Origin of the sequence: uncultured Maribacter sp. (genome assembly GCF_947500985.1) — a bacterium.
Classification (GTDB): Bacteria; Bacteroidota; Bacteroidia; order Flavobacteriales; family Flavobacteriaceae; genus Maribacter.
Genome location: NZ_CANMTX010000004.1, coordinates 115343 through 230685, shown reverse-complemented (window position 1 = coordinate 230685; position 115343 = coordinate 115343). Strand labels below are relative to the sequence as shown.

The following is a 115343-nucleotide window of genomic DNA, read 5'->3' as shown; positions in this document are numbered from 1 at the left end:
CTGCACGCTCACCTAGAGTAAACCCTGGTTGAAAAGACTTAATTTGCTCCATTAAATTATCTACCAAATCACCCGCCAATACCTCTGGAAAACCAGGGATATCATAAATAGGTTTTTTAGGATAAATTTCAGAACACTGTCCGCCTGCCTGTGGCAAAGCATCTATTAAATGGCATTTTAATTTTAGGAGTCCTGCTTCAAAAACGGCAAAAAGACCCGTAGGTCCTGCGCCAATAATCAATATATCGGTCTTAATCATTACTTCAATTCTATGTAATATCCTTCAAAATTATCAATCTATATTATTATAAATAATGATAATTATCAGGATTTAAACTGCTAAATTTATTACCTCTTGTATTTGCGGGGCATACTTTTTAATGGTCATTTCAACACCACTTTTTAGTGTCATTTGATTAACACTACAACCAACACAAGCACCTTCTAATCTTACTTTTACAGAAGATTCATTATCAATAGAAACCAATGTAATATCACCACCATCACTTTGTAAAAAAGGTCTGATTTCTTCTAATGCTTTTTCAACATTTAATTTTAGTTCTGCTGATGTCATACTTATTTTTTATTAACAGGCGAACAACCCGCCATCGTTGTAATCTTTATAGCTTCTGTAGGTGGTATAGTTTTATTTCTAGCAACAACCTCACTCACTATCTTTTTTGTCAATTCTTCAAATGCTTTTTCTACAGGAGTTGATGTCTGTAATGCCGCAGGTCTACCTGCATCACCAGCTTCACGTATACTTTGCACCAAAGGCATTTCACCAAGAAAAGGTACATTTAAATCTTCTGCTAAATGTTTCGCTCCTTCTTTACCAAAAATATAATATTTATTATCTGGCAACTCTGCAGGTGTAAAGTAGGCCATATTCTCTACAATTCCCAAAACAGGTACGTTTATAGAATCTTGTTGAAACATTGCCACACCTTTTCTAGCATCGGCAAGTGCAACTTCTTGTGGCGTACTCACTACCACAGAACCCGTTATTGGCAAGGCTTGCATTATGCTTAAGTGTATATCGCCTGTACCTGGTGGCAAATCGATCAACATAAAATCTAAGTCGCCCCAGTGTGCATCAAAAATCATTTGATTCAGAGCTTTAGAAGCCATTGGTCCTCTCCAAATTACAGCTTGATCTCTTTGCGTAAAAAAGCCAATTGATAATAGTTTAACGCCATAGCTTTCTACCGGCTTCATTTTAGATTTACCATCTATAGTTACAGCAAGTGGTTTATCATTAGCGACATCGAACATTATAGGCATTGATGGCCCGTAGATATCGGCATCTAACAAACCTACTTTAAAGCCCATCTTTGCTAAAGTAACTGCCAAATTAGCCGTTACGGTAGATTTACCTACACCACCTTTACCAGAAGCTATCGCTATAATATTAGAAATACCCGGTATGGCCTTACCCTTGATTTCATTAGTCTTAGGTTTTACAGCAGGAGCATCAACCTTAACATTGATTTTAATCTTTGCCTTTTCATAAACCTCTTTATGAATAATCTTTAAAATCTCTACTTCGGTCTTTTTACGTGCCTGTAAACTTGGGTTTGTAATAGTAATATCTACCTCAACCTCATCGCCAAAAATTTGGATATTGGTAACTGCACCACTTTCTACCATGTTTTGACCTTCACCAGGAACCGTAATATGTTCCAATGCCTTTAAAATATCCTTCTTATCTATCTTCATTATATAAATTCATTCTAAACAACAAAGATAATCCTTAGTTGTTAGATTATGAAGTTAGCGTATTGAAAATGAAGATGCCATTATAATTAAAACCTCTTATTAACAGAAATTCAATTCTCGATTATTTATGATTTTTAGACAGAAATAAACTATCTAAAAACCGTATTTTAGAATCTTCTTTAAAACGCAACTCATGTACCAACCTACAAAAAGAACACCGCTAACTTTCATTTTTAGTCTCCTTACTTTCCTTCTCATTACATCTTGCTCTAGTTCAAAAAATGAATTTTCTAAAAAGGATGTAAAACGTTCGCAAAAGTTAATAGGTTTAGATTTTGATAAAAAATATATTGACACACTTTACCCGTATTTAAAAAGGAATAAAGAAGGATTTGATACCCTACGTAAATACACCTTAGAAAATGATGTAATTCCCGCAGTTAGGTTTGATCCATTGCCCTTAAATTTCACTCCAAAAGCACAAGCAGGATTCCCTGAATGGGAAATTCCGGTCGATGTACAGCTACCAAACAAAAAAGCTGATCTTGCTTTTTACTCCATTCCTCAACTTGCATCTCTTATTAAGAGTTGCAAAATTAGTTCTCTTGAGTTAACCGAATTCTTTATAGCCCGATTAAAAAAATATAATCCGGTTTTAGAATGTACCATTACCATAACTGAAGAAATGGCTTTGGAACAAGCTAAACTTTTAGATGCCGAACTTGCTACCGGAAACTATCGCGGAATTTTACACGGCATACCATACGGCGTAAAAGATTTAATGGCGGTCGAAGGCTATAAAACCACATGGGGTGCAGAACCTTACCGTGACCAACAAATTGAAATGACAGCTACGGTGGTTGATAGACTGCAAGCTGCTGGTGGAGTTTTAGTTGCTAAACTTGTATCTGGTTCATTGGCACGTGGCGATGTATGGTTCGATGGAAAAACAAAAAATCCGTGGGATACCACACAGGGTGCTACAGGCTCATCTGCAGGATCGGGTTCGGCAACCTCAGCAGGTTTAGTACCTTTTGCTTTGGGTACAGAAACTTTAGGTTCAATTACATCTCCAAGTAATAGAAACGGAATTACTGGTTTACGTCCAACATACGGTAGAGTTAGCAGACACGGCGTAATGAGTTTAAGCTGGTCTATGGATAAAGTGGGACCCATGGCGAGAAGCGCCGAAGATTGTGCTATTGTATATAGCGTGATTACCGGTAAAGATCCAATGGACGGAATGACCACCGAATATCCTGACGGATTCGAACCTCAAAAAAATTATAAATCACTTCGAATTGGATACCTAAAAAAGGATATTGAAAAAGACACCTCTTTAAGTAAAGACAACCTTGAAAAGGCATTGAAGACTTTTGAAGAAATGGGGCTAACATTAACCGAAGTGGAACTACCTAAAGATGTACCCTACAATAGTTTTGACGTTATTCTAAGAGCAGAAGCGGGTGCTTTCTTTGATGACATGGTACGTGCAGAAGAAGTGGATAAAATGGTAGAACAAACACAACGCTCTAGAGCAAACTCCCTACGGCAGGCACGTTTTATACCTGCAGTAGAATACATACAAGCCAACCGACACCGACAAGTGCTTATTGAAAAGATGCAGGTTATCATGAAAGATTACGATGTGCTGATTTCTCCTACTTTCGGCAACAAACAATTGATTATCACCAACCTTACCGGTCACCCTGTAATAGCCATACCTACTGGTCTGGACAAAGAAAAACACCCTACAAGTATTACCTTAGTTGGAAATCTTTATGATGAAGCGAGCATTCTTTTGTTAGCAAAAGCTTTTCAGGATCAAACGGGGTTTGACGAAATGCATCCTGAAGGGTATACGGATTAGTTGTTGGTTGTTGGTTGTTGGTTGTTAGCATATGGAATTTTTTAGTTTAATCAGAGAACTATTTGCTTTCAAAAGGTTCTCGATACACCCATTATTCAGTGAAAAAATTGAATAATGGGCAATCGAACTGATATTCTAACATCATATTCGAAAATCACATTCAAACATTTAAGTTCTCGACTGCGCTCGAAGTGACATTATAGACTAGGTTGATATTTAATAATTCATCATCATTTCAAAACTAAATCTTTCTGCCATCTAAAAGGTTGATGATTCTTGAACCATACGCTGCATTCTTTTCGGAGTGTGTTACTTGAATAATAGTTACGCCTTCTTCTTTGTTTAGTTTCTTAAAAAGCTGCATTATTTCTTCACTTTGTTGCGAGTTTAGATTACCGGTCGGCTCATCTGCCAATATTAATTTCGGCTTACCAATTAATGCACGGGCTACACCTACTAACTGCTGCTGACCACCACTCAATTGCGTAGGAAACAAGTCTTTTTTACCTACGATACTAAATCTATCTAACATGTCAGCCACCAAAGCTTTGCGCTCAGAGCTTTTTATTTTTTTGTATAACAATGGCATTTCTAAATTTTCTTCTACCGTTAAATCATCTAATAAATGGTATGATTGAAAAACAAAACCTATATACTCCTTATATAAATTAGAGCGATATTTCTCTTTTAACGTGTGAACCGATTCACTCAGAAAATCATACTCGCCTTCATCAAAAGTATCTAGCATACCGATAACATTAAGTAAAGTAGACTTCCCTGATCCCGACGGACCCATAATTGAAATGAACTCCCCTTCTTGAACTTCTAAATTAATATCCTTCAGCAAAAAAATACGTTGACCGCCTTGCTGTACCCATTTGAAAATATTTCTTAATTGTAATAACATTTTTTATAGTGAATTAGTTGATTAGTGATTGCTTGTTAAATCTTTATTATTACTCTGTTCTTAAACTTTTTACTGGGTTTGCGGCGGCAGCTTTCATGGTTCTTGCACCAACAGTCAACAGTGCAATTAAAGCAGCTAACAATCCTGCACCAACAAAAAACCAGATACTTAACGGTACCCTGAATGCATAATCTTGAAGCCATTTATCTAAAGCATACCACGCTATTGGCGCTCCTATGACGAATGCTATACCTACCAACTTTAAAAAATCTTTGGTCAATAATATGGTTATTGATGATGTACTTGCGCCAATTACCTTACGTACGCCAATTTCTTTTGTACGCTGTGCAACAACCAATAAGGACATAGCAAACAAACCGATACAACTAAGTACAATACCCAAAATGGAGCCAGCGGTAATAATTGTAGCCATAGATTTCTCTCGTCTAAAAGTTCTGTCAATATTCTCATCTAGAAACGAACCTAAAAATTCTGCATTCGGTTCTACTTTCTGCCATGCACTTTTAATGGTGTCAAAAGAATTTGCCATATCTGCCGGTGCAACTTTTACATAGGCATAATACAAATCATAATTTTTGTCTAGAAAAAAGGTGAGCGGTTCTATGCTTTTACTAATATCTTGATGGTTATAATCTTTTAATACTCCGATGACATTATAAGCTACAGAATCTTCATCGAAATATATTCTTGTTGAAAGCGGATTATCTTCTTCATTCAGCTCTTTTACCATAGCCTCATTAATTACCATACTTAAACTATCTGCACTGTATTCCCTACTGAACATTCGCCCTTCTAATAATTGAATATCCAAAGTCTTTGCATAATCATAATCTACATTGAGCACATTGCTATTTACTACTCTGCCTTTATGCTCAAACCCAAACTTACTAGTAGACATACTGCCATCTTTTCCTCGTCCTAGGTTATTATCAGAACCTGTTACACTCAAAATATTACTATTTCCATTAAGCTCATTTCTCATGAGTTCCACCACGCGGTAACTGTCTTTCTTTCCGTTTAATGGTATAGAAACCACTTGTTCTTTATTAAAACCAAGATTTTTACTGCGCATAAACTGTAATTGCCCTTGAAAAACCAAAGTACCTGTTATCAATACGATCGCAATTACAAATTGCACTACTATCAATGCATTTCGCACTCCGTTTTTTCCCAACTCCCATTTGCCTTTCAGAGCTTTTAAGGTATTAAGTTTACTTAATAATAATGCAGGGTAACCTCCCGTAATTAAGGTGACCAAGAATATACCCATTAAAAAAATACCCAGAATAACAGGAGTCATTAAATTGGCAAATGTAGCATTGGTATTGAATAGCGTTTTGTAAGGACCTATTAGTAAGTTTGATAATAATATCGCCAGAACTATTGCTATACCAAACACCAAAAGGCTTTCTAACCAAAATTGACCAAAAAGCTGTCCTTTTACGGCGCCAAGGGTTTTTCTCATACCAATTTCCTTAAGCCGTTTTTCACCTAAGGCAATGTTCATGTTCACAAAATTGGCACAGGCAATAAAAATGATCAAAAAGGCGATGCCTAAAATCATATATGGAAATGTTCTTTTTATTTGCAGTGCGCCCGAATTAAAATTTGCGAAACGTTTGTCTGTATAAGGCAATAGATTAAGTTGACTGTAATTACCGTTTACATCTGGCTGTGCCCCATCACGCTTCATATTATTCATTTGCTCTTCTTTGTGCAAAAGAGTAAATGCTACCGTACTTTCTTCAAACTGAGATTTAGAAACTCCATCAGCCAGTTGAAGGTATACCGGGTGATTTTGAGAATCCCAATCATCTGTATATTCTTTATAATCCCAATGGTTTTCAAAAGGAATAGCAATATCAAAACTGACACTACTGTTATCTGGTATGTTTTTTAAAATACTAGAAACTGTAAAGGGTTTTTCTTCTTTACCTATTAAAATCCTTACGGTTTTCCCAATACCATCGGTAGTGCCAAATAGCTTTTTAGAAGCCTCTTCTGTAAGGGACACCGAGTTTTGGTCAGGGAATGGATAATTAGTATTACCTATAAGTGTCGGAAAACTGAAAATTGAAAAATAATCGGCATCTACAAATTCTCCATCTAAATTAAAATCATTATCGCCATAAGACACTAGCGCATTTTCACTTAATGCTCTTGCAATATGTTTTACGCCCGGCACCTCTGCCTTTAATGTCGGAGCTAAAGGAACCGGATTAGCTGTAGAAATATCTGAACCTTTTGGAGTCTGGTTTGAATAATACACTTGATAGACAGATGCCTTATTTACATGAAATTGGTCATAAGACAACTCAAATAAAGCTGTCATGGTCAACAACAACGCCACCGCAAATGCTAAAGTAAGTCCAACGATATTTGCAGCAGTAAATACCCTATTTTTAAACAAGTTTCGCCAAGCGATTTTTATGTAATTCTTAAACATGATTTGATTATTATTTTGATTGATTGATGACTTTTATATTATTCTGTTCGTAAACTTTTTACCGGGTTTGCCCTTGCTGCTTTTACGGCCTGGAAACTTACCGTGATTAAAGCGATTACCAGTGTTAATAAACCAGCGATTGCAAAAACCCACCAAGAAATAGTTATTCTAAATGCAAAATCTTCTAACCAATTAGACATATAATACCACGAAACAGGTATTGCAATTAAAATAGAAATACCTACTAGTTTTAAAAAGTCTTTTGATAATAGCGTTACAATAGTACCAACAGAAGCACCTAATACTTTTCTAATACCTACTTCTTTAATTCGATTTTCTGCCATGTAACTCGCCAAACCAAATAAACCTAAACAAGAAATTAAAATGGTCAGCAAAGTAAAAAGACCAGCAAGCTTGCTCGTTATCTGTTGATCACTGAATTTCTTGGCATACTCGCCATCTACAAAGTCATAATTAAATGGATACTCTGGGTTATAGTTTTTGTACACGCGCTCTATCGTAGCCAAATTATTTGCTGTGGTATTTGCCTCATTCAATTTCATATGAACAACGTTGAACCAACCTTTTGCCCCTTCAATAACCAAGGGTTCAATTTTCTGAAAAGGGGAATTGAAGACAAAATCTTTTACAACACCTATTACATGCCACTTTTTGCCATTATCGTTTACAATTTTACCAATTGGGTCCTCAAAACCCATTAATGCAACCGACGTTTCATTTAAAATTACTGCGGTAGAATCAGTAGGGTATTTTTGCAGATCCATATCTCTTCCTTCCAAAAGTTCCAGACCTAAGGTTTTGACAACGGCATCATCAGCCATCAATCTTAAAATGATTGTTTTATCATTCTCATTTTTACCTTCCCATTCTATACCCCAAGTATTGCTCCAACTTTCTGTAATTGGAGAACTTGTTTTAGTTACTGAAGTGGCAGCGCCAGATTTCAAAAGTTCTTCCCTTAATGCACCATAGTTCTTTTCAATATCACCCTCTATAAAAGTGTATATCAAATTATCTTTTGCATAACCCAACTGCCTATCCTGCACTTTTTCTAGTTGTTGCGTAATAATCAATGTAGCGGTAATTAAAATAATAGCTACCGAAAACTGAACCACAACTAATACCTTTCTAGGTGTAATTAATGTATTTGCTTTATGAAATGTTCCTTTTAATACTGCAGATGGTTTAAATGCAGATAAGTATAATGCAGGGTAACTACCTGCCAACATTCCCGTAAATAAAATAATACCTATTGCAGATAACCAAAACTCTTTACTTGTAAAATCTATGGAGAGTTCTTTACCTACCAAATTACTAAATGAGGGTAATACTAAAAGTATAATTACAAAAGCGAGTAGTGCTGCAATAGAAGAAATCAACATGGATTCGCCCAAAAACTGATATATCAAATATTTTTTAGGAGCTCCCATTACTTTTCGAACACCTACTTCTTTGGCTCTTTTCTCACTTCTGGCAGTACTTAAATTCATGAAATTAATACAGGCGATGAGCAATATGATAGCTGCTATAAAACCGAACATTCGTATTAATTCTATTCTTCCCCCTATTTCTTTTCCATTTTCAAATTCGGAATATAAATAGGTTCTTGAATATGGATACAATAGCGTTTCCATATCTGGCGAGCCTTTATCATAATTCTTACGTAGGGTCTTAATATTCGCCGAAAAGTTATTAAAATCAACATTTTCTTTCAGCTTAACATATGTAGCAACCGAGTTGTTTCCCCAGTTATTATCATCCCAGTCTTTTTGAATTAGATAATCCCACGGGACTAAAAACTCGAAAGTAAAGTCGGTATTATCTGGCAAGTCTTTTAATACACCCGTAACCTTAAAACTATCGGCATTGTCAATTTTAACCAGTTCACCAATAGGGTCTTTATCACCGAATATCTTCTTTGCAAATGTCTCTGTAATTACTACGGAGTTTACGTCGCTTAAAACGCTCTCAATACTTCCTTGCACCAATGGAAAACTGAAAATATGTAAGAAATCTGGATCTACGATTGTACCAGTTGCCTTAATTCGCTTTTCATCTACAGAAAATAAAAAAGGTGTATCATAATAATATCTAGACACCCGATCTACCTCTGGGTAATCTTTTTTAATAGCCGGTGCCATTGCTTTTGGCGTGGAGTTCCATGTCCAAATTTCTCCCTCTATAGCATATTGATTGTTTACTTCATAAATACGCTCTTGGTTTTCATGAAATCTATCGAAACCTAATTCAAAATTTATCCAAAGGACAATTAGCGTAAAAACAGTTAATCCTATTGAGAGCCCTACAATGTTTAACACCGAAAAACTTTTATTTCGAATTAAATTCCGCCAAGCTACTTTCAGATAGTTTCTAAACATGATTGTTATTTTTGATTGATTGATAATCCTTACACTACTCTGTTCGTAAGCTTTTAACAGGGTTTGCTTTTGCTGCTTTTATGGCTTGAATACCCAATGTAAATGCCGTTATGCAAAATGCTATACAACCAGCTAGGGCAAACATCCAAAACTGTATTGGCACACTATATGCAAAACCACTTAACCACGCGTTCATCATATACCATGCAACGGGGAATGCGATCAGAGCACCGATGCTTACCAAAAGCATATAATCTTTTGAAAGCAACACCACTATTTTTAAAACGCTTGCTCCTAAAACTTTACGGATACCAATCTCTTTAATTCTCCTTTTTGCCATAAATGAGATAAGACCGAACATACCCAAACATGAAATAAATATGGTTAGTAATGCTACTACGTTTACGGTTTTAAGCATGCCGTCCATTAAACGATACTGTCCACTTACTTTTTCACCAAGATTACTTTGTGTATAATTTTTTCTGGATTCTATTTTAGAGAATGCTAAAGCAATCATATCTCTAACCTCTTTTTCTTTGCCTTCTACTACCCTAACAGAGAGATAACGATGTTTTTCTAACTCATCTTCACTTCTATAATAATGTACTAATGGTTCAACGGCATTTTGCAAGTCTTGATAATGAAAATCTTCCATAATACCCACTACCGGATTACCTACTAAATCATCATTTTTATATTTTAAACGCTTTCCTTCTATAGTTGACCAACCAAATGCTTTCATTGCACTGCGATTAATAATTACAGGTTTCTCGTCTCCATTATCCATTTCTTCATTAAAATCTCTCCCTAATACAATCGGAATTTTTAGTGTGCTTAAATAACCAGCATCGGCAAATGATCGACGAAGACGAACATCTGTATCTGTATCTGCGTCATAATATCTGGTATAATTAAAATAATAATCTGATGGTATAGCCTGACTTGTGGAAACATCTGTCACATACGGATTTGCCTCTAGGTCATTTAAAAGTGTTCTAAAACTAGAATTTGCAGCGTCCATATCTTTATAATCAAGATCAATGTTGCCCACAATTACATGTTCTCTTTCAAAACCTAAATCTGCCTTTTTCATAAACTTGATCTGACTGTTTAAAATAACAGCAACACAGATAAAAAGAATGGCTATGGAAAACTGAAAAATGATGAATGTATTTCTTAAAATAAAGCTGCCTTTAGCACTATCTAATTTTCCTTTTATCCCTTGGGAAACCGGCAAGGAAATAAAGCGTAAAGTAGGTAATATGCTAACCACCAATGTCACCAAAACACCCAATAGAATTGCACCTAACACTACAGGATAATCATTTGTTAGACTAAATTTAATCTCACCAAAATCAGCCCCAAAAATATCATTCATTTTGGGCAGTAAGAAGCCAAAGAAAAGTCCGCCAGAAATTAATATCGACAGCAATACTAAAATTCCGTTTTCCAAACAAAATTGCGTAATCACTCCTTTTTTACTTCCACCTAATATTTTCCGAACTGCAATATCCTTTGTTCTACGGTACATGGTAGAGGTGTTTAAGTTCAAAAGGTTTACAAGAACTAGAAGCAGCACAAAGAAAGATGTAGCTAAATTACCCGCTATAATAATTTCAACTACGGGTATGGAATCCATACGAACCTCAGTATGCGGTATTACCTCCATTCGTGAAATTACCGTAGGGTCTTCGTAATTTTCTTTCACTAATTGACCTACGCGGCTTTCAAATTGTTGAAGGTCAGCATCTGGGCGAAGCTTCATAAATATTGGCGAAAAACTGTCATCCCAATTGTTTTGATTTTTAAAACCTACATTGTCTTTTAAAATGGTATTCGGCATTAAAACATCTAATCTAAAAGAAGAGTAAGGACTTATTGGTTCTAATACCCCTGTAATAGTTAAGTTTAAGGTATCTGCCGCAATTAAAATCTTCCCCACGGGATTTTCTTCCCCAAATAACTGTTTGCTTACCTTGTCGGTCAGAACAACTGAAAACTTTTCATTTAGCGCAGTACTTTGGTTGCCATATTTTAAAGGCAGCGCGAAAACATCAAAAAATTCAGGATCGGCATATGTAGTTGTTTTCTGAAATTCATTATCTCCTACCTCTAACCAAATATTGCCCCAACCATGTAAATGTGTACCCGCAATTACTTCTGGCGAAGTGCTTTTTATCTTATCAAGTAATGGATATACCGCTTCATTGTAATAATTACCGTCTGCCAAATGTGTCTTTAGATAAAAAATCTGGTCTTGATCCGGTATTATATCATCTGCTATATAATAAGCATATACCGAAAACATAAGCGTTAGCACACCACCAATACCAATACTTAACCCCAATAGATTTAATGAGGAGAGCATTCTATTTTTCCATAGATTCCTTAAGGATAGTTTTAGATGATTTATTAACATTTTTCCAAATTATTCTGTTCTTAAACTCTTTACAGGGTTTGCTCTTGCAGCTTTAATAGCTTGAAAGCTAACTGTCGCAATAGTCACCAACATAGCCCCAAGCATGGCAATGGCAAAAATCCACCATTTAAGCACTACCCTATACGGATATTCTTGCAGCCACCCGTTCATTACAAAGTAAGCAATGGGCACTGCAATAAAACAAGAGATAACCACTAGTTTTAAAAAGTCTTTAGACAACATATTCCATACATTGAAAATAGACGCACCTAATACCTTTCTAACCCCTATTTCTTTCTTACGTTGCTCAGCAACAAATGAGGTCAACCCAAATAATCCTAAACAACTAATTAGAATTGCCAGTGCCGTGAATACCCCAGAAAGGGTTCCTATACGTTCTTCAGAAGCAAATTTTTCTCCATATTCCCCATCTATAAAATCATACTCAAATGGTATTTCTGGAAAATGTTCCTTGAATACACTTTCTATGGTTGTAATATTCTGAGTTGCGCTTTGGTTTGGATTTAATCGCATGTTGTAATAACTGGCATTATCATGCCTATCATACACATACACTCCTTGCTTTACCGGTTCATAAGGAGACTGGGTAATCATATCTTGAACAACACCTATAATTTTCAATGGCGGATTGGGGTCTTCTTCATCATCGTCTCTTAACAACTGCCCTACAGGATTCTCCATACCCAAATATTTCTTTGCCGTTTCATTGATCAAGATCCCTAATGAATCAGTTGCAAAATCCCTTGAAAAATCACGCCCCTCTAAAATTTTAAGATTTAATGATTTAGCGTACTCTGCTGATACTTCTGTCCAAGCTAAATCTTCTTGAAATCCTTCCGGTTTGCCTTCCCATGTAAAACCACTTCTGTTCGACCAAATTTGGGTAGTGGGACTACTAGAAGTCGACATTTCCACTACTGCTCCCGATCCTATAAATTCAGCTCGCATTAAATCATACTTGCCCACAAAATCTTGACTGAAAGTCGGTATTTGAATCAATCCTTCCTTATCATACCCAACAGGTCTATTTTTTGCAAAATTGATTTGTTGCATAACAATTACCGTTCCTATGATAAAAGCTACCGAGACCGTAAACTGTACTACAACTAATATCTTTCTTGGCAACCCTGCATACTTTCCGGTTTTGAAGGTACCTTTAAGCACATCTACGGGTTTAAAAGATGATAGGTATAAAGCCGGGTAGCTACCTGCCAACAAGGAAGTAAACACTATAAATAGCAATGACACTAACCAAAACATACCATTATCCCAAGGAAAGGATATTTCTTTTCTAGATAGCTCATTAAATCCGTTCAAGGAAAGGAATACCAATACCACGGCCACTACAAATGCAAACAGAACCACAAGAAACGATTCACTTAAAAATTGATAGATCAATTGCCCTCTTTGAGAACCAATAGATTTACGTATACCTACTTCCTTGCCCCTTTTCTCTGAACGAGCCGTACTCAAATTCATGAAATTGATGCAAGCCAACAGTAAAACAAAAGCTCCAATGACACCAAATAACCACACGTACTTTATGCGTCCACCTTCTTGTTTGCCATTTTCAAAACTGCTACGTAAATACCAATCTTTCATTGGGAACAAAAAGATCTGCGGATTAAACTGAGCCGTATCTTCGTTTAAATCTTTTTTTACATTTTTTATTCTATCCGTTACTTGTTCAATGGTAGTGTTATCTGCCAACTCCACGAACATTTGGAAGGAGTTGTTCCCCCAAGAATCCTCTGCGTTACGAATCCATTCGTTGACTGCCAAATACTTCTCCCAAGGAATGATATAATCGGTGTCGTTGAAAGAATTATTTACAGGTATATCACTATACACCGCACTTACATTCAACTTGTGCTCGTTACTTACGGTGACTGTTTTATTTATGGGATCTTCATTACCGAACAATGCCTCTGCCGTTGATGCCGATAACATAATGGAGTTGATTTCCCGTAGCGCATCTTGTTCTCCCTTAATAATTTCTAGACCAAAAAGTTCAGGTCCATTCTGTTGCATGTAATTACCAGGTCTAGATATACTCTTTTCACCATATTTTAAGTAATGATCATTGGTCCAAGAACACATGACCAAATGCTTAAAATTATCACCATAACCATCTCTTAAGGCATTCTCCAAAGGTCTTGGTAAGGCAGACCAGGTTCCTGTTTCGCCATTAAAGGTTTGCGATTGAAAAACTTGGGCAATACTCTCTTTGTTCTTAAAATAGCTATTATACGATAGCTCATCTTGGATCCAAAGTCCTATGATTAAGGTAACCGCCATTCCTAAGGCGAGCCCTCCGACATTTATAAACGTGTATCCTTTATTCTTTAGAAGATTTCGCCAAGCAACTTTTAAATAGTTCTTAAACATGATAGTTCGTTTTTTGATTGATGATTAGTTGATGCTAAACATTGATTGATTGATGACCATAAATTTGAACCTAAATTCATGCCACACTACTAATTTACTATATATCAAATAGTTACAATAAAACACATAAACTAGTGTGTAAAATAATTAGACAACAGATGTACAATATATTTACAAAAACCACTTAAAAATGAGAATGTTACACCATTTCCATGTACTACTCCGATCGTAAACTCTTTACTGGATTTACAACTGCCGCTTTTATACTTTGATAACTTACCGTTACTATAGCTACTACAATTGCCAATACTGCTGCCAAAGCGAAAATGCCGATACCGATTTCAATGCGGTACGAGAAATCTTCTAACCACTTATTCATGGCGAACCAACCTAGGGGCAAAGAAATTACAATAGCTACACCCACCAGTTTTAGAAAATCTACCGTAAGTCGGTAAGAAATTTGACTTACAGTAGCCCCCAATACTTTTCTAACACCAATTTCTTTTGTTCGTTTTTCGGCATTAAAGGCAGCTAATCCAAATAATCCCAAACAAGCAATAAAAATGGACAGCATTGTAAAAATGAAAAATATCTGACTCAGTTTTTGTTCCGCTTCATAGGTGGTATTAAAGGCTTCGTCCATAAAACGATAATCGAACGGTTGCCCTGGTGCCATGGCGTTCCATGTATTTTCTATTGCTGAAATATTATTTTCATAGTCTCCACCGCTCATTCTTACCGCCATATTCTCGGCATCTGAATTAAGTTGTATACCTAGTGCTCCAATATTATTACGCAACGATGTATAATGAAAGTCTTTGACCACTCCGATTATAGTATAGTAGGTAGGGTTTTCTTGATCTATTTCTTCAGATATTCGCATACCTAAAGCTTCTTCTGCAGTGACATTAATAATAGGCAACGTAGCTTCATTTATTATCATTGCCGTAGAATCTGATGCATATTGCGGATTAAAATCTCGCCCAGCAACTATTTCCATTTCCATAGTTTTTAGGTAATCTGAATCTACGGCCCATTCTTGCATTTGAATGGCACTTTCTTGATCTCTTGCTCCTTCTTCAAAGAACGAACTATTTGACCTCCAAGAAGGTGTTGGGTAGTAATCACTTAACGTAACGCTCTCCACATAACCCATATTAGCAATTTGCTCTTTAAAAGCTTTGGTCTTAGAACCTAGCGCCCCTATATCGTTAATTAACAGTACTTTATCTTTAGAAAAGCCCAAATCTTTGTTCTGTATGTAATTTAATTGTTGAAATACCACCAAGGTACTTATGATAAGAAATACCGAAATTGAAAATTGAAATATTACCAAGGCATTACGTACCCGACCATTACCTACACTTTCTGCACTACCACCTTTTAAGCTTTTAACGGCAGTAAATCTTGACATAAAAAATGCTGGGTAACTTCCTGAAAATATCCCAAGCAACAAGGTTGATACCAACAACACCAACCAGAATAAAGGCTGAGTAAAAGGAATTGAAATTGCTTTACCCGTAAAGCTGTTAAAAAAAGGCAATGCCAACAATGTAATTAATAGTGCCGCTAGCAAAGACACAAATGCTATTAACCCTGATTCGGTTAAAAATTGGAACACTAAATTCAATTTATTTGAACCCAAGGTCTTTCTTACCCCAACTTCTTTGGCTCTCTTTAACGAATGTGCAGTAGATAAATTCATGAAATTTACACTCGCGAGAATTATTAAGAAAAGCCCAATAAAAGATAAGATGTAAATGTTTTGAATACTACTTGTTGCACTCATTTCTGAGCTTTTATCTGAATGCAAATGAATATCGGTCAAAGCCATTGTCTGGTACCGAATATAATTACCAGATGCCGCAAAGGACTCTGCTGTCATACCCGGAAAATATTTTTGTGCCCATGGCAGCATATACCGCTCTAGCATGCCCTGCAAAGGCCCTTCAAAATCTTTTGCTGTGGTTCCCGGTACTAGTTTTATAAATGTGAAATAATTATTTCCGCCCCAATTATCTTCTCTAGATGCTACGTTGCCTGCCATTGCCAAAAACACACTATAGTCATTGAAGTAAGAATTTTTAGGCATGTCTTCAATCACTCCGGTTACCGTATAGGTATCAGTATTATCCAACAATAAATTCTGACCAATAACATCTGTAGAACCAAAATGTTTCTCTGCGGCAGTTTTAGTAAGTACTAACGAATTAATGCCCGTTAATGCCGTTTTAGCATTACCCGCAAGTAAGTCTATCCCAAAGAATTCAAAAACGGTGGAATCGGCAAAGGTTATATGGTTTTCTTTGGCACTTCTGTTTCCTCCAACTTTTTTCACATACGCACCACCCACAGTTCTAAAACGAACTGAAGATTCTACTTGAGGATAATCTCTTTTTAAGGTTTCTGCCATTGGTGCTGCAGATTCACCTGCTTTGATTTCCGCCCCTCCAAATTTTATATCTGAATCTATTCGATAAATCCTATCTGCATCGGCAAACATTTTATCATAACTAAGCTCGTCGTTGATATATAACGATATAATTAGTGCCCCCGCCATACCAATGGCTAGTCCAAATGTATTTAGAAAAGTAAAAAAGGCTTGCTTTTTTAAGCTCCTCCAGGCGATTTTTAGATAGTTTTTAAACATGGTTCTCGTTTTTTGATGCTTGATTACTGCTTATCAAATTCTAATTTCATGCCAATAATATAAAATATTGATTTTCAATTACTTAATTAAATTTGTAAAAATTAAGTGTCCAATTTTTAGACAAATTATGTCCAATTAATTTACAACTCAAATTACTCTGTTCGTAAACTTTTTACAGGATTAACCCTAGCTGCATTGAACGCTTGAAAACTAATGGTCAATAAGGCGATAAAAATCGCGACTATTGCAGCTATGACAAACGCCCAAGCATTAATAGAAATACGATAAGCAAAACCTTCTAACCAGTTTTGCATTAAAAACCAGGCTATAGGTATGGCGATGACTATTGCCATGAATACCAAACGCATAAAATCTTTGGACAACAAGCCTACTATTCCTGTAATGCTAGACCCCAATACTTTACGAACCCCTATTTCTTTTCTACGTTGATCTGCGGTAAAGGCTGATAATCCGAAGAGTCCTAAACAAGAAATTAATATGGCTAGCAGTGCGAAAATTTGAGAAAGGTTCCCTATTAATTTTTCACTTTTAAACTTGGCATTATAGGTGTCATCTACAAATTCATATTCAAAAGGAAATGCGGGATTAAACTTTTTTAATGATGCTTCCATACTAGCTAATGCCGCTGTTGTTGCTACGCCAGACTTCGTCTTTACATACATAAAACGCCCTTGGCTTGGGTCATTAAAAAATATCACCGGATCACTAGACCCGTACATATCATCATATAAATAGTCTTTAACAACACCAATTATAAAATAATCTTCCTCTATTGTTTTACCAATGGCGCTGCCTTCACCCATTAATCTTGCAAAGGACTCACTAACCAATAGATTGGTGCTATCCTTTATTGGGTTTCTACTGAATCCCCTACCCTCAATAATTTTCATACCTGTAGTATTGAAGAAATCTGCTGTAATATCTCGTACAGATACCAGTACATCTTCAGTATCTACGCCGCCTTGCCAATTTAATCCGGATGTATTATTTCCGCCTGATAAAATATCAGAATTTATAAGTCCAATACTTTCAATCATTCCTGAAGACTTCATATTTTCTTCAATAGGTTTGAAGTTTTTAATGATATCTCCATTCACAGGTATCTTGACTAAGTTTTCCTTGTCATACCCTAAATCGCGCCCTTTTACATGTTGTACTTGTTGATAAACTATTATAGTACTTATGATAAATACTATGGACACTACAAACTGAGTAGCTACTAATCCTTTTCTAATAAATGATGCGCTCCCTTTTGTTTTTCGTGCCCCCTTCAATACATCTACCGGTTTAAAAGAAGATAAGTAGAATGCCGGATACCAACCCGCAACAATACCACAAACCAGTGTGATGCCTAGTAAAGTCAAAACATGAACAGAATTGAACAAACTAAAGTCTAGTTGTTTATCTATTACCATATTGAATTGTGGTACCAATAATTTCAATAATAGTACACTCAATACGGCAGATAAGGCGGCAGTTATTATCGCCTCTGCCATAAACTGAGCTATTAGCCCTTTTCTTCCTGAGCCTAATACCTTTCGTACACCTACTTCATTTGCTCTTTTTTCACTTCTAGCAGTTGCCAAGTTCATAAAATTGATGCAGGCGATCAATAAAATAATAATGGCAATAAGACTAAACAGCCTTACATAAGTTATTTTACCTCCTATATTTTTACCTCCTTCAAAGGCGGACCTTAAATGCCAGTCTTTCATAGAAAATAAAAATGCTATGGTTTCGTCATCTTCCGTTTTCATGGGAAGTATTGCTTTTACTTTCTCATTGACAACATTAAAATTTGCTTCTGGAGAAAGCTCCACAAAAGTGTCTGAAAAATTAGCACCATATTCTTTTACCCATTCATTATCCTTTGCAAAGCGCTCAAAAGGAACAACCCAATCAAAACTGTATGTGATATTGTGTGGTAAATCTTCATAAACTCCTGAAACGGTATAACTTGTTTCATTATTTATTTTAATTACTTTATTAATTGCAGAAGTATTCTCACCAAATAACTGTCTAGCCGTTTCTTGAGAGATGACAATGGCATCTACTTCATTAAAAGCGGTTTCTAAATTACCTTCTACAAATGAGAGACTGAACATGCTTAAAAAATCTGGGTCGGCATATCGTCCAAATTTATTGATAGAAGTTTCTCCTACTTGAAATAAAAAATCTTCACCTTTTGTTCTTGCAGAACCAACTATTCCTGGTACTTCTTGCTTTAACACTTCAGCTAACGGACCAGGAGTAGCCTGAAAAAATGTACGCCATTCACCTTCGTATTGTTGGTTGGTAGGTACATAATACACTACATCTTGCTTGTCAAAATTTTGATCATAACCTACCTCATCTTCTACCCAAAGTAGAATCATTGCCGCACAGGTAATACCTATTGCCAAACCAAAAATATTAAGCATGCTATACCCTTTATTCTTCCAAAGGTTTCTCCAAGCGATTTTTATATAGTTTTTGAACATGATTCTCGTTTTTGATGATGAATTATTCTTTCCGTAAACTTTTTAATGGTTGTATCAATGCCGCACCTACAGATTGATAACTTATGGTCAGTATTGCAATGGTAAATGCAATTAAACCTGCTACTAGAAATATTCCACAACCAATGGTAATATGGTAAGCAAAGTCTTCTAGCCATCGGGTCATCATATACCACCCTATCGGCACAGCTATTATGATAGATACTAAAATAAGTTTCATGAAATCCAGGGTAAGCAACTTATAGATACTCTTAAATGGCGCACCTAATACCAAGCGTATGCTAATCTCTTTTTTACGCTGTTCTACCATAAATGCAGACAGGGCAAACAACCCTAAACACGCTACCAATATGGCAAATAATGCAAAGCTGTTGAATATCTTACCCATGCGCTCTACATCATCATGCATTCGACTAAATTCCTGGTCTAAGAAGCTATAATTTATAGATTGGTTTGGAACATTTTTATTCCAAAGAGTTTGTATGGATTCTAATGCCTGGTTTACATTACCTTTCTCCAATTTCAGTGATATAGACCCTAAATCTTTGCCAATTACCAATGATAAGGAAGAAATATCTTCTTTTAAGGACTTAAAATGAAAATCATCTACTACGCCTATTACTTTGAACATCTGCCCATTATTATTAATCTCTTTGCCAACTGCATTATCTAAGCCTAACTCCCTTTGCATATTGGTATTTATAATGATGGAATTCAATGAATCTGAAGCAAACTGCTTAGAGAAATCTCTACCGGCATTAAGCGTAATACCTAATGTTTTAATGTAATCATAATCTACCCTCCAAATTTGAGCGGGTATGCCTCTACCTTCATTTCCTTCATCTTCTCTTCTAAAGGTATTTCCATTTCTACTACCACCATCTACTGGTAAATAGTTGGATATAGTTGCTGCCTTTACCTGTGGTAGTTGTAGTAACTGCTCTTTAAAATTTTCTGCACTATTCCCTAATACTCCGGTTCCCTCAAGTATCACCACTTGTTCTTTATCATATCCCAATTCTTTTTGAAGAATAAAGTCCATTTGCTGATAAATAATCAACGTGGCTATAATCAAGATTACCGATGTAGTAAATTGAAAAATGACTAATCCGCTTCTTAATTTTCCACTCTTACTACCTATACTTAAACTACCTTTTAGAACATTTACGGGTTTAAATGCTGATAAATAAAATGCGGGATAAAGCCCTGCCAATGTTCCAACCAAAAGAGCAAAAAGCAAAACAACAGGTATAAACCACCATATAGCCCAAGGCATTTCAATTGTTTTTGATGCGATAGTATTAAAAGCTGGCAATAATGCCCAAGCCAATAAAACACCAAGTATAAATGATACGAAACTGAACAAGATAGATTCGGTCATGAATTGCACCACCAAATTACTTTTATATGCACCAATGGTTTTTCTTAGTCCTACCTCTTTTGCTCTATTAGCTGATTTTGCTGTAGAAAGATTAATAAAATTGATTACTGCTAACAGTAGTACAAAACCGGCAATAGCCGCAAAGAGCCAAACAAATCTAATATCACCATGCTTAAGACCATCTGCCATTTTAATATCTGAATACAAGTGAATATCTGTGATAGGCTGAAGTTTATACTCCATGGTTCTTAGCACATCAATAAAATCTGGCGCACGCCCTCTTTCTCGTTGTGCAGGAATGATATAATCTTCAACAATAGAAACCATTTTTTTCTCTAATTGTTGAACATTTGTATTGGGGTCTACTAATACATAGGTAAAGTAGTTCTGATTAGTCCAACTTGCATTGGTGTCTTCAATGGGAATTAAAAAATCGTATTCCAAATGCGAATTCTTGGGCGCATCTTTCATAACACCTGTTACAGTGTACGGTTTACTAGCGTCATTATCTAAAATGATTGTTTCTCCTATAATCGTTTCATTCTTAAAATATTTTGCCGCTTTAGATTCTGAGATTACTATACTCTTCGGATTTGCCAATGCCGTGTTCGGATTGCCCTGCTCTAACTTCACCTCTAGTATCTCAAATGTTTCTTGGTCTGCAAGTAAAAATCCGTCTTCTAGGTTATTTTGGCTCTCGTCAGCTAAACGAATTCCACGTTTACCAGCTCCAAATATTCCTGTGGTATTTACTTTTCCCGCTTTTACAATTTCAGGAAAATCACTTTGCAAGGCATCTGCAAAAGGTAACTGAAAGTGTGTGCTTTTCATTACTTCACCTTTGTACATACCTTCTAGCACTACACGGTACATTTGATCCTTATTGGCGTAGTGTTGATCATAACCCACCTCATTGCGAATGAATAATGCAATTAAAAGACAGGCTGCTATACCAACAGCAAAGCCGCCAATTTTTATGGCGGCAAAGAGTTTATCTTTCTTTAAACTTCTCCAAGCAATTTTAAGATGGTTTCTAAACATGATTCTCGTTTTATGTGATTGATGACACTTCTATTATCCGTGATTAAGAGATAAGCTTGGTTGGTTCGGTTTTTGGTTGATTAGTTGTCTTCGCTTCTGTTCCGCTCAGTGAACCGAACCAATAATTGATTGATGAATAAACCCCGCTACATCATGGCTCCGATTGCCCTGTTCTGACTTTCAGTTACTATTTGACCATCGAATAGGTTAACCACTCTATGCGCATAGTGCGAATCTCTATCTGAGTGTGTTACCATAACTATGGTGGTTCCCTCTTGGTTTAATTCTGTTAATAGGTTCATTACCTCGATTCCGTTTTTAGAATCTAAATTACCTGTTGGCTCATCTGCCAGTATTAATTTTGGATTGGTTACCACCGCTCTTGAAATAGCTACACGTTGCTGTTGACCACCCGATAGTTGCTGTGGAAAATGCTTTTCTCTATGTGCAATTTTCATTCGCTCCAAAACCTTCATTACTTTTTCTTTACGCTCTGCTTTACCCATTTTTAAGTAAATCAGCGGTAGCTCTACATTTTCAAAAACTGTAAGTTCATCGATAAGATTAAAACTCTGAAAAACGAAACCCAAATTACCTTTACGTAATTGTGTACGCTGACTTTCCTTTAACCCACCAACTTCATTACCAGCAAAATTGTAGCTGCCATCGGTAGGGTTATCTAACATACCAATAATGTTCAATAAGGTAGATTTACCACAACCAGACGGACCCATAATGGCAACAAATTCTCCATCTTCTACTTTTAGGTTGACACTATTCAATGCCAAGGTTTCTACTTCTTCTGTTCTAAAACTTTTTTTAAGGTTCGTAATGGTTATCATATTCCTGCTATTTTGATTGTTATAATGACACCGAGAATTCTCAGATGTGACAGTTGGTTTTCTATTTTAATACTATTCTCTCGCCCTTTCACCCTTCGGCTACGCTCAGGGTTCGAATTCGAACTCTATAGGTAGCTGAGCGAAGCCGAAGCTATTTTAATACTATTCTCTCGGCTTCGCCGAAATTATCATAGTTACTTGTAATTACTTTTTCTCCAGGTTCCAGCCCTTCTAATACTTCATAGTATCTAGAATTCTGCTTTCCTATTCTAATATTTCTTTTAATGGCCTCTCCACCATCAGCATTCACAACAAAAATCCATTGTCCGCCAGTGCTTTGAAAGAAACTTCCTTTTGGTAACAAAAGCGCATCGTTAGATTCACCTAATTGTAATTTAATGTTGTAGCTCTGACCCGAACGAATGGTCTCTGGCTTATTATCGGTAAACACTAAATCGACCTTAAACCTACCGTTTCTAACCTCAGGATATACCTTTCGTAATCGCAATGGAAATTCTGTTCCGTTACGCTCTAAAACCGCAACCAAATCTCTTTTAACCCTATCAATATAATGCTCATCGATTTCTGCTTCAATCTTATAATCAGTAAGTACATTAATCTGCCCTATTCGCTGCCCTTGTGCTATACTTTGCCCAATTTCGGCATCTAAAAATCCTAATTGACCATCTGCAGGAGCGCGAACATTTAAGTGATCTAGTCTTTGGTAAACCATACCCAAAGTCTTTTGCATACGGTCTAAATCTGTATCCAAACCTTTTAATGATGTTGAGCGTAATTCATCATCTTGTACAGTTTGTACTTTAATAATTTCATGCTGTTTTTGAGATAATTCATAATTTTCTTTTGATAATTGAAAGGCTTCTCTAGATATTAACTCATCTGCAAACAATGCTTTATTTTGCTCGTAGTTTCTTTTCAAACGTTGTAAGTCTGTACTTGCCGTCGCCAATGACCTTCTGCCTTCTACCTGTCTTGAATCGAAACTCATTTTGGTTGACCTTAAATCATTTTGCTTTAATGCCAAGTTACTTTCGCTAGCCAAAATCTGCTCGTACAAATTCATGTTCTCTAGCTTCAAGATGATATCACCTTTCTTTACCATGGCACCCTCTTCTATAAGTTTCTCACTTACCCGACCACCTTCATAAGCATCCATATAAATGGTGGCTATTGGCGCAACACTACCGTTAATAGTAATATAATCATCAAATTTGCCTGCAGAAACCTCAGCGATCGAAAGCTTATCTTTTTCTGTTCTAAAGGTTGACACAGAACTGGCAAATAACAATTGATACCCAACAAATAAAAGCAGTATACCCAATGCAATGTAGCCGAAGTGTTTTGGCTTCAATCCTTTTTTCTTTTCTAATTTTATATCCATCTTATTCTTAATTCGTTGTTCGTATTTGGTTACTGATTAATCGCAGGGCTTGATTTCTAATTAATATCAAAAACTGGCAAGCCTCTGTAAAAATCCAATGTACTCTTATTGATTTCTGAACGGAGTTTTACCTGTAAGTTTTCGTTTTGTGCACTGGCATATAAATTCTTAGCGGTAAAAAGCTCCAATGCATTTATCAACCCTTTTTCATAGCGCTTTTGAGCTATGGTGAATGCTAAGTTCTGTGCATCCATTTTCTGATTACTCTGTACTAGCTCTATCAGTAAAGAATTATAATCTTGTACTAATTTTTGTATCGCCTGAAATAGTTCTTGCTCTTGTGTTTTTAAATTATTATCTGCTCGTAGCCTTTCTATTTTAGATTGCTTAACTCTAGACCTTGCCGACCAACCATTACTAATAGGCACATTTAAATTCACCCCTATATACTGCGATGTATTATCTCTAAACTGTTCTCTAAATGGTAATGTATTGCCCAATGTATCTCTAGTTGTTTCAAAATATCCAGTACCGATACCTGCAAAGAATGAAAGAGAAGGATACAATCCACCTCTTGAAACTGCTATTTGTTTTTTAGCTGCTTCTGCTCTAAACTCTTGAGCTTTTATCATTGGTATAAACTCCCTAGCCTCATTATAAACAGCATCAGACTTCATTTCTTGGCTATTAAACTCTGATATAATTTCTTCTAAATCTTTTTGAATTACTATATCTGAAGTATTCTCTAAATTCATTTCTTGGATCAAGGTCAACTTCGCCGAAGCCAATTGATTGTTACTTTGAGTTACATTTAACTTATCGGTCAATAATAAAGATTCTGCTTCATACAAATCTGCACCAGCTTTCAACCCTAATTCTACCTGCTTTTCTACTAGGTTGTAATTAGATTGTGATACTGTTAATTGCTCCTTTGATATTTCAACTAGTCCTTCAAAAAACTGAATATCATAAAAAGCTTGCATCACTCTAAATGCCAACAAATATTTTTGCTGTAAAACTTCTTCTTGGGTTGCCTTGAACAACAACTTAGATGCTTTTATCGCATTAATTTTCTGAAACCCCTGAAATAAATCTATAGATGATTCTAATGAATAATTATTCGAATAAAAATCTTGATTTACGAATGTTCCCGTATTAGGATCCTCTGCTCTACCATAGCTAATTAAATAACTAGAAGATGCATTTACAGATGGCAATAAATTACGAACCGATTGTCTGTAGGTTTCTCTGTTAGATTGGTTGGTATACTTAAAGTCGTTTAATTGCAAATTATGCTCTATTGCAAAAGACACGCATTCATCTAATGTCCAACTTTCTTGAGCAAATAGAGACCCCCAAATAGAGAGTAATAAAAGTGTCGTTATTTTAAATTTTTGGTTCATTTCTTAATTGGTATGCCATTCTCTATACTATATGCGTGCCATAATTTTAAATTATTGATTATCAGATATTTACGTGTGAATAAAAATTATACATATTTTACCAGTGTAAAAATGTTGTACAGATAATGTCAAATATTTTTACACTGCTATGAAAATACAAACTTCTATGTGTAGATTTAAATGAGTTAATAGATTGTTGCCATGATAGATGCTAAAATACTTGTAGTAGATGATACCAAAAGTGTATTGAGCGCTTTAGAGATATTATTACAGTTTGAATATAAAAGTGTACAAACAATATCTAACCCTAACCTGCTTACCTCTTTCCCTAACTTACAGGAAATTGATATCATATTATTAGATATGAACTTTTCTGCGGGAGTAAACACTGGTAACGAGGGATTATACTGGTTGCGAGAGATAAAAAAGAAAGCTTCGCATATATCGGTAATTATGATGACGGCCTATGGCGCCGTAGAACTTGCTGTTGAAGCCATAAAAGAAGGTGCTACCGATTTTGTACTCAAACCTTGGAACAATGAGCGACTTTTAACTACGGTAAAATCTGCCTACGAGCTTAGAAAATCGCAGAAAGAGGTACAGCATTTAAAACAGAAAGAAAGTAATCTTAAGCAGGTTATCAATCAGAATTCAAATTACATTATTGGTAATTCTAAAGCATTGAACAGTGTTTTAAACTTGGTACAGAAAGTTGCCAAAACAGATGTCAATATTTTAGTTACCGGTGAAAATGGAACGGGTAAAGAACTAATCGCCCGAGAGCTTCATAAATCATCTGTTAGAAATAACGAAGTTTTTATCTCGGTAGATATGGGTTCTATATCAGAGAATTTATTCGAGAGTGAACTTTTTGGTCATGTAAAAGGGTCTTTTACAGATGCTAAAGATGACCGCGCAGGTAAATTTGAAGCTGCTAATGGCGGTACTCTCTTCTTAGATGAAATTGGTAACCTTTCTTTACAAATGCAGGCAAAATTATTATCTGTTATTCAAAACAGGGTCGTTGTGCGTGTGGGATCAAACAAGCCAATTGCTGTTGATATTAGATTAATATGTGCTACCAATGGTAATTTAGAACAAATGGTTACTGACGGATTGTTTCGTGAAGATCTTTTATACCGAATAAACACTATACAAGTACAGGTGCCAGCATTGCGAGATAGAGATAATGATGTTTTGGTATTGTCAGATTTCTTTTTGAAAAAATTCGCCAACAAGTACGGTAAACCCAACTTAAAAATAAATCAATCTGCACAAGAGAAATTAATGACATACCCTTGGCCAGGCAATGTTAGAGAACTATTACATACTATGGAGCGTGCCGTTATTTTATCGGAAGGAAATGTATTAAAACCAACTGATTTTCTTTTGGATACAAAAACAACGGTTACGATAGAAGGTGGACCAAAAACCCTTGAAGAAATGGAATTGGTAATGATCAACAAAGCGCTGAATGACCATGAAGGTAATTATAGTGCAGCCGCAGATCAATTGGGTATCTCTAGACAAACACTTTATAATAAACTTAAAAAATCTGGCAAATAATGGTTAGCAAAAGTATATACTACCAACTTGTTTTCAGGATTATTTTAATTGCAGTTTGTGCCCTGTTAACCGCATTTTTATTCTTTAAAGAGCATTACCTACTAAGTGTTATATTATGCCTTGTTTTTATAGGACAGACATACGGACTCATACATTACGTAAACCAAACCAACAGAAAAATTGCTTATTTCTTCGATGCTATAAAAAATGAAGATTTTACTTTACGTTTTCCAGAAAAATTGAGTGTAAAATCTATTGAAGAACTCAACCAAAGCTTGAATATGTTGAATGGTATGATTCAAGATATTCATGTAAAAAAACAGGCACAAGAGCAGTATTATCAAGAAATACTGAGACAAGCTGATATTGGTATATTCACTGTCAACGATAAAGGTCATATTCTTTATGCCAACCCTACGGTACAAAACTTATTAAATTACAGGCCTTTAAATCATGTTAAACAATTAAAGCAAATAGACCCTAATCTCTATAGCCTATTTGAATCTTTAGAGCCTTTTGAAAGCACGCTATATTCTTTAGGAAATGAACGAGGTAAAAAAGAATTGACTTTAAAGTGTACGCCAATTGCTATTGAAGGCAAGCAGTTATTATTGGTCATTGTTCATGATATTCAAAAAGAACTGGATGATAAAGAAACCGATTCTTGGGTAAAACTGATTCGCGTTTTAACCCATGAAATTATGAATACCATTACCCCGATTACTTCTATCTCTGAATCTATCTTAAAATATTTTAAGAAAGGAAATGTGCTTTCTACACCCGAAGAATTTGGCGAACTTCAAATAAAAAATTCTGCAAAAGGTTTAGAGGTTATCAAAGAACAAGGAAATGATTTAATGAGTTTTGTACAGTCTTACCGCACATTTTTAAGTGTACCTGAACCTGATCGAGAATTAATACCGGCTAGCAAGATTTTAGAAAAAGTTAGGTTGTTATTACAAGAGTATACCAACGGACATAATATTACTTTAGAAGTATCATCTGAACCTGAAGACTTAGAACTTTACATCGATGAAAAACAGCTAACCCAAATACTTTTAAACTTGGGTAAAAATGCCCAACAGGCTTTAGAAGGGCAAGATGAAGGAAGTATTGTTATTAAAGCCGGTGTAGAACCACAAGGAAAAAAATACATCACCGTTACCGATAACGGACCGGGTATATCGCCTGAAATGCTAGATGAGGTATTTGTTCCATTTTTTACCACCAAAAGCACAGGAACTGGCATTGGTCTAAGTTTAAGCAAACAAATTATGCGAATGCATGGTGGATCTATTCGGGTAGCATCAAATGAGATAACTACATTTACGCTAACCTTTCAATAGTGTTATAATTCCGCTTTAAGTTCTGTAAAAGGATCCCAAAAGTAATCTTCTAGTTTTATGATTTGCAGGTCTTTTATTACTACTCCTTCACCTTCTAATAGTTGTTGCATGAGATTGGTGCCGTCAAAATGATGTTTACCGGTAAGTAATCCGGCTTTATTGACTACTCTATGCGCAGGAATATCATCCATATTATGCGATGCATTCATTGCCCAACCTACCATTCTTGCACTGCGGGCCGCACCTAAATATTTGGCTATTGCACCGTAAGAAGTTACACGCCCCTCTGGTATTAACCGTGCCACCTGATATACTCTCTCAAAGAAATTCTCATTTTCAGGTTTCATCTGCTATATCCGTTTATTTAAACAATCTAAAAGCGGTAATTACAAATAACAATACCATTAATCCGCTTAAAATAAAATTACTGTTCTTAGAGAACGACGTTGTTTTATGCTCCCACTTATTAAAATAGATCACATATAAATACATAGCAAGAAAAGTACCACTGCCTGCTGCCAGAATAAACAAAACCTCATCTATGATTTTGAAGGTCATAAATCCTTGAGAGTGAAAAACCGTATTTAATCCGCTATAATAAGGTATCGCCAAAAGATTAATAAGTGCCAAGAACACCCCTTTAGAAAAACTATTTCGCTTTTTAGTTTCGGTAAGTATCAGCGGCTTATTCTCTTGCTTTCTACCCTTTATAAAAAATACAATTGCCAACACAAAAAAGATACCTAATGCCAATTGTAGCAATACTTCTATTACATGCTGGTTTCTAGATATTAATTTTGCAATCCGTACCGCAACATATGTTTGTAGCATAACAGCTAGTGCTACACCCAAACCAAAAATTATTCCATTTGTTTTTCCCTTTTCTACACTTGTCTTTGCTGCATTTAAATTCAGCAAACCGGGTGGCAATGATGCTAAGAAGGCAGCACCAAAAGTGAATACAAATAAAATAGGTAATTGTTGCATTGAATCAGTTTACCTTGAACCTAATAAAAGTAATAGGCTTTCCTTTTTCAAGATACTGATTTTCATAGAAAGTCTGTATTTCTAAGACTTCTTTAGGGCTACCCTCATTCTTATACACATCATGGTTGGCATAAAGTACCTCTAACCCTAGACCGTGAAGTAGACCTAGCGTATACCCATGCATGAACTCGCTATCTGTTTTAAGATTCACCGTTCCTTCAGGTTTTAGAACTTTCTTGTAACGTTCTAAAAATGCCGTATTGGTCATACGATGTTTGGTTCGTTTATATTTTATTTGAGGATCTGGGAAGGTTATCCAAATTTCAGATACCTCCTCTTTACCAAAAAGATAATCCACCAATTCAATTTGAGTTCGTATAAAACAAACATTTGGTAAATCTCCTTCAATAGCCTCTTTAGCTCCTTTCCAGAATCGGGCACCTTTTATATCGATACCTATAAAATTCTTATTCGGGAACTTCTTTGCCAACCCTACAGTATACTCCCCTTTTCCACAACCCAATTCTAACACTATAGGATTATCATTTTTGAAATGGGTATTCCACTTTCCTTTCAACGGGAAACCGCCTACCACTTCTTCTCTTGTTGGTTGAATTACGTTTGAAAACGTCTCGTTTTCTTGAAATCTCTTTAATTTATTTTTACTTCCCACAATTATTACATCTAAACTGCGGCAAATCTAAGAAAAAAGAGAGGGTTAGCGATTATTGTACTTCCTCTATTTGAACGATACTTTTCTCTAGCGTAAAAGAAAACTCCGATCCAACCTCAACAGCGCTTTCTACATAGATTTTTTCTCCATGAGCTTCTATTACATGTTTTACAATAGCAAGACCCAACCCAGAGCCTCCTTCACGGCGGCTACCACTTTGATCTACTCTATAAAAACGTTCAAAAAGTCGAGGAATATGTATTGCAGGTATGCCTTCACCATTATCAGTTACTCTTACAATTACCTTATTCTTGACCAAGTCTTCTACACTTACTTCGGTTGTACCATTGTCATTACCATATTTAATGGAGTTGACCAATAAATTTGTTAGCACCTGTTGTATTTTCTCTTTATCTGCAAATACGAATATGGGGTCAACATATTCCATATCAAAAGTTAGGGTTATATTTTTCTTGGCTGCTTTCATCTCTAACAGATCAAATACGCTTTGTATTAAATCTATAATATCGAACGAATGCTTTTCAAGATTAAGATGCCCAACCTCTAACTTGGTTATTAAATCTAAATCTTTTACAATATAGATTAACCGGTCTACCGCTTTATTGGCTCGTATTAAATACTTCTTACGAACATTTTTGTCATCAATTGCACCATCTAACAAGGTTTCAATGTAGCCTTGCACAGTAAACAGCGGAGTTTTTAGCTCGTGAGACACATTACCTAAAAAGTCCTTTCGGTATTCTTCTCGAATTTTTAATGTGTCTATTTCAATTTTCTTATCCTTTGCAAACTTTTCAATTTCTGCGGTTAAGGTTCTCATATCTGTAGTAACAGGATATGAGAGTATGGTACTAGATTCTAATAACTCTACATCATCATAGATTTTTTTAATTCGTTTGTAGATGAATTTTTCTATTCTTAATTGCAAAGTGATAAAAGAAATAATAAAAAAGAACAACGCTGCAAATAACAAAATACCCCAATTTATGGTACTAAATCGCCATTGTAACAATGCTAGCACAGCTATGCCGATTATTACAATATAAAGCGATGAGCGAAATGCAAAACGATATGATTTTCTTGAACGAACTTTAGCAGCCATTTAGAGTACAAACTTATATCCTACTCCCTTAACGGTCTTAAAATGGTCTTCTCCAATTTTTTCGCGAAGCTTTCTAATATGCACATCAATGGTTCTACCACCGACAACCACTTCATTACCCCATACTTTATCAAGAATTACTTCTCTTTTAAATACTTTACTAGGTTTTGAAGTTAACAGGGCAAGAAGTTCAAATTCTTTTCTTGGTAAAATGATTTCTTTACCTTTCTTGACAATCTTATATTCTTCTCTATTAATAACTATATCGCCTACCTGGGTTATATCTTCTTGAGCGTTTTCTTCGTTCTTAATACGTCTTAGTAGTGCATTCACCTTACTCACCAACACTTTTGGTTTAATAGGCTTTGTAATATAATCATCTGCACCTGCATCAAAACCGGCTACTTGAGAATAATCTTCTCCCCTAGCTGTTAAGAAGGTAATAATAGTATTTTCCATACCAGGAGTTCTTCTTAGAATCTCACAAGCTTCAATACCATCCATCTCGGGCATCATTACATCTAGTATAATAAGGTGTGGCATTTTCTTTTTTGCCTTAGCTACACCATCGGCACCATTTTTAGCGGTGTACACATCGTACCCTTCGGCAGATAAATTGTAGGCCACTATCTCTAGAATGTCTGGCTCATCATCAACTAAGAGTATCTTAATGTCCTTCTTTTTCATGGTTTTCAAATTAGATTGATTCGCTCAAAAGTAAAGATAATACTATTACTGCAACGTCAGTTAACATTGATTTAATGTAGTAACGTTTACATAACATTAACAAAATAAATGTTTAACACGAATCTAACCCGAACATTACAACTGCACTCTTTCTTTGCAGTGCAATAAAATTGTAATTGTTAAGAACTCTATTGCCAACCTAATTAAATTAATAATTCAAAAAGAAAAGATGAAAAAAATTATTTGGTCACTTGCTACCGTTACTGCCATCATCGCTGCAGCGTCTTGTGAAAAAGAAACAGTAGTAGAAATTGAAAAAGAAGTAATCGTTGTAGATACGGTAACAACAGAAACTGAAGTTGAAACTTCAATAACTGTTTCTGAAGACATCGTTACAGATGTTACATGGACCGCTGATAAAATTGTCACTTTAGATGGTAGAGTATTCGTTTCTGAAGGAGCTACACTTACTATTGAGCCAGGTACAATTATAAAAGCAAACGCTGGATCAGGTGTTAATGCTTCTGTATTAATAGTAACAAGAGGTAGTAAAATTGAAGCTATAGGTACTGCTACAGCGCCAATAATTTTTACTTCTGCAGCTGACAATATTGAAATAGGAGAAACTGCCGGTACTAACCTTGATCAAAACGATCGTGGTCTTTGGGGCGGTTTAATCGTATTAGGTAATGCACCTGCATCTTTTGATGGTGATGCTGAATCTGCTCAGATAGAAGGAGTTCCTACCGATACTGATGGAGATAAAGGTTTATATGGCGGATCTGACTCTGCCGATGATTCAGGTATTTTACAGTACATCTCTATTCGTCATGGTGGTGCTTTAATTGGTGAAGGAAACGAAATTAACGGTCTTACTTTAGGTGCAGTTGGCACTGGAACAACTGTTGACAATATTGAAGTTGTTGGTAATGTTGATGATGGTGTTGAATTCTTTGGTGGAAGCGTAAACGCTACTAACCTATTTGTATGGGCACAAGGCGATGACGGTCTTGATATTGACCAGGCTTACTCGGGTACTATTGATAATGCAGTAGTTGTACAAGGCGGTATTTCTGATCACGCTTTAGAAATTGACGGACCAGAAGGTTCTTTACAAGGTGGCTTTACTTTAACAAACGCTACTTTAATAGGTTTAGTTGACAATGTTGAAAATGGTGAAATCGCAGATTACCGTTCAAACGCACAAGGTACTAGCAACAATATATTAGTAACTAATTTTACAGGAGTAGGTACTGATTTACAACTTTCTGATGTTGAATTAGACAACGAAGGTGTTGCCGCTAATTATACTGCAGGTTCATTAGTATTTACCAACTGGGAAATAGTATTACCAACTGGTGTTACTGCTTCTTCTGAAGTATTTAATGATACTACAGACAGTACAACTTTTGAAGCTGATGCCGCAACTTTCTCATCTGCCGTAACAGAAGGAACTGTTGGTGCTGACACTTCTGCTTTTTCTTGGACTTACGCTAATACTAAAGCTAGCTTAGGTTTCTAATTATAAATACAAATAATAGTTACACATAAAAATTGCTCGTCTTAGACTAATCTATAGGCGGGCAATTTATTTCTTTTTTAATAATTTCAATTAATTTATTATGAAACTTAAGTTATTATTCATTTTACTCATCACCTTTTCTTCTCAAGCTATCTTTGCGCAAGAAGGTATTATTTCAGGAACGGTAAACGATGGTGAATTTAATGACGTTCTTCCTTTTGCAAATATTCTTATCAAAGGCACTACAAAAGGAACCACATCAGATTTTGATGGAAAATATGTTCTAGACGTTGAGCCTGGCACTTACACCGTTACTTTTTCGTACTTAGGATACGAAACAAAAGAAGTAGCCGAAGTAGTTGTTGCGCCTGGTGCAGAGCAAATAATAGATATTACTTTAAATCCGCTTGCAAATGCGCTAGACGAAGTAGTGGTTACAACAACTGTTAGTAAAAACACAGAAGCTTCTGTATTAAATCTACAAAAGAATTCGGTAGCATTATTGGATGGTTTATCTATACAAAGCATTAAAAAATCTGGTGCTAGCGATATTGCTAGTGCTATTAAATCGGTACCTGGTGTATCTGTACAAGGAGGTAAATTTGTTTACGTTCGTGGTTTAGGTGACCGTTATACCAAGTCTATTTTAAATGGTGTAGATGTACCTGGTCTTGATCCAGACAGAAACACTTTGCAATTAGATATTTTCCCAACAAACATTCTTGACAATATTATTGTAATCAAATCTGCAACTGCAGACCAACCTGCAGATTTTACCGGTGGTGTCGTTGATATTGTTACCAAAGATTTCCCATCAAGAGCAGAATACAGTTTCTCAGCTGGTTTAGGTTATAACTCTAGCATGCACTTTAAGAACAATTACCTCAGTTATGATGGTAGCCCAACAGATGCATTAGGTTTTGATAATGGCCAAAGAGATTTAGCAATACCTCAAAATATAGAAACACCTTTACCTGTTGTTGATGGTAATAGATCTGCTGCTCTAACAAGATTATTGGAACCAAATCTAAAAGCACTTGAAGATCAAAGTGGTGCAGATTTCAATATTGGTTTTACTGCTGGTAACCAATATAACCTTAATGAAGATGGCACTAAAAAAATAGGCTATTTAGCCTCTCTTACTTATAAAAACAGTACTGAATTTTACGAAGATGTTGTTAGCGGACAGGTCTTTAGAAAAGAAGATCAAGACAAATCTGTTCTTGAATTAACTGATGACAGAACACAATCTGGTAATACAGGAGTTAATAATGTACTTATTAGTGGTCTTGCAGGTATTTCATTTAAAAGCCTTCAATCTAAATACAAGTTAAATGTATTACATATACAAAACGGAGAATCTGGTGCTTCATACATTAGACAAGATAATTTTAATGTAAACTCTAACACTATTTTCAAAGATGTATTAACATATACACAACGTTCTATTACTAACATTTTATTAAATGGTGAACACACGAACGAAGATGCTTCTTGGAAAATTTCTTGGAAAGTTTCGCCAACATTTTCTAAAATCTACGATAAAGATTTAAGAACAACTCCTTTTAGATTTGAGCCAGAAACTGGAAACTTCACCATTTCACCTAGCGAATCTGGAGACCCAAGTAGAATTTGGAGAGACCTAGAAGAATACAATGTAGCTAGTAAATTAGACCTTACAAGAAAACATCAATTATTTGGTAGAGATGCAAAACTTAAATTTGGCGGTGCTTATACTATTAAAGAAAGAGACTTTGTTGTAAATCAATTCTCAACACCGATACAATCACAAGCAGGTAACTTTAGCCTTAATTTCGAAGGTAATGCAGATTTGATTTTAGCTCCTGAAAACATATATAATCCAGAAACAAGAGAAGGTACTTATGTAAGACGTGATTCTAACATATCCGACTCTTTCAACTCTCAAATTACTGTTGGCGCTGGTTATGTTGGAGATGAATTTAAACTATCTGATAGATTTAATGCCATTGTTGGTGTAAGATTTGAAAAGTTTGACCTTCGTTACTCAGGTGAAAATCAAGATGGTGAAGTTTTTGACAATCAAAGTATCTTAGACAAAGCTGACTTTTTTCCTTCTGCAAACTTCATATATGATTTAAATGAAGAAGCTAATAAAAAGTTGAGAGCATCTTTCTCTAGTACTACAGCAAGACCTTCTTTTAAAGAAGCTTCTAATGCTCAAATTTTTGATCCAGTATCAAGTACATTCTTTATTGGTAATATTGATATTCAACCAACTTATGTTAATAACTATGATATAAGATTTGAAGCTTATGGCGAAGGAACAAATTTCTTTGCGGTTAGTGGTTTTGCTAAAACTTTTGATGACCCTATAGAACTTACATTCATTAGAGAAGCTAGAGGTCAATTTATTCCTCTAAACTTAGGTGATGCCAAAGTATTTGGCGCTGAACTAGAATATAGAAGAAATATGGACTTTATACCGGGATGGGAAAATTTCAATTTCAATGCTAACATTTCTGTTATTGAATCTCAGCAAACATATAGTGAAGATGAAGAAGCTGCAAGAATTGATAACCTAAGAACAGGCGAAACCCTCGATGAATTCAGACAACTACAAGGACAATCACCATTTTTGTTAAATGTTGGATTTAGCTACGATAATAATGACAATGGATGGCAAGGTGGACTTGTTTACAATGTTCAAGGTAAAACTTTAGAGATTGTAGGTAACGGTGATATTCCAGATGTATACACATTACCATTCAATAATTTAAAATTTAACCTTAGCAAAGAATTCGGGAAAGATAACAGCAGCAAAATATCTTTGAAATTCGAAAATATATTGAACGATGACATCGAAAGTGTTTATCAATCATTTGGTGCAGAAGACCAAGTTTATTCTTCTAGGTATCCAGGACAAGCAATTTCTTTAGGATATAGTTACCAGTTCTAAAATCTTAAAATTCAATATCTAAAAGCCCGCAAATTGCGGGCTTTTTTATTTAAAATAATTCTTACAATCATAGACTACATGCTAACTAAAACCCAAAGAAAATAGGTAGTTGACGTCATAAATAGTGCATTTCATCGATTAAAATGCATTTCATCGATCTTTTCACAATATCTACTCTTACAAAAATAAAAAGGACTGTTAAATTCCTATATTTGTGGCATAGCATTTGTAACCAGCTATATATGAAGCACCTTTACCTAATCATCTTCTTTTTTGTTATTTCCTTCAGCTATGGACAAAGTACCCAAAGCAATGGAGATATTGATGGTTTTAGTATGTATCCAAATCCGGTTACTACAGGTAAAGTTTATATTTCTACCAACCTTAACGCTCCTAAAGAAATTTTCATCTACGATGTATTTGGTACATTGTTATTAAAGACTACTATTTTAGGTAAAGAATTAAATCTTTCTGATTTAGATTCCGGCGTGTACGTATTGCGTGTTCTTGAGAAAAACAAGATGTGTACACGTAAGTTAATTGTAAAGTAAACCGATTATAACTTTTTCTTCCTTAATTTCTATTAACCACTATCGGTTAACTACACGTTTTTACGACGAAATACTTCGCGTATTTCATTGACCTACATAAATTTAGCTTTCACAACATTTTCCGTGTTCTAGTTACACTTCTATTTATCTTTGAAGTGTTGATCCCAAATCAATACAAAATGAAGAAAATCTACTTTATGCTATTTATGGTAGTCTCCGTTGGGTTATATGCCCAAGACACCATAGATATCAAGAACCTACGCAACGATGAAATTGTCGGTTTCAAATTATACCCCAACCCTGCAATAGCAGATGTTGTTTATGTAACAACACAGAAAAATAACTTTAAAGAGGTTAGAGTTTACGATGTATTCGGTGAGCTAGTCTTAACCGAAAAATTATCTACAAAGGCAATGAACATTTCTAGATTATCACCTGGGGTTTATGTTGTTCAAGTAACTGAAAACGATAAATCTATTACCCGTAAACTGGTTGTAAAATAAATAACCTACATATTTTCAGCTTAAAACAATTAAAATAATTTGGTTCAGTACCTTTGCCAGAATTGGCAAGGAACATGAAGCATAATGCTATTTTTGATATACAAACAGAAGGGGATTTTCTAACCCAAGCATTGCGTATATTTAAGTTTCAATACGACAACAACGTAGTCTACCACGATTTCTGCACCTATTTAAATGTAGACCCAAATACAGTTCACGCCTTAGAACAGATTCCTTTTTTACCTATTGAATTCTTTAAATCTAAAGATGTTCTTAGCACCACCAATGCACCAGAAATAACCTTTACCAGTAGTGGCACTACAGGCAGCGAAACCAGCAAGCACTTTGTTACTGATTTAAATCTATACGAGCAGAGCTACCTAAAGGCTTTTAACCACTTTTACGGCGATATTACTGACTATTGTGTTCTTGCTCTTTTACCATCGTATTTAGAACGTACAGGCTCTTCTTTGATTTATATGGCCGATGATCTGATTAAAAAATCAAAGCACCCTAAAAGCGGTTTCTTTTTAAATGAATACGCACAACTGCACCAACTACTTCTTGAGCTTCAAAAAACAGACACTAAAATATTGATTATAGGTGTTTCTTTTGCTTTGCTTGAGTTTACCGAGCAACACCAGATGTCTTTAAACAATACCATTATTATGGAAACCGGTGGTATGAAAGGTCGTAGAAAAGAAATTGTACGCCAAGAATTACATGAGTTACTATCAACAGGATTCGGAGTACCACAAATACATTCTGAATATGGAATGACTGAGCTACTTTCACAAGCATACTCTAAAGGAAACGGTGTTTTCGACTGCCCAGCTTGGATGAAGATTTTAGTACGCGATACCGAAGACCCACTCACCTATTTAAACAATGGTAAATCTGGCGGAATCAATGTAATCGATTTAGCAAATATCAATTCTTGCTCCTTTATCGCTACTCAAGATTTAGGTAAAATAAACCAAGACGGCACTTTTGAAATTATCGGAAGATTCGATAATTCTGATATTAGAGGCTGTAATTTAATGGTACTTTAATTCTTACTCAGCGAATAATCTAACCCAGGTCCATCGCACGCCATCCACAGGCTAGAAATCATAGTTGAATTTCTGTACATTAAAAGCTCTTTACTATCACCTGTACAATTACCTGCTAGTTCGTTTCCGGTTTCAAAAGTAAGTTCTAAGTAGTGATTTAGATCATTCTCGTATTCAACAACCTCAAAACTACCTGTAGCTTCAGCAACTTCTTCATTAACAGTTCTTGATTTTACAAAAGTACCTTCTGGTGAGAAAATGTAATATTCTTGCCATTCCATTTCCTCTCCTGTAGTTTCTGAATTTTGAAAACTGCCAGACATTTGAACTAATTCCCATTTTTGTTCTGAGAATACAAACTGAGTTGATTCTAAACCGAAGTCATCGTCATTAGCACAAGAGGCAAGAAAAACTAGAAACAAGAACAAAAGGGCATATCTTTTCATAAAACGAAGACTTTTAACTAATTACAAGATACCCAACTTAGTAAATAGTTGCGTTAAGGCATTATTAAATTAAAGTCCTAATATTTTGGCATCTACGAAGAAGGTAGAATTTACTTCTAATTCGTGGTCGCTACTCATTAATTCATCGGTAACGGTGTTCAATCTTAAACTGAATTCATCACTCTTTATGTACTCTTTCAAATCTGCATCTGAAGTATCTAAAGTGATTCTGTTACCAGCATCTTCAGGAACTTCCTCCAAATTCGCAATTCTAATTTCTTCTAGTCCATCCGCAGAGATATACACCTCTATCGAATTTAAAAAGCTAAAATCAGCTCCGTCTGGTGAAATCAAAACCAATTCTAATTCGGTTAACTTTATTTCTTCAATAAGATCTTTTCTTGTATCGTTGACTTCAAAAGTAGATTCTGAATTGGTCTCCATTTCTGGAGTAAAAACATCAAAAGGTAAATCAATTCCTGCTGTAGACGGTATAGTAGCTCGTTGGCTATATTCCATATCAAACTTTGTCAAATCATCGAGCTTATCGCAAGCAGTAAATAATGTAAACAAACAGATAATAGCAATACTCTTCTTAAACATAACTTGGGGGTTTATGCTAACAAACGCTATTCTATAAGAAATATTTAAAAAACGCTACTGTATTGGACGTAATGGTTCCTATCGAGTAAAAACATAGGTTACCTCATCATCTGCAATATCTGGATTGTCTTCAAAAGTAAGCGTAAGTTGCTCTCCTCTAGTTTCAAAAAAGTACACAGCTCCATCAGAAAAATTGATTCTATTGGCTTGTCCGCCATAAAAATGCTCTCCATTTTCTCTAAAAAAAATGTATTCACTTTCATTAGAAACCGTAACCATGGCTCTGCTTACATCAAAATTAATCGTAGTCAAAGAAAAATCTACATCTTCCCCGAAGAAACAATAACAAGCAACATTTGAAAGTATCCAATCGCCTTCTAAGGCCATATCATCTATTATGCGATCATCATCACTACAAGAAATAAATAACAAGAACAATACTGCTACAAGTTTCAACTTCATAAAATACAGTCTAAAAAAGATTTATCTATTTAAATACCAATACAAAGTAGTTCTTCTTACCTCTTTGTAACAAAACAAACTTGTCATTGATCAAATCATCTGCTGTAATTAAAAAGTCTTCTTTTACCTTCTCTTTATTCACCGAAATGGAGTTTTGCTTCAACTCTCTTCTTGCTTCTCCATTAGAACCCAAAAAGTTAGTTTTAGCTGCCAGTGCCCCAATCATATCTAAACCGTCTGTTAATTCTGATTTTGAAAGTTCTGCTTGCGGCACGCCATCAAAAATTTCTAAGAATGTTTTCTCATTCAATCCTTTTAAATCAGATGCTGTAGACTTACCGAATAGAATTTGACTAGCTTTTACCGCATTGTCCAAATCATCTTGCGAGTGTACCATAACAGTAATCTCGTCAGCCAATCTTTTTTGAAGCAATCTTAAATGCGGTGCTTCTGTATGTTCTTTTATTAAATCTTCAATCTCTTGTTGCCCTAAGAAAGTAAAAATCTTAATGTATTTATTGGCATCATCATCTGACGTATTCAACCAATATTGGTAGAATTTATATGGCGATGTTCTTTCTGCATCTAACCAAACGTTACCACCTTCTGTTTTACCGAATTTAGTGCCATCTGCCTTTGTTATTAAAGGGCACGTAAGTGCATACCCTTTACCACCGGCTATTCTTCTAATTAATTCTGTACCCGTGGTAATATTACCCCACTGATCACTACCGCCCATTTGAAGGCTACAATTATGTTCTCTGTACAAGTGCAGAAAATCATACCCTTGAACCAATTGGTAAGTAAATTCAGTAAATGACATACCTTCTTTCGCTTCTGATGAAAGGCGCTTTTTTACAGAGTCTTTAGACATCATGTAGTTTACCGTAATATGCTTACCTACATCTCTTATAAATTCTAGGAAAGAGAAGTCTTTCATCCAGTCATAATTATTGACCAAAACAGCAGCATTTTCTTCATCTCCAGAAAAATCTAAAAATCGAGATAATTGCTCTTTTAATGCGTTCTGATTATGACGAAGTGTTTTCTCATCAAGCAAATTACGTTCTGCAGATTTACCCGAAGGATCACCGATCATACCCGTTGCACCACCTATTAAAGCATATGGTTTGTGCCCTGCCAATTGAAAATGGCGAAGCATCATTACCCCTACCAAGTGACCTATATGTAAAGAATCTGCCGTTGGATCTATACCCACGTAGGCAGACTGCATACTTTCTAATAAATGCTCTTCTGTTCCTGGCATTGCATCATGCAACATTCCGCGCCATTGTAACTCCTTGACAAAATTTGTCATCTCTTCCTGAATTTTAATTGAAATGCAAATATAAATGGAATTCTTGCCAGTACACAGTAGATTAAAGCATGAATTTATCCGCCCGTATTCCCTAAATTTGAATTATGGTATTAGTTACAGGAGGCACAGGGTTGGTGGGGTCGCATTTGCTACTGAAATTAACGATGAACAATACAAAGGTTCGGGCTTTGTATAGAACTGAAGATAAGCTTACTCAGGTAAAAAAAATCTTCTCTTACTATGCTGACGATTCTACTTCTTTATTCGCTAAAATCGATTGGGTACAGGGTGATATTTTAGATATACCTTCTTTAGAAAATGCTTTTGAAAGCATCACCTATGTGTACCACTGTGCAGCATATATTTCTTTTGACCCATTAGATTTCAAAAAATTGGAACGTATAAATAGAGAAGGCACCGCTAACATTGTAAATATCTGTATTGCGAACGGTATTAAAAAACTATGTCATGTAAGCACCATTGGTACCATAGGTAGAACGATTACCGATGAACACGCTGATGAAGAAACGGAGTGGACACGACAGAACGCCAATCCATATGCGATAACAAAGAACCTTGCCGAAATGGAAGTTTGGCGTGGTGCCCATGAAAATCTTGAGGTCGTTATTGTAAACCCGGGAGTGATTCTTGGTCCAGGATTTTGGAATAGCGGTAGTGGTTCTTTCTTTAAAACCGCTTCTAAAGGATATAAGTATCACCCACCAGGCGGATCAGGATTTGTAACCGTAAACGACGTTACTAATATTATGATCGCACTTATGAATTCTGATATTTATAACGAGCGATTTATTCTGGTAGCGGAAAACTTGACGTATCAACAAATTTTGAAAAAAATTGCATTATCGATGGATAAAAAACCACCTTCTACATCTTTAAAATTTTGGCAATTAAACCTCGGAAAATTTGCAGATAAGCTAAGAAACCTAATAATCGGAAGCCCTAGAACGATCACAAAAAGCACGATCTACGGACTAAAAAACCCTACTACATTCAATAACGAGAAGGTAAAGAAAGCCTTGAATATGGAATTTGAGGATTTAGACGAACAAGTAAAATTTTCTTCGAAGCTATTTATTTCTGAACACTCTTAGACGATAACGAGTCTTTTGTTTTAATATCGATGTCCTTTTTAGATTTCTCTAAAAGACTTAAACTATCTCTAACTTTTTTCTCAGCTTCCAATTTTAGACGTTGATCTTCAAGATCAGACTCCACCTTCTTGTACATATTTTCATATCGTAAAGGTTTTGACGCATAATACCTGTCGCTATCTACAAACTGGGCACTATCAATTTCAAATTTCGTAAATATGAAAGATGTTGGTTCTACACCATTTTCACGAAGTTTAGAAAGATTCGTCGCTTTTGCAGCATTGACTATTGCCATTTCTTTAATAACCGCCACCATCTTATCTTCTGGTATTAAGTTATCTGGCTTTTCTACTAATTCTTCTGCACACGAAGAAAGTATGAACATTGCTACCACTAAAATTAATAAGTGCTTCATGGTCTATTGAATGTTAGCCTTTTTGCATTTCGTTTTTCAGAAAACTGTCCGTTACTATATCCTAAATGCCCATTTATGAAGGTATGTACAATCTTAGATGAAAATGTGGTATCCTCAAAAGGCGACCATTTACATTTATAGGCAATATTTTCTTTTGTAACCGTCCAAGAACTATTTAAATCTGCCACTACCAAATCGGCATAATAGCCTTCTCGTATATACCCACGCTTTTCAATCTGAAATAATATTGTAGGATTATGACACATTTTCTGTACCATTTTCTCTAGAGTTATTTTCCCTTCTTTCACTTTCTCTAACATGGCATTTAATGCATGTTGCACTAACGGTCCGCCAGAAGGTGCTTTGGTATACACATTGTCTTTTTCTTCTAATAAATGTGGCGCATGATCTGTTGCAATAACATCTATGCGGTCATCTAAAAGAGCATCCCATAGCATATCTCTATCGGTTGCTGTTTTTACCGCAGGATTCCATTTTATCAACGTTCCTTTTTTGGCATAGTCGGCATCAGAAAACCAAAGATGATGTATACAAACCTCTGCAGTAATTTTCTTTTCTTCTAACGGAATATCATTACGGAATAAATCAGTTTCTTTTCCGGTGGATAGATGAAAAACATGTAACCTCGCACCTGTTTTCTTAGCTAAAGCAATTGCTCTTGATGAAGAAAGATAACAAGCCTCTTCGCTTCTAATAATAGGATGCATAGCAATAGGAATATCATCACCGTACTCTGCCTTATACTTCGCCATGTTTTTACGAATGGTCGTTTCATCTTCGCAATGTGCAGAGATTACCATTTCGGTATTACTGAATATACTTTCAATTACCTTTTCGTCATCGACCAACATATTACCTGTCGATGATCCTAAAAACAATTTGATACCTGAACAGGCATTTTTATCAAGTTTCTTTAATTCTTCAAGATTATCATTGGTACCACCAAATAGAAAAGAATAATTGGCAAATGCAGAATTCGCTGCAGTTGCAAACTTTTCTTCTAACTTTTCTATTGTGGTCGTTTGTGGCGTTGTGTTAGGCTGCTCCATAAAAGTGGTAATACCACCAGCAAGTGCTGCTCTACTTTCTGTTGCTATAGTGCCTTTATTGGTAAGACCTGGTTCTCTAAAATGAACTTGATCATCTATAACACCGGGTAATATATGTTTACCCGTAACGTCTATAACCTCAGCATCTGCATCAGATATGTCTTTTCCGATTTTCGCGATAACGTCATCAACAATTAGAATATCACTTTCTTGTGCTACTCCCTCATTAACTATTATTCCGTTTTTTAATAAAATTTTACCCATAACTAAAACTTATTTTTCAAAAATAGACTTCTCATTTTCATTACAAACACCCCCCAAATAGCTTCACTTATAATCGAAGAACTCATTTTTGACTTTCCTAATACACGGTCTCTAAAAATTATAGAAACCTCTTCTATTTTAAAGTGCTTTAAATGTGCTCTAAACTTCATTTCTATTTGAAAAGCATAACCTACAAAACGAACTGAATCTAAATCTATAGCTTCTAATACTTTTCTTTTATAACAAACAAAACCAGCAGTAGGATCATCTACGCGCATACCGGTAATCAGCTTTACATATATAGAAGCACCGTATGACAATAACACTCTATGCAGTGGCCAGTTTACTACATTCACCCCTTTTTTATATCTAGAACCTACCGCCAAATCAGCTCCGTTCTCACAGGCTTTCAGCAATCTCAATAGATCTGATGGTGTATGCGAAAAATCGGCATCCATTTCAAATATATAATCGTAACCCTTGGCTATTGTCCATTTAAAACCGTGAATATAAGCGGTGCCTAAACCTGATTTTTCTATTCTAGTCTCTAAAAATAATCTTCCTTTAAACTCTTCTTGAAGGCTGCGAACACAATCTCCTGTTTTATCAGGAGAATTATCATCTACAATAAGCACATGAAATTCTTTCTGCAAATCAAATACCGCACGAATTATAGCCTCTATATTCTCGATTTCGTTATACGTAGGTATGATTACGATACTACTAGACATATGTTATTTATAGGTGTTTCGACAAAAGTAAGGTTTTAATACTCTTATTAAAATGACCAACAATACCTTTATGAAATTTTTACACTAGGTAGCTAACCTTAAATTTGTAATTTTGCCATTTAGTAACCTATGCAAATGTTGACTAAAATTCCGAAGCAGTTTTACTTTTTTTTAGCTGTTATATTCATTCTAAACCTTATACAATCTAGTTTTACGCAACTCATTTTTGATGAAGCCTATTACTGGTATTATAGTCAGAACATGGCTTGGGGTTATTTTGACCACCCACCGATGGTGGCACTGTTAGTGAAAATTAGTAGCGTCTTTTTTGATGATGAACTCGGTGTTCGTTTCATGAGCTGCGTGCTATCTGCCATCAATATTATTCTTCTTTGGTTGATGATAGACAATCCAAAAAAGAACGAATACATCAAACATTTCTTTGTACTGGTTTTTTCGATGACGCTACTAAATGCTTATGGCTTTTTTACATTACCAGATACACCGTTGTTATTTTTTACGAGTTGCTTTTTACTGACATACAAGTATTTTATTAAAAAACCAACCGCAACTTTAGCTATAATGTTGGGTATATTTATGGCCGCCTTAATGTACAGTAAGTACCATGCCGTACTGGTCATATTCTTTGTACTACTGTCCAACCTTAAACTTACCACCAACAAATATGCTTGGCTGGCCGTAGTAGTTGCTTTGTTTTGCTATGCCCCTCATTTTTATTGGTTATACGAAAATGACTTTGTATCTATAAAATATCATTTATATGAACGCCCTAACGGTGCATATAGTTTTAAAAAATATACCCTAGGTTTCATTGTGAATTTGGTTGCCATATTCGGTTTAACCTTTCCGTTTATCTATAAGGCACTGTTTAAAACTAAAGGAAATGACCTATTCAATAAGGCTCTTATTTATCTTACTTACGGTGTACTTATTTTCTTTTTTGTCTCTAGTTTCAACAGAAGGGTTCAAACACAATGGATTATTATTGTTTGCATACCATTGGTGATTATCGCATTTAACTACATGCTACAAAACAAGCAAGCCTTAACCTGGATTTTTAGATTAGGACTCATCAATACCGTTCTAATTATTTATTTAAGAATGGGACTTGTCTACCAGCCGCTACTTTTTAATTTCTATTACGAAAGTCATGGTAATAAAGAGTGGGCAAAGGCTATTGAAGAGGAAGTTGGCAATATACCTGTGGTATTCGAAAACTCCTACAGAAATGCACCAATGTATTCTTTTTACACCAATGCAAAACCGACCTTTTCTTTGAATAATTTCATGTATCGAAAAAATCAATATTCTATAAACGACTCTGAAGAACAAGTACGTGGTAAAGATGTCGCATACGTTTCTAAATATTTAAACAACCCAACGTTCACCTATACAAGAGAAGACGGTGGTTTGTACAAGGGCAAATACATTACGAACTTTCAATCGTACCGAAAACTAGATTGTATTGTTGAAGACACTCCGGTTGCTTTGAATATTGAAAAAAATATTGACCTTAAAATCTACAATCCGTATCAAGAGGATATAGACCTTAAAAAACTGAAATTTGCAGTAACGTATATGGACAACTATAAAAGCCCTTTAGAGACGCTGCAAATGACACCAGAATCTATCCAAACCGGTATCACATTCTTAAAACAACAAGACACTACTAATTTTATATTTCAACTGCCTAAAACAAAAAAGGAAAACATTGGTTACTTTAGGGTAGTTATTTCTGAGAACGATCTTTTATACGGTCTAAACGGAAAAGCAATTCCTGTTAAATAATGGAACCTATTGCAAGAACTTTTGAGCAAACTGATTGGATCACCATAACACTTATGGTTAGTCTGTTGTTTCCATTAATTGCAAAAAGCATCTATTATACCCGCTTTTTAAACTTCATTATTCTTCCTTTTAGCAATAAGTATATTACAATGTATACGAAGAAAGAAAAACTGTTTAATTGGTTTCATTTTCAAATGAGCGTGTTTCAAATCATAAATACTACCTTATTTATTTTTTTTATTTGGCGTTCATATTTAAATCCTATAGAAGCAAAAAACCCCTATATTTTTCCTTTACTTCTTGCAGGTGTTTTCTTATTTATATCTGCGAAAACAATGGTGCAACTATTCAACGCATTCATATTTAATTCTTACACCACCTTTAATGAGTTGATTTTTAAGAAACTAACCTACCTGAACTATGCAGGTATTATTCTTTTCATTGCTAATATATTTTTATCCTATGTTTTTATTGACTCACAAATCGTAATTATTATTGCCCTAATTATGTTTTTCGTTATTAATATAATTGGTTGGGTAACAGTACTCAGGAATTATCAAAAATTTATTAGCACCTATTTTTTCTATTTTATTTTGTACCTTTGCGCACTCGAAATTGCACCCTTAGTTATTATGGGAAGCTTTCTAAAATAGTGCAGCATATGAAAGTAAAAACGATTTTGGTCTCTCAACCTGAGCCGAAAATGGAAAACTCCCCCTATTCCAAGCTTATTGACAAAGAGAAAGTAAAGGTTGATTTTAGACCATTCATTCATGTAGAAGGAGTTGACGCAAAAACAGTGCGACAGCAAAAGATAGATTTGAATGATTTTACCGCGATTATATTAACAAGCAGAAACGCAGTAGACCACTTCTTTAGAATCGCAGAAGAAATGCGCTTTAAAGTGCCAGATTCTATGAAGTATTTCTGCCAATCTGAAGCGGTAGCCTATTACCTTCAAAAATACGTCGTCTACAGAAAACGTAAAATTTACGTTGGAAAAAGATTATTTACAGATTTAGTACCATTGATCAAGAAATATAAGGATGAAAAATTCTTACTTCCTTCTTCAGATGTACTTAAACAAGATGTACCTGACACCTTAGATTCTTTAAGTATCAATTGGAAAAGAGCCATTTTTTACAAAACTGTAATTAGTGACCTTTCTGACCTAAGAAATGTATATTATGACATTTTGGTATTTTTTAGTCCGTCTGGTATTGAATCCTTATTACAGAATTTTCCAGATTTCGATCAAAAGGAAACTAGAATAGCTGTTTTCGGTAACTCTACGGTAGATGCAGCAACAGATGCTGGCTTGCGTATAGATATTAAAGCGCCTACACCTGAGACACCATCTATGACGATGGCATTACAGAAATATATTATGAGTGTAAATAAATAATATGCTCAAATAACTTTATATAAAAAAAGCCTTGCATTGCAAGGCTTTTTTATTGTCTTAAAATGCGTACCGTTGTGGTCCGCCTCTTCTTATTTCTTCACTGGCATAACTTTCAAATTTTTTAAAGTTTTCTCTAAAGGCATTTGTCAATTTAAATGCAGTGGTGTAATATTTTTCATCATCGTTCCAAGTTGCTCTCGGACTCAATACTGACGTTGGCACACCAGGACACTCTCTAGGTTGTGCAACACCGAATACAGAGTGAATATGGTACTTATCATAAGAATACAAACCAAGATCACCGTTTAAGGCTGCTGTAATCATTGCTCTTGTATACTTTAATTTCATTCGAGTTCCGATTCCGTAAGGTCCACCTGTCCAGCCTGTATTTACAAGCCATACATCTACACCAGATTCTTTCATTTTCTTACTCAACATTTCAGCATATTTTGTTGGGTGCAATGGCATAAATGGCGCACCAAAACATGCAGAAAATGATGGTACCGGCTCTACAACACCTGCTTCTGTACCTGCAACCTTAGCAGTATAACCAGAAATAAAGTGATACGCAGCCTGACTAGGAGTAAGCTTTGATATTGGAGGCAGCACACCAAATGCATCGGCAGTTAAAAAGAATATATTCTTTACATTCTTACCAATAGATGGTTGTTGAATGTTATCAATATGGTGAATTGGGTAACTAACTCTTGTATTTTGTGTAATTGAAGTGTCGGCAAAATCTACATTGCCCTTATCATTTAATACAACATTTTCTAATATTGCTCCTGGCTTAATAGCGCCGTAAATTTCTGGCTCTTGCTCTTCAGATAAATTGATAACCTTCGCATAACAACCACCTTCAAAATTGAAAACGGTGTTTCTACTTGTCCAACCATGCTCGTCATCACCTATTAATTTTCTATTAGGATCTGTTGACAAGGTTGTTTTCCCTGTTCCTGATAATCCGAAAAAGATTGCGGTATCACCATCTTCACCTACATTAGATGAACAGTGCATTGGTAAAGTTTCTTTGTATACTGGTAAAATAAAGTTTAAGGCAGAGAAAATTCCTTTTTTGATTTCCCCTGTATACCCTGTTCCTCCAATTAATGCTATTTTATCGGTAAAATTTAAGATTGCAAAATTATGCTGCCTTGTACCGTCTACCTCTGCATCAGCCATAAAGCCCGGTGCGTTGATTACCGTCCACTCAGGAGTGAAATCTTTTAACTCTTCCTTCGTAGGGCGCAAAAACATATTATAAGCGAACATATTTGACCAAGGATACTCATTGACAACCCTAATGTTCAGTTTATAATCTTCATCTGCACACGCATAACTATCTCTAACAAAAAGTTCTTTTTCGTTTAAATAAGAAATAACCTTAGTGTATAATGCATCAAATTTTTCCTTTTCAAACGGAATATTAATGTCGCCCCACCAGACTTTGTCTTTTGTGATATCATCTTTTACAATAAATCTATCTTTAGGGGATCTACCTGTAAATTCCCCAGTATTTACCGCAAGTGTTCCATTGCTGGTTTCAACTCCCATATCCATTTCTAGAGTGGCTTTCTGAAGTTCTTCTGGTGTTTCCTGATAATGAAAATTGGCGTGTGTAATCCCGTAATTTTTAAGGGATATAATATTCGCATTTGTGGTTGAGCTTTTCATGCTTTAGAAAATTTGTTCGTGTAAAACTAAAAAAATAAAAGCTGAACAACTGATTTTCAGAGCTCAATTAGCGCCATTTCTCGTCGAAATACGAATTCAATTAAAGAATCATTGTAAATGAAAAATATTCGCAGACACTTTATCTCTTTTAATACACATTATAAAGCATTAACGTATTTTAAATACATTATTGCTATTTTGAGTGTATAATTTTAAGAAATGAATAAAAAACAACCTATTTTTTTAAACCCTTATTTTTACTTTATATTGAAATAATCAGCTGTTTTTGTAGCTAAAAGCAGTGCTGCGTGCTTCATATTATAATCAAGATCCTTACTGTCATCTTGAATTTCAAATACATCAAAAATTCCTCTCTCCAGCAATGCCTCTTTAGAAATTTCTAATGTTCCACAAATAGCAATTACAGGCAGATGGTATCTTTTACCCAAATTAAGTATCCCTTGTAGTAATTTACCATTTAATGTTTGCTCATCAATTTTACCTTCACCTGTAATGATATAATCAAATTTCTCTCGAGCCAATAATTTATGTACATCAGATAATTCTAAAATGAAATCTATTCCGCCTAACATTTCTGCATCAAAAAAAGATTTTAACCCAAAGGCTGTTCCTCCCGCTGCACCTGCCCCTGGTAATTCTCCGTTATTCACGTTATACTTTTCTGACACCACGACATCTAAATTTCTAAGCCCTTTATCTAAATCTTCAATAATAACATCTGTAGCTCCCTTTTGTTTGGCGTATACATAAGATGCTCCATTCTCACCGAATAACGGATTGGTAACATCATTTACCGCATAAAAATTTGTCCGCTTCACCTTATCAGAAACAGCCGAGTCATCGATACTATGTATTAATTGTAAGCTAGACCCTATAGCTGCCAACTCTTGCCCTTTATCATTTAAGAAGATATAGCCCAAGGCCTGTGCAATGCCAATACCACCGTCATTGGTTGCACTACCACCTAGACCTATATAAATATGTTCAACACCTTTTTCTACGGCATCTTTGATCTGTAAACCTGTACCATATGTAGAAGTTAACATGGGGTTTCGTTCTTCTGGCTTCAACAACTCCATACCCGAAGTATTTGCTAATTCTATGTATGCAGAATTAGTTTGCTGATTATACAGATAGTACGATTGAATTAACTTGCCTAACGGATTTTCACTAATTACCTGCATAGCAATGCATGGTCTATAGCTTGCCACGGCATTCATGAAACCATCACCACCATCTGATGCTTTTATGAAATGAGAAGTAAAAGAAATACCCGATTTCTCCACACCCGAAATAAAAGCCTTTGTAAAAGCTTCACTGGTTAGCGATCCTTTAAATTTATCTGGTATAAGTAATAGCTTCATTTATTTAAATTTGTTAGGGAAACTATTTATTGAAATATCCCATAACTCTGGCAGTACAAAATATACGAAAAAGGTTAATATAATGATAGAAATAATATTCATAAAGAATCCTTTGCTCACCATATCAGGAATTCTCAAGTAACCAGAACCAAAAACTACAGCATTTGGTGGTGTGGCTACCGGCAACATAAAAGCACATGATGCGGCGACCGCTGCACCCACCATTAATACAAATGGGTGTACATCTATTGTCAACGCCATTGGCGCCAAAACCGGCAATAACATTGCCGTTGTTGCTAAGTTTGATGTTATTTCTGTTAAGAAGTTTACCGCTGCTATTAATACTAATATCAAAACTATTATCGGTAAACCAGCTAATGTTGTCATCTGACCACCAATCCAAACCGCCAAGCCACTTACCTCAAAACCTTTTGCCAAAGCCATACCGCCACCAAATAGAAGTATGATACCCCACGGCATTTTTACAGCTTCCTCCCAATTTATAAGCTGCTCTCCTTTTTTCTTTGAAGGAATCAAGAACAATACAATCGCAAAAAATATAGCTATAATAGTATCATCTAAACCAGATAATATTTTCTGTAATAGAAACGAGCGCGTGATCCAGCAGAACGCCGTTAATGCAAATACAAATGCCACTACTTTTTCTTCATATGATATTTTACCAAGATTGGACAATAAGCGTTGTATTTCTTGTTTTCCTCCAGGAAAAGATTTTTGCTTAAACTGAAAGGCATATTTGGTTAAATATTTCCAACATATAAAAATTAGAATAATAGATATTGGCAAGCCGAACGCGAACCATTGTATAAAGGTTATTTCATAACCATACGTATCTAATACTACACCTGCTAAGACTAAATTTGGAGGCGTACCGATCAAAGTAGCCAAACCACCAATTGATGCACTATAGGCGATTGCCAACATTAACGACTTACCAAAAGTTTGATTTTCATCTTCTACCGTATCAGGATTATCTTCTAATTGTTTAATTATCGCCAAACCAATAGGCAACATCATTACAGCGGTTGCCGTATTAGATATCCACATCGATAAAAATGCAGTTGCCATCATAAAGCCAAGAATTATCTTTCGAACATCTGACCCAATGAAATTGATGATATTTAAAGCTATTCTTCTATGTAAATTCCATTTTTCTATAGCAATGGCAATTATGAATCCTCCCATATATAGAAATACATACTTGTGACCAAATGAACCAGAAGTGGATGATAAATCTAACCCACCAGAAAGTGGAAACAGCACTAATGGCAACAATGCTGTTACTGCAATAGGTATCGCCTCGGTAATCCACCAAATGGCAATCCAAATTGTAGAAGCTAATACTGCATTGGCTTGTTCTGAAAGTCCGACTGGATGAAAAAAGAAATGAATTAGTATAAATGAAAGCGGACCTAAGACTAGTCCTAATAATTTAGTTTTACTCATACAATTGCCATTATAGCATGAAAATACGCTATTTAATTCTCAATTTTAGATTTCATAATTCCGAAGCCCATCATTGCCCAAGCTGCAATTAAAAATAAACCACCAATGGGGGTAATAATACCCAATACTTTAAAATCGAATGCTACTAAAGAATTCAATGCCAACAGGTAAATAGAAAAGGAGAATAGCACGACACCAACCACCGTACAGATATAAATCGTTTTTTTAGACTTCAATAGCCCAGTGGGCAACAACCCAAGTGCAAATAGAAAAAATGCATGGTACATTTGGTAGCGCACCCCCGTTTCAAATGTGGCTACTGCCTGTATATCAACTATTTTTTTTAACCCGTGTGCACCAAATGCACCTAGCACAACCGCCAGCATTCCAAACAAGCACGCTGTACCTAAAATTGTTTTTTTCATAACTTTTTATATAACTTTCTTTATAAATGTAACAATTTGATACCTTAGTAAATCGTTAGTAATCAAAAATACTGAAATCGTATGATGCGAAAAATTCTTGTTATAGGCGCAGGTAAATCAACCTCTTACTTATTAGATTATCTTTTAGGTAAATCTGAAACCGAAAATTTAGAGATTACTATTGGTGATATCAATCCTGCCGCAATTTCCCCTTCGATTGCCAATCACAAACATTGCAACGTTATAAAACTCGATATTTTTGAAGAAATGACAAGGCAAAAAGCTATTGAAAACTCAGACATCGTTATCTCTATGCTTCCTGCCCGTTTTCATATTAAGGTTGCAGAAGATTGTGTTCGCCATAAAAAGCATTTGGTTACAGCCTCTTACGTAAGTCCAGAATTATTGGCTCTTAATAAAGAAGTTAAGGAAGCAGGACTCGTATTCATGAACGAAATAGGGCTAGATCCTGGCGTTGACCATATGAGCGCTATGCAGGTAATTGATCGTATTCGCGATAAAGGCGGTAACATAATTTTGTTCGAATCTTTCTGTGGTGGACTTGTTGCCCCTGAATACGACAACAACCTTTGGAATTATAAATTTACTTGGAATCCAAGAAACGTCGTTCTTGCAGGTCAAGGTGGTACTGCTAAATTCATACAAGAAGGCACCTATAAATACATACCTTACCACCGTTTGTTTAGACGTACCGAATTTTTTGAAATTGAAGGATATGGTCGTTTTGAAGGATATGCCAATCGAGATTCTTTAAACTATAGAGAAGCCTATCAATTACAAGATGCCCTAACCATATACAGAGGTACCATGCGTCGTGTAGGATTTTCGAAAGCATGGAATATGTTCATTCAATTGGGAGCTACAGATGATACGTATGCCATCGAAAACTCTGAAAAAATGAGTTATCGCCAATTTATTAATCTTTTCCTTCCTTATTCCCCAACCGATTCTGTGGAATTGAAACTTAGGCATTACCTGAAATTGGATCAAGATGATATCCGTTGGGATAAATTATTGGAACTGAACATTTTTGACCAGACCAAACTAATAGGTATACCAAACGCCACGCCAGCACAAGCACTTCAAAAAATTCTTGAAGATAGCTGGACGCTTAAAGCCGAAGAGAAAGATATGATTGTTATGTATCATAAATTTGGTTACGAATTAAACGGCGAAAAGAAACAAATAGACTCTAAACTAGTAGTTACAGGCGAAAACCAAACGTTTACGGCTATGGCAAAAACAGTAGGTTTACCCGTAGCTATGGCAGCATTAAAAATATTGAACGGTGATATTACTACCCCAGGCGTACAGATACCTATTACCAAAGAAGTGTACGAACCTATATTAAAGGAACTTGAAGATTACGGAGTCAATTTTAAAGAATACGAAATACCTTATTTAGGCTATAATCCGAATTCTGTTGTCAACTAGCGCTTTTTAACTATCATATTGAAACCAAATAAGTACATTTATGTTTTAATCCCTCATTGAGGGTTTAATTACCCAAGGCTTGCCTTGAAATAATAAATATATTCACAAACATACCTCGCATCCTTGAATCGAGGTTATTGATTTGACAAAACATGACAACACCTACTTCTTTGGCTAAAATTGATGGAATCGATAAAAAAATCTTGCGATTTCTAATGGAAGACGCCCGTAAACCAGTACTTGAAATTGCGAGAAGTATTGGAATATCTGGAGCAGCTATACATCAACGTTTAAGAAAACTAGAAGCATCAGGACTTCTGTCTGGCTCTAAATTTATTGTCAATCCCAAGTCATTAGGGTACACTACCATGGCATATATCGGGATTTATCTAGATAAAGCGATGAGCAACCCGATGGCAGTAAAACAATTAGAGAAAATTCCGGAAGTATTGGAATGCCATTATACTACAGGAAACTGGTCTATTCTTATAAAAGTGTTATGTAGAGATAATGAGCATTTAATGCAGGTATTGAATAAAGAAATACAAGCCATTGAAGGGGTTTCAAGAACAGAAACATTTATATCATTAGCACAGCAGATTGATCGACAAATAAGTATATAGAAAAAAACCTTCCCATATGGGAAGGTTTTTATTTTTTATAAAGGTTTAAGCTTAATCCCTACTAGCTACACGCATAGCAAAATATAATAACGTTGCCAAAGCTCCAATTGCAGCAACCAAATACGTACGTGCAGCCCATTTCAAAGCATCTTCCGCTCCCGCATACTCGTCTGGGGCAAGCATATTCTTATTCTTTAACCACGCTAATGCTCTATTACTAGCATCATATTCCACAGGAAGTGTTACAAAACTAAACAAGGTTCCTATTCCATATAAACCTACACCAACCCATGCTATAGTACCTCCAATAGCTGTAGTTCCCATTAACATGAATCCCCCCATAATTACCCACATAGAAAATTTAGAGGTTACATTTAAAATTGGCACCAATTTAGAACGCATCCCCAACCAACTATAGGCAGTTGCATGTTGCACAGCATGCCCAACTTCATGAGCGGCTACTGCTGCTGCCGAAGCATTATGTTGACCATAAACCCCTTCACTTAAATTTACTGTTTTATTAGCAGGATTGTAATGATCTGTTAACATACCAGGCGTTGAAATAACTTTCACATCACGAATACCATGATCCGCTAACATTTTCTCTGCTATCTCAGCACCACTCAATCCATTTCTCAAATGCACTTTAGAGTACTTTTTAAATTTACTCTTAAGTTTACTACTCACAAGCATGCTCAAAAGACTAAAAACTCCAGCTATTACTATATATCCAATATCAAATCCAAACATAATTTTCTTTTAATTAATTTAAATATACTAAAGATCCTTACTTTTTAAGAATCTATTTAAATAAAAGCAAAAACCCCGCCAAATTCCTTTTCGGAACTCGCGAGGTCTATTATACTGACAAAATGTATTATCTAAGCAACTATTTCTTCCCAACCAAAGGCTTCAATAATTTCTTGGAGCACTACTTTTCCTTTTACAATATTCAATCCTTTATTTAAAGATGCATCTTTCTCACAAGCCGCTTCCCATCCTAAATTTGCTAATTTCAAAGCAAAAGGCAGTGTCACATTTGTTAATGCCATAGTTGATGTATAAGGTACTGCACCTGGCATATTTGCAACCGAGTAATGAACAACATCATCTATAATATAAATAGGGTCTTCATGCGTGGTAGGCTTGGTTGTTTCTACACATCCGCCTTGATCCACCGCAACATCTACGATTACGGTACCAGGTCTCATTTCTTTCAACATGTCTCTCGTAATCAAATTCGGAGCCTTGGCTCCTTTCAATAAAACACCACCAATAATAAGATCATGTGTTTTTATAAGTCTTCTGATATTAAATTCATTTGAAAATTCGGTAACTACATGTGGTGGCATTACATCGTTGGCATATCGCAAACGCTTCATGTTTACATCTAAGATAGTTACGTGAGCACCTAAACCTGCTGCCATTTTAGCAGCTTGAATACCCACGACACCTGCACCTAAGACTAAAACTTTACCGGGAGCCACACCTGGCACCCCACCTAACAATACACCACGACCTTTCACAGGCTTCTCTAAATACTTAGCCCCTTGCTGTATTGCCATTCTACCGGCAACTTCAGACATTGGCGTTAATAACGGCAATGTACCTTCTTCATCTTCTACCGTCTCGTAGGCTATACAAATTGCCTTCTGCTTAATCATAGCTTTGGTCAATACTTCGCTAGACGCAAAATGGAAGTATGTAAAAAGTATTTGACCTTCTTGAATTAAATTATATTCTTCTTCAATAGGCTCTTTTACTTTTACGATCATTTCGCTCATGGCGTAAACTTGACCAATTGTATCTAATATTACAGCACCTGCTTGTTGATAATCTTGATTGAAAAAACCACTGCCTTCCCCAGCTTCTGACTGAACATATACTTTGTGTCCATTCTTTACCAATTCGAAAACTCCGCCCGGTGTCATACCGACCCTGCTTTCATTGTTCTTAATTTCTTTTGGAATACCAACAATCATGATTTATCATTTTATGTTACACTGCAAAATTGATACTAATTATGCATATATCAAACATTAAATCGACAAAACGAAGGGGTTGTTTGCTAAAATTATGAATTTACAATAGACAGACCCCTAATTATTAAGGGGTCTACCTCTATTTGTGTTTAATTTTTAAAATAATCATGATTAAAAGCAATACTGCGGTGGCTAGATTTGCAATGATGATAGGTAAACTTTGTAATGAAAAGCCATAAACAGACCACATTAAAGCTCCCAACAACAAAACGGTATACATGGTCAAAGAAATATCTTTGGTAGATTTCTCTTTCCAGGTCTTATATACCTGTGGTACAAAAGCCCCTGTGGTAAAGGTAGCTGCGACCAAACCTAAGATTTCAATACCGTCCATATTTTTATATTTTACAACTGTACTAAAATATTCATGAAACAAGAAGAGGCGATTTTCATCGCCTCTTCTTGTTTCTATTTTCTCTTAATTACCCTACAATATTGACAATTTTACCGGGCACAACAATTACCTTTTTAGGTTCGCGACCTTGTAACTGTTGCTGTGTTTTTTCATTTGCCATTACCGCAGCTTCTATTTCATCTTTAGATAAAGTCAATGAAAGCTCTAAGGTAAATTTCATTTTACCATTGAAAGAAATAGGATATTCTTTACTGCTCTCTACCAAATACTTTTCTTCGAATTTTGGAAAAGGTGCCGTAGCTATAGATTCTGTATGACCCAATTTACTCCAAAGTTCTTCTGCAATATGTGGTGCATAAGGCGATACCAAAATAGCCAATGACTCCAATACTTTTCTACTATAACATTTCTGCGATGAAAGTTCATTTACACAGATCATAAATGTAGATACCGATGTATTGAAGCTGAAGTTTTCTATATCTTCTTCTACTTTCTTAATTGTTTTGTGCAATGTCTTCCAAGATTCTTTTGAAGGCTCTTCTTCGTTTACCAAAAAGGAAGCGTTCTCACTTGTATGAAACTGTCGCCATAATTTCTTTAAGAAAGAATGTGTACCTGTAATACCAGCTGTATTCCAAGGTTTAGATTGCTCTAATGGACCTAAGAACATTTCATACAAACGCAAACTATCTGCACCGTACTCCTCACAAATAGCGTCGGGGTTTACGACGTTGTATTTCGACTTGGACATTTTTTCGACTTCGCGACCTACCGTATACTCCCCATCTTCTAAAATAAATTCGGCATCTGCATACTCTGGCAACCAATTTTTGAACCCTTCAATATCTAGCTCATCCGAAGAATTAACTAATGATACGTCCGCATGAATCGGAGTTACATTTCTACCATCAATCAAACCTTTAGATACCAGAGTTTTTCCATCTTCATCTCTGTAAACAAATGCACTAGTCCCCGTAATCATCCCTTGATTAATAAGCTTTTTAGCAAATTCATCTTTAGGCACCAAACCTTTATCAAACATGAACTTTTGCCAGAAACGAGAGTACAATAAGTGACCTGTTGCATGCTCACTACCACCTATATATAAATCTACATCTTGCCAGTAATTAATTGCTTTCTGTGAGAATATTTCTTCGCTATTATGCGGATCCATGTATCTATTAAAATACTGAGAACTACCAGCCCAACCTGGCATGGTATTCAATTCCAACGGAAATACAGTGGTATTATTTATCTCACTATTATTTACAACCTTATTTGCTACAGTATCCCAAGCCCAAACCTCAGCATTACCCAAAGGTGGCTCGCCAGTTTCTGTTGGTAAATACTTTTCAACCTCTGGCAAGGCAATCGGCAAATGTTCTGGAGAAATCATTTGTGGCATTCCGTCTACATAATATACTGGGAAAGGTTCTCCCCAATATCTTTGGCGACTAAAAACAGCATCGCGCAAACGATAGTTTATTTTTCCTTCGCCATGTCCAATTTTCTCCAACTCATATATCGCTAATTTCATAGCTTTCTTATATGGTAATCCGTTTAAGAAATCTGAATTAGCTATTACCGTTTTATCCTTATCTGCATATGCCTCCTCCGAAATATCTACACCTTCAAATACATTAGGAATATCAATATTAAAGTGCTTTGCAAAATCATAATCACGCTGATCTCCACATGGAACGGACATAACAGCACCTGTGCCATAACCAGCCAATACATAATCACCAATCCAGATCGGAATAGGTTCTTTAGTAAAAGGATGCTCAGCATACGCACCAGTAAATGCACCTGAGATGGTTTTTACATCTGCCATACGATCACGCTCAGAACGTTTTGCAGTCGCTTCTATATAGGCTTCTACCTCAGCTTTTTGCGCTGCAGTCGTTATTCTAGAAACCATCTCATGCTCTGGCGCCAAAGTCATAAAAGAAACTCCAAAAATAGTATCGGTCCTAGTGGTAAAAACTTCTATTTTCTCATCATGGTCCTTCACATTAAAAACAGCTGAAGCTCCTTGAGAACGACCAATCCAATTTGTCTGGGAATCTTTCAACGGTTGTGGCCAATCGATTTTCGCCAAACCATCTAACAAACGCTGTGCATATGCAGAAATACGCATACTCCACTGGGTCATTTTTTTACGAACCACTGGGTGACCACCTCGCTCAGATACTCCGTTTACTATTTCGTCATTTGCCAAAACCGTACCTAGTGCAGGGCACCAGTTTACTTCGGTATCTGCCAAATACGTTAATCTATATTGTAATAATAATTCTTGTTTTTTAACATCAGAAAATGCTGTCCATTCTTCAGCTGTAAAAGGTTCTATATCATCGTCACATACGGCATTTACATTAATATTTCCATCCGAAGAAAACTTAGAAATCAAGGTTTCTATATCTTCTGCCTTATTGGTATCTTTATTATACCACGAATTGAATATTTGAATGAATATCCACTGTGTCCACTTGTAATACTCCGGACTAGAAGTACGTACCTCTCTACTCCAATCAAAAGAAAAGCCTAACTGGTCTAGTTGTCTTCTATAAGTTTTAATATTCGCAGCTGTAGTTACTGCCGGATGCTGACCTGTTTGTATTGCATATTGCTCTGCAGGTAAACCAAAAGAATCATACCCTTGTGGGTGCAATACATTAAAACCTTTATGCCTTTTGTAACGCGCATAAATATCACTTGCAATATACCCTAACGGATGCCCAACATGTAGCCCCGCACCAGAAGGATAAGGAAACATATCTAACACATAGAACTTTTCTTTTTCAGAATCGTTCTCTGCTTTAAATGTTTGATGTTCTGCCCAGTATTTTTGCCATTTGGCTTCAATTTCGTTGAAATTGTATTGCATGATCTTTACTTCTTTTCTGTAAGTCGCAAAAATAGGTTTATTCTGCTAAAAGCGAAAGAATAACATCATTGATACTGTTTGAGTTAAACCATCAATAATTTTCCACTGTAGAGCACCCAAAGCATAGATGCCAATGCCGATAGGTTAATGAGATAACCAAACAATTTCATTTCGGGCAACGTATATGCTCTGCCCTTAAATATCACAAAAATATCTAATACCATAAATGCAGAAAAGAGACCAAGAAATGATGCCAACACCACATCTTCAAACCAATACCAAACCAAAACAGATTCGCACACCAATATCAAGAGCATTAGTAATTTTGAGTTTTTACGCCCTATCAATGTAGCGGTTGTTCGCTTGCCCGAAGCTAAATCTGGCTCTATATCCATAATTTCGCCCGCAATATGTGCTTGAAATGCAAACAATGATAAATACACCAATGTTTGCCATGGTAGTGTATCTAAATTATTGAGCTCTGTTGAAAAGAACACCGTAACCACATACCCAACCTGAATTAGAATTTCGAACGGTGGTCTTTCTTTTATTCTAAACGGCTTAAAATTATAAAAGATGTTTACGACCACCATAAACAGTAGTAAAAAGAACATTTTCAAACCAGAAATAAGGGTAAAGGCAATTACAAATACAGACGTGAGAATAGTAATTTTAGTCAGCACACCCCTGAGCTGAGACTTTGAAGCTTTAGCACCAAAAAGAAAATTTCCTTTTCTATCATTTACCGCATCAGCATTTATATCATTAAAATCGTTAAGCCCATAAACCAAATAATTTAAGGGGAAAGTGACAAAGAACAAACCAAGCCAAAAATCAATGGACTGCCAATAATCTACTTGGTTTGCAAAAGGAACTAAATAAATCCAAATGGTAGGAAACCAAAGTCCGGGTCTGGATATCTTTAAATCCAATACATTAAACATCTGATATAATTAGGTTGTAATTTTCGTAAAAATACCAATCTTAAAATAGGCATCTATCTTGATTATTGATATATTCATTAATCATGGTAAAAAGTATATCTTTAATGATTGGATATGATGAACCCCAAACTTTTTTTACTCACGTTAGTACTGACCTGCTGTAGTATTGCTACACTGCAAGCGCAGCTTGGTTTTTGTGGTGGCAATTCTGGCGACCCCATTTTTACGGAAGATTTTGGATCCGGCACTACCGATGGACCGGAATTACCTGCAGGCACTACTTCATATCAATTTACTACTGGCACACCAAATGATGGCGATTATACTATATCTAGTACCACAAACTATTTTGACTGGCTTTCCATTCAAGACCACACCCCTGGCGATAGCAACGGAAAACTTTTTATTGTCAACGCCAGTTTTACCGCCGGGGAATTTTATCAACGTCAAGTTACAGGCTTGTGCGAAAACACCACCTATGAGTTTTCATCATGGCTTATTAACCTACAACCCGCCGGCAGTTGCGAAGGTAATAGTATACCTGTAAATGTTCGATTTCAAATTTGGGACGAAACAGACACTAATTTACTTTCGCAAGGAGACACAGGGAGTATACCAGGAACAGGAACTACAGTATGGGAACAATATGCCTTAGTTTTTAAAACCGAACCCGGACAAACATCGGTTATTCTGAAAATGAGAAATAACAGTAATGGAGGATGTGGAAATGATGTGGCCATTGACGATATTCTATTTCGATCTTGCGGTGATAATGTCACCATCGCCACCGCAGCAGATGAAGCCAGCTTGGTGGTTTGCGAAGACCAAGGCGGAGTATCTAGAACGCTTACTGCAACACCAGATTCCTCTGTCTTCAGTTCTCATGCCTACCAATGGCAGCAAAGTACCGATCAACAAATATGGACAGACATACCTGGTGAAAATAGCGCAATTCTAAATACCCCGGCAGTTACTACAACTACCTATTTTAGAACAAAAATTGCAGAGGATATTGTTAATGTAAATAACGATTTATGCAACGTGGTATCCGATGTTTTTGACATTACCGTTCTACCTATTCCCGCTGCTCCTACAAGTAACGGAGATTTAAACATCTGTGAAGGCGAAATAGGTACTTTATCTGTCAATACGCAAAATTCATATTCCATTAATTGGTATGATGCCGCTACTGGTGGAAATTTAATTTTATCTGATAATCGAAACTTAGAAATCGGCATTGCCGGCACCTATTATGCAGAAGCTAATTCAACAGAAATTGAATGTGCATCTACCACAAGAACTGCAGTTACGCTGACCGTTAATCCATTACCGATCATACCTGATGACTCTAATGCTTTTCTTTGTGAAGATTCTTTTACTACGCTAGATGCCGAAGTTGAGAATGTTACCTACCAATGGTCTACAGGTGCGACCACTCAATTAATAGACGTCACCGAACCTGGCGAATACGAAGTCATTGTAACTAACACCAATGGATGCTCGGCCACACGCACCATTACAGTTGAACAAATAGATTTACCAAGAATTGATAAAATAGTATCTGACGGACCATCAATAGTTGTCTCTACTTCTAACAATGGAAATTTCGAATATTCTTTAGATGGAGTCTCATTTCAAACTAGCCCTATTTTTGAAGCTGTAGAAGGCGGATTTTACACTATTTACGTTCAAGACAATACAGACTGCGGTGTTGTAACGGAAGATTTTTACCACCTGGTCATTCAAAAATTCTTTACTCCGAACGGAGATTCTTTTAATGATGTTTTTGAACCTGACGGATTAGAGGTTTTTAATTCCGTTACGATTTCAATTTTTGACCGCTACGGCAAGCTCATCAAATTCGGGAATACAAATACTACTTCTTGGGACGGTACTTTTCAAGGAGAACGATTACCAGAAGATGATTATTGGTATCTAATTGAAGCTGATTCCACTCAATTTAAAGGACACTTTAGCTTAAAACGTTAAGGCTTGATTATTTTAAGTCCCATTTAACAATACTTTGCTATTTTTACTGCACTTTTAAGCACTATGGCGAACTCCTTCGAAAATTATCAAAGACGCAAACTCATCTCCTCCTATTTTTCAGTGGTGCTAAGTATTGCATTAGTCTTATTTCTACTGGGCATTTTAGGATTACTGGTTCTAAACACCAAAAAAATGGCAGATCGTTCTAAAGAACAAATCACCATTTCTGTCTTTTTAAAAGAAAATACCAAGGAAATTGAAGTTGAACAGCTTCAAAAAACCTTGGCAATGTCTGAATACACCAAATCTTCTACATACGTATCTAAAGAAGAGGCAGCAAAACAGCACAGTGAGGATATTGGCGAGGATTTTGTTGATTATTTAGGATATAATCCACTTAAAAACTCAATCGACGTCAAATTAAATGCAGATTTCGTTACCGCAGAGAAAGTTGAAGAAATTGCCGACACCCTTTCAGAAAAGAGCTTTGTAGACGAAGTAAGCTATGACCGAGTTCTAGTGAGCATGGTTGCCAAGAGCGTTGAACAGATTGGTTTCTGGATCTTAGTAGCCAGCGCTATTTTCACCTTTATAGCTGTATTATTAATAAATAGTTCTATACGTTTATCTATCTATTCTAAAAGATTTATCATCAAAACCATGCAAATGGTTGGGGCGACAAAGACCTTCATTAGAAGGCCGTTTATATGGCAAAATATTAAACTAGGCATGATCGGTGCTGCAATTGCTTTATTGGCTATTGGTGGTGTCGTGTATTATGTAAACACTAATTTTCAAGATTTAGGTTTATTTGATGAACCTTATATTTTAGTCATTTTATTTGTTAGTGTTTTTCTATTAGGAATACTTATTTCGTTCATTAGCACCTATTTTGCGACCCAACGCTTCTTAAATCTTAGAACGGACGAATTATATTATTAAATTTGCGGCATGAGTAAAAACAACAAAGTGGAACAGCACGCTAAACAAGAATTTATTTTTCAAAAGAAAAATTACATGTTCATGTTCATTGGTCTTGCATGTATTGCGATAGGTTTTATTTTAATGAGCGGTGGCGGCAGCGATGACCCCAACGTATTTAACCCTGAAATTTATAATTTTAGAAGAATTAGACTAGCACCTACTTTAGTGCTTATTGGCTTAGGTATAGAAATTTATGCCATTTTATTAAACCCACACAAAAAGAAAGATTAATTGGATACTTTAGACGCTATTATTCTCGGTATTATTCAAGGATTAACCGAGTTTTTACCTGTTTCATCAAGTGGGCATTTAGAATTGGGTAAAGCCATTTTAGGAGACAACTCTGTTCAAGAAGAAAGTTTATTATTTACCGTAGTACTACACTTTGCAACCGCATTGAGTACAATTGTAGTTTTCAGAAAAGATATTTGGGAAATTCTAAGCGGCTTGTTTCAATTTAAATGGAACGAAGAAAGTCAGTTTTCTGCTAAAATTATCATCTCTATGCTTCCGGCCGTATTCGTAGGTCTGTTTTTTGAAGAGCAATTAGAAGCTTTTTTTGGTGGCAATATTAGATTCGTAGGCTTTATGCTGATCATTACTGCAGTACTTCTATATTTCGCTGATAAAGCTAAGGATACTGAAAAAAAGGTAAGTTTTAAAAATGCTTTTGTTGTTGGTATCTCTCAAGCAATTGCAATGTTACCTGGTATTTCTCGTAGTGGAGCTACCATTTCTACTTCTGTTCTTTTAGGTGTAGACAAATCAAAAGCTGCGAGATTTTCATTTTTAATGGTAGTACCATTAATCTTTGGTAAAATTGCTAAGGACCTTATGAGCGGAGATTTAACTTTCGACGGAGAAAATAATGTAGCAATGGGCGCAGGTTTTATTGCTGCCTTTCTTGCCGGTCTTGCCGCTTGTACATGGATGATTAAATTAGTACGAAAAAGTAAGCTTTCGTATTTTGCCATCTACTGTCTTGTTGTAGGATTGATCGCCGTAATTTACGGATTCACTAATCCGTAGTACTATCTAAACACCCAAAATTCATGAAAGATTTGACCAAAGAAGACTATTTAAACGGTCAAGTATTATTGATTGATAAACCACTAGAATGGTCCTCTTTTCAAGCCGTCAATAAATTAAAATGGGCAATCAGAAAAAAGTTCAGCTTAAAGAAATTTAAAATAGGACACGCAGGTACATTGGATCCATTAGCAACTGGACTCCTTATAATTTGTACAGGAAAATTTACTAAGAAAATTACCGAATATCAAGGACAAGAAAAAGAATACACAGGTGTTTTTACCTTAGGTGGTACCACAGCATCTTACGATCTTGAAACAGAAATAAACGAAACTTTCGCAACAGATCACATTACGCCTGAGCTTATAAAAGCTATAACCCATCAATTTATAGGTGAAATCGAGCAGGCACCGCCTGTTTTCTCTGCCTTAAAGAAAGATGGCAAGCGACTTTATGAACTGGCTCGCGAAGGAAAAACAGTTGACATACCAAAGCGAAAAGTAAATGTAAGTGCATTTGATATTACCGATATCGATGGCTTGAATATTCACTTTAGAATCGCCTGCAGCAAAGGCACTTATATTAGATCTATTGCCCACGATTTTGGCGCAGCCCTTAATTCTGGAGCACATTTAACGGCATTGAGAAGAACCAAAATAGGTGATTTTAACGTAGATAATGCCCAAGACCCTTTAGTCTTTGCCGATTTATTACTAGGTCCAGAAGAAAAATAGATTGTAAACTATTGATTACTCTTTATCGATCTTCTAAAATATTTTGGTATTATTAAGGTTATATACCCATGAATCTGAACAGAAAACAATTATCATTACTTGCCACTATCTTTAGCATGTCTATTGTAGTGTTGGTTATGTATAATATTCAGTTTGGCGGTCAAGAAGAATCTAAAGAAGATTATGTTGTTGAAATGGTCATGGACCCTGAGGTTCTAGAAGAAATTCTAAAAGAAGAAGAGCCACAGGAAGATTTAGCAAACGCTGACCCTATAAAAAGTCATTTAGCTTTTAACGAAACGGCAAAACCCAGTTATGGTAATCCAGAGCCACTACAAACTCTAGAAGAGTTAATGGAAGAGCGCAATGAGATGAGTGATGGCGACCCTACCGAAAATCTAATTTCTGACTCAGGCTATTCTGAGAGAGTAAAAGCATTAGCTAAAAAGCGAGAAGAGAAAAAACAACTTTTAGGCGAAAAGGAAGCGCAAAAGAAAGAGTTTACAAATAACCTTGCAGCAAGAAGAACTTCAGTTTCGTACTCTTTAGTAGATAGAAATAATTTTAAATTACCCCCTCCAATATATACTTGTATCGAAGGAGGAAAAGTTGTTATCAATATTGAAGTAAATGCTTTGGGTTATGTTACCGAAGCAGATTATAATGAAAAAAGTTCTGGCACTTCTAACGGATGCCTTGTTGAAAATGCTATTAATTACGCTTTAAAAGCAAGATTTAATTCTTCTGATAAAGATTCTCAGAAAGGAACGATTACTTACTTATTTCAAGGGAAGTAATTTCAACAAATCTTCTAATATACTTTGCCCCTTATCCTTATTATAAAATACCTGTAAGTCTTGTTTAAACTCAGGTGTTAACTTACCATGTTCGGCTTTATAATCTTCTACCAATTGTGTTGCCTTCATTGACCTAGGTCCCCAAGTTGCTACTACAGTACCTTCAGCTGTATCTGTTGCTATTAACTTTGGAATGGACATGCCACCGTTGGTCAAAAACTGATTCATAATATCTAAATTCTCATCTCGAAGAATAATAGATAACGATATATTCGGATTTATTTCTGTGATCTTATTCATTACCGGTAATGCAGGTGAAGCATCGCCACACCAACTTTCTGATAATACCAACCATGAAATTTTCTGATTGACAGCTTTAATTTTAGCTACAGCCTCGTCGTTAAACTTCAAGGTTTTATCCCATCGGCGCATACGGCTATTATTTAATTGGGTATACTGCGATAATGCCTCCGATTGTTCAGGACCAGTAGCCTCACCTTTTTCAGCTAAATCTGAAACTAATGCTCTGTACTCTAAATAACTATAACTTGATGCTAGTCCTTTTTTAATCAAATCTTCTATTACTAACTCCATGCGAATGCTAATTTATATCCTTTAATCGAACGCATTAGTAGTAAGAAAAGTACAATGCTTACAAATTCTCAGGGTTTACCGCCAAACTGTTGAACAACTTAGCCTTTGCCGTAAAGTATTTATTCTCTACCTGGTTTTGTTTTAGAACTGCATCTATCAATTTGGTTTCTCTTGAATTAATCAAGAAAAGTGAACTTTCACCAAAACTAAACTTTCGTTCTTCGGCAGCAAGTAACGCTTCATAACTGGCTACAATATCATCTATTAACACATTCTGATTTTCAAAAGAATTTAACTCATTATAAATAGCAGTTACTTTATTCTGAATCTGAACCTCAGCATTATCTAGCTCGAATTGAGCGTCTTTTAATTTCAATTTCGCCAATTTTAAATCTCCACGCTCTTTTCTAAGAAATAGCGGAAGTTCAAAATTTAATCCTGCTTTATAATTCTGTGTTTCAAATGAATTCAAGTACTCTGGCTCATCTGTAATAAACTTATACTCCACATCTATTCTAGGCAAAAGCTTATTTGTTTTTAGTCGTTTATCTACAACCAGACCATCAATTTTATAGCCTAATGATTTTAACTTCGGATGATTCTCTAACACGAAACTATCCAGTGGTTTTCCTAAAATTTCTAAAGCCTGATCTATCTCGGTATCTAAAGATGTATCTGGCACAACATCTTGCTGCAATTCCATCGGTATGTTTTCACCCATCCACAGGTAATTAGAAAGTTCTAATCTGGCATTACGTAAAGTAACATTGGCCTGCTCACGTTCTAAAGCTCTATTCTGTACTGAAATCTTTGCTTCTACAGTATCAATAGCAGCAATTTCACCTGCTTGTGCACTTCGGTTAACACCCTTCAAACGGACTTTAGCATTTAATAAAAAATCATTGAACAACAAACTATTTCTATACGCTTGTAACCAATTGAAATACGCCAAAGAGGCATCGAACAATATCTGATTTACCAATAAATCTCTATCTGCTTTTGACTGCTCCCTAAAGAATTTTGCTTTTTTTACGGTAGCCATACGCTCGTTTATCCAAGAGCCACGACCTAACGATAGCGCAACTCCGGCACTATACAAGCCATCATCGGGTACATTTCTTTCTGCGTTCAAGTATTCACCAGAATATTGCTCAAATTCTCCCTTCAACTCTATACCATACCACGTAGGAACTTTGAAGGTGGAATTCAATAAATCGTAATACTCTGAACCTTTGAACTCTTTGGTAGAATAGTCTAAAGAAATTTTGGGGTCAAAACCACCACGTGCTTTCATTAGATTTGCCTGACCTATGCTCATGACCATCTCTGCTTGTTTAGCAATAGGATGATACTTTTTCACATAACCCAAATACTCTCTAAAATTTAGCTGTACAGAATCTGCAGTCTGAGCATTAGAAAATAGCCCAGCAATTAGATATAAAAAGACAACAATTCTCTTCATCGTTATTTTTTTACAGGTTTATCTTGAGCCCCTTCTGGCTGGTAATAATTGGCAGGGAATCCGTTCAGCTGACGCCATAGTTCATACCAAATTGGCACATCTTCTAATAAAGCAATAGTATTTGCACCAGAACCTACACGTAAAGCTTCTGGCCAAGCTTGATCTTCTTTATCAGGCGACAATAATATTCGATATTTCCCATTCGGGTTTATAAAGGTTTCAATAGCCACCACCTTACCGGCATATGTACCGTAAGATGCATTTGGCCAACCGCTAAATACAATTGCAGGCCAACCATCAAACTGAATTCTTACCGTTTCCCCTAAATGGATCAACGGTAAATCTATAGGGTTCACAAAAGTTTCTACAGCCATATCATACTCGGCCGGCATAATACCTACTAACGGGGTACCTTCTTTAAAAGTCTCGCCAATGCCTGCCGTGAGTACTTTATTGATATAACCATTTTGCGGCGCTCGAATGTAACGTAGCGCACTTCGCATTTGGTAATTTGTATAATCATTTTCTAATTTACTTACCTGCGCCTCAGAATCAAACTGATTTGACATTGCCGTAAACTTATCACTCTGCGCCTTTGAAATCTTATCGGTATATGAGGCTTGAACACTATTGATTTCCACCTCTGCATTGATGATTTCATTTTTAGCCGCCAACAGTTTATTCTCTTGAGAAAGTAACTTTGCCTGAGTCTCTTGAAGTTTCAACCTTTTTTCTTCAACATCAGTTACTGCCTTTAAACCTTCACTTTGTAAAAGAGCCGTACGCTCGTATTGGCGCTCTGCTATTTTAATATTGGTTTTAGCAGCTTCAAAATCTATACTATCACTTTGTGCTTTCAATTTTGATTGCAGCAACTTGTTTTTAGCCTGTTCTAGCTTTAACCTTCTTTCATTAAAAAGTGCAGCAACTTGATTATCTAAAGACTTTACTTTATCACCATATGATGTTACAGAAGAATTTTTCGACTTTAATTGCTGTCCTGTTCTTTCTACTAAATCTGGATCAAAATATTCTGATTTTACTTCTGATATAAAAAGGATGGTATCGCCCTTTTTTACATAATCACCCTCTTGTACATACCATTCTTCTATTCTACCCGGTATTTGAGATTGAATAGTTTGTGGTCTTTGACCAGGGGTTAGCGTAGTCAAAAATCCTCTAGCATTAATCGTTTGCGTCCATGGTAGAAACAATACAATTACACCTACCACTGCAAAAGCGAACAAAAAGCGATTAAAATGCTTGTAATGCCTTTGGTGATTTACTTTTTGAACGGATTTAAATCGCTCAATCGACACCTTTTCGTTTAATTTCTTATGAGATATATTAAGCATCTTTTCCTGAGATTTCGTTAATAATCTGTCCTTTATCCATCGTAATAATTCGAGAACATTTTTTAATCCACTTATCGTTTTCACTTACAACAAGTAATGCCCACCCGTTAGATGAATCACTTAAAAAGTTCAAAATACGATCAGCCTCTTCACTATTAAATTGATCTAAGGGATCTTTAAGAATGAGCAGTTTAGGTTTGCGAACAATACTTCTTGCGAGCACTATCTTTTTAGATACGGTATAGGGAATCTGTTTTCCTTCAGGATATAAAATGGTATTTAATCCATCTGGTTGCTTCTTTACAAAATCTGTAAGTCCGACTTTATCCAATGCCCAATATACTTGCTTATTTGTAGTCTCTTTATCACCAAAAGTGATGTTATGGAGAATCGTCCCCTCAAAAGGTGATTCTTCTGGTAATGATTGACCGAGATGTGAACGATAATAATTCAGATTCATCCCTTTTAAAGAGACTCCGTTTACATAAACTCCGCCAGTATCTGGCTCAATAATTCCTGCAATAAGTCGTAACAAAGTATTCTTACCAGAGCCGCTACTTCCTCTCAACAAAATGGTACATGTTGGTGAAATAGTCAAGCTTAAATTAGAAATTATCTCCCTTTTTGGATCGGGTACGCTATAAGAAATATTGCTCAACTCTACAGTAAATGCCTGATGCTCTAAAAATGGCTTTTCACCATCTTGGGTTTCTAATTCTTTATCTACCACCTGACCCATTTTCTCTAACGATGTCAATAGATCATAAAAAGTTTCTAAACCAACAATCAATTTTTCTACCGAATTAATCACCAAAAGAATAATAATTTCTGCGGCTACAAATTGCCCAATGTTCATTTCTTGATTCAATACCAACAAACCACCAATAAGTAAAAGACCAGCTGTAACCAGTACTTTAAATCCGATCATCTGAATAAACTGCAATACAATCACTCTAAAATGACTTTCCCTTGCATTCAAATATTCAACTACCAAGGTGTCGTTCTTATCTAATGCATGTGAAGTTTTACCCGATAATTTGAAACTAACAATAGAACGAGCAATCTCTTGAAGCCAGTGCGCTACTTTATATTTCCGCTTAGATTCGTCTAAACTGGTATCTAAACCACGTTGTGCCGTAAACTTAAAAACCACATATATTAACAAAAGCAGCAGCATACCATACACAATAAAAAATGGATGATAAAAAGATAACAGCAATAAGCCGAAAACTATCTGTAATAGCGCAGCAGGAAAATCTATTAAAACCTTTGACAGCGATTTCTGAATGGTCAATGTATCAAAAAATCGATTTGCCAATTCTGGCGGATAGTAATTATGAAGTTCGCTCATCTTTATCTTTGGGAAACGATATGCAAATTCGAACGATGCCCTAGTAAATATCTTTTGCTGTACATTTTCAATAATTCGTATTTGCATTAATTGAAGTATACCCACAAATGCCACACCTACGGTTACCCCTATTACCAATACTACCCATGATGAACTTATTTGCGCACCTTGCATTAGGTTGATAATTGCTTGTATACCTAAAGGCAAAGAAAGGTTGACAACACCTGCGAATATGGCGTAGTAGAATACCTGAAACACATCTTTCTTATCAAGCTTTAATAGGCCAAGAAAGCGTTGCCAGGCAGTTAGTATATTTTTATTCATCTATTTTCTGATTTAATGTGTTAAAAACAAGATGCGTCAAAAATTGTGTCGGCGTCACCTGGTTATTGCAATCTGTTAGTGATGGAAAATGTTCTTTTAAAAAATGCTGATGTAAACCGTTTTCAAGAATGGTACTTGCTAAACTGGTCGGGTATTGATAGTCTGCATCTACTAGTGATATCATCTCACCTAATCGACCCACCAATCTCTTATAAATACTATAAAAGCCTTCTTTATTCTCGGTATCTACCTCTTTTGTTGTGTACGATTTTGAATATTCGTTAATGACAATCTTATTCAATAGCACTTCGTTAATGTGCGAAAATGATGAATCTTCTTTTATCTCTCTAGTTATTATGAGTATAGATTTCAACAACTTCTCTTTAGGGTTACTAATACTGTTGGTCGCGAATACTAGTTGATACTCCATCCACCCCCAATACCAAGATGTTAGATATAACAACAACTTATGCTTATTTTCAAAATAACGGTATATAGAACTTTCGTTAGAGCCTATTTGTAAACCTAGTTTTTTAAATGTAAAACTTTCAAAGCCTATTTCATTAATTAACTGAATACTAAATTCAATTATTTTCTTACCAAGACCAGAAGATTCTGGATCTTTTAAATATAGTTTTTCATTTATTCTTATCTGTACACCCTGTAACAGCCTATCCATAGTCTTGATTATTTCTTTGATTGCAAATATAATAGTATTGCTATCATATTATAATAGTTTAACATTTATTTATAAAAGTAATACATTCTAATTTGCGGCTAATTAGTAATTTAAGATGTTTTACAGGGAGGTTTATAATTCTTATTTACAATTAATCTAATGCTTAAATATTATATATCATGATTTTAGTACATATCATTGTAAAGACCAAAAAACAGGCAAGAGAAATTGCCGAACTACTATTGGCTGAAAATTTAATTTACAGCGCAAGCCTTACTACCAAAAAGGTATTTAGAAAAAGTTCGATTACATGTGAAGTTAATTTTGAAAAACAAACTATTATTGACGGAAAAACAAAGGCGCTGTTGTTTAGCACCATCAATAAGAAATTAAGAGCTAACTATACAGAAAATATGCCCTTACTTTATGCTGTACCCATTATTTACATGGATGAAGAACAGATACAAGCGCTAAGAGATCAAACAGCAAAAGTATAGCCCTGTTCAATAAGCATCTATCCAATCAAAATTTTCTTTCATTACTTGACTCTTATCATCTTTTAAATATTCTAAAAACGCCAATGCGGAAGGTGATAGGTTTTTAGATTTAAGCCAAATTAAATTCCAATTTGTACGTATTGGAAGTCCCTTGATAGGAATTATCTGTACATCATTATTTCTAAGCTCATTTTTCAACCCTATTATTGGCATAATCGAAAAACCCAAGCCTGCAATTACAGCTTGTTTGACAGCTTCATTTGAGGTAAGCTCAATTTTCTTTCGAACTTCAAATTTGTTCTTAATTATAAAATTCTCCATTGCAGCCCTTGTTGCCGAACCGGCTTCTCTATAAATTAATGGTGATTGTTCAAAAATTTTCTTTCGAGAGAGACCTTTGTTCGACAAGCCTTTTTTACCAGCAATCAAATACAATTTATTTTGCATGAGCTCTACACGTTCTACCTTTAATTTCTTTGGCAAAACGGATACCATAGCAAAATCTACTGTATTCAACTCTAAACTTTCGATTACTTGCACCTTATTCGTAACGTCTATTACTAAATCGACACCCTTGTTTTGATGAGAAAAATTAGAGAGCATATAGGGTATTACGTACTTACCGGTAGAGACAACCGAAAATTTTAATCTACCTACTAATTCACCCTTATAAGAAAGTGTTTTATAGTTAATGGCATCAACTTCATTGAGTATTTTTTTAGCGGCAACTGCAATTTCTTTTCCAAAATCTGTTACATAAAGCTTTCTTCCAACCACCTCAGTTAAGGGAATCGAGAATTGATCTTGAAAATTTTTAAGCTGAATTGATACTGCAGGCTGTGTTAAATGCAACTCTTCTGAAGCCTTTGTAATACTTTGATTTTCATTTACTTTAAGAAAAATTTTTAACTGATGTAATGTGTAATTCATAAAATATTTTTATGTATATCATAATAAATATAAATAAAATTTAATGAATTAAAAATATAAGATTTGCAGTCGTAATAAAAAATATAAACTAAAATTATGAAAGTAGAAGCTAAAAATCCGGTAAGTACAACAAGTACTAAACAGAAAATTCAACTTGTAGATGGTGTCTTTACAGTTTCTGAGGCAAATGACATTATACAAAATCTAATCAATGAAAAAATAAATTTTCACAAATTACAGCGCCTTACTCTTTGCGAAGGATATTCTGGATCAAATACGAAATACCCAGATGGTAGAATTAATCAACTAGAAAAAGATAAACTGATTTCCAAAGAATTTTTAAAAGATAAATACAATAAAAATGTAACGATTAAAATTAACGGTGTTTTAGAAATCTCTATAAACGACTAAATAATTCTTGAATTAAAAAAAAGATATGTACAAAAAAGCAAACCTCTCTAGAATAGTAACATTTTTAATGATGGCGCTATTAATTCTTGCATCCTATACAAACAATGGTCTCTTTTTAAATCAACTATTAATTTCATGTGGCATTATATCTTTAATCATGTTTATTAATACTAGAGCTAACGACAAATAATTAGTAGTTAATTCAACTCATCTATTACATAGAAATAAGGGAGTTTTCAGTTATCACATATTTTACACCAAACTCCCTTAAACCAGCCTTACTAAATAAATATTTATGGATTTACATTTACTGTTAGATAACCTGACCAACCCCGCTCTGCTCTTTTTCTTTTTAGGTGTTATTGCAGTTCAATTAAAAAGTGACTTAGAAATTCCACCAAATTCATCAAAGTTTATTTCCCTTTATTTAATGTTCTCCATCGGTTTTAAAGGCGGTCTAGAACTTTCTCATAGCGCTTTAGATATAGAAATTTTATGGTCTTTGTTATTCGGTGTTTTTTTAGCCCTTTTCGTACCTATATACACCTATTTTGTCTTAAGAAGAAAATTTAGCGTTGCCAACTCTGGTGCGATAGCGGCATCGTACGGTTCTGTAAGCGCCGTAACTTTTGTCACCGCAGTTTCATTTCTCGAAATGGAACAAATAGAATTTGGTGGACATATGGTCGCTGTTATGGCACTAATGGAAGCTCCGTCAATTATTATCGGGGTGCTACTTATGTCTTATTTTCAAAAAAATAAAGAAAATAAAATCTCTCTGCCCAATGTAGTAAGACACTCTCTAACCAACGGAAGTGTAATATTAATTATTGGAAGTTTAATTATTGGTTTTTTGGCCAGTGATCAACATGCCAGGGGTATAGAACCTTTTACTACAGATATCTTCAAAGGCTTTTTAGCTGTTTTCCTTTTAGATATGGGTATAACCAGTGGTAAAAAATTAGCTGATTTTATTAAAAAAGGATGGTTCGCATTTCTCTTTGCCATCATAATACCGCTTATAAATGGCAGCATCGTTGCAGTAGTTAGTTTAGCCTTTACCGAAAGTATTGGAAATCGTTTTTTATTCGCCATTTTAGCGGCAAGTGCTTCTTATATAGCGGTACCTGCAGCAATGCGCTTAGCGGCTCCTAAAGCAAACCCAAGCTTATACCTACCCATGGCGCTGGCAATTACTTTTCCATTTAACATAACTATAGGCATGCCGTTATATTTAGCTATAGTTAATTGTTTTTAATTTGACAACAAGCCATTATATAGTACTTTTAATCTATGGATAAAAATAGATGTGGCTGGTGCAAAGGAGATTCGCTTTACGAAGCTTATCACGATCAAGAATGGGGTGTTCCTGTAAAAGATGATGAACTTTTGTTTGAATTTTTAGTACTAGAAACGTTTCAAGCTGGTTTAAGCTGGATTACCATTTTAAAAAGAAGAGAGAACTTTAGGGTAGCGTTTGATCATTTCGATTACAAGAAAATTGCAAAATATCCAGAAACCAAAATCTTATCTTTATTACAGGATGAAGGTATTATCAGAAACAAATTAAAAGTTCGTGCTACAGTGACGAATGCCATAGCATACCTAGAAATTCAAAAAGAGTTTGGTACTTTCAGTAACTATATTTGGAACTTTGTAGATAATGAGCCCATTAAAAACGAGGTGATAAACTACAAAGAGGCTCCAGCGAATACCCCAATTTCTGACACTATCAGTAAAGACCTAAAAAAACGCGGATTCAAATTTGTAGGCAGTACTATCATCTATGCATTCATGCAGGCTACCGGTATGGTAAACGACCATCAGATAAATTGTTTCAGATACAACGAAGTATAGCCAAAGCCAATAACAATTGATATGAAAAATAATCTTATAAAAATAACACTCACTGCTTTTCTATGCTGTTTTCAGTTGGGTCATTCTCAATACAAATATGAAAGGGAGCATCGTATTCTTAAGTCGCAATTTCCTGCTGAAGCCATCGCAACTATTGAGGAGAATATAACCGATTTTAAGCGCATAAAATTTTATAAAGAAACCGATAGTATAAAAATCAGTTATGAGGCAAAACTTAAAAAAGACAAACTATGGTATAGTATAGAATTCGACAAGGATGGATTACTAGAAGATATTGAAATACTGATAAAAACTGCTGATATACCTAATGACACTTATACAAATATGGAAATCTATTTGAACAATAATTTCATCAAATACAGAATAAAAAGACTACAACAGCAATATCCTTCAAATAGTGACACTATAGAAGAAACGTTTAAAAATGCCTTTCAAAACCTCATTTTACCTTATAACAATTATGAAATTGTTATTGTAGGCAGAAAAGAAGAAGGGTATTTAGATTACGAAATCTTGTTTGATGCAGATGGTAATTTTAAACAAATAAGAACATCTCTTCCTACTAATTATGACCACGTACTTTACTAGGGGCCAACTGATTTTTTATCTTGTTGTGTTTATAGGTTCGTATAACCTGCAATCGCAAGATAGTACCATCGCCTACTGGGAGCCAGAAGTTGCTTTCAACTATAAAGTAACACCTCTACTTAAACAGAATTTCTCATTATCGAACAGAAATTATCTGTACAATGACCAAAAAACACAGCTAACTATTCGCCAAATAGAAATTGCCCACTTTTCTTCATTGACCCTTGACCCATATAAAAGTATAGGCCTTGGTATTCAATATCGTTTTAGAGAACCGTTTGAAAAGAAAAAGGAAAACGAACTACGCTTAACCCAACAATTCAACATTACTAAAAAAACCAGTAGTATTCGTTTTGGAAATAGATTTAGAGTAGAGCAGCGTGTACAACCTTCTAAACTTGTTCATAGATTTAGATATCGCTTCGCTGTAGACATACCTTTAAAAGGTTTAAAAATGGATATTGGCGAGCCCTACTTAGTTGCCACCACAGAATCATTATTGAGCATAGGCAAAAGTATAAAACCGATGTATGACCAAAGAATTACTTCTCAAATTGGTTGGTCTATTTCACAACATTTAAAAGCGCAATTAGGCATACAGTTTAGAATGGAGAACTACACTGAAAGTACCGAACATGTTTTCTTTTTCTTGAACAGCCTTGTAATCTCACTTTAAAATCTTAATAAAATCTTTTCTAGAAATTTCTTGTGCTCCCATTCTTTCCAAATGGTCAGTATGCAACTGACAATCTATAATGCTATATTCTTTTTCTTGTAGCTCTTGAGCCAGTTTAATAAAAGCAAATTTTGATGCGTTTGACGTTAAACTAAACATACTTTCTCCGCAGAATATATGACCCAAGTCTATCCCGTACAAACCACCAACTAAAGTGTCGCCCTCCCAAACTTCGTACGATTTTGCAATGCCTCTTTCATGCAAAGCGATGTACGCATTTTTCATTTCATCGGTGATCCAAGTGCCGTCTTGACCTTCACGAGGCACAGATGAGCAATACTCCAGAACCTCTTTAAAACAGGTATTTTTAGTTAATCGAAACTGGTTGTTACGAATCACCTTCTTCATGCTTTTTGATATCTTAATTTGCTCTGGATAAAGGATCATTCGAGGATCCGGACTCCACCATAAAATAATAGAATCGTTATCAAACCACGGAAAAATACCACTTTGGTATGCCAAGAGCAGTCTTTCTGGAGAGAGATCACCGCCCACAGCCAACAAGCCCTCTACATTAGCGCTATCTACTGGTGGAAAAATAAGTTCATCTGTCAAAAAATACATGACTATTTGTGGCTTTTTAATTTTCGCTCAAAATAAATAAAGGTCATAAAACAAAAAAACTTGTTTAACTATTTAAGCTAAACAAGTTTCTTATTATAAAGACATAACTCTTTATAAAATTTCTTTACAATTCTTAGAAAGGAAGATCATCATGATCTTCTTCATTCAAATTATCTGCAGGCTCAAAAGCCTCCATTGGTGCTACCGGAGGCATACCACCAGCTGGTGCTCCAGCAGATGCGCCTTCTATACGCCATCCTTGAATAGAGTTAAAGTACTTTACTTGACCCTGAGGATTTGTCCATTCTCTACCTCTTAGGTTAATACTCACTTTTACATCTTGCCCTACACCGTAGCTATTCAATAAATCACATTTATCCTGAACAAATTCTACCATGATGTGTTGTGGATATTGCTCATCTGTAGTAACAACTAATTCTCTTTTTCTAAACCCATTAGACCCAAAAGTTTGAGTTTCTCCTATCAATTTTACTTTACCTTCTATTTCCATCTTGAACTCTTTTTACAATAGAGTCCAAAAATACATAAAATGATGCGGTAATAAAACATGGTGCAACGATAACAGCACAACAATTATTCACAATTAGGGTTATCTTTAGTATTAGATAACTATTGGATGAACTTTATTCCTAAAAACAAAATTTCCAACATTTTTCTATTGATAGGCTCTTTCGTAGTAGTGAGTCTTATCTTATGGAATACCAATAGCTTTTTTAAACAATTTAAGGAAGAAGAACGCCTTAAAATGGAGATTTGGGCTACTGCACAATCAGAATTTTTACAATCTTCAGAAACTGTAGATTTAGGAAGCCTTCACTTAAAAGTTTTTCAAAACAATACTTCTACCCCAATGATCCTTATCAATAAAGATAAATCTATACGGGTAAACAACTTTCCGCCGAACAAATCAAAAGACTCGGTATATATTCAAAGCCAACTCAGAAAATTCAAAAACGAAAATATACCTATATCCATTGATCAACAAGGGGAACATTTAGCGACTCTTTATTACGGCAACTCTGATGTGCTGACCAAATTAAAATTTTACCCGATTGCCCTGCTCCTTATTATTTTTCTTTTTGCAGCGGTAATCTATTTTCTTTTTAAAACGAATAAAGCTTCAGAGCAGAATAAACTATGGGCAGGTATGGCCAAAGAAACCGCACACCAAATTGGTACACCCCTTTCTTCTCTTTTAGGATGGAACGAACTTTTAAAATCTGAAGCTATAAACCCTAGTATAACCAAAGAAATCGAGAAAGACATTGATCGATTACAGACCATAACCGAGCGCTTTTCTAAAATTGGTTCATTACCAAAACTTGAAGAAAGTGATATTGTAAAAGAAACCCGAGATGCCTTTGATTACTTAAAGCGAAGAAGTTCTAAACTTATTCACTTTTCTTTCAGCACAAAGGTGGACCACCTACCTGTTATGATGAACAGTTCGTTATATAATTGGACTATAGAAAATTTGGTAAAAAACGGAATTGATGCTATGAGAGGCAAGGGTAGTATTGCTATAGAAATTGTACAAGACAATAAATTTGTGAACATTTTAATAGCCGATACGGGTCATGGTATTTCTAAAAGCAACTATAATAGTATATTTACACCCGGTTTCACCTCCAAAAAAAGAGGTTGGGGCTTAGGACTTTCTTTGGTTAAGCGAATTGTGGAAGAATACCACGATGGAAAAATAAAGGTGTTATCATCTGGCAAAGAAGGAACTATAATGCAAATTTCTTTAAAAGTGTCTCACTAATTATGGCCAAGGAAAAATTAGAAGTTATTAAGGAAGCCAATCTAAGTAATAACTGTCCTGAATGTTTTAATCAAGATTTAAATCTTACTTTCTATCAAAAACATACTTACGGAAGCTTCTTTCATAAAATTACTGGTGAACTAAGTAATAAATTAGTTTGCAATACCTGCCATTCTACAATTTACCCGGTAACCTGGACAGATGATATTGAACGCATGTTCAACTACTATCAAAAAACAGCTATACCAGCTCAAAAATCATCTAAACCAACATTACTTTTTTATAGCCTTATTTTGGTTCTTATTGCGTTGGTAGCTGGTGCAGTATACTTATTTATTTCTGGAGCTATTCAATTTTAGAACCGATCGCTTTAGCAAGATCACTTAGCTCTTCGTTGCTTAACTTTACTTTGTGTTGAAAAGTAGCATCTTTCATTTCATTTAAAGGTATTAAATGAACATGTACATGTGGTACTTCTAAACCAATAACCGACATACCTACACGCTTACACTCAACTGTCTTCTCTAATGCCTTACCTACTTTTCTAGAAAATGACATTAACCCTAAATAGGTTTCTTCATCTAAATCTAAAATTTTATTGACCTCTTTTTTAGGTATACATAATGTATGCCCTTTTGCATTAGGGTTGATATCTAAAAAAGCTAAGAAATTTTCATCTTCAGCTACTTTGAAACATGGAATTTCACCATTTATAATCTTAGTAAATATTGTTGGCATAGTAATTCGTATTTAGTGCTAATAAAAAATCCTACCCTTTAATAAGGATAGGATTAAATATAGTTATTTAAAAAATTTAAGATCTTGTAATTTCAAGAATTTCAAATTTAATAGCTCCGCTTGGCACTACTATCTCTGCAGTGTCACCTACCTTTTTACCTAGTAACCCTTTACCAATTGGTGAATTAACAGAAATTTTTCCTGTTTTTGTATCAGCTTCACTTTCAGCTACTAACTTATAAGACATTTCCATGCCATTATTTTGATTTTTCAATTTCACTGTAGATAATACCAAAACCTTTGAAGTATCTAATTGGGACTCGTCAATTAAACGTGCGTTGGCAACAGTATTCTCCATTTTTGAAATTTTCATTTCTAATAGACCTTGTGCTTCTTTTGCAGCATCGTACTCAGCATTTTCTGACAAATCACCTTTGTCTCTTGCTTCTCCAATGGCTTGAGACGCCTTTGGGCGCTCAATATCTCGTAAATGATTTAGTTCTGCCTTGAGTTTTTTTAACCCCTCGACAGTATAGTATGATATGTTACTCATAACTTCCTCGTTTTATAAATAGACAAATCCTCTGCAATTGCCTGTTAATTCGGCTTTTTAAGCGAGGATTTAACACAAATATACATAATTTTTACGCACATTTGCTGAAGTTTTTTAAAACTAAATTAAAGCATGATGAAGAGATTAAGCATCGTAATTCTATTGATTATCACTGCTTGTAGCAATGACGGCACAAATAGAAATCCATACTTACAAGAAATCGGTTTTCGTTTTGAAGCAAATTTAAACCTGCCTTCTTACAGCCCTCTTACAAATACGGGTAGCGCTATCTATATTCCAAGTGACCTTGCCGGTACTAGAGGTGTTTTTGTAATTAATGCCGGTTTTGATCAATTTAGAGCTTTTGAAGGTAGTTGCCCAAATCATGCCCCTAATGATTGCTCAACAATGGAACTTGACGGTCAGATTGCAACTTGCTCATGTGATGATTATGAATACAGCCTTTTTACCGGTCAACTATTGAACACACCTGAAGATGAAAATCGTTATTATGACATGTTAGAATACCAAGCAAGCTATAGTGGTGGTAGTGTGATCATCTCTAACTAAGCACTATTCTTCTGTACGATACCTGTCCATAATTTCTTTGAATAATTCGCCCGTACTTGGCGGAGTATATGATATCGCATTTGCCCCAGCATCAATAGCCTGAACTATAGTTTCTTCGGTTTTACCACCAGTAGCAATAATTGCTACATCAGCATCTAAATCTCGTATTCTTTTGATGATATCGGCTGTTTTACCTGCACCTGAAACATTAAAAATATCAACACCTGCCGCTAATCTTCCTTTAAAATCTTCTTTATCAGATACGACTGTAACCGTAACAGGAATATCTATCTTTTCTTTAAGCATTGTAATAAGGCTATTAGGGGTAGGTTTATTTAAAACTACCCCTAAAGCTCCTTGAAACTCTGCATGAATTGCCAATTCTAATGACCGTACACCGGTTGTTAACCCACCACCTACTCCACAAAAAATGGGCTTATCGGCAGCCAAAATCAACGCATTAGAAATTACCGGTTGTGGTGTAAATGGGTACACCGCAATAATCGCATTGGCATTTGTATTTCTAATAATTGCCACATCTGTACTAAACAGAAATGACTTTATCGATTGCCCAAATACACGAATGCCCGAGCATTGCGAAATTACCTCTGGCACCGTTACAATGTTGTTTCTTAATCTACTACCAAAAACCGGAATATTACGCTCCATAACCCTGTATATTAGGGTTCTAATTTAGATTATTCTTCTACGCGACGTACTTTTTAAGCAAATATTTAAGACAAATTTGTAACGGATTACCTCAGCCTCTATTTTTAAAAATTAACAGTTGCTCCCAATAAAAAGTTAGTACCCGCTTGCGGATAATAGCCTTGAACTTCAAAAGTATTACCTGGCGTAGACCAACTGTCTAAATAGGTATAACCATTAGATACATATTTCTCGTTTAAGATATTATTTACCAACCCAGAAAACACAATCGACTTTACTACGTTATTCATTTTGATTTCATAAGTAATATTGAAATCGTTCGTGAAATAAGAATCTAATTTAGATGCTTCTGTATCTGTATTACTTAAATATTGTTCGCCAACAAACTTTGAATACAGCGAAAGGCTCAGGGCTTCGCAAGGCATATAACTAAGAATATTACCTGCTACCAAACCTGGTGAAAATGCAATATTAGTATCTCCTAAACCTTGTAATAGACCATCTCTATCAATAAAGAAATCTTTGTTCTTATTATCACTGATAGCTATATTAGGTCTTACACTAAATTTATCTCCCAACTTAATATTTGCATCTATTTCTAAGCCGAACCTATAGCTATCACCAACATTCTCTCTTAATGGCGCACCAACATCATTTAACTCACCCGTAACCACTAACTGATCCTTGTATTTCATATAATAAAGATTGGTATTTACCTGTACATTGGCAGACACGTATCTCCATCCTAATTCAAAATCATTTAATTTTTCTGGCTTAGGGTTTCCACTTTCGTAATCATTTCTATTTGGCTCTCTATTGGCAACCGCATATGATAGGTAGAAATTATTATTTACATTTAAATCGAATGTTACCCCTGCTTTTGGGTTGAAAAAATTAAATGTATCATCGACCAAACCAGTTTCATCTCCGTTAGCTTTATACCCAACTGTTCTATATTGTAAATCTCCATACAACGACCACTGATCTGTTAATTGATAATTTGCTTTTGCATACAAATTAAAATCAGTTTTAGTTGAACTATCATCATAGTAGCTGTCTTTATAACTACTATTGCTAGCATATCTAGCCCAAATTACTTCTCCGAAATGGTCGCCTTTATATTTATTGAAGCCACCACCCATTATTAAATCTAGCTTGTCTTTCTTATAATTTGCAGAAAATACGGTTCCGTAGAAATCATTATCTAACCAACGTCTTCTTATAAGGTCTGTGGTATTTACTTCACTACCATCAACTATTATTGGTTCAAAACCATAGGTAGAAAAATCGTCTGCCTCTTTATATTGCTCAAAGAAACCTCTACCTCTTGTGTAATGCAATGCAACATTGGTACTCCAGAAATCTGAAATTTGCTCATTCCATAAAAGCTGGGCATGGTCTTGCTTATAATTATCAACCTCATTATCATGAAATTGGGTATTACCATCTACATCTGTATATATACCTGAAGGATTAAAAGTTCTATCATCCTTTAAAGTCTGTGCATCTATACCGTACCATGCTTGGTACGTAACTTCATGACCACCAAATAATATTGCTTTTATCAATGTATTGTCATCTTTATATGCTCCTTGTAAAAAATAAGAATCTAAGTCTGAACGGGCTCTATCAATATATCCGTCAGACTTTATTTTAGACAATCTACCTGAAATTTCAACATGGTCATTTAAGAGTCCCGTGCTGAATTTTAGGTTATTTCTTAAAGTACTATAACTACCAATTGAAGTTGATATTTGTCCGTATGCATCTTGGGAGAATCCGTCAGTTAGTACATTTAAACTTGCCCCAAAAGCACCTGCACCATTAGTTGATGTACCTACACCACGTTGTAATTGCAAACTCTCTGTTGAAGAAGCAAAATCTGGCATGTTTACCCAAAAGGTACCTTGCGATTCGGCATCGTTATATGGTATACCGTTAATGGTAACGTTTACGCGTGTAGCATCGCTACCTCTTACGCGAATACCTGTATACCCAACACCCGCACCTGCATCTGTTGTAGTTACCACTGATGGTAAAAAATTCATTAAAACAGGAATATCTTGACCTAAATTTCTAGGCTTAATATCCTCTTTTGTAAGATTTGAAAATGTAACCGGAGATTGCTTAGTTACCCTAATTGCCGAAACGAACACTTCGTCTAGCACTACTTTTTGACCCTCTAAAGAGTCGGTTTCCTGTTCTTGGGCACAGACTCCCATACTTAGCGCCAAACACGCCGCAATTGTGAAAATAGATAGTTTCATTCGTAAAATAATTACGAATAAAAGGGGCTATTATTCTAAAGTTAAAATTGATTTTTGAGCAACTAAGCTCGATTTCCAAAAGACTTCATGTGAACAAAATAATCACACTACATCTTACTTCAAAAATTTAAAACAAACTTTTGAATTGTCCCTTGGCAGCATTACCTGCCCAGGTTCTTTGGGTATAATCTCAGCTTTGTTCTAAAACTAGAACTCGGCACCCCTTTGAGATGCCGCAAATGTAATGCAGTTATTTAAACTGTCATAAAGAAATTTAAAAAAATAACAACTTGTTTAATTAACATCATTTTAGAACTTAACATCTCGGTTTTATCGTACATATACCAAGCATATGGATACTATATATGAAAGCACAAAAAAATAAATTCACCCTTAAAATCACCATTAGCTACCTATTATTAATCATACTAGGAGTTATAGCCTCATATTACATCTACACAGAAGTTCAAGAATATATAGCCACTGAAACGACCGATGAAAAAGACAGCAAACTACTTAAAACCAATTCTTTTCTTGCGCAACTATATGAAGCCGAAAGCCTGTCTAAACTAGCACTACAAACAAAAAGCAAGATTAAGTTTACGGCTTACGAGAATAAGATAGACTCTCTATACACCAATATTGAAGAATTAAAAACACTTACTGAAAGTGACTATCAACACGGACTTTTAGACAGTCTTAGCTCACTTTTGAGCAAGAAAGTAACGAATATCAACGCCATGCGTTCCATTAGATTGAATGACCAAACGGGTACAGCGATTAATTCTGCCTTAAAGGAGTTTGATAAACTTGAAGAATCTTTAGGAATCATTAAACCCAAAGATTTAGCCCCAAATCTTGATGAGCTTTCACCCAAAGCCCAAGATGCTATTAAAAAAATGACAGACTATCTGAATGCCAATGTTCCCACAGAGAATAATCAGCAACAGAATGCACAAACTATGGACAGTGTGGTTCAGGTTTCAAAAAATCTATTAAAAGACGTACAACAAGAAAATACCTTAAAAGAAAAATCTTTGACCGTACGCGAATCGACTATTAACAGAACAGATATTGAACTTTCTCAGCAATTACGATTTATACTTTCTTCTTTTGAACAGGAGATTATCATGAACAGTATTGCAACTTCTATCAAGAAAGAAACTTTATTAAAACGGAGTATTCGACTTGCCGCTATCGCTGCCATACTTGGCTTTTTAGTGGTGGCTATTTTTACTTTTATTTTAAATCGTGATTTTTGGAAAGCAAACGTGTACCGAGAAAAGCTCGAAAAAGAAAAAGCATTTTCAGAATCTCTTTTAAAAAGTAGAGAACAATTAATAGCTACTGTTAGTCACGATTTACGAACACCCTTAAATACCATAAGTGGTTACGCCAATATTATTGAAGAAAGTGACAACCAAAAGAATAACAAAGAACATATTAGCCATATTAAATCTGCTACTGTCTATGTTAATAATCTAGTAAATGATTTGTTAGATTTCTCACAACTAGAAGCTGGTAAAATGGTTGCCAAAAACTCAACTTTTAGGATCGATAAATTGATAGCGGAAAGCGCCAAAAATATATCATCTCAACATCAAGACAAGAATATTGAGTTGATTTTGAATTTGGATGATTCTTTAAATCACCCTATTATATCGGATGCTTTTCGTTTACGTCAGATCATTTCTAACTTATTAGGTAACGCTTATAAATTCACTGAAAAGGGAAAGATTACATTGGCAGGGTCTATTGTAAAATCTTCTAAGTCTAACATTCTAATTTTTAAAATAACAGATACAGGTATTGGCATTTCAAAAGAAAAACAAGAACTGATATTTAAAGAATTTACACAGGCAGAAAATGATACCGATAAAAAGTATGGTGGCTACGGATTAGGACTTACCATCACCAAAAAGCTCACAGAACTACTTGGTGGGTCTATCTTATTAGAAAGTGAACTTGATAAAGGTAGCACCTTTAATTTGCAAATACCTGTTGCGCTTGGAGAACAATTAGAAGTTGTTTCAAACCCATCTATAGGTTTTAAGAATTTAAAAATGATTGTATTTGATGATGATACTTCTTTCTTAAAACTTATTGGTGAAATGCTAAAATCTGAAGGAATTGAAGCTCTACTATTTTCAGACTTCAACGAATATAAACTTAATGAAAATTTTAATTTTGATGTGGTTTTGACCGATGTTGAAATGCCCTCGGTTACAGGTTATGAAATAGTTGCTCAGTTAAAAACTGGGAAATTTAAAAATTTCAACAACCAACCTATTTTGGCAATGACCGGGCGACGCGATTTATCTTTAGTACATTTTACTGAAAAAGGTTTCTCTAATCTTATTCTTAAGCCTTTTTCCAAAACAGATCTATTACAAAAACTTCATGTCCTTTTCAATAATGCGGATGAAATTATTCCAACCGAAGAAACTCGCATAGCCACCGATTCTCAGCAACTATATAGCTTAAATTCCTTAAAAATGTTTTTGGGTGATGACCAAAATGCTATTGACGAAGTGTTACTTATTTTCAAAAAGGACACCGAAGAGAATGCTCTTCTACTTAGTAACGCAGTGGCTACTTTTGATATTTTACAAGTAAATAAAGTAGCTCATAAAATGCTACCTATGTTTCGACAATTAGAAGTTAAAAATGTAATTCCTATTCTAGAAATTTTTGAGGTTTTGAATAGCAATAATTTTTCTGATCAACAACTCAAGGCAAAGAACATAGAATTACAAAGGGAGACTAAAAAACTAATAGAAATGCTTTCAAAAGAAATGTCTAAAGATCCAAATCATAATAGTTGATTCTATTATATAGCGTTTTTCGAGTTACCTGTAATAATTTAGCTGCCTTAGATTTGTTGTAATTAGTACGTTTTAAAGCGTTTACAATTTGTTCTTTTTCGAATTCTGCTTTTGAAAGACTGCCTAGTTCTGCGGTTTCTAAAACCGGACTCATTAACTCCGATGGTAAAACCTTTGCTTCTACTTTCTCTGTAGTCGATAACAATACTGCACGCTGAATTACATTCTGTAATTCTCGAATATTACCGGGCCAATGGTAAGCATTAAAAATATCCCAAACCTCATCAGAAAAATCAACAATTTGTTTGCTCAACTTTTCATTGAACTTTCTTAGAAAATGAGAAGCTAATACCCGCAAATCTCCGTGTCTATTTTTTAAAGCAGGTATTTGCAATGAAAACTCATTCAATCGATGATACAGATCTTCTCGAAAAGTACCTTTCTCAACCGTCGACTTTAAATCTTCATTGGTAGCTGATAGTATTCGTACATCTACTTGTATTTCAGTATTACTACCTATTCTTTTTATTTTTCGCTCTTGTAAGGCTCTTAACAACTGAATTTGATTCTCATAAGAAAGATTACCTACCTCATCTAAAAATAAAGTACCACCGTTGGCTGCTTCAAAACTCCCTATTTTATCGGCGATTGCGCCCGTAAAACTTCCTTTTATATGCCCGAAAAATTCACTTGCCGCCAGTTCTTTAGGTATTGCTCCACAATCTAGCGCTATAAACGGTTTTCCATTTCTCGTACTTTTTTGGTGAATGGCTTTTGCAGTAACCTCTTTACCTGTACCGCTTTCTCCTATGATCAAAACCGACATATCTGTAGGTGCGACCAAAACAATATGCTCTTCTAATTTCTGGGTTGCCTCACTGGTTAAAATCAATTCTTGAGACGTGGTTACTTCTTTACCAACTACTACTTTTTCTTTTGAATGAACAGGTTCTTTTGAAACTACTGGTTTTGAATTCAATGCGCCATCAATAACCAATAGCATCTGATCAGGAGTAAAAGGTTTAGAAATATAATCGTAAGCTCCCATTTTCATCGCCTTTACAGCTGTAGAAACTTCTGCATAACCTGTCATTACAATTACCGGAATTTCATCTTTTAGATTAGACACCAATTTAATTCCGTCATAATCTGGTAATCGCAAGTCTGTAATTACTAATTGAAAATCGTGTTCTTTTAATTGTTTTTCGCCATCTAACCCAGAATGACTTAATACCACTTCATAACTATTTCTTGCCAAAAAATTTTGAAGCATTTGGGCAAATGAAGTATCATCTTCAATAATTAAAATTTTGATCATAGACAGTTTGGTGTTCTTAGTATCTACGTAAAAATACCAATAGCCGACTACTTGTATTTTAAAATTATCATAAAGCTTTTATATAATCATTTTAAAAAAAGACATAAAAAAAAGGAAAGAATAGCCTTTAGCTATCCTTTCCTGACCAAACCAACTTGAACAAACAAGTTTCTCTATAATTACATATCTATCCAATTACCTTCTTCATCTGCATACACTGTACCTTGTGTACCATCTTCAAGAGATAATACTAGCTTATATTGTTTCTTTTCATTTGTGTATGCCTTATCTAAATTTGCCGTTGGAAAATTCTTTGATACTGCATCTGTTACTGCTTGTGGTACTTCTGCAACCGAAATCTCTTCAAAATCTTCTGCTGCTATTGAAATCTCATTTACCTGGTTATGCTGTATTCCATTTTCTGAAACTGCTGCATCTTGTGCATTCATTGCAAAACCTCCTAATGTCATTGCTCCTAATAAAAATAAAGTTCTCATATTTTCTATATTTAAGTTAATAATACATATCAATACTATTAACAAAGAAAAAAGAGTGCCATAAAAAGAGATTACATTATTATATCTGATTATCAGGCAATTATGATTTAAAAATCTTTTAGATAGCTGAGTAAAGTTGTTCTTGATGCACACCAATGTGTAAATTTTACTCAATAAACTAATCACTGAAAAATGACCTTAGAACTCAATTGAATATAAAAAAAAGGAGCTGCAAATTGCAGCCCCCCTCAAACCACCTATCAAACTCTTGTCTTAAAATTTTAAATTAACACCTCAATCAATTCAACAACAACTAAAATTGGCAATGCTAATCCGGGGGATTATTTCAAATACAATTATCTGGTGGCACCTTCATAGTTAACGGTTAGTGTTTACGCGAAAGTGAAATTTTATTATTTATTTCTCCAAACATAATTTTGATATGACACCTATTGAAAAAATCAAAACTGTGCTTAAGACTAAAATAAATACTAATGTGACCATTGTTTCATAACTTGCTTCACTTATTTAGACACAACATTTTCTGATAGGTCACATTTTAAATAAAAAAAAACCGCATTTAGCAGTTTTTTTTTATTTCTGTCTGTAAAATATACTATCTCTTGTTGATCCAATTACCGTGCTGGTCTATATATACGGTCTTTCTTGTACCGCTTTTAAGCACCATTATTAATTTGAATTCTCCTTTATCATTTTTAAAAGCTCCACCAAGTTTAGAGGTTGGGTACTGTTTTAATATTTCTTCGATAACCGGTGGTGTTAATTCGCTCGATTTAATTTTCACGTATTCATCGGCTATTTTAACTATAATTGCTGTTTCAATTATATCTGAACTAGTTTTTGCTGCTGCGTTAAACATGATTCCGAAAGTCAAGAATACTAGTAATGCGTAATTTTTCATGCTAATAATTTTAATCGTTAATAACTCTAAATCTTAAAATACTTACGGAGTAATCTTACATATGGATTATCAGTTAATTAAATTTTAAAATTTAAAACACAAAAAAGCTGCCTAGGCAGCTTTTTACAAACAACTAATTCAAACTACTAAATATTACATTTCTAACCAGTTACCCTCTGCGTCAGCATAAAGCACACTAGACGTTCCATCTTGTGAAGTAATTTCTAATTTATAATTATTTTCATCATCAACGTATGCTTTACTCAACATTGCACCTTCATAATCGGTTGCTAATGCATTTACAATTGGTGTAGGTAAATCAGAAGCAGCTACCTCTGTATAGTCTTGCAAAAAGACTTCTTCCATAATACCATCATGAAATATAATTGGAGTTGCGGCAGTACCTATTGTTAAACTACCTATGGCTAAAGCTGTGGCAAATACTAATTTTTTCATCTTTCTTATATTTAAATTAAACTCTCTTGAAAGGTATATTAGAATAATTGTGCCAATACGAAATATAACACCTTATATATTTTAATATAATTGATTTTCAGTTGTTTAACTTAAATAATTACTTAGATGCTGTTGGGTAAAAATGTGTGTAAATAGAAAAAGTGTGTAGAAACTACACACTTTTTTATACTATAATATAAGTTTTGACTTAAGCTTGATGCGAATCTTTTAAAAGATCTACCACACTTTTTACAGGATTAAAGGTCACTAATGGCACTTCTACAAAAATCGTATTCCAAAATGCCATAGCCCCGTTCCATAATCCCGGAAGCTCTAATGCCTTTAGTTCTTTGCCATCTTTAGTTTTACCTGTTATAAAACCTTGCTTTTCGTCTACAAACTTTAATAGGTCGAATTTCTCACCTTTATAATTACGAACAGCACAAACCAAATCTACCGGATTAAAATGGGTAGAGTTCTTAAGAAGATCTGCCTGTTGACTATTATCCATATCTATTTGGGCAGACTCTATAATCTGTAAAGAAACTTCGCCTTTACCATTAGTTACCCAAAAAGGACCACCACCTGGCTCACCTTCATTTTTAACCATACCGCAAATACGAATAGGTCTGTTAATCTTATCCTTTAATATTTCAATTTTATCGTTATCAGATTTTGAATCAAAATCATCTGTAAAACGCACATTTAAGTTAGTACCCAAGAAATTTTTAATTTCTTCTAGTTGTGCATCATCTACGTTACCGCTATCAAGTAATGCTGCATATTCAAATGCTTTTTCTTGCTCTTTTAAAAGTACACCTGCCAAAACCTTTTTACTATCGGCAACTGCCTTGGCATCTTTCATTACGGCAACGTTATCAATATTCTTTATAAAAATAACATCGGCATCTTGCTCATTTAAATTCTGGATCAATGCACCATGACCACCTGGTCTAAACAACACAGAGCCATCTTCATTTCTAAATGGGTTATTGTCCATATCTACAGCCAAGGTATCAGTAGAAGGTTTTTGAAAAGAATAATCTACATTATAGGTAATACCTGTATCTGCTGAAACTTTTGGTCCAGAAGCTTTAAACTCTTCGCCAAACATTTCTTCATGCTGTTCTGAAATCGTAAAATGCAAATTTGCCTTTTCGTTAGAACCTGCATATAATGCACCTTCTTTTAAATGTTCTTCAAATGGTGTAGCTGCAGAAGATTCGTACTTATGAAATGGCAATAATCCCTTCGGAAAAAAACCGTAATTCAATGCATTCTCGCCTAATAGATCAGCAATAAAACTAAAAACCTTTTCTCCTTGAGCATCAGATTTTAAATTTAACCTGTCCATCACCTTTTTGTAAAATGGAAAACGCTCTAAACCTTCTGAGAACTTCTTAATATCTTTATCATTAGTTCTAGTCAAATAAGCTTCTAAAGTTTCCTCAGCAGGGTTATAAGTACCTAAAAAACTAAATAAAGCTTTAAACATTCTTGAAGCTGCACCAGAAGCCGGTACAAACTTTAATATATCAAGGTCTTTTAATTTCGAATCATAAAATGCTATGAGCTTTTTCTCTTCTGCATCAGAGAATTTTAGAATACCATTACCTATTACGGCTGCATTCTCTAATTTTACAAAAGGAATACCTTCTTTAAAGGTGTTGATATGACTCAACATAGTTTCTTTTGAAATTCCTTTTTCTGCTAATTGCTTAATGTCTTTATCTGTAAGTTCAATCATTTATGTAATAAGGTATCTATATGGTTAATGGCTTTTTTTAAACGTTGTTTTTTGTTCCCCTTCAAGATAATAAAATTTTTGCCGTATTTTTCTAAAGTATCTTTAAAATAATTGAACATTTCTTCCCTTTCATTTGGTTTATCTCTTAAATCATCAGCCTCCCACGGTATGTCGATGTAAGTTAAAAGATATAGGTCATAGGTATTCTCTAAGGCATACTTTTCTAAAACAGGATCACAATCACCTATATAATATGCTTCTGAATATACTTTGGTTTCAAGGAGATCAGTATCGCATATGAGAATATCGGTAGCCTTTTTTGCCAACTTGTTCTCTAATGCCATTTGCCCTTCGGCAATAGGCAACAAATCGTGAGGCTCGCACGTTTTACGTTGATTGTTCCATTTATCTTGTAGATAATCTCTGGCATATTCTGGCACCCAAACAGTATGGTAGTGCCTTGCCAATTGTTCTGATAAGGTTGTCTTGCCTGTAGATTCTGGACCAAAAAGAACCACCTTTAGGACATCTGAAGCTTCTTGTCTGTATTTTTCTTCCATGCATTGTAACCGTAAAAGGCCAATATTGTAAAAATGAGATATTGTATACTAGTAAACGTAAATCCTTTATAAAAGTATAACGGAATCGATATTAGATCCCCAATGATCCAATATATCCAATTTTCTACTTTCCTTTTGGCCATCAACCACATACCCACAAAAAATATAGCTGTTGTTATGGTATCAACATAAGCAGTCCAACTATTCCATTTATCAAAAACTTGATACACGGTAAAAACAAAAATGATGGTACTTATAAAAATGATAACCGAGGTGATATTTTCCTTTTTGGTTACTCTTGTAATTGGCGTGTAATGTTCTGCATCTACTTTTCTTGTCCATATATACCAACCATACAAACTCATTATAAAATAGTAGGCATTGATCATCATATCGCCCAATAAACCCCACTTTAAAAGTAGGTAAACAAATATTGAGGTACTGATTAACCCTGTAGGGTAAACTAGAATCTTATTCTGTTTAGAGAACCATACTGAAAGTAATCCAAAAATGACCGCTACAATTTCAAGAATAATATCTAGTGTATCATAATCGGAATATTGACCAAAGAGATAATCAAAAATGGGGCTCATAGTCGCTTCTATCAGATTTAACTATTTTCATGAATAAGAGTCCGCGGTCCATCAATTCAAATGCTGTTTTAATTTCGGTATTCAACACTTTCATTACTTCATCATAAGAACCATAAACCTGAGTACTCAACGGATTCTCAAGTACGGTCAACCCACATTCTCGCAGTTTTTTTATAAAATTTATAATGTGCTGTTCAAAATCGTCCTGCAATGGTGAAAAGGTCAATTCTACTGATATATCCATATATAGTATGCTATAATTAATTTATTCTATTCTTTATCTCTAGTGGCATAAACGCAGGTAAATTCTTCAAATTCTAGAAATCTAATTTTATAGTTAGATAAATTTCCTTCGAAAATAATCTGTGCCGTTGTTTTGTGGTCATCAAATTTAAAATCTTGCACATTTATGTGATGTAAAAAACTTACCCCTCTATGACCATATATTTTATAAAGCGATTCTTTAGCTCCCCATACAATAGTCAACTTTCTAACCACTGCCGCAGTATTTGCTAACGTTTTATACTCCTCAAAAGGGGTGAATTTATGTGCTATTCTCAAAATTTTGTCACGCTGCATTTCAATATCGATACCTACATGTTCAGCTGAACTAATAATTATACCCGTAAAATTATGAGAATGCGTAATCGATATAAATTTGCCATCTTTTAAATGGGGCTTCCCGTTTTCATCATAGATTAAATCGGCATCTGTATAGTCATATTTTGAAAGTAAGTGCCTAATACTCAAGAACGCTTTACGATGAAGTTCAGATTTCATTCCGTCAAATCGATTTTGACAATAGGGCGTGAGCTCAATACCTGTCCAAAGGTTTTCTTCTGTCTCTTCAACCTTCCAAATTGCTAAGGAGGTTTCTTCATTTACTGTTATAGTTTTGTAAAGCGGCATGAGATTCTTAGTGTTATTCGTACCTTTGCACGAATTAAAAATTGCTGTACACAGATTAACGAAAGTATAAAATAATAAAGATATGAGCACGAAAACTATTCCGTATGTGCCTTATAAGGTTAAGGATATATCCCTTGCTGATTGGGGAAGAAAAGAAATCGAATTAGCAGAAGCTGAAATGCCAGGTTTAATGGCACTAAGAGAAGAATATAAAGATGAGCAGCCTTTAAAGGGAGCTCGTATTGCAGGTTGTCTTCATATGACGATACAAACTGCTGTACTTATTGAAACATTGACCGCTCTTGGCGCAGATGTTACTTGGAGTTCATGTAATATATTTTCTACACAAGATCAAGCCGCAGCAGCTATTGCAGCAACAGGAGTACCTGTTTACGCTTGGAAAGGAATGAATGAAGAGGAGTTTGATTGGTGTATTGAACAAACATTATTCTTTGGTGAAGACAGAAAACCATTGAACATGATCTTAGATGATGGTGGTGATCTTACCAACATGGTATTGGATAAGTACCCAGAAATGGCCGGAGAAATCAAAGGTCTTTCAGAAGAAACTACCACAGGTGTTCACCGTTTATATGAGCGTGTAAAGAAAGGAACTTTACCAATGCCTGCTATAAACGTTAATGATTCAGTTACTAAATCGAAATTCGACAACAAATACGGATGTCGCGAAAGTGCCGTAGATGCTATTCGTAGAGCTACAGATACAATGCTTGCCGGAAAAAAAGTTGTTGTTGCTGGTTACGGTGATGTTGGTAAAGGTACCGCAGCTTCTTTTAAAGGTGCAGGTTCTATAGTTACTGTTACTGAAATTGATCCAATTTGTGCATTACAAGCTTGCATGGACGGATTTGAAGTAAAGAAATTAGAAACTGTTATTGGTAAAGCTGATATTGTTATTACCACTACCGGAAACAAAGATATTATCAGAGCAGAACATTTTGAAGCGCTGAAGGATAAAGCTATAGTTTGTAACATTGGTCATTTTGATAATGAAATTGACATGGCATGGTTGAACAAAAACCATGGTAACACTAAAGATGAAATTAAACCACAAGTAGATAAATATACTATTAATGGTAAAGATTTAATTATTTTGGCTGAAGGTAGATTAGTAAACTTAGGTTGCGCAACCGGACACCCTAGCTTTGTAATGAGTAATTCATTTACCAACCAAACATTAGCTCAAATCGAGCTTTGGAAAAATAGTGCTAATTACGAGAATGATGTTTATATGTTACCTAAGCATTTAGATGAGAAGGTTGCAAAACTTCACTTATCTCGTTTAGGAGCTGAGCTAACAGAGTTGAAAGATTACCAAGCCGATTATATCGGTGTTACAGTTGAAGGTCCTTTCAAACCTGAATACTACAGATACTAAAACATTAGTTTTAGAAACTAAAAAGGTCCTGATTTTCATCAGGACCTTTTTTTTACTTTATACTTTCTTCAGATTAGTTATTTTCTGCCAACATACCCTCTAAATAATAACAATCTGTTTGCTCTTTAATTTGAGCTAAACCTTCTTCTTTAGAGCTTAACGGATTAATTTTAACCTCTTTTCCGTTTGGCATATAAACGATATAAAATCCTTCTTCAAAAGATGATAATTTTATTATCTCTCCATTAGGTCTTACGGCGTTCCAAGATTTTTCACTTGGCTTATAAACTAAATCAATTTTCTTTCCTTTTTTAGGTCCGTCAACTACGGTTACCTGCATTCTGTTCTTAGTAGCGGTCATTTCAAAAGTGTTACCGTCTCTTTCTACCATTTGAGTCTCTGACTCCCCTTCTTCCATTGCAATTGGGTTAGACCCACCCCAAAATTCGATTACGTTAAATATAATAGCATCTCCAATAAAGAATAATCCATAAACCGGAATTATATTTAAGCCCCAAAATACCAAGTTATTTACAAACTTACTATCAGACAACCCTTGGTTCCAGTCTTTTAAATTATTGAACGCGCTAAAAGAACCTAAGCAACTAGAAAATAATAACGTACTCGCCATTGCAACACAGATAATTGATTTTTTCATATTTAATTTATTTTTGATTAGTTGATGAATTTATAAATTAACCCTTTATAAAAGTAGCCTTATGAATAATCTTATTAACTTAATAAATACAGAAAGTTAACTCTAATAACAGATGGACAAATAAATTACAATACCCATCAAATCAAAACCTGAATAAGAAGCTTTTCCTTTTTAAAAAGGACACTATAGATTTCTTTATTTAGTACGATATTGCAACCTCAATCCATATTTCATGATAATTTTACTTACCGGTGCCACAGGAACTTTAGGTTCTCAAGTTTTATTCTCTCTTATAGAAGAACGATTTTCTAGTATAGAAAAATTATATCTACCTGTTCGTGAAAAGAAAACAGTTTCTCCTGAGAAGCGCATTTCTAATATGCTTGAAAGTGATTTTGCACCTAGTTTTATTAAAGATAACCTTAAGGGTATTCTAGCCAAAATAGTGGTCATCGCCGCTAAAGACATATTAAAACCAGAACAGTTTTTAAGTGGCAAAAAAATCAGTCATTTTATACATTTAGCAGGTTTTGTAAATCTATCCACACGACCAGAAGCTAAAACTGAAATCTTTAAAGAGAATTTTGAATTCACTAAATCTATCTTTGAAACCTACACTCCATTTATTGATAAGTTTACTTACATAAGCACCGCTTTTTCAGCTGGTGATATTGGCGGACTCATTCCTAACGATTATTTACGAATGAAACCTGAAAGACATAGAAACCATTACGAGGCGTCTAAGTTTGCTTCAGAGCAATTTTTAACCCAGGCTGGAGCAGCTCTAAACATACCTGTACAAATCTTAAGACCTAGCGTTTTGGGCGGAAATATAAGCAACAAGCCTAGTTTCTTTATTTCTAAGTACATGGTCTTTTACCTATTCGCTAAATTCTTTCATAATACTACAACAAGAGATGAAATTAGAATTACTGCCAATTCAAATAGTGGCTTAAACATTATCCCAACAGATTATGCAGCCAAAGTCATTGTAAAAGTATTTGATACAACTATCAAACAATTGAATATAGTACACTCTAAAACAACGCATGTTACCAGAGGTGTTTCTAGAATCTTAGAAACTGTAGATTTTGAAAACTTTAAGCTTACACCACATATGATAAGTGCCGCAACTGGTTTTGAGTCTAAACTGGAAAAATTTTACTATGATACTATTGGTGTTCATATCACCCCTTACCTAACCTCCAAGCCATGTGAGTGGGACACGACCGAGCTAGAGAGAATTTTACCCATACCTAAATATAATCTAGAGGAGTATCTAGGAAGCACTATAACCTTTGCTAAAGCAAACGGATTTAGAAATCAAAAATGGTAGTACATTTGGCTAGAATACTCATATTAGCTTCATTAAAATTAATAACCCTCAGAACTTTCCATACCTGCACTCCATCTTCTAACGAATTCTTCTGACCAAGCATCCCAGCCAATAGTCATCAATGTCCATATAGCGATACCAACTACAAGCAGATTAAATACAATACCAATGATGGCTATAATTTTTCCCTTTTTAACCTTTTTAATATCATCATAGTCATTTGGGTTTTCCTTAAATAATTTTTCAGATTTACCTGCCAAAATAAATGCTATTAGAGCTGGTAGTATTCCTATTCCAGCAAAACAACAAATAAACAAACTTAAAAGAGAAAGAAGATAAATGATAGTGGCATTAGGTAATTTCTTTGCGGTCATAAAAGATAATTTATTTTAAAAATAATATTTTTTACATTATTTACAAAAAGGAATAATAGCCTATAGAAACTATATTAAGTTTTATCTTTATTTTAATAAAAATAAAAAACATGATAATTTTTGTAGATATGGATGAGGTTATAGCTGATACCTATGGCGCCCATATAGAACTTTATAATTCTGAATTTAACGGGGAGCTTACTACAGATTTATGTTCTGGAACAGAAGTGTGGCGTATGGTACCAGAAGCTCATCAAGATAGTGTTCGCAAACATGCCACTAGAAGAGGGTTTTTTAGAAATTTAAAACCTATTGCAGGTAGTCAAGAAATTTTGTCTCAACTCGCCGACAAACATGAAGTCTACATCGCATCTGCCGCCATGCAATTTCCTAACTCTTTAGAAGAAAAAAACGAATGGCTAGATGAACATTTTCCTTTTCTACCTTGGCAAAACCGCATTCTTTGTGGTCACAAACACATTCTTAAAGGAGATATTTTGATAGACGACCGCAGTTTTAATTTAGAGAATTTTGATGGTAGAAGTTTACAGTTTACCTCACCCCACAATGTAAATACCGAAGGTTTTGAACGTGTTAATACCTGGTTTGAGATTGGAGAGAAATTATTGTAATCCCAATTTCGCTAAATCATAAAAGTAAAAGTTCTTTTCGTCGTTCATTGCAACGAAAAGTCCATTTTTAAATGTATCATTCAAAGGCATCGTTACGGCTTCACAACCATCTGTTTCGGTTGTAGAGAGATTCACAGCTGTAATATAAGTATTGGTTTCTCTATCAAAAATATTAAACTCACCCTTCTGCTGATTCGATACTATTAAATAACCGTGCCCATCAGCATAACTTGCAATGGCTATACCTTCAATATCTTCATCAAAATACTTACCTCCAAAACAAGAAATCTCTTTATTTCCCATACTGGGTTCTGCATAGTATTTTTTTATACAGAAACCTTCATCAGAGAAATAAACAAACCCATTTTCATCATCAATAGCAATAGCCTCAATTTCTTTTACTCCGCTAAATTTTCCAAATTTTCGAACATAGCTAGAGGTTATACCTAAACTATCAGCATTTAGAGCATACTGGTACAGATAACCATCTGCAGGACCGGTTTTTCTACCTACGATAGCATATATCTTTGCATCTTTAGGGGACTTAAATAAGCTAACCCCCATTGGCAATTTATTTTCTTCTAATTCTTCATCTTCAAAAACCTTAAAACCACCACCATCTAAAGGCTCCATATCTGGCACTGAAAACATTCTTATCTGTTGTTTTTCACGTTCTGTAAAGACCAAAATATCGGTTTTGGTAGAATCGTTCAGTTGAAAACCATATTCAATATCTACATTGTTTGGTCGTTGAATATTTCTAATGGTTTTCTCTTCTATAATTTTTCCCTCTAAATCAAAAGCATAAACAGCCCCATTGGTTTTCTTATCCGTACCGAAAACAATACTCTCTTTAGCATTTTTAGGATTTACCCAAATTGCAGGATCATCTGTATCGTTTAAGGTAAATTCAGTAATTACGTCTGGCGTTATTTTAGGTAACTTACTTTGATTACAAGAACTAAAAACAACTACGAATGCTAATAAATATGATATATTTTTCATTTTATGTGATTGATACAAATGCTAAATTATTTTTTAAAAAGATCATATTTTAAACCTAAAGTAAAACGCTGCCCATAAAACTCGACTTGTTGCGTACGTTCTTTTACTCCTTGGAAATAACGTAATGGCTGATTCGTAATATTCTTTAAATCTGTATATACACTTAGGTTTTTATTTATTTGAAAAGTGGCGTTGAAATCTAAAAACAGCTGCGTATCATAATATCTATCTTCAAAATCATTACCCCCTATTTCATCTATATAACTATCAGAAAAATTAGCGGATAATCGTGTACTGAATTTTTTATCGGCGTAGCCCAAAGAAGCATTGAACATGTTTGGTGCTGTATTAGGTAAATCTAAATCATCTCGCTCATCACCATCTTCATTACGTATACCATCTGCTGAAGATGACAAATAAGTATAATTAAGATAAAGACTGAAGTTTCTGGCAAAGCCTGGCAAAAAGTCTAATTGGCGCTGAAAAGCAAGTTCCAATCCAAAAATAGTAGCACTATCTCCATTTAATGGCTGAAAAACATCATACCCCTCAGTACCGGCTCCTAAACTATCGTCGGGTGCTTCATAAATGAACGTATAAATAAACTCATCTATATTTTTATAAAATACACCCCCAGAAATTAAGCCTACACTTTGAAAATAGTGTTCTGCCATAAGATCAAAATTCATTGAGGTAGTAGGGTTCAAATCAGCGTTTCCTAAAACCAATTCTTTATCTTCATTAATAACTTCTGCTCTTGGTATAAGATCTTGATAGTTTGGTCTGGCCAAGGTATTTGTCCATGCAAAACGGAGTATGGTATTATTAGAAATATCGTATTTCAAGTGCACACCCGGCAGTACATTCGTATATGAATTTTCACCGTTTACCTCTTCTACCAAAACTGCCTCTTCTATGCCCGCATCTTCGTCTTCTTCAACGTAAACAACTCTATTCCCCTTAGATTCTAAACTCGTGTTCTCTACTCTAACACCTGCAAGAACAGTGAATTTCTCAGATAATTTTTGATTGACCATAACATAACCGGCAAGTACATCTTCGTTCACCTCAAAATTATCTGGGGCAAATTCATCTACAATCAGTTCACCATCTGCAACATTTAAATCTAAAGAACCTAACCAATCTTCACTGGCAAAAGAACCAATTTGGTATTGGCTACCTGCTAGAAAATCTGAATCACTATAGTCTTTAACCGGAACGGCAGCCAAAGTAGGAAATTCATCTTCTAAATCGAACTCATAAAAATCGTTATTTCTCAATTTTGATTTAAAACGACCTCTAGCCCCAAACTTTATAGAGCCTTCTCCTTGACCAAAAATATCTGCAGGAACTTCAAAATTCACAAACACATTTACATCCTCTTCTTCGGTATACTGATTTTCTTCTGTTATCTCACCATATTCAAAACTGGCTAAATCAGCATCTGCAGCATTAGCTGCCGAGAATCTTGGATATCTAGAATTTAATACATCATTATTAATAATGTATTCTGCTTCAAATTCTGCATAACGCTCATTAAGTCTCTCTTCAGATGCCTTTGCGTAAGAGGTCATCCAATCTACTTTTAGATTTCCCCAAAGATGATTACCGCCCAAGCTATAATTTTGCATACGCTGATCTTCTAAACGACGGTTTTTATTTCTATTACTATCTATCCCTCCTTTAGATTGCCTTTTAACTTCTACTGGAAAACTGGTAGGCACACCATCGGTAATTACAAAATCACCCATCGTAATATCTTCGGCGTCTAATATTTCTTGAGATAGGGCAAATCTATTTTCTCTATCATCTCGCCAGTTGTACATCGTCTTTAAGAAAACTGTATTGTTGACATCGAATTTATAATCTAAGTTTGCTGAAAAACTACGTCTTGTACGTTGAACCAAATATTTTCGTTGCTCATAAACATTTGCATAGGGATCAACATCCACTTCTTCTAAAACAGCCTCACCTTCACTATCTTCAACTCCTGTATTATATTCAAACTCATCGGTCCATTCAGCCTCAACATTATCTGAACCAAAGTCATTATCATTAATAGATGCAGCGACCATCCATCCAAATTTTTCATTTTTACTACGATCACCTATAAGAAATGATCCATTATAAATAGGTTTATCTGTTATAAAGTTGATACCTGAACCTAAGGTTGCAGAAACTCTAAAGCCTTGTGGAGATGTTCGTGTAATTAAATTTATAGACCCACCAAGTGCATCGGCATCCATATCTGGTTTAACTGCCTTACTGACCTCTATGGACTGTATCATGTCTGACGGAATCAAATCCATCTGAACGTTTCTATTATCGCCTTCCGCGGATGGAATTCGACTTCCATTTAAGGTCACGGAATTCAATTGCGGCGAAAGTCCCCTTACAATTATGTTTCTTGCCTCGCCTTGATCTATTTGCATAGTGATGCCAGGTATTCTTTTAACGGCATCACCTATATTGGCATCAGGAAACTTACCTATTTGATCGGTAGAAACAACATTGGTAATATTTAAATTGGTCTTTTGCGTGTTCAATGCTTTTGACTGGCCACTTAATCCATAGGCAGATACCTCAACGCCTTCCAATTCCATAGTCTTTGGCTCAACACTTAAGTTAACACTGATAGTTTCATTTGCTACTACCGTTATCTCTTGTGATAAATCTGCATAACCTAAATAAGAGACCTTTATGTTGTAAATGCCTTCTGGAATACCTACTATGGTAAACCTACCGTCAAAATCTGTAATCGCCCCTTTTGAAAGGGAAGGAATCATTGCGTTAGCACCTGGTAAATACAGACCGTTTTCATCTGTTACTGTACCTTGAATATTACCTGACTGTGCCAAAAGAATAAATGGAGCAAGAAAGAAAAGGTAAAAAAATACTGAGTTTTTCATTTTCTGAGTGGTTGTTATTTGGCCACAAAGAAATTAGATTGAAGACAGAACTGTGTTGCCTAAATCTTAAGGCTATTTTAAGATTACCCTAATTTTTATAGTTATTTACCTTTGGTTAACATTGTCGTAACAAAAAACCCTCTTCATTGCTGAAGAGGGTTTTTTTAAATAAGTTATTTAAAGCTTATGCTTCAAAAGGCTCAATGGAAACAAATGATTTTCCACCAGCTTTTTTAGTAAACTTTACTAAACCATCTACACGTGCGTGTAAAGTATGGTCTTTTCCTGCGTAAACATTTTCACCAGGATTGTGTCTTGTTCCTCTCTGTCTAACAATAATGTTACCAGCGATTGCAGCTTGACCACCAAAAATCTTAACTCCTAATCGTTTTGATTCTGATTCTCTACCGTTTTTCGAACTACCTACACCTTTCTTATGTGCCATTGTCTAAGGTTTTAAATTTTATTATACTTAATGATTTAGCTTATTTAGCTACACCACCATCTAATTCGTCTTGCCATTTCTGTAACTCATCCCATTTACCATCAGCAGCTAATTGTGCTTGCTTTGGCCATGTTTCAGTTACATGATTTCCACGAACGTCAGCAATAATTTCAGAAATTTTAGCTGCGTCTGTTTTTGCTAATTCAGCAAAAGTAGAAATACCTGCATTGTTTAAGGTCTCAGCGATTTTTGGTCCGATACCTTCAACTTTTTTCAAGTCATCAGCTTTACCCGTAGCTTTTTTAGCTTTTGGTTTAGCTGCAACTGGTGCTGCTTTTGCTTCAACTTTTTTAGCCTTTGGTTCAGCTTTTTTAGTTTCAGCTTTTTTAGCTCCTTTAGAAACAATTGACTCGATTACAATCTCTGTAAGAGACTGACGATGTCCATTTTTCTTTCTGTAACCTTTACGTCTTTTCTTGTGAAAAACGATTACTTTGTCACCTCTTAGGTGTTTAACGACTTTAGCCTCTACTGCGGCTCCGTCTATAGCCGGGGCGCCGATAGTAACGTTCGATCCATCAGCCAAAAGGAGTACATTGTCAAAAGTGACTTTTTTACCTTCTTCTACCTGTAAACGGTGAACGTACACTTTCTGGTCTTTTGCAACTTTAAATTGCTGCCCTGCCATCTCTACAATTGCGTACATATTGTTAAATGTAATGATTAAACCTGATGGATTTTTTCCATAGGCGGGTGCAAATATAGTTGTTAATCGTGAATTTACAAGTGTTTTTTACGAATTTTACGCACTCTTCATACTTCTAGTGTTCGAAGTCTTAAATAGTTGCATAAAAGATAGCGTTAATACCAAGCTTGTCGTAAAACCCATTACCGCAACCACTAAAAATACGATAGCCTCAAAACTACGATAAGTACTTGCCCATTTTGTAGATAATTCCTCTAAAAAACCTGGCTGAAGCTCGGTTGAATACAATGTAAAAAATAGCGTGAATATTAAAGTTGCTACACCACCTGTTATTAAACCTGCCATAAATCCGCCAGCATACGTAAAATCATCTGCCTTTTTTATTTTGTAGTATTTAATAGCTTCATAAATGGCAAAGCCTGTTATTACAGCATTAAATAGACTATAAAACACATTTACATGTAGCCCAAGTAATGACAAGATTAAAAAATAAGCGATTAAAGAGCCACTGGCAGCGACGCCAAATCTAATTGGTAGAGCATAGTTATTCATAACGAGTATATTTTTGTTTAGACTTTTAAGATAAACAATAAACAACTATTAATTCAATTTAATCTGTTAAAGAATACTTATATTGAAGATTGTTCTTACAAATTATTATTTTTTATGTAACATTTTTGTAAAGTCATATACTAACTAAACAGAACATTAAACACTAACCTAAAACAATTTAAATGAAAATGAAATTACTACTGGTTTCGGCAGTATCTTTTTTTGGATTTGCCGGACTCGCACAAGAGGTCGCTTTTGAAGAGTACAACTTAGACAACGACCTACACGTTATTCTACACCAAGACAATACCGCACCTATTATCTCAATTTCGGTTTTATACCATGTCGGATCTAAAGATGAAGATCCAAAACGAACCGGATTTGCACATTTTTTCGAACATCTTCTTTTTGAAGGTACCGAGAACATTGAAAAAGGACAATGGGACAAAATAGTCTCTTCTAATGGCGGATCAGGTAATGCTACCACCAATGAAGATAGAACGTACTATTACGAAGTTTTTCCTTCCAACAACCTAGAACTAGGACTTTGGCTAGAATCTGAAAGAATGCTTCATCCTGTTATCAATCAAAAAGGGGTTGACACTCAAAATGAAGTTGTTAAGGAAGAAAAAAGACTTCGTGTCGATAATTCACCATATGGCAAGTTTATCGAAAATATAAAGAGAAACCTTTTTAAAAGCCATCCTTATAAAGAAACGGTTATCGGTAAAATGGCAGATTTAGATGCTGCTACCCTAGATGAATTTATAGCTTTTCAGAAAAAATTCTATTCTCCTAACAATGCCGTATTAGTTATTGCAGGTGATTTTGAGAAAGAAAATGCCAAAAAATTGATTTCAGATTACTTTAAGGATATCCCTAAGGGAGCAGAAATTGCAAGAAACTTTCCAAAAGAATCTCCTATAACATCAGAAATTAACGCAAAGGCTTACGACTCTAATATTCAAATACCGGCTACTATGATCGCTTATAGAACTCCCGGTCTAAAAAATAGAGAAAGCCAGGTATTAGAAATGATTTCTACTTATTTATCTGACGGACCTTCTTCTAAACTTTATAAGAAAATGGTCGACGAAGAAAAGCAAGCCTTACAAATTGGCGCCATACCGGTTACATTAGAAGATTATGGTATGTATATCGTTTTTGCACTTCCGGTAGGCGAGACTAGCTTAAGCACACTTAATACCTCTATTGAAACAGAAGTAGAGAAATTAAGAAGTAACCTTATTTCTGAAAACGATTATCAAAAACTACAAAACAAGTTTGAAAATGAATTTGTAAACAGTAATTCAAGTGTTGAAGGTATTGCTAGTTCTCTAGCTGAATACTATATGCTTTACGGTGACACTTCTTTAATTAATAAAGAAATAGAGGTTTATAGATCTATTACCAGAGAAGAAATCAAAGAAGTTGCCAACAAATATTTAAAACCTAACCAAAGGTTAGTATTAGAATATTTACCTGAACAAAATACTGCAAACTAAAAATGACTATGAAAACTACATATATATTATTCTTAACATTATTCTCGGTAATTACTCTACAAGCACAGGTAGACCGTACAGTTATGCCTAAACCAGGTCCAGCACCTGAAATTAACTTAGGAGAACCGCAATCTTTTAACCTTAATAACGGATTAAAAGTATTGGTAGTCGAAAACCATAAACTACCAAGAGTATCTATGCAATTATCAATTGACAACCCGCCAATTTTAGAAGGTGATAAAGCTGGCACAGCTAGTTTAGCTGGTAGTCTTTTAGGGCTAGGATCTAAAAATATAACTAAAGAAGCCTTTAACGAAGAAATCGATTTTTTAGGAGCTAGGCTATATTTTAGCTCTCAAGGCGCTTACGCTCAATCGCTTTCTAAATACTTTTCTAGAATGATGGAACTTATGGCAGACGCAGCTATAAATCCGAATTTTACTCAAGAGGAATTTGACAAAGAAAAAGACAAACTTATTACCGGATTAAAATCTGAAGAGAAAGTAGTTTCTTCGATTTCTAGTAGAGTTCAAAGGGCTTTAGCTTACGGTAAAAATCATCCTTATGGAGAATTTACCACCGAAGCCACAGTAAACAATGTTACCCTTGGTGATGTTGAAGAGTTTTACAGAGAATATTTTGTACCTGCTAATGCCTATTTAATTATTATTGGTGATGTAAATTTTAAAGAAGTAAAGACTTTAACAGAAACCTATTTTACATCATGGACCAAAGCCGTGCCACCAAGCTTCTCTTATTCTCAGTCTAAGAACGTACCAAATACGCAAATTAACTTCGTTGATATGCCAAATGCCGTTCAGTCAGAAATTACAGTACAGAATATCGTAAACCTTAAAATGAAAGACGATGATTATATAGCCTCCCTTTTAGCCAACGAAATATTGGGCGGGGGATCTGATAGTAGATTGTATTCTAATTTGAGAGAAGATAAGGGCTACACTTACGGCGCCTATTCTTCTATTGGCAACGACAAATATGGTCCTTCTAGATTTAGAGCATCTGCAGAAGTTAGAAATATGGTCACCGATAGTTCTGTAGTAGAAATGTTAAAAGAACTTGAGCTTATTACCACTAAACCTGTAACCGATGAGGAATTAAAAAATACCAAAGCCTTATATGCCGGTAGTTTCATAATGGCGCTAGAAGATCCAGAAACCATTGCGAGATATGCTTTGAATGTTGAGAAAGAAAATCTATCTAAAGATTTTTACAAAACATTTTTAGAGAAACTAGATAAGGTTAGCAAAGAAGAAGTAGAAACAGCTGCCAAAAAATATTTCAATGTTGATAACGCCCGAGTAATTGTCGTTGGAAAAGGAAGCGATATTTTGGCTAACCTAGAAAATGTTGAGTTCAAAGGAAAGAAGCTGCCTGTACTTGCTTATTCTAAAACTGCCGATAGAGTTGAAACTCCTGATTACAGTGCTGCTTTACCAAGTGATGTATCTGCGCAATCTGTACTTGAAAAATATATTGAAGCTATTGGTGGAAAATCAAAACTAGAAGGCGTCAATACCTTAGCAATGATGGCCGAAGCAGAAATGCAAGGCATGAAGCTTAATCTGAACATTAAAAAAACATCTAGCGACCAACTAATGCAAGATGTACAAATGATGGGTAATTCAGTTAGTAAACAAGTACTAAATGGAGATACAGGCTACATGGTTATGCAAGGTCAACGTAAGGATCTTGAAGAAAAGGAATTGAAAGCTATTAAAAAGGAATCTGCTCCTTTCACTGAACTTCAATTAATAAACGATGATTCTGTAGTAATAGAAGGTATGGAATTGGTTGGCGATAAAAATACCTACAAACTTAAAGTTGGCGAAAACAAATCTGCTTTCTATGATGTTGAAACCGGACTTAAATTACAAGAGGTAACCGTAACTGAAATGCAAGGTCAGCAAATTTCAAGCACTTCTAATTTTGAAGATTACAAAGAGGTGTCTGGCATATTGTTTCCTTATAAAATAATGCAGACTGTCGGTCCACAATCTTTTGAATTTATAGTTTCTGAAATCAAAGTAAATGACGGGGTAGCGCCTGCTGATTTTGAATAACAACAATTCATTACAAATAGAAAAACCCGCTAAGTAGCGGGTTTTTTGTTTTTCAATTTCTAGGTTAAGATATTATCCTATTTTTCTAATTGTTGCTTCTCCGAATATTAATCCTTTATCTACTTCTGGGTTACCAGTGTAGTTGATATTTGTTTCTCCATAGCATGTTACTTTCAACCTTTCAACAACATTTACCCTAAAATTACTTTCGCCATAAGCGGTAATTTTAGTTTCATCTGCAACCATACCTTCTGTATTTATCTCACTCTCGCCATATGCCCTAAATACTTGGCGCGCCACATTTCCTTCACTGATTTCTAAATAGCTACTACCATAAATTGCTACTGTTAATTCATCTATAGAAACCGAATCAAAGTATACTTTAGCGGCTCCGTATAACGACATTTTAAAATCATCGGCATTGAATAGATTTTTGCATCTTACTATTTCTTCTCCTCGTATCGATAGATTTTCTAGTTTTCTATATGTTACCGTAATAGAAGCCATAGTGCCATTATAAAGCGATTTACTACCTCTCCATTTATCAGTTGAAATACGTTCAGATTTGGTTACAACCTTAGCACCGTCTAAGTACAAACGCAGCGTTCTGCCCTCCACCTCAACATTTATTTTATCTAATGATATTTTTGCATTGTCAATAACAACACTTTCCTCTTCGCCTTCAACAAGATTTAATTCTATATGCGGACTAACAATTAGTTTATCGAAAGATTTTACGTTGAATGTTTTTTCTTGAGCCTGTATACTGCCTACAACAAAGGTTGCTGCAAGTAGCGTAAATATGATTTTTTTCATGATTTTCGTTTTTTTGATTAGTTCTATACAAAGACTACCTTAAGTTAAGTTTGTTACAGTACGCAGAATTATTTTTACAGAACTAACACTTTTTTTCTATTAACCAGCCAAACACCAAATAAGATAATGAGTCCGCCTAATAGTTGCAGGATACTTATATTTTCTCCATCTAAAAAACCCCATAACACGGCTACAAGTGGAATTAGATACGTTACCGATGCTGCAAATACAGGACTAGATAGTTTTATTAATTTATTAAATAAGATATTCGCCAAAGCCGTACCTAGAAAAGCCAATACCATAATGTACCACACAGCTTCATGCATAGCACTATCACTCGCAAACTGCTTAAACACCCCAGTATAAATCAATATAATTAATGCCGGAAGAAAAGCGACTCCGAAACTAGCCGTCGTTACCGCTAGCGGAGTTAAATGAGATAAATACTTCTTAATGATGTTGATATTAAAAGCATAACCCAATGCAGCAATAATTATAAATAAAGAATACCAATAGTTCTGGTTCACATTATTTTCCATACCTGCAGCAATAAGAACTATAGTACCAAAAAGACCTATCAAAACCCCTAGAACTTGTCTTCCCTTCAGTGATAGTCCAAAAAGTGCTATACCCACCAGGGTTGTAAACAAAGGCGCCACAGAATTAAGAATAGACGTAATACCACTACTAATTTCCATTTGCGCCAAGGCAAAGAAAAAAGGAGGAAAAAATGAACTACACAACCCTGCAATGGTCACCCATTTCCAATCGGTTTTTGAAAGTGTCTTCAACGATTTAAAACCAAGAATAAATAACAATATAGATGCAAATACGATTCTTAGCCCACCTACTTGCAAAGGTGTATAACCAACTAAAGACCTTTTAATAAGTATAAAGGAAGAACCCCATATAAGTGACAGAACAACTAGGTAAATCCACTTTTGATCTATATTCTTCAATTCTTTTAATTTACAACAAAAGTGGGGTTTTTCTAAATAATACAACTAGTTACAGACTAATTTTTACTATTGATTAGATAAAGCATTTTACATATTTGGTATCTTTACCTTAAAATAAGGTTTATGTTAACAACGTAACCATTAATTCAGTGTTATGAAATTCAAAGTATTATTTCTATTTGTGACCATATTCACACTAGCAACCAATGTTTCTTTAGCTCAAGAAGACGCCACTTTACCTACTGAAATTGAAAATAGCTCTTCAAGTACTATTTTAGTTGGGATAGACGGTATGGCTTGCCAAGTAGGTTGTGCAGATAAAATCTCTTCTAATTTAATGGAAACCGAAGGTGTAGTTTCTTCAGAAATTAGTTTTGAAAATAAAAACGGACTTATAACCTTTGACCCTACAATCATTAGCATTGAAGAGATAGAGACTGTTATTACCGGCACCAAAGTTAAAGACTACGTTTACACCATAAATACTGTTACTTCAAAAGACAACTAAAATGAAAAATATACTTTATACACTTGCCATAGCTACATTAATTACGTTCACTTCTTGCAAAGAAACCAAGAAAGCTGAAGAGCCTTCTAAAATGGAGAACGTAATGAGCATTCATGACGAAGTAATGCCGAAAATGGGAACTTTAGGAAAGCTAGTTGGCCAATTAAAACCAATGGCAGATTCTTTAGGAGCCGAGTCTGTTGAAGCAAAAGCCATAAAAGACCTTCAAGAAGCCAATAGATCGATGATGGATTGGATGCAAGGTTTTGGCGATCGTTTCGATTCAGAAGAAATAATGGATGGCAAAGAACTTTCTGACGAAAAGAAACAATGGCTAAAAGAAGAAGAAGAGAAAGTTCTACAAGTAAAAGAAAACATCAATTCTAGTATTGAGCGTGCAGAAGAAATTTTAAGCAAGCAATAAAAACAACGTATTCTAAAAAGGTAAATTAGATAAGTCTACATTTCCTCCAGAAATAATTATGCCTATTTTTTTATTCTGAAAAACTTCTGGCTGCTCTTTTGATTGTTTTAAAACTGCAGCCACAGTTACCGCACTAGAGGGTTCTATGATGATTTTCATACGTTCCCAAACGAGTCTCATAGCAGCTATTATTTCATCTTCCGTAATTCTAACAATACCACTTACCAGTTCTTTTATAATAGGAAAGTTTTTATCACCTAACATCGTCTTTAACCCGTCAGCAATGGTATTTGTTGTTTCATTACTTTCAATTTTTCCACTTTGTAAAGATCGGTATGCGTCATCTGCTTCAAACGGCTCAGCTCCATAAACGCAACAGTTATCTCCAAAATATTTAGCGGCTAACGCAGAACCAGCAATAAGGCCGCCACCACCAACAGGGCAAAATATAAAATCTAAATCGGATTGTTTTTCGAGTAACTCTAAGGCTGCAGTACCTTGACCTAAAATAACATTAGTATCGTTGGAAGGATGCACGAAAGTAGCACCCGTTTTTAATCCTATTTCATCTGCTAATGCTTGCCTCGCCTCTACTGTTGGCTCACACTCATAAATTTTACCACCATACTCTCTAACCCCTACTTTTTTAACTTCCGGAGCTGTATTTGGCATTACAATATGTGCGGTAACACCAACACTCTGTGCTGCTAATGACAGTGCTTGGGCAAAATTACCCGACGAATGTGTTACTACTCCGCTTTTCTTTTGCTCTTCTGATAATTGTAAAATGGCATTGGTAGCACCTCGTATTTTATAAGCTCCTGCTCTTTGAAAATTCTCGCACTTAAAAAAAACTTGAGCATTGACCTCTTTATCAATTAATCTCGATGTTAAAACAGCTGTATTATGAATAAATGGCGTTATTCGTTTATGACAATCTAATAGGTCTTGTTTTGTAACCATACGACTTTATTTTTTCCACCGAAGTGTTTCTATAATTCCCCTAATGTCATTCTGAAGATATGACGCTGCAGGTAGAATAGAATCATAATTGGGTTTCGTATAAAAATATACAGAACCGGTTAAAAAGTGTTCGGTACTATCGGTGACAAAAAATTGAGATTGCGAGGCAGCATTACCCTGCACCTCAAATAACGCGCCATATATTTTATTATCAGGATTTACATACGGCTGCTCTACAATGTTATCTGCTTTTGCAGCATGTTCGTAACTAAGCCTTTTAGAATCATTGATCAATTGAGCTAAATTACCGTCAATCTTCTTATAGCTTAGAAAAATAGCGCCTTTCATTTCGGGATAAGAAATCGTGTAGGCTTGATCGCCATTTGGTTCGGCATTTGCCAATTGATTGTATTTAAAACTGAAGTTCTCAGTTTCTAAATCTGCTAATTTTCCCTGCGGATATTCTAACCGCATTTTAGCTTTGGGTTTAGGGAGTACCTCTTCATCTTTACAGCTAACCATAAATAGAAATACTATTAAAAATCCAACGAATGACTTACTCTTCATGTGGCAAGGTTACTTTTATTTGTTTTAATCTCTTCTTGTCCATACCCTCAACTACAAAAGTATAGGAATCAAATTGTATTTTTTCACCTCTTTTCGGGAAACTTCCTGCCTTTTCTAAAACAAAACCAGCCAAGGTTTCTGACTCCCCTTTATTCTCTTCAAAGATTTCATTATCCTCTAATTTGATAACCCTATAAAAATCTTTAAGAGGTGTTTTCCCTTCAAAGACATAATTGAAATCATCTAATTTCGAGAAAATCAAATCTTCATCATCAAACTCATCACTAATATCTCCTACAATTTCTTCAATAATATCTTCTAAAGACACCAAGCCAGAAGTACCACCATATTCATCTACAACTATAGCCAAATGATTCTTCTTCTCTTGAAATTCACCCAATAAATCATCTAATTTTTTATTCTCAGGCACAAAATAAGGCTCCCTGATCAAGGTCATCCAATTAAAGGTTTTTCGATCTAGGTAAGGCAATAAATCCTTTACATACAAAACACCTTTTACAGTATCTATATTTTCACCAAAAACAGGAATTCTAGAATACCCGTTCTTCTTTATTTCTCCTAGAACTTCAAGAAATTTCATTTGCTCATTAAGGGCAAAAATATCTATACGAGGTCTCATTACTTGTTTGGTATCTGTATTACCAAAAGTCACAATACCTTCTAAAATCTTTTTTTCTTCTTTAGTGGTATCGCCATGAGAAGTTAAATCTAGCGCTTGTGACAACTGATCGACACTTAAACTTGATTTCTGCTTACCAAGTTTATTATACAAAAACAATGTTCCAGAACGCATAGGTAAACTTAATGGAGAAAAAATAAAATCTAACACCCTTAATGGATAAGCCATTAAATGAGCAAAACTCATCCTATTTCTGTTGGCATACACTTTTGGTAGAATTTCACCGAACATTAAAATTAGAAACGTTGCGACCACGACCTCTAAAAGAAAACGTACCGAAACAACACCGAACCACACCTGAGTTATATTTTCAAATAAGGTATCGCCAATGATACTAAATAGCAACACTACACCAATGTTAATAGCATTATTCGCTATTAAAATGGTCGCCAATAATTTTTTTGGACGTTCTAGAAGCTTAATTAGAATTGAACTTTGGGCAGATTTTTCGTCTTGTAGTTCTTTAATTTCGGTTGATGAAAGACCAAACATAGCCACTTCTGCTCCAGAAATAAGTGCAGAGCAAACAAGTAGTACGCATAGTACAACTATATTCATTGCAAAAACACCGTTTACAACTAATGTTGTCATTAATAACGGTAAGGGGTCTGGGTCCAATAGTTGTTATTTAAATTTTGTTAGAATGGTAAATCATCATCCTCATCTGGACTTGCAGGTGCAGGAGCTGATGCTTTAGATGGCGCTTTACTTTCAATACTTGCTGGTTTCTGAGCAGCAGGCGCTGAACCTCCATTGTTTTGCATACCCTCTTTCTTGGTTGTCAAAAATGTAAATTCTTGCACATGAACTTCAGTTGAATATCTGGTATTACCATCTTCACCTTGCCATTGACGATTTTTCAATCTGCCTTCTACATATACCTTATCACCTTTACTTAAATATTTTTCACAAATTTCAGCAGCTTTATTTCTAACTACCACATTGTGCCAATCTGTATTTGAAACACGTTCACCAGTAGATTTGTTGGTATATGTCTCATTTGTAGCTATTGGAAATCTACCAATACTACCGCCTCCTTCAAAATAATGCATTTTAACTTCATCACCTAAATGCCCAATCAACATTACCTTATTTAATGTACCGCTCATAACTTAAAGATATAAAAATCAAAAGTACTAAAATTTAAATGCTTTGATAAAATCTGCGATTAAAACTGGCACCGGAAAATCGGTTATTTTTTCTACAGGAATCTTACCTTCAAAATCATCATTTATATACACCAACCAGAACTTCGTATGCAGGTGTTGATGCGACAGCTTATGTACGATTGCATTTTCATTGTACATTATTACTTCGCTAGACTTCATATCACCAAGTACTTCTTTATACCTTATAATAATATCATCTATTTCTAATACATTATCTGACTCAAGCAAAGGAAACTGCCAAAGATTCTGCCAAATACCTTTGCCGGTTCTTTGATTTAGACTTGTGAATTGATGCCCATCAGCATCCTTATATATAGGTATAAGATAATTGAAGTATCGATTACGCACTTTTGTCTTCTTTAACTTCACTGGTAAGGTATCTAGCAAACCTTTTTCAAGAGCTACACAACTATCATTTAGTGGGCAAAGCAGGCATAAAGGTTTTTTCGGGGAGCATTGTATGGCTCCAAACTCCATAATACCTTGGTTATAGTCTCGAATATTAGCGGGATCCATGACTTTTTGCGCCAAGCTTTTAAAATATTTAATACCCTCTGTACTATTAATAGGAGTGTCTATACCATAGTATCTAGAGAGTACTCTATATACATTTCCATCTACTACAGCTTGCGCTTCATTGAAACAAATAGACGAAATTGCACTTGCAGTATAGTCGCCGACACCTTTCAGTGTTAAAAGTTTCTTATAATTATCAGGAAATTTCCCATCATACTGCTCGACCACCATTTTTGCAGCGGCATGAAGATTTCTAGCTCTTGAATAATACCCGAGCCCTTGCCAAAGTTTTAAAACTTGCTCTTCATTTGCATTGGCTAGATCATATACAGTTGGAAAATTTTCCACAAAACTCAAGTAATACGGGGTTCCCTGAGCTACACGCGTTTGTTGAAGAATAATTTCTGATAGCCAAATTTTGTATGGATCAGTACTCGCACGCCATGGTAAACTGCGCTTATTATCATGATACCAATCTAAAATTTTACTCGAAAATGACATGCTATTCAATACTAAGTTATAAAAGTAGCAGTTTATAC

At 35.1% G+C, this 115343-nt stretch carries 107 protein-coding genes (1 of these 107 cut by a window edge); 37 read left to right on the top strand and 70 right to left on the bottom strand.

The annotated features are described in order from the left end of the window. The 3 genes from Q0871_RS10385 to Q0871_RS10375 form a co-directional block, all read right to left on the bottom strand. Positions 1-259, bottom strand: partial view of an NAD(P)/FAD-dependent oxidoreductase gene (locus tag Q0871_RS10385; RefSeq protein WP_299322101.1) — the 5' end (the start) only. 800 nt of this gene lie to the left of the window's left edge; only the first 259 of its 1059 coding nucleotides appear in the window; its start codon is at positions 257-259; its stop codon lies beyond the left edge, outside the window. 72 nt (positions 260-331) lie between these two features. Beyond that, positions 332-574 (bottom strand): NifU family protein, encoded by a 243-nt coding sequence (locus tag Q0871_RS10380; RefSeq protein ID WP_299322096.1) that lies wholly within the window; start codon positions 572-574, stop codon positions 332-334. Between the two features lie 2 nt (positions 575-576). After that, positions 577-1719, bottom strand: coding sequence for an Mrp/NBP35 family ATP-binding protein (locus Q0871_RS10375; protein ID WP_299322091.1), 1143 nt, complete (start codon positions 1717-1719; stop codon positions 577-579). A gap of 193 nt (positions 1720-1912) precedes the next feature. Here Q0871_RS10375 and Q0871_RS10370 point away from each other — a divergent pair, with 193 nt between their 5' ends. Further along, positions 1913-3589, top strand: coding sequence for an amidase (locus tag Q0871_RS10370; protein ID WP_299322087.1), 1677 nt, complete (start codon positions 1913-1915; stop codon positions 3587-3589). A gap of 241 nt (positions 3590-3830) precedes the next feature. On the opposite strand, the gene Q0871_RS10365 is transcribed toward Q0871_RS10370, so the two are convergent. The 11 genes from Q0871_RS10365 to Q0871_RS10315 all read right to left on the bottom strand — a co-directional run bounded on the left by Q0871_RS10365 (position 3831) and on the right by Q0871_RS10315 (position 25428). Beyond that, positions 3831-4496: an ABC transporter ATP-binding protein gene (locus tag Q0871_RS10365; RefSeq protein ID WP_299322083.1), complete on the bottom strand. Its 666-nt coding sequence runs from the start codon at positions 4494-4496 to the stop codon at positions 3831-3833. A 49-nt stretch (positions 4497-4545) separates the two neighbouring features. Next, entirely contained in the window at positions 4546-6963 is a 2418-nt protein-coding gene (locus tag Q0871_RS10360; protein ID WP_299322079.1) for an ABC transporter permease, read from the bottom strand. Between the two features lie 38 nt (positions 6964-7001). Continuing rightward, positions 7002-9362, bottom strand: a complete 2361-nt coding sequence (locus tag Q0871_RS10355) for an ABC transporter permease (RefSeq protein ID WP_299322076.1) — start codon at positions 9360-9362, stop codon at positions 7002-7004. 34 nt (positions 9363-9396) lie between these two features. Then, a complete protein-coding gene (locus Q0871_RS10350) occupies positions 9397-11730 on the bottom strand; it encodes an ABC transporter permease (RefSeq protein WP_299322073.1) in 2334 nt (777 codons plus the stop codon). 60 nt (positions 11731-11790) lie between these two features. Further along, complete coding sequence (locus Q0871_RS10345) at positions 11791-14190, bottom strand: ABC transporter permease (protein ID WP_299322068.1); 2400 nt, start codon at positions 14188-14190, stop codon at positions 11791-11793. Between the two features lie 217 nt (positions 14191-14407). Further along, on the bottom strand, positions 14408-16840 hold the full coding sequence (locus tag Q0871_RS10340; protein ID WP_299322064.1) for an ABC transporter permease: 2433 nt from the start codon (positions 16838-16840) through the stop codon (positions 14408-14410). A gap of 152 nt (positions 16841-16992) precedes the next feature. Further along, on the bottom strand, positions 16993-19341 hold the full coding sequence (locus tag Q0871_RS10335; protein WP_299322061.1) for an ABC transporter permease: 2349 nt from the start codon (positions 19339-19341) through the stop codon (positions 16993-16995). 22 nt (positions 19342-19363) lie between these two features. Next, a complete protein-coding gene (locus Q0871_RS10330; protein WP_299322057.1) occupies positions 19364-21781 on the bottom strand; it encodes an ABC transporter permease in 2418 nt (805 codons plus the stop codon). A 146-nt stretch (positions 21782-21927) separates the two neighbouring features. Further along, positions 21928-22623: an ABC transporter ATP-binding protein gene (locus Q0871_RS10325; RefSeq protein WP_299322055.1), complete on the bottom strand. Its 696-nt coding sequence runs from the start codon at positions 22621-22623 to the stop codon at positions 21928-21930. 151 nt (positions 22624-22774) lie between these two features. Continuing rightward, the gene (locus Q0871_RS10320; RefSeq protein WP_299322052.1) at positions 22775-24025 is read right to left on the bottom strand and encodes an efflux RND transporter periplasmic adaptor subunit; all 1251 of its coding nucleotides are present in this window, start codon (positions 24023-24025) and stop codon (positions 22775-22777) included. Between the two features lie 56 nt (positions 24026-24081). Next, positions 24082-25428 (bottom strand): TolC family protein, encoded by a 1347-nt coding sequence (locus Q0871_RS10315; RefSeq protein ID WP_299322050.1) that lies wholly within the window; start codon positions 25426-25428, stop codon positions 24082-24084. Between the two features lie 201 nt (positions 25429-25629). Here Q0871_RS10315 and Q0871_RS10310 point away from each other — a divergent pair, with 201 nt between their 5' ends. Next, positions 25630-26994, top strand: coding sequence for a sigma-54 dependent transcriptional regulator (locus Q0871_RS10310; RefSeq protein ID WP_299322047.1), 1365 nt, complete (start codon positions 25630-25632; stop codon positions 26992-26994). Beyond that, complete coding sequence (locus Q0871_RS10305) at positions 26994-28340, top strand: ATP-binding protein (protein WP_299322043.1); 1347 nt, start codon at positions 26994-26996, stop codon at positions 28338-28340. Before Q0871_RS10310 ends, Q0871_RS10305 begins: the two co-directional genes overlap by 1 nt. Positions 28341-28342: 2 nt before the next feature. On the opposite strand, the gene Q0871_RS10300 is transcribed toward Q0871_RS10305, so the two are convergent. Genes Q0871_RS10300 through Q0871_RS10280 form a run of 5 tightly spaced genes read right to left on the bottom strand, consistent with a single transcriptional unit; the run spans position 28343 to position 31810 of the window. Then, positions 28343-28687, bottom strand: a complete 345-nt coding sequence (locus tag Q0871_RS10300; RefSeq protein ID WP_299322039.1) for an MGMT family protein — start codon at positions 28685-28687, stop codon at positions 28343-28345. 13 nt (positions 28688-28700) lie between these two features. Next, on the bottom strand, positions 28701-29327 hold the full coding sequence (locus Q0871_RS10295; RefSeq protein WP_299322036.1) for a LysE family transporter: 627 nt from the start codon (positions 29325-29327) through the stop codon (positions 28701-28703). Between the two features lie 4 nt (positions 29328-29331). Further along, positions 29332-30000, bottom strand: a complete 669-nt coding sequence (trmB, locus tag Q0871_RS10290; protein WP_299322033.1) for a tRNA (guanosine(46)-N7)-methyltransferase TrmB — start codon at positions 29998-30000, stop codon at positions 29332-29334. 52 nt (positions 30001-30052) lie between these two features. Continuing rightward, positions 30053-31123 carry an ATP-binding protein gene (locus Q0871_RS10285; protein WP_299322030.1) on the bottom strand — a complete coding sequence of 357 codons (1071 nt, stop codon included), beginning with the start codon at positions 31121-31123 and terminating at the stop codon, positions 30053-30055. Beyond that, on the bottom strand, positions 31124-31810 hold the full coding sequence (locus tag Q0871_RS10280; RefSeq protein ID WP_299322029.1) for a response regulator transcription factor: 687 nt from the start codon (positions 31808-31810) through the stop codon (positions 31124-31126). Positions 31811-32039: 229 nt separating this feature from the next. On the opposite strand from Q0871_RS10280, the gene Q0871_RS10275 reads away from it, so the two are divergent. From Q0871_RS10275 to Q0871_RS10255, 5 genes are all read left to right on the top strand, one after another. Continuing rightward, positions 32040-33332 carry a hypothetical protein gene (locus Q0871_RS10275; RefSeq protein ID WP_299322022.1) on the top strand — a complete coding sequence of 431 codons (1293 nt, stop codon included), beginning with the start codon at positions 32040-32042 and terminating at the stop codon, positions 33330-33332. A 100-nt stretch (positions 33333-33432) separates the two neighbouring features. Further along, positions 33433-36270 carry a TonB-dependent receptor gene (locus tag Q0871_RS10270; protein WP_299322018.1) on the top strand — a complete coding sequence of 946 codons (2838 nt, stop codon included), beginning with the start codon at positions 33433-33435 and terminating at the stop codon, positions 36268-36270. A 242-nt stretch (positions 36271-36512) separates the two neighbouring features. Next, positions 36513-36821, top strand: coding sequence for a T9SS type A sorting domain-containing protein (locus Q0871_RS10265; protein WP_299322013.1), 309 nt, complete (start codon positions 36513-36515; stop codon positions 36819-36821). Between the two features lie 179 nt (positions 36822-37000). Next, the gene (locus Q0871_RS10260; protein ID WP_299322010.1) at positions 37001-37324 is read left to right on the top strand and encodes a T9SS type A sorting domain-containing protein; all 324 of its coding nucleotides are present in this window, start codon (positions 37001-37003) and stop codon (positions 37322-37324) included. Positions 37325-37398: 74 nt separating this feature from the next. After that, positions 37399-38376, top strand: a complete 978-nt coding sequence (locus Q0871_RS10255) for an acyl transferase (RefSeq protein ID WP_299322006.1) — start codon at positions 37399-37401, stop codon at positions 38374-38376. On the opposite strand, the gene Q0871_RS10250 is transcribed toward Q0871_RS10255, so the two are convergent. The 4 genes from Q0871_RS10250 to tyrS form a co-directional block, all read right to left on the bottom strand. Further along, complete coding sequence (locus Q0871_RS10250; RefSeq protein WP_299322003.1) at positions 38373-38822, bottom strand: hypothetical protein; 450 nt, start codon at positions 38820-38822, stop codon at positions 38373-38375. The two genes, Q0871_RS10255 and Q0871_RS10250, sit on opposite strands and share 4 nt — an antisense overlap. A gap of 69 nt (positions 38823-38891) precedes the next feature. Beyond that, positions 38892-39425, bottom strand: coding sequence for a hypothetical protein (locus Q0871_RS10245; protein WP_299321999.1), 534 nt, complete (start codon positions 39423-39425; stop codon positions 38892-38894). Between the two features lie 78 nt (positions 39426-39503). Next, positions 39504-39887 (bottom strand): hypothetical protein, encoded by a 384-nt coding sequence (locus Q0871_RS10240; RefSeq protein WP_299321996.1) that lies wholly within the window; start codon positions 39885-39887, stop codon positions 39504-39506. Positions 39888-39912: 25 nt separating this feature from the next. Next, positions 39913-41205 (bottom strand): tyrosine--tRNA ligase, encoded by a 1293-nt coding sequence (gene tyrS / locus Q0871_RS10235; protein ID WP_299321993.1) that lies wholly within the window; start codon positions 41203-41205, stop codon positions 39913-39915. A gap of 104 nt (positions 41206-41309) precedes the next feature. Between tyrS and Q0871_RS10230 the strand changes: the two genes are divergently transcribed. Further along, positions 41310-42317: an NAD-dependent epimerase/dehydratase family protein gene (locus Q0871_RS10230; protein ID WP_299321989.1), complete on the top strand. Its 1008-nt coding sequence runs from the start codon at positions 41310-41312 to the stop codon at positions 42315-42317. Here the strand turns inward: Q0871_RS10230 and Q0871_RS10225 are convergent. The 3 genes from Q0871_RS10225 to Q0871_RS10215 are packed head-to-tail and all read right to left on the bottom strand — an operon-like array spanning position 42298 to position 44797. Next, on the bottom strand, positions 42298-42732 hold the full coding sequence (locus Q0871_RS10225; protein WP_299321984.1) for a DUF4296 domain-containing protein: 435 nt from the start codon (positions 42730-42732) through the stop codon (positions 42298-42300). The two genes, Q0871_RS10230 and Q0871_RS10225, sit on opposite strands and share 20 nt — an antisense overlap. Continuing rightward, a complete protein-coding gene (locus tag Q0871_RS10220; RefSeq protein WP_299321979.1) occupies positions 42729-44066 on the bottom strand; it encodes a dihydroorotase in 1338 nt (445 codons plus the stop codon). Before Q0871_RS10220 ends, Q0871_RS10225 begins: the two co-directional genes overlap by 4 nt. Before the next feature lie 2 nt (positions 44067-44068). After that, positions 44069-44797 (bottom strand): polyprenol monophosphomannose synthase, encoded by a 729-nt coding sequence (locus tag Q0871_RS10215; protein ID WP_299321975.1) that lies wholly within the window; start codon positions 44795-44797, stop codon positions 44069-44071. Positions 44798-44932: 135 nt separating this feature from the next. Here Q0871_RS10215 and Q0871_RS10210 point away from each other — a divergent pair, with 135 nt between their 5' ends. The 3 genes from Q0871_RS10210 to Q0871_RS10200 are packed head-to-tail and all read left to right on the top strand — an operon-like array spanning position 44933 to position 48011. Next, positions 44933-46606, top strand: coding sequence for a glycosyltransferase family 39 protein (locus Q0871_RS10210; RefSeq protein WP_299321970.1), 1674 nt, complete (start codon positions 44933-44935; stop codon positions 46604-46606). Beyond that, the gene (locus tag Q0871_RS10205; RefSeq protein ID WP_367275140.1) at positions 46606-47259 is read left to right on the top strand and encodes a DUF4271 domain-containing protein; all 654 of its coding nucleotides are present in this window, start codon (positions 46606-46608) and stop codon (positions 47257-47259) included. Before Q0871_RS10210 ends, Q0871_RS10205 begins: the two co-directional genes overlap by 1 nt. Positions 47260-47267: 8 nt before the next feature. After that, complete coding sequence (locus Q0871_RS10200; RefSeq protein ID WP_299321966.1) at positions 47268-48011, top strand: uroporphyrinogen-III synthase; 744 nt, start codon at positions 47268-47270, stop codon at positions 48009-48011. Between the two features lie 57 nt (positions 48012-48068). On the opposite strand, the gene pckA is transcribed toward Q0871_RS10200, so the two are convergent. The 4 genes from pckA to Q0871_RS10180 form a co-directional block, all read right to left on the bottom strand. Beyond that, positions 48069-49685, bottom strand: coding sequence for a phosphoenolpyruvate carboxykinase (ATP) (gene pckA, locus Q0871_RS10195; protein WP_299321963.1), 1617 nt, complete (start codon positions 49683-49685; stop codon positions 48069-48071). A 257-nt stretch (positions 49686-49942) separates the two neighbouring features. Continuing rightward, positions 49943-51070 carry a glycerate kinase gene (locus tag Q0871_RS10190; protein WP_299321958.1) on the bottom strand — a complete coding sequence of 376 codons (1128 nt, stop codon included), beginning with the start codon at positions 51068-51070 and terminating at the stop codon, positions 49943-49945. Beyond that, positions 51071-52537: a DASS family sodium-coupled anion symporter gene (locus Q0871_RS10185; protein WP_299321955.1), complete on the bottom strand. Its 1467-nt coding sequence runs from the start codon at positions 52535-52537 to the stop codon at positions 51071-51073. It lies immediately after the preceding gene. Positions 52538-52569: 32 nt separating this feature from the next. Further along, entirely contained in the window at positions 52570-52962 is a 393-nt protein-coding gene (locus Q0871_RS10180; protein WP_299321951.1) for a DUF423 domain-containing protein, read from the bottom strand. A gap of 81 nt (positions 52963-53043) precedes the next feature. On the opposite strand from Q0871_RS10180, the gene Q0871_RS10175 reads away from it, so the two are divergent. After that, on the top strand, positions 53044-54417 hold the full coding sequence (locus Q0871_RS10175; RefSeq protein ID WP_299321948.1) for a saccharopine dehydrogenase family protein: 1374 nt from the start codon (positions 53044-53046) through the stop codon (positions 54415-54417). A gap of 152 nt (positions 54418-54569) precedes the next feature. Next, positions 54570-55040, top strand: coding sequence for an Lrp/AsnC ligand binding domain-containing protein (locus tag Q0871_RS10170; RefSeq protein ID WP_299321944.1), 471 nt, complete (start codon positions 54570-54572; stop codon positions 55038-55040). 51 nt (positions 55041-55091) lie between these two features. On the opposite strand, the gene Q0871_RS10165 is transcribed toward Q0871_RS10170, so the two are convergent. The 5 genes from Q0871_RS10165 to Q0871_RS10145 form a co-directional block, all read right to left on the bottom strand. Beyond that, on the bottom strand, positions 55092-55790 hold the full coding sequence (locus Q0871_RS10165) for a zinc metallopeptidase (RefSeq protein WP_299321939.1): 699 nt from the start codon (positions 55788-55790) through the stop codon (positions 55092-55094). A gap of 131 nt (positions 55791-55921) precedes the next feature. Then, the gene (gene ald / locus Q0871_RS10160) at positions 55922-57022 is read right to left on the bottom strand and encodes an alanine dehydrogenase (RefSeq protein WP_299321936.1); all 1101 of its coding nucleotides are present in this window, start codon (positions 57020-57022) and stop codon (positions 55922-55924) included. Positions 57023-57161: 139 nt separating this feature from the next. Further along, the gene (locus Q0871_RS10155) at positions 57162-57416 is read right to left on the bottom strand and encodes a SemiSWEET family sugar transporter (protein ID WP_299321930.1); all 255 of its coding nucleotides are present in this window, start codon (positions 57414-57416) and stop codon (positions 57162-57164) included. An 88-nt stretch (positions 57417-57504) separates the two neighbouring features. Next, positions 57505-60324 carry a leucine--tRNA ligase gene (gene leuS, locus Q0871_RS10150; protein ID WP_299321928.1) on the bottom strand — a complete coding sequence of 940 codons (2820 nt, stop codon included), beginning with the start codon at positions 60322-60324 and terminating at the stop codon, positions 57505-57507. Between the two features lie 83 nt (positions 60325-60407). Further along, complete coding sequence (locus Q0871_RS10145; RefSeq protein WP_299321925.1) at positions 60408-61268, bottom strand: UbiA family prenyltransferase; 861 nt, start codon at positions 61266-61268, stop codon at positions 60408-60410. A gap of 114 nt (positions 61269-61382) precedes the next feature. Here Q0871_RS10145 and Q0871_RS10140 point away from each other — a divergent pair, with 114 nt between their 5' ends. The 6 genes from Q0871_RS10140 to Q0871_RS10115 all read left to right on the top strand — a co-directional run bounded on the left by Q0871_RS10140 (position 61383) and on the right by Q0871_RS10115 (position 66801). Next, complete coding sequence (locus tag Q0871_RS10140; RefSeq protein ID WP_299321920.1) at positions 61383-63257, top strand: T9SS type B sorting domain-containing protein; 1875 nt, start codon at positions 61383-61385, stop codon at positions 63255-63257. Positions 63258-63320: 63 nt separating this feature from the next. Beyond that, positions 63321-64199: an ABC transporter permease gene (locus Q0871_RS10135; protein ID WP_036157076.1), complete on the top strand. Its 879-nt coding sequence runs from the start codon at positions 63321-63323 to the stop codon at positions 64197-64199. A gap of 9 nt (positions 64200-64208) precedes the next feature. After that, positions 64209-64472, top strand: a complete 264-nt coding sequence (locus tag Q0871_RS10130) for a DUF3098 domain-containing protein (RefSeq protein WP_073240777.1) — start codon at positions 64209-64211, stop codon at positions 64470-64472. Beyond that, complete coding sequence (locus Q0871_RS10125; RefSeq protein ID WP_299321905.1) at positions 64473-65270, top strand: undecaprenyl-diphosphate phosphatase; 798 nt, start codon at positions 64473-64475, stop codon at positions 65268-65270. 23 nt (positions 65271-65293) lie between these two features. Continuing rightward, on the top strand, positions 65294-66004 hold the full coding sequence (gene truB, locus Q0871_RS10120) for a tRNA pseudouridine(55) synthase TruB (protein ID WP_299321901.1): 711 nt from the start codon (positions 65294-65296) through the stop codon (positions 66002-66004). A 68-nt stretch (positions 66005-66072) separates the two neighbouring features. Beyond that, entirely contained in the window at positions 66073-66801 is a 729-nt protein-coding gene (locus Q0871_RS10115) for a hypothetical protein (RefSeq protein ID WP_299321896.1), read from the top strand. On the opposite strand, the gene Q0871_RS10110 is transcribed toward Q0871_RS10115, so the two are convergent. From Q0871_RS10110 to Q0871_RS10090, 5 genes are read right to left on the bottom strand one after another with little or no spacing between them, the layout of a single operon-like run. Further along, positions 66784-67395, bottom strand: coding sequence for a thioredoxin family protein (locus tag Q0871_RS10110; RefSeq protein ID WP_299321891.1), 612 nt, complete (start codon positions 67393-67395; stop codon positions 66784-66786). The two genes, Q0871_RS10115 and Q0871_RS10110, sit on opposite strands and share 18 nt — an antisense overlap. A gap of 58 nt (positions 67396-67453) precedes the next feature. Beyond that, a complete protein-coding gene (locus Q0871_RS10105) occupies positions 67454-68857 on the bottom strand; it encodes a TolC family protein (RefSeq protein WP_299321888.1) in 1404 nt (467 codons plus the stop codon). 2 nt (positions 68858-68859) lie between these two features. After that, positions 68860-70212: an HlyD family secretion protein gene (locus Q0871_RS10100; protein ID WP_299321884.1), complete on the bottom strand. Its 1353-nt coding sequence runs from the start codon at positions 70210-70212 to the stop codon at positions 68860-68862. Beyond that, on the bottom strand, positions 70205-71887 hold the full coding sequence (locus Q0871_RS10095; RefSeq protein WP_299321880.1) for a peptidase domain-containing ABC transporter: 1683 nt from the start codon (positions 71885-71887) through the stop codon (positions 70205-70207). Before Q0871_RS10095 ends, Q0871_RS10100 begins: the two co-directional genes overlap by 8 nt. Then, complete coding sequence (locus Q0871_RS10090; protein ID WP_299321876.1) at positions 71880-72566, bottom strand: TetR/AcrR family transcriptional regulator; 687 nt, start codon at positions 72564-72566, stop codon at positions 71880-71882. The genes Q0871_RS10095 and Q0871_RS10090 overlap by 8 nt, the downstream gene beginning before the upstream one ends. 179 nt (positions 72567-72745) lie before the next feature. On the opposite strand from Q0871_RS10090, the gene Q0871_RS10085 reads away from it, so the two are divergent. Next, complete coding sequence (locus tag Q0871_RS10085; protein WP_299321872.1) at positions 72746-73063, top strand: hypothetical protein; 318 nt, start codon at positions 72746-72748, stop codon at positions 73061-73063. 6 nt (positions 73064-73069) lie between these two features. Here the strand turns inward: Q0871_RS10085 and Q0871_RS10080 are convergent, their stop codons facing one another. Beyond that, entirely contained in the window at positions 73070-73993 is a 924-nt protein-coding gene (locus Q0871_RS10080) for a LysR family transcriptional regulator (protein ID WP_299321867.1), read from the bottom strand. 96 nt (positions 73994-74089) lie between these two features. Here Q0871_RS10080 and Q0871_RS10075 point away from each other — a divergent pair, with 96 nt between their 5' ends. From Q0871_RS10075 to Q0871_RS10055, 5 genes are all read left to right on the top strand, one after another. Then, on the top strand, positions 74090-74404 hold the full coding sequence (locus tag Q0871_RS10075; RefSeq protein ID WP_282048486.1) for a hypothetical protein: 315 nt from the start codon (positions 74090-74092) through the stop codon (positions 74402-74404). Between the two features lie 295 nt (positions 74405-74699). Beyond that, complete coding sequence (locus Q0871_RS10070) at positions 74700-75662, top strand: sodium-dependent bicarbonate transport family permease (RefSeq protein ID WP_299321859.1); 963 nt, start codon at positions 74700-74702, stop codon at positions 75660-75662. Positions 75663-75697: 35 nt separating this feature from the next. Next, positions 75698-76261, top strand: coding sequence for a DNA-3-methyladenine glycosylase I (locus tag Q0871_RS10065; RefSeq protein ID WP_299321854.1), 564 nt, complete (start codon positions 75698-75700; stop codon positions 76259-76261). Between the two features lie 21 nt (positions 76262-76282). Further along, the gene (locus Q0871_RS10060; protein WP_299321851.1) at positions 76283-76870 is read left to right on the top strand and encodes a hypothetical protein; all 588 of its coding nucleotides are present in this window, start codon (positions 76283-76285) and stop codon (positions 76868-76870) included. Beyond that, positions 76851-77546 carry a DUF2490 domain-containing protein gene (locus tag Q0871_RS10055; RefSeq protein WP_299321845.1) on the top strand — a complete coding sequence of 232 codons (696 nt, stop codon included), beginning with the start codon at positions 76851-76853 and terminating at the stop codon, positions 77544-77546. The genes Q0871_RS10060 and Q0871_RS10055 overlap by 20 nt, the downstream gene beginning before the upstream one ends. On the opposite strand, the gene aat is transcribed toward Q0871_RS10055, so the two are convergent. Together aat and Q0871_RS10045 are read right to left on the bottom strand one after the other, a co-directional pair. Further along, the gene (gene aat, locus Q0871_RS10050; protein WP_299321839.1) at positions 77538-78170 is read right to left on the bottom strand and encodes a leucyl/phenylalanyl-tRNA--protein transferase; all 633 of its coding nucleotides are present in this window, start codon (positions 78168-78170) and stop codon (positions 77538-77540) included. The two genes, Q0871_RS10055 and aat, sit on opposite strands and share 9 nt — an antisense overlap. Before the next feature lie 133 nt (positions 78171-78303). Then, positions 78304-78681: a DUF3127 domain-containing protein gene (locus Q0871_RS10045; RefSeq protein WP_299321835.1), complete on the bottom strand. Its 378-nt coding sequence runs from the start codon at positions 78679-78681 to the stop codon at positions 78304-78306. A gap of 126 nt (positions 78682-78807) precedes the next feature. Between Q0871_RS10045 and Q0871_RS10040 the strand changes: the two genes are divergently transcribed. Together Q0871_RS10040 and Q0871_RS10035 are read left to right on the top strand one after the other, a co-directional pair. Then, on the top strand, positions 78808-79956 hold the full coding sequence (locus tag Q0871_RS10040) for a PAS domain-containing sensor histidine kinase (RefSeq protein ID WP_299321831.1): 1149 nt from the start codon (positions 78808-78810) through the stop codon (positions 79954-79956). A 2-nt stretch (positions 79957-79958) separates the two neighbouring features. Beyond that, positions 79959-80315: a hypothetical protein gene (locus tag Q0871_RS10035; RefSeq protein ID WP_299321829.1), complete on the top strand. Its 357-nt coding sequence runs from the start codon at positions 79959-79961 to the stop codon at positions 80313-80315. On the opposite strand, the gene Q0871_RS10030 is transcribed toward Q0871_RS10035, so the two are convergent. Next, positions 80302-80694, bottom strand: coding sequence for an HIT family protein (locus Q0871_RS10030; RefSeq protein ID WP_299321825.1), 393 nt, complete (start codon positions 80692-80694; stop codon positions 80302-80304). The genes Q0871_RS10035 and Q0871_RS10030 overlap by 14 nt on opposite strands. 76 nt (positions 80695-80770) lie before the next feature. Further along, positions 80771-81247, bottom strand: coding sequence for a transcription elongation factor GreA (gene greA, locus Q0871_RS10025; protein ID WP_299321821.1), 477 nt, complete (start codon positions 81245-81247; stop codon positions 80771-80773). Positions 81248-81379: 132 nt separating this feature from the next. Between greA and Q0871_RS10020 the strand changes: the two genes are divergently transcribed. After that, a complete protein-coding gene (locus Q0871_RS10020; protein WP_367275139.1) occupies positions 81380-81817 on the top strand; it encodes a Rieske (2Fe-2S) protein in 438 nt (145 codons plus the stop codon). A 3-nt stretch (positions 81818-81820) separates the two neighbouring features. On the opposite strand, the gene Q0871_RS10015 is transcribed toward Q0871_RS10020, so the two are convergent. Both Q0871_RS10015 and Q0871_RS10010 read right to left on the bottom strand, forming a co-directional pair. Then, on the bottom strand, positions 81821-82486 hold the full coding sequence (locus tag Q0871_RS10015) for a hydrolase (protein ID WP_299321817.1): 666 nt from the start codon (positions 82484-82486) through the stop codon (positions 81821-81823). Positions 82487-82590: 104 nt separating this feature from the next. Further along, positions 82591-84753, bottom strand: coding sequence for a TonB-dependent receptor (locus tag Q0871_RS10010; RefSeq protein ID WP_299321814.1), 2163 nt, complete (start codon positions 84751-84753; stop codon positions 82591-82593). Positions 84754-85118: 365 nt separating this feature from the next. Here Q0871_RS10010 and Q0871_RS10005 point away from each other — a divergent pair, with 365 nt between their 5' ends. Beyond that, on the top strand, positions 85119-87578 hold the full coding sequence (locus Q0871_RS10005; protein ID WP_299321810.1) for an ATP-binding protein: 2460 nt from the start codon (positions 85119-85121) through the stop codon (positions 87576-87578). Here Q0871_RS10005 and Q0871_RS10000 read toward each other — a convergent pair. The 9 genes from Q0871_RS10000 to Q0871_RS09960 form a co-directional block, all read right to left on the bottom strand. Then, positions 87553-88896, bottom strand: a complete 1344-nt coding sequence (locus Q0871_RS10000; protein ID WP_299321806.1) for a sigma-54 dependent transcriptional regulator — start codon at positions 88894-88896, stop codon at positions 87553-87555. The genes Q0871_RS10005 and Q0871_RS10000 overlap by 26 nt on opposite strands. Before the next feature lie 179 nt (positions 88897-89075). Further along, entirely contained in the window at positions 89076-89393 is a 318-nt protein-coding gene (locus tag Q0871_RS09995) for a hypothetical protein (protein ID WP_299321802.1), read from the bottom strand. Positions 89394-90009: 616 nt separating this feature from the next. Further along, positions 90010-90315 carry a hypothetical protein gene (locus Q0871_RS09990; protein ID WP_299321799.1) on the bottom strand — a complete coding sequence of 102 codons (306 nt, stop codon included), beginning with the start codon at positions 90313-90315 and terminating at the stop codon, positions 90010-90012. Positions 90316-90468: 153 nt separating this feature from the next. Continuing rightward, positions 90469-90771, bottom strand: coding sequence for a hypothetical protein (locus tag Q0871_RS09985; protein WP_299321795.1), 303 nt, complete (start codon positions 90769-90771; stop codon positions 90469-90471). Between the two features lie 208 nt (positions 90772-90979). Next, positions 90980-92518 (bottom strand): DUF4301 family protein, encoded by a 1539-nt coding sequence (locus tag Q0871_RS09980; RefSeq protein ID WP_299321788.1) that lies wholly within the window; start codon positions 92516-92518, stop codon positions 90980-90982. Continuing rightward, on the bottom strand, positions 92515-93078 hold the full coding sequence (locus Q0871_RS09975; RefSeq protein ID WP_299321786.1) for an ATP-binding protein: 564 nt from the start codon (positions 93076-93078) through the stop codon (positions 92515-92517). The genes Q0871_RS09980 and Q0871_RS09975 overlap by 4 nt, the downstream gene beginning before the upstream one ends. Continuing rightward, entirely contained in the window at positions 93039-93671 is a 633-nt protein-coding gene (gene pnuC / locus Q0871_RS09970; RefSeq protein ID WP_299321785.1) for a nicotinamide riboside transporter PnuC, read from the bottom strand. The genes Q0871_RS09975 and pnuC overlap by 40 nt, the downstream gene beginning before the upstream one ends. Then, the gene (locus tag Q0871_RS09965; protein WP_073240827.1) at positions 93655-93915 is read right to left on the bottom strand and encodes a thiamine-binding protein; all 261 of its coding nucleotides are present in this window, start codon (positions 93913-93915) and stop codon (positions 93655-93657) included. The genes pnuC and Q0871_RS09965 overlap by 17 nt, the downstream gene beginning before the upstream one ends. A gap of 26 nt (positions 93916-93941) precedes the next feature. Next, a complete protein-coding gene (locus Q0871_RS09960) occupies positions 93942-94580 on the bottom strand; it encodes a 4'-phosphopantetheinyl transferase superfamily protein (protein ID WP_299321781.1) in 639 nt (212 codons plus the stop codon). 82 nt (positions 94581-94662) lie between these two features. Between Q0871_RS09960 and ahcY the strand changes: the two genes are divergently transcribed. Continuing rightward, on the top strand, positions 94663-95979 hold the full coding sequence (ahcY, locus tag Q0871_RS09955) for an adenosylhomocysteinase (RefSeq protein ID WP_299321778.1): 1317 nt from the start codon (positions 94663-94665) through the stop codon (positions 95977-95979). A 73-nt stretch (positions 95980-96052) separates the two neighbouring features. On the opposite strand, the gene Q0871_RS09950 is transcribed toward ahcY, so the two are convergent. Next, positions 96053-96637, bottom strand: coding sequence for a DUF3332 domain-containing protein (locus Q0871_RS09950; RefSeq protein ID WP_299321776.1), 585 nt, complete (start codon positions 96635-96637; stop codon positions 96053-96055). Positions 96638-96869: 232 nt separating this feature from the next. On the opposite strand from Q0871_RS09950, the gene Q0871_RS09945 reads away from it, so the two are divergent. Further along, positions 96870-97973 (top strand): SDR family oxidoreductase, encoded by a 1104-nt coding sequence (locus tag Q0871_RS09945; RefSeq protein ID WP_299321774.1) that lies wholly within the window; start codon positions 96870-96872, stop codon positions 97971-97973. Positions 97974-98011: 38 nt separating this feature from the next. Here the strand turns inward: Q0871_RS09945 and Q0871_RS09940 are convergent, their stop codons facing one another. Further along, complete coding sequence (locus Q0871_RS09940; RefSeq protein ID WP_299321772.1) at positions 98012-98347, bottom strand: CCC motif membrane protein; 336 nt, start codon at positions 98345-98347, stop codon at positions 98012-98014. 110 nt (positions 98348-98457) lie between these two features. Here Q0871_RS09940 and Q0871_RS09935 point away from each other — a divergent pair, with 110 nt between their 5' ends. Further along, entirely contained in the window at positions 98458-98979 is a 522-nt protein-coding gene (locus Q0871_RS09935) for a 5'(3')-deoxyribonucleotidase (protein WP_299321771.1), read from the top strand. Here the strand turns inward: Q0871_RS09935 and Q0871_RS09930 are convergent. The 5 genes from Q0871_RS09930 to Q0871_RS09910 form a co-directional block, all read right to left on the bottom strand. After that, positions 98971-99984, bottom strand: a complete 1014-nt coding sequence (locus Q0871_RS09930; protein WP_299321770.1) for a phytase — start codon at positions 99982-99984, stop codon at positions 98971-98973. The two genes, Q0871_RS09935 and Q0871_RS09930, sit on opposite strands and share 9 nt — an antisense overlap. A 26-nt stretch (positions 99985-100010) precedes the next feature. After that, positions 100011-102893 carry a TonB-dependent receptor gene (locus Q0871_RS09925; RefSeq protein ID WP_299321767.1) on the bottom strand — a complete coding sequence of 961 codons (2883 nt, stop codon included), beginning with the start codon at positions 102891-102893 and terminating at the stop codon, positions 100011-100013. Between the two features lie 184 nt (positions 102894-103077). Then, the gene (gene rpmA, locus Q0871_RS09920) at positions 103078-103338 is read right to left on the bottom strand and encodes a 50S ribosomal protein L27 (protein WP_073240841.1); all 261 of its coding nucleotides are present in this window, start codon (positions 103336-103338) and stop codon (positions 103078-103080) included. Positions 103339-103378: 40 nt separating this feature from the next. Beyond that, complete coding sequence (rplU, locus tag Q0871_RS09915; protein ID WP_299321756.1) at positions 103379-104044, bottom strand: 50S ribosomal protein L21; 666 nt, start codon at positions 104042-104044, stop codon at positions 103379-103381. A gap of 96 nt (positions 104045-104140) precedes the next feature. Continuing rightward, on the bottom strand, positions 104141-104596 hold the full coding sequence (locus tag Q0871_RS09910; RefSeq protein ID WP_299321751.1) for a DUF4199 domain-containing protein: 456 nt from the start codon (positions 104594-104596) through the stop codon (positions 104141-104143). Between the two features lie 182 nt (positions 104597-104778). On the opposite strand from Q0871_RS09910, the gene Q0871_RS09905 reads away from it, so the two are divergent. After that, positions 104779-106101: a pitrilysin family protein gene (locus tag Q0871_RS09905; protein WP_299321747.1), complete on the top strand. Its 1323-nt coding sequence runs from the start codon at positions 104779-104781 to the stop codon at positions 106099-106101. Positions 106102-106109: 8 nt separating this feature from the next. Continuing rightward, positions 106110-108182 (top strand): pitrilysin family protein, encoded by a 2073-nt coding sequence (locus tag Q0871_RS09900; RefSeq protein ID WP_299321743.1) that lies wholly within the window; start codon positions 106110-106112, stop codon positions 108180-108182. A 72-nt stretch (positions 108183-108254) separates the two neighbouring features. On the opposite strand, the gene Q0871_RS09895 is transcribed toward Q0871_RS09900, so the two are convergent. Both Q0871_RS09895 and Q0871_RS09890 read right to left on the bottom strand, forming a co-directional pair. After that, entirely contained in the window at positions 108255-108998 is a 744-nt protein-coding gene (locus Q0871_RS09895) for a head GIN domain-containing protein (protein WP_299321740.1), read from the bottom strand. 74 nt (positions 108999-109072) lie between these two features. Then, positions 109073-109957, bottom strand: a complete 885-nt coding sequence (locus tag Q0871_RS09890; RefSeq protein ID WP_299321737.1) for an EamA family transporter — start codon at positions 109955-109957, stop codon at positions 109073-109075. Between the two features lie 154 nt (positions 109958-110111). On the opposite strand from Q0871_RS09890, the gene Q0871_RS09885 reads away from it, so the two are divergent. Together Q0871_RS09885 and Q0871_RS09880 are read left to right on the top strand one after the other, a co-directional pair. Next, complete coding sequence (locus Q0871_RS09885; RefSeq protein WP_299321733.1) at positions 110112-110465, top strand: heavy-metal-associated domain-containing protein; 354 nt, start codon at positions 110112-110114, stop codon at positions 110463-110465. A gap of 1 nt (position 110466) precedes the next feature. Beyond that, positions 110467-110889 carry a hypothetical protein gene (locus Q0871_RS09880; protein WP_299321730.1) on the top strand — a complete coding sequence of 141 codons (423 nt, stop codon included), beginning with the start codon at positions 110467-110469 and terminating at the stop codon, positions 110887-110889. A gap of 12 nt (positions 110890-110901) precedes the next feature. Here the strand turns inward: Q0871_RS09880 and Q0871_RS09875 are convergent, their stop codons facing one another. The 5 genes from Q0871_RS09875 to mutY are packed head-to-tail and all read right to left on the bottom strand — an operon-like array spanning position 110902 to position 115305. After that, a complete protein-coding gene (locus tag Q0871_RS09875) occupies positions 110902-111852 on the bottom strand; it encodes a pyridoxal-phosphate dependent enzyme (protein WP_299321727.1) in 951 nt (316 codons plus the stop codon). A 6-nt stretch (positions 111853-111858) separates the two neighbouring features. Then, positions 111859-112419: a gliding motility lipoprotein GldD gene (gene gldD, locus Q0871_RS09870; RefSeq protein WP_299321724.1), complete on the bottom strand. Its 561-nt coding sequence runs from the start codon at positions 112417-112419 to the stop codon at positions 111859-111861. Continuing rightward, positions 112409-113710 carry a gliding motility-associated protein GldE gene (locus Q0871_RS09865; protein ID WP_299321720.1) on the bottom strand — a complete coding sequence of 434 codons (1302 nt, stop codon included), beginning with the start codon at positions 113708-113710 and terminating at the stop codon, positions 112409-112411. Before Q0871_RS09865 ends, gldD begins: the two co-directional genes overlap by 11 nt. 47 nt (positions 113711-113757) lie before the next feature. Beyond that, positions 113758-114228, bottom strand: coding sequence for a single-stranded DNA-binding protein (locus Q0871_RS09860; protein WP_299321715.1), 471 nt, complete (start codon positions 114226-114228; stop codon positions 113758-113760). A 27-nt stretch (positions 114229-114255) separates the two neighbouring features. Continuing rightward, on the bottom strand, positions 114256-115305 hold the full coding sequence (gene mutY / locus Q0871_RS09855) for an A/G-specific adenine glycosylase (RefSeq protein ID WP_299321713.1): 1050 nt from the start codon (positions 115303-115305) through the stop codon (positions 114256-114258). Positions 115306-115343 lie beyond the last annotated feature (38 nt).

Bases quoted from the DNA above. Each gene is read 5' to 3' on its own strand.
- Q0871_RS10200 (WP_299321966.1), top strand. From the start codon at position 47,268: ATGAAAGTAAAAACGATTTTGGTCTCTCAACCTGAGCCGAAAATGGAA.
- ald (WP_299321936.1), bottom strand. From the start codon at position 57,022: ATGATTGTTGGTATTCCAAAAGAAATTAAGAACAATGAAAGCAGGGTC.
- Q0871_RS10175 (WP_299321948.1), top strand. From the start codon at position 53,044: ATGATGCGAAAAATTCTTGTTATAGGCGCAGGTAAATCAACCTCTTAC.
- Q0871_RS10360 (WP_299322079.1), bottom strand. From the start codon at position 6,963: ATGTTTAAGAATTACATAAAAATCGCTTGGCGAAACTTGTTTAAAAAT.
- Q0871_RS10110 (WP_299321891.1), bottom strand. From the start codon at position 67,395: ATGGAGTTAGTAATAGAAGATTTGATTAAAAAAGGACTAGCATCAAGT.
- Q0871_RS10015 (WP_299321817.1), bottom strand. From the start codon at position 82,486: ATGGAGCGTAATATTCCGGTTTTTGGTAGTAGATTAAGAAACAACATT.
- Q0871_RS09985 (WP_299321795.1), bottom strand. From the start codon at position 90,771: ATGAAAAAATTAGTATTTGCCACAGCTTTAGCCATAGGTAGTTTAACA.
- Q0871_RS10205 (WP_367275140.1), top strand. From the start codon at position 46,606: ATGGAACCTATTGCAAGAACTTTTGAGCAAACTGATTGGATCACCATA.
- Q0871_RS09900 (WP_299321743.1), top strand. From the start codon at position 106,110: ATGAAAACTACATATATATTATTCTTAACATTATTCTCGGTAATTACT.
- Q0871_RS10170 (WP_299321944.1), top strand. From the start codon at position 54,570: ATGACAACACCTACTTCTTTGGCTAAAATTGATGGAATCGATAAAAAA.
- Q0871_RS09885 (WP_299321733.1), top strand. From the start codon at position 110,112: ATGAAATTCAAAGTATTATTTCTATTTGTGACCATATTCACACTAGCA.
- Q0871_RS09910 (WP_299321751.1), bottom strand. From the start codon at position 104,596: ATGAATAACTATGCTCTACCAATTAGATTTGGCGTCGCTGCCAGTGGC.
- aat (WP_299321839.1), bottom strand. From the start codon at position 78,170: ATGTATTTTTTGACAGATGAACTTATTTTTCCACCAGTAGATAGCGCT.
- mutY (WP_299321713.1), bottom strand. From the start codon at position 115,305: ATGTCATTTTCGAGTAAAATTTTAGATTGGTATCATGATAATAAGCGC.
- Q0871_RS10060 (WP_299321851.1), top strand. From the start codon at position 76,283: ATGAAAAATAATCTTATAAAAATAACACTCACTGCTTTTCTATGCTGT.
- Q0871_RS09990 (WP_299321799.1), bottom strand. From the start codon at position 90,315: ATGAAAAATTACGCATTACTAGTATTCTTGACTTTCGGAATCATGTTT.
- Q0871_RS10210 (WP_299321970.1), top strand. From the start codon at position 44,933: ATGTTGACTAAAATTCCGAAGCAGTTTTACTTTTTTTTAGCTGTTATA.
- Q0871_RS10180 (WP_299321951.1), bottom strand. From the start codon at position 52,962: ATGAAAAAAACAATTTTAGGTACAGCGTGCTTGTTTGGAATGCTGGCG.
- greA (WP_299321821.1), bottom strand. From the start codon at position 81,247: ATGAGTAACATATCATACTATACTGTCGAGGGGTTAAAAAAACTCAAG.
- Q0871_RS10225 (WP_299321984.1), bottom strand. From the start codon at position 42,732: ATGAAGCACTTATTAATTTTAGTGGTAGCAATGTTCATACTTTCTTCG.
- Q0871_RS09895 (WP_299321740.1), bottom strand. From the start codon at position 108,998: ATGAAAAAAATCATATTTACGCTACTTGCAGCAACCTTTGTTGTAGGC.
- Q0871_RS10370 (WP_299322087.1), top strand. From the start codon at position 1,913: ATGTACCAACCTACAAAAAGAACACCGCTAACTTTCATTTTTAGTCTC.
- Q0871_RS10080 (WP_299321867.1), bottom strand. From the start codon at position 73,993: ATGAATTACACATTACATCAGTTAAAAATTTTTCTTAAAGTAAATGAA.
- Q0871_RS10165 (WP_299321939.1), bottom strand. From the start codon at position 55,790: ATGTTTGGATTTGATATTGGATATATAGTAATAGCTGGAGTTTTTAGT.
- Q0871_RS10335 (WP_299322061.1), bottom strand. From the start codon at position 19,341: ATGTTCAAAAACTATATAAAAATCGCTTGGAGAAACCTTTGGAAGAAT.
- Q0871_RS10365 (WP_299322083.1), bottom strand. From the start codon at position 4,496: ATGTTATTACAATTAAGAAATATTTTCAAATGGGTACAGCAAGGCGGT.
- Q0871_RS10380 (WP_299322096.1), bottom strand. From the start codon at position 574: ATGACATCAGCAGAACTAAAATTAAATGTTGAAAAAGCATTAGAAGAA.
- Q0871_RS10100 (WP_299321884.1), bottom strand. From the start codon at position 70,212: ATGCTTAATATATCTCATAAGAAATTAAACGAAAAGGTGTCGATTGAG.
- Q0871_RS09965 (WP_073240827.1), bottom strand. From the start codon at position 93,915: ATGGATATATCAGTAGAATTGACCTTTTCACCATTGCAGGACGATTTT.
- Q0871_RS10010 (WP_299321814.1), bottom strand. From the start codon at position 84,753: ATGAAACTATCTATTTTCACAATTGCGGCGTGTTTGGCGCTAAGTATG.
- Q0871_RS10260 (WP_299322010.1), top strand. From the start codon at position 37,001: ATGAAGAAAATCTACTTTATGCTATTTATGGTAGTCTCCGTTGGGTTA.
- Q0871_RS10020 (WP_367275139.1), top strand. From the start codon at position 81,380: ATGATGAAGAGATTAAGCATCGTAATTCTATTGATTATCACTGCTTGT.
- Q0871_RS10215 (WP_299321975.1), bottom strand. From the start codon at position 44,797: ATGTCTAGTAGTATCGTAATCATACCTACGTATAACGAAATCGAGAAT.
- ahcY (WP_299321778.1), top strand. From the start codon at position 94,663: ATGAGCACGAAAACTATTCCGTATGTGCCTTATAAGGTTAAGGATATA.
- Q0871_RS10140 (WP_299321920.1), top strand. From the start codon at position 61,383: ATGATGAACCCCAAACTTTTTTTACTCACGTTAGTACTGACCTGCTGT.
- Q0871_RS09880 (WP_299321730.1), top strand. From the start codon at position 110,467: ATGAAAAATATACTTTATACACTTGCCATAGCTACATTAATTACGTTC.
- Q0871_RS10330 (WP_299322057.1), bottom strand. From the start codon at position 21,781: ATGTTTAGAAACCATCTTAAAATTGCTTGGAGAAGTTTAAAGAAAGAT.
- Q0871_RS10295 (WP_299322036.1), bottom strand. From the start codon at position 29,327: ATGCAACAATTACCTATTTTATTTGTATTCACTTTTGGTGCTGCCTTC.
- Q0871_RS10075 (WP_282048486.1), top strand. From the start codon at position 74,090: ATGAAAGTAGAAGCTAAAAATCCGGTAAGTACAACAAGTACTAAACAG.
- Q0871_RS09860 (WP_299321715.1), bottom strand. From the start codon at position 114,228: ATGAGCGGTACATTAAATAAGGTAATGTTGATTGGGCATTTAGGTGAT.
- Q0871_RS10130 (WP_073240777.1), top strand. From the start codon at position 64,209: ATGAGTAAAAACAACAAAGTGGAACAGCACGCTAAACAAGAATTTATT.
- Q0871_RS10345 (WP_299322068.1), bottom strand. From the start codon at position 14,190: ATGTTTAAGAACTATTTAAAAGTTGCTTGGCGAAATCTTCTAAAGAAT.
- Q0871_RS09950 (WP_299321776.1), bottom strand. From the start codon at position 96,637: ATGAAAAAATCAATTATCTGTGTTGCAATGGCGAGTACGTTATTATTT.
- Q0871_RS10275 (WP_299322022.1), top strand. From the start codon at position 32,040: ATGAAAAAAATTATTTGGTCACTTGCTACCGTTACTGCCATCATCGCT.
- Q0871_RS10055 (WP_299321845.1), top strand. From the start codon at position 76,851: ATGACCACGTACTTTACTAGGGGCCAACTGATTTTTTATCTTGTTGTG.
- Q0871_RS10190 (WP_299321958.1), bottom strand. From the start codon at position 51,070: ATGAAGCTATTACTTATACCAGATAAATTTAAAGGATCGCTAACCAGT.
- Q0871_RS09905 (WP_299321747.1), top strand. From the start codon at position 104,779: ATGAAAATGAAATTACTACTGGTTTCGGCAGTATCTTTTTTTGGATTT.
- Q0871_RS10285 (WP_299322030.1), bottom strand. From the start codon at position 31,123: ATGGCTGCTAAAGTTCGTTCAAGAAAATCATATCGTTTTGCATTTCGC.
- Q0871_RS09975 (WP_299321786.1), bottom strand. From the start codon at position 93,078: ATGGAAGAAAAATACAGACAAGAAGCTTCAGATGTCCTAAAGGTGGTT.
- Q0871_RS10255 (WP_299322006.1), top strand. From the start codon at position 37,399: ATGAAGCATAATGCTATTTTTGATATACAAACAGAAGGGGATTTTCTA.
- Q0871_RS10105 (WP_299321888.1), bottom strand. From the start codon at position 68,857: ATGAAGAGAATTGTTGTCTTTTTATATCTAATTGCTGGGCTATTTTCT.
- leuS (WP_299321928.1), bottom strand. From the start codon at position 60,324: ATGCAATACAATTTCAACGAAATTGAAGCCAAATGGCAAAAATACTGG.
- Q0871_RS10095 (WP_299321880.1), bottom strand. From the start codon at position 71,887: ATGAATAAAAATATACTAACTGCCTGGCAACGCTTTCTTGGCCTATTA.
- truB (WP_299321901.1), top strand. From the start codon at position 65,294: ATGAAAGATTTGACCAAAGAAGACTATTTAAACGGTCAAGTATTATTG.
- Q0871_RS10115 (WP_299321896.1), top strand. From the start codon at position 66,073: ATGAATCTGAACAGAAAACAATTATCATTACTTGCCACTATCTTTAGC.
- rpmA (WP_073240841.1), bottom strand. From the start codon at position 103,338: ATGGCACATAAGAAAGGTGTAGGTAGTTCGAAAAACGGTAGAGAATCA.
- Q0871_RS10305 (WP_299322043.1), top strand. From the start codon at position 26,994: ATGGTTAGCAAAAGTATATACTACCAACTTGTTTTCAGGATTATTTTA.
- Q0871_RS10230 (WP_299321989.1), top strand. From the start codon at position 41,310: ATGGTATTAGTTACAGGAGGCACAGGGTTGGTGGGGTCGCATTTGCTA.
- Q0871_RS10135 (WP_036157076.1), top strand. From the start codon at position 63,321: ATGGCGAACTCCTTCGAAAATTATCAAAGACGCAAACTCATCTCCTCC.
- Q0871_RS09960 (WP_299321781.1), bottom strand. From the start codon at position 94,580: ATGCCGCTTTACAAAACTATAACAGTAAATGAAGAAACCTCCTTAGCA.
- Q0871_RS10280 (WP_299322029.1), bottom strand. From the start codon at position 31,810: ATGAAAAAGAAGGACATTAAGATACTCTTAGTTGATGATGAGCCAGAC.
- Q0871_RS09865 (WP_299321720.1), bottom strand. From the start codon at position 113,710: ATGACAACATTAGTTGTAAACGGTGTTTTTGCAATGAATATAGTTGTA.
- Q0871_RS10300 (WP_299322039.1), bottom strand. From the start codon at position 28,687: ATGAAACCTGAAAATGAGAATTTCTTTGAGAGAGTATATCAGGTGGCA.
- Q0871_RS10310 (WP_299322047.1), top strand. From the start codon at position 25,630: ATGATAGATGCTAAAATACTTGTAGTAGATGATACCAAAAGTGTATTG.
- Q0871_RS09935 (WP_299321771.1), top strand. From the start codon at position 98,458: ATGATAATTTTTGTAGATATGGATGAGGTTATAGCTGATACCTATGGC.
- Q0871_RS10350 (WP_299322073.1), bottom strand. From the start codon at position 11,730: ATGCTCTCCTCATTAAATCTATTGGGGTTAAGTATTGGTATTGGTGGT.
- Q0871_RS10270 (WP_299322018.1), top strand. From the start codon at position 33,433: ATGAAACTTAAGTTATTATTCATTTTACTCATCACCTTTTCTTCTCAA.
- Q0871_RS10065 (WP_299321854.1), top strand. From the start codon at position 75,698: ATGGATAAAAATAGATGTGGCTGGTGCAAAGGAGATTCGCTTTACGAA.
- Q0871_RS10090 (WP_299321876.1), bottom strand. From the start codon at position 72,566: ATGGATAGGCTGTTACAGGGTGTACAGATAAGAATAAATGAAAAACTA.
- Q0871_RS10085 (WP_299321872.1), top strand. From the start codon at position 72,746: ATGATTTTAGTACATATCATTGTAAAGACCAAAAAACAGGCAAGAGAA.
- Q0871_RS10000 (WP_299321806.1), bottom strand. From the start codon at position 88,896: ATGATCAAAATTTTAATTATTGAAGATGATACTTCATTTGCCCAAATG.
- Q0871_RS10265 (WP_299322013.1), top strand. From the start codon at position 36,513: ATGAAGCACCTTTACCTAATCATCTTCTTTTTTGTTATTTCCTTCAGC.
- tyrS (WP_299321993.1), bottom strand. From the start codon at position 41,205: ATGACAAATTTTGTCAAGGAGTTACAATGGCGCGGAATGTTGCATGAT.
- Q0871_RS09940 (WP_299321772.1), bottom strand. From the start codon at position 98,347: ATGACCGCAAAGAAATTACCTAATGCCACTATCATTTATCTTCTTTCT.
- Q0871_RS10045 (WP_299321835.1), bottom strand. From the start codon at position 78,681: ATGGAAATAGAAGGTAAAGTAAAATTGATAGGAGAAACTCAAACTTTT.
- Q0871_RS10185 (WP_299321955.1), bottom strand. From the start codon at position 52,537: ATGAGTAAAACTAAATTATTAGGACTAGTCTTAGGTCCGCTTTCATTT.
- Q0871_RS10355 (WP_299322076.1), bottom strand. From the start codon at position 9,362: ATGTTTAGAAACTATCTGAAAGTAGCTTGGCGGAATTTAATTCGAAAT.
- pnuC (WP_299321785.1), bottom strand. From the start codon at position 93,671: ATGAGCCCCATTTTTGATTATCTCTTTGGTCAATATTCCGATTATGAT.
- Q0871_RS09995 (WP_299321802.1), bottom strand. From the start codon at position 89,393: ATGAGAACTTTATTTTTATTAGGAGCAATGACATTAGGAGGTTTTGCA.
- Q0871_RS10240 (WP_299321996.1), bottom strand. From the start codon at position 39,887: ATGAAGTTGAAACTTGTAGCAGTATTGTTCTTGTTATTTATTTCTTGT.
- Q0871_RS09945 (WP_299321774.1), top strand. From the start codon at position 96,870: ATGATAATTTTACTTACCGGTGCCACAGGAACTTTAGGTTCTCAAGTT.
- Q0871_RS09980 (WP_299321788.1), bottom strand. From the start codon at position 92,518: ATGATTGAACTTACAGATAAAGACATTAAGCAATTAGCAGAAAAAGGA.
- Q0871_RS10145 (WP_299321925.1), bottom strand. From the start codon at position 61,268: ATGTTTAATGTATTGGATTTAAAGATATCCAGACCCGGACTTTGGTTT.
- Q0871_RS10005 (WP_299321810.1), top strand. From the start codon at position 85,119: ATGAAAGCACAAAAAAATAAATTCACCCTTAAAATCACCATTAGCTAC.
- Q0871_RS09930 (WP_299321770.1), bottom strand. From the start codon at position 99,984: ATGAAAAATATATCATATTTATTAGCATTCGTAGTTGTTTTTAGTTCT.
- Q0871_RS10250 (WP_299322003.1), bottom strand. From the start codon at position 38,822: ATGAAAAGATATGCCCTTTTGTTCTTGTTTCTAGTTTTTCTTGCCTCT.
- Q0871_RS10220 (WP_299321979.1), bottom strand. From the start codon at position 44,066: ATGGGTAAAATTTTATTAAAAAACGGAATAATAGTTAATGAGGGAGTA.
- pckA (WP_299321963.1), bottom strand. From the start codon at position 49,685: ATGAAAAGCTCAACCACAAATGCGAATATTATATCCCTTAAAAATTAC.
- Q0871_RS10325 (WP_299322055.1), bottom strand. From the start codon at position 22,623: ATGATAACCATTACGAACCTTAAAAAAAGTTTTAGAACAGAAGAAGTA.
- gldD (WP_299321724.1), bottom strand. From the start codon at position 112,419: ATGAAGAGTAAGTCATTCGTTGGATTTTTAATAGTATTTCTATTTATG.
- Q0871_RS09925 (WP_299321767.1), bottom strand. From the start codon at position 102,893: ATGAAAAACTCAGTATTTTTTTACCTTTTCTTTCTTGCTCCATTTATT.
- Q0871_RS10245 (WP_299321999.1), bottom strand. From the start codon at position 39,425: ATGTTTAAGAAGAGTATTGCTATTATCTGTTTGTTTACATTATTTACT.
- Q0871_RS09875 (WP_299321727.1), bottom strand. From the start codon at position 111,852: ATGGTTACAAAACAAGACCTATTAGATTGTCATAAACGAATAACGCCA.
- Q0871_RS10315 (WP_299322050.1), bottom strand. From the start codon at position 25,428: ATGAACCAAAAATTTAAAATAACGACACTTTTATTACTCTCTATTTGG.
- rplU (WP_299321756.1), bottom strand. From the start codon at position 104,044: ATGTACGCAATTGTAGAGATGGCAGGGCAGCAATTTAAAGTTGCAAAA.
- Q0871_RS10040 (WP_299321831.1), top strand. From the start codon at position 78,808: ATGAACTTTATTCCTAAAAACAAAATTTCCAACATTTTTCTATTGATA.
- Q0871_RS10035 (WP_299321829.1), top strand. From the start codon at position 79,959: ATGGCCAAGGAAAAATTAGAAGTTATTAAGGAAGCCAATCTAAGTAAT.
- Q0871_RS10155 (WP_299321930.1), bottom strand. From the start codon at position 57,416: ATGGACGGTATTGAAATCTTAGGTTTGGTCGCAGCTACCTTTACCACA.
- Q0871_RS10340 (WP_299322064.1), bottom strand. From the start codon at position 16,840: ATGTTTAAAAACTATCTAAAAATCGCCTGGAGGAGCTTAAAAAAGCAA.
- Q0871_RS10375 (WP_299322091.1), bottom strand. From the start codon at position 1,719: ATGAAGATAGATAAGAAGGATATTTTAAAGGCATTGGAACATATTACG.
- Q0871_RS10070 (WP_299321859.1), top strand. From the start codon at position 74,700: ATGGATTTACATTTACTGTTAGATAACCTGACCAACCCCGCTCTGCTC.
- Q0871_RS10030 (WP_299321825.1), bottom strand. From the start codon at position 80,694: ATGCCAACAATATTTACTAAGATTATAAATGGTGAAATTCCATGTTTC.
- Q0871_RS10320 (WP_299322052.1), bottom strand. From the start codon at position 24,025: ATGGATATAAAATTAGAAAAGAAAAAAGGATTGAAGCCAAAACACTTC.